Annotated in this window: 101 protein-coding genes, 2 tRNA genes and 2 pseudogenes (2 of these 105 only partly in view); 50 read left to right on the top strand and 55 right to left on the bottom strand. The window is 41.5% G+C overall.

Annotated elements, in window-relative coordinates; genetic code table 11:
• The 3 genes from greA to carA form a co-directional block, all read right to left on the bottom strand.
• Positions 1-129, bottom strand: the 5' end (the start) of a protein-coding gene (gene greA, locus LZZ98_RS00815; RefSeq protein ID WP_237786244.1) for a transcription elongation factor GreA. Its footprint begins 348 nt before the window's first position; 129 of the gene's 477 nt are visible here — the first part of the coding sequence; it begins with the start codon at positions 127-129; the stop codon falls past the left edge of the window.
• Positions 130-232: 103 nt separating this feature from the next.
• Positions 233-3,463 carry a carbamoyl-phosphate synthase large subunit gene (gene carB / locus LZZ98_RS00820; RefSeq protein ID WP_237786245.1) on the bottom strand — a complete coding sequence of 1,077 codons (3,231 nt, stop codon included), beginning with the start codon at positions 3,461-3,463 and terminating at the stop codon, positions 233-235.
• 13 nt (positions 3,464-3,476) lie between these two features.
• On the bottom strand, positions 3,477-4,616 hold the full coding sequence (gene carA / locus LZZ98_RS00825) for a glutamine-hydrolyzing carbamoyl-phosphate synthase small subunit (RefSeq protein ID WP_237786246.1): 1,140 nt from the start codon (positions 4,614-4,616) through the stop codon (positions 3,477-3,479).
• A 312-nt stretch (positions 4,617-4,928) separates the two neighbouring features.
• Here carA and LZZ98_RS00830 point away from each other — a divergent pair, with 312 nt between their 5' ends.
• Entirely contained in the window at positions 4,929-5,402 is a 474-nt protein-coding gene (locus LZZ98_RS00830) for a hypothetical protein (protein ID WP_237786247.1), read from the top strand.
• 151 nt (positions 5,403-5,553) lie between these two features.
• On the opposite strand, the gene LZZ98_RS00835 is transcribed toward LZZ98_RS00830, so the two are convergent.
• On the bottom strand, positions 5,554-6,093 hold the full coding sequence (locus tag LZZ98_RS00835) for a DOMON-like domain-containing protein (protein WP_237786248.1): 540 nt from the start codon (positions 6,091-6,093) through the stop codon (positions 5,554-5,556).
• Between the two features lie 9 nt (positions 6,094-6,102).
• Positions 6,103-6,426, bottom strand: a complete 324-nt coding sequence (gene yhbY / locus LZZ98_RS00840) for a ribosome assembly RNA-binding protein YhbY (RefSeq protein ID WP_237786249.1) — start codon at positions 6,424-6,426, stop codon at positions 6,103-6,105.
• Positions 6,427-6,622: 196 nt separating this feature from the next.
• Here yhbY and rlmE point away from each other — a divergent pair, with 196 nt between their 5' ends.
• The 3 genes from rlmE to folP all read left to right on the top strand — a co-directional run bounded on the left by rlmE (position 6,623) and on the right by folP (position 10,282).
• A complete protein-coding gene (gene rlmE, locus LZZ98_RS00845; RefSeq protein ID WP_086176188.1) occupies positions 6,623-7,273 on the top strand; it encodes a 23S rRNA (uridine(2552)-2'-O)-methyltransferase RlmE in 651 nt (216 codons plus the stop codon).
• A 132-nt stretch (positions 7,274-7,405) separates the two neighbouring features.
• Positions 7,406-9,295, top strand: coding sequence for an ATP-dependent zinc metalloprotease FtsH (ftsH, locus tag LZZ98_RS00850; protein WP_086176187.1), 1,890 nt, complete (start codon positions 7,406-7,408; stop codon positions 9,293-9,295).
• 129 nt (positions 9,296-9,424) lie between these two features.
• Positions 9,425-10,282 (top strand): dihydropteroate synthase, encoded by an 858-nt coding sequence (gene folP, locus LZZ98_RS00855; RefSeq protein WP_237786389.1) that lies wholly within the window; start codon positions 9,425-9,427, stop codon positions 10,280-10,282.
• Positions 10,283-10,331: 49 nt separating this feature from the next.
• Here folP and LZZ98_RS00860 read toward each other — a convergent pair whose 3' ends face one another.
• A complete protein-coding gene (locus LZZ98_RS00860) occupies positions 10,332-10,886 on the bottom strand; it encodes a hypothetical protein (RefSeq protein ID WP_237786250.1) in 555 nt (184 codons plus the stop codon).
• A gap of 451 nt (positions 10,887-11,337) precedes the next feature.
• Here LZZ98_RS00860 and LZZ98_RS00865 point away from each other — a divergent pair, with 451 nt between their 5' ends.
• Positions 11,338-11,652 (top strand): DUF5713 family protein, encoded by a 315-nt coding sequence (locus LZZ98_RS00865; RefSeq protein WP_237786251.1) that lies wholly within the window; start codon positions 11,338-11,340, stop codon positions 11,650-11,652.
• Positions 11,653-11,680: 28 nt separating this feature from the next.
• Here the strand turns inward: LZZ98_RS00865 and LZZ98_RS00870 are convergent, their stop codons facing one another.
• From LZZ98_RS00870 to LZZ98_RS00880, 3 genes are all read right to left on the bottom strand, one after another.
• A complete protein-coding gene (locus LZZ98_RS00870) occupies positions 11,681-12,010 on the bottom strand; it encodes a hypothetical protein (protein WP_237786252.1) in 330 nt (109 codons plus the stop codon).
• A 193-nt stretch (positions 12,011-12,203) separates the two neighbouring features.
• Positions 12,204-12,289 (bottom strand) — tRNA-Leu (locus LZZ98_RS00875).
• A gap of 163 nt (positions 12,290-12,452) precedes the next feature.
• The gene (locus LZZ98_RS00880; protein ID WP_237786253.1) at positions 12,453-13,184 is read right to left on the bottom strand and encodes a hypothetical protein; all 732 of its coding nucleotides are present in this window, start codon (positions 13,182-13,184) and stop codon (positions 12,453-12,455) included.
• Between the two features lie 360 nt (positions 13,185-13,544).
• Here LZZ98_RS00880 and LZZ98_RS00885 point away from each other — a divergent pair, with 360 nt between their 5' ends.
• The gene (locus LZZ98_RS00885) at positions 13,545-14,045 is read left to right on the top strand and encodes a hypothetical protein (RefSeq protein ID WP_237786254.1); all 501 of its coding nucleotides are present in this window, start codon (positions 13,545-13,547) and stop codon (positions 14,043-14,045) included.
• A gap of 60 nt (positions 14,046-14,105) precedes the next feature.
• On the opposite strand, the gene LZZ98_RS00890 is transcribed toward LZZ98_RS00885, so the two are convergent.
• The 3 genes from LZZ98_RS00890 to LZZ98_RS00900 form a co-directional block, all read right to left on the bottom strand.
• Positions 14,106-14,387, bottom strand: coding sequence for a hypothetical protein (locus LZZ98_RS00890; protein ID WP_237786255.1), 282 nt, complete (start codon positions 14,385-14,387; stop codon positions 14,106-14,108).
• Between the two features lie 38 nt (positions 14,388-14,425).
• Positions 14,426-15,754 (bottom strand): hemolysin family protein, encoded by a 1,329-nt coding sequence (locus LZZ98_RS00895; RefSeq protein ID WP_086176179.1) that lies wholly within the window; start codon positions 15,752-15,754, stop codon positions 14,426-14,428.
• Between the two features lie 127 nt (positions 15,755-15,881).
• A complete protein-coding gene (locus LZZ98_RS00900; RefSeq protein WP_086176178.1) occupies positions 15,882-16,871 on the bottom strand; it encodes a LysR family transcriptional regulator in 990 nt (329 codons plus the stop codon).
• A gap of 649 nt (positions 16,872-17,520) precedes the next feature.
• Between LZZ98_RS00900 and LZZ98_RS00905 the strand changes: the two genes are divergently transcribed.
• On the top strand, positions 17,521-19,122 hold the full coding sequence (locus tag LZZ98_RS00905) for an isocitrate lyase (protein WP_086176177.1): 1,602 nt from the start codon (positions 17,521-17,523) through the stop codon (positions 19,120-19,122).
• Positions 19,123-19,253: 131 nt separating this feature from the next.
• Here LZZ98_RS00905 and LZZ98_RS00910 read toward each other — a convergent pair whose 3' ends face one another.
• Positions 19,254-19,628 (bottom strand): diacylglycerol kinase, encoded by a 375-nt coding sequence (locus tag LZZ98_RS00910; protein WP_086176176.1) that lies wholly within the window; start codon positions 19,626-19,628, stop codon positions 19,254-19,256.
• A gap of 315 nt (positions 19,629-19,943) precedes the next feature.
• Here LZZ98_RS00910 and LZZ98_RS00915 point away from each other — a divergent pair, with 315 nt between their 5' ends.
• Entirely contained in the window at positions 19,944-23,039 is a 3,096-nt protein-coding gene (locus tag LZZ98_RS00915; protein ID WP_237786256.1) for a multidrug efflux RND transporter permease subunit, read from the top strand.
• A 173-nt stretch (positions 23,040-23,212) separates the two neighbouring features.
• A complete protein-coding gene (locus tag LZZ98_RS00920) occupies positions 23,213-23,797 on the top strand; it encodes a DUF4112 domain-containing protein (RefSeq protein WP_237786257.1) in 585 nt (194 codons plus the stop codon).
• A 220-nt stretch (positions 23,798-24,017) separates the two neighbouring features.
• Here the strand turns inward: LZZ98_RS00920 and htpX are convergent, their stop codons facing one another.
• A complete protein-coding gene (gene htpX / locus LZZ98_RS00925; RefSeq protein WP_086176174.1) occupies positions 24,018-24,923 on the bottom strand; it encodes a protease HtpX in 906 nt (301 codons plus the stop codon).
• 135 nt (positions 24,924-25,058) lie between these two features.
• Positions 25,059-25,934: a lytic transglycosylase domain-containing protein gene (locus tag LZZ98_RS00930; RefSeq protein WP_237786258.1), complete on the bottom strand. Its 876-nt coding sequence runs from the start codon at positions 25,932-25,934 to the stop codon at positions 25,059-25,061.
• 499 nt (positions 25,935-26,433) lie between these two features.
• On the opposite strand from LZZ98_RS00930, the gene ttcA reads away from it, so the two are divergent.
• Positions 26,434-27,360 carry a tRNA 2-thiocytidine(32) synthetase TtcA gene (gene ttcA / locus LZZ98_RS00935; RefSeq protein WP_237786259.1) on the top strand — a complete coding sequence of 309 codons (927 nt, stop codon included), beginning with the start codon at positions 26,434-26,436 and terminating at the stop codon, positions 27,358-27,360.
• Positions 27,361-27,575: 215 nt separating this feature from the next.
• Positions 27,576-27,959 carry an SCP2 sterol-binding domain-containing protein gene (locus LZZ98_RS00940; RefSeq protein ID WP_086176171.1) on the top strand — a complete coding sequence of 128 codons (384 nt, stop codon included), beginning with the start codon at positions 27,576-27,578 and terminating at the stop codon, positions 27,957-27,959.
• 71 nt (positions 27,960-28,030) lie between these two features.
• Here the strand turns inward: LZZ98_RS00940 and LZZ98_RS00945 are convergent, their stop codons facing one another.
• Positions 28,031-29,140, bottom strand: a complete 1,110-nt coding sequence (locus tag LZZ98_RS00945; protein ID WP_237786260.1) for a transglycosylase SLT domain-containing protein — start codon at positions 29,138-29,140, stop codon at positions 28,031-28,033.
• A 364-nt stretch (positions 29,141-29,504) separates the two neighbouring features.
• On the opposite strand from LZZ98_RS00945, the gene greB reads away from it, so the two are divergent.
• Both greB and LZZ98_RS00955 read left to right on the top strand, forming a co-directional pair.
• Positions 29,505-29,999, top strand: coding sequence for a transcription elongation factor GreB (gene greB / locus LZZ98_RS00950; protein WP_237786261.1), 495 nt, complete (start codon positions 29,505-29,507; stop codon positions 29,997-29,999).
• A 90-nt stretch (positions 30,000-30,089) separates the two neighbouring features.
• Positions 30,090-30,179 (top strand) — tRNA-Ser (locus tag LZZ98_RS00955).
• A 118-nt stretch (positions 30,180-30,297) separates the two neighbouring features.
• Here LZZ98_RS00955 and LZZ98_RS00960 read toward each other — a convergent pair.
• Positions 30,298-31,251, bottom strand: coding sequence for a LysR substrate-binding domain-containing protein (locus LZZ98_RS00960; protein ID WP_237786262.1), 954 nt, complete (start codon positions 31,249-31,251; stop codon positions 30,298-30,300).
• Between the two features lie 265 nt (positions 31,252-31,516).
• Between LZZ98_RS00960 and LZZ98_RS00965 the strand changes: the two genes are divergently transcribed.
• From LZZ98_RS00965 to epmA, 5 genes are all read left to right on the top strand, one after another.
• A complete protein-coding gene (locus tag LZZ98_RS00965) occupies positions 31,517-32,740 on the top strand; it encodes an acyl-CoA dehydrogenase (RefSeq protein ID WP_237786263.1) in 1,224 nt (407 codons plus the stop codon).
• 229 nt (positions 32,741-32,969) lie between these two features.
• Entirely contained in the window at positions 32,970-34,292 is a 1,323-nt protein-coding gene (locus LZZ98_RS00970; protein ID WP_237786264.1) for an MFS transporter, read from the top strand.
• 51 nt (positions 34,293-34,343) lie between these two features.
• Positions 34,344-35,573, top strand: coding sequence for a CaiB/BaiF CoA transferase family protein (locus LZZ98_RS00975; RefSeq protein WP_237786265.1), 1,230 nt, complete (start codon positions 34,344-34,346; stop codon positions 35,571-35,573).
• A 217-nt stretch (positions 35,574-35,790) separates the two neighbouring features.
• On the top strand, positions 35,791-36,858 hold the full coding sequence (locus LZZ98_RS00980; RefSeq protein WP_237786266.1) for a 4-phosphoerythronate dehydrogenase: 1,068 nt from the start codon (positions 35,791-35,793) through the stop codon (positions 36,856-36,858).
• A complete protein-coding gene (gene epmA / locus LZZ98_RS00985) occupies positions 36,855-37,835 on the top strand; it encodes an EF-P lysine aminoacylase EpmA (RefSeq protein WP_237786267.1) in 981 nt (326 codons plus the stop codon). The genes LZZ98_RS00980 and epmA overlap by 4 nt, the downstream gene beginning before the upstream one ends.
• 130 nt (positions 37,836-37,965) lie before the next feature.
• Here the strand turns inward: epmA and LZZ98_RS00990 are convergent, their stop codons facing one another.
• From LZZ98_RS00990 to LZZ98_RS01020, 7 genes are all read right to left on the bottom strand, one after another.
• Entirely contained in the window at positions 37,966-39,201 is a 1,236-nt protein-coding gene (locus LZZ98_RS00990; protein ID WP_237786268.1) for a multifunctional CCA addition/repair protein, read from the bottom strand.
• 81 nt (positions 39,202-39,282) lie between these two features.
• Complete coding sequence (locus tag LZZ98_RS00995; RefSeq protein WP_237786269.1) at positions 39,283-41,562, bottom strand: NADP-dependent malic enzyme; 2,280 nt, start codon at positions 41,560-41,562, stop codon at positions 39,283-39,285.
• A gap of 145 nt (positions 41,563-41,707) precedes the next feature.
• On the bottom strand, positions 41,708-44,569 hold the full coding sequence (locus LZZ98_RS01000) for a bifunctional diguanylate cyclase/phosphodiesterase (RefSeq protein WP_237786270.1): 2,862 nt from the start codon (positions 44,567-44,569) through the stop codon (positions 41,708-41,710).
• Positions 44,570-44,739: 170 nt separating this feature from the next.
• Positions 44,740-45,456: a 16S rRNA (uracil(1498)-N(3))-methyltransferase gene (locus LZZ98_RS01005; protein WP_237786271.1), complete on the bottom strand. Its 717-nt coding sequence runs from the start codon at positions 45,454-45,456 to the stop codon at positions 44,740-44,742.
• Between the two features lie 30 nt (positions 45,457-45,486).
• Positions 45,487-46,323, bottom strand: coding sequence for a methylenetetrahydrofolate reductase [NAD(P)H] (metF, locus tag LZZ98_RS01010; RefSeq protein ID WP_237786272.1), 837 nt, complete (start codon positions 46,321-46,323; stop codon positions 45,487-45,489).
• 152 nt (positions 46,324-46,475) lie between these two features.
• Positions 46,476-47,858: an adenosylhomocysteinase gene (gene ahcY, locus LZZ98_RS01015; RefSeq protein WP_237786273.1), complete on the bottom strand. Its 1,383-nt coding sequence runs from the start codon at positions 47,856-47,858 to the stop codon at positions 46,476-46,478.
• 222 nt (positions 47,859-48,080) lie between these two features.
• The gene (locus LZZ98_RS01020; protein ID WP_237786274.1) at positions 48,081-48,932 is read right to left on the bottom strand and encodes a DUF4062 domain-containing protein; all 852 of its coding nucleotides are present in this window, start codon (positions 48,930-48,932) and stop codon (positions 48,081-48,083) included.
• Between the two features lie 139 nt (positions 48,933-49,071).
• Here LZZ98_RS01020 and LZZ98_RS01025 point away from each other — a divergent pair, with 139 nt between their 5' ends.
• Positions 49,072-49,596 (top strand): cysteine peptidase family C39 domain-containing protein, encoded by a 525-nt coding sequence (locus LZZ98_RS01025; RefSeq protein ID WP_237786275.1) that lies wholly within the window; start codon positions 49,072-49,074, stop codon positions 49,594-49,596.
• 56 nt (positions 49,597-49,652) lie between these two features.
• On the opposite strand, the gene LZZ98_RS01030 is transcribed toward LZZ98_RS01025, so the two are convergent.
• The 3 genes from LZZ98_RS01030 to radA all read right to left on the bottom strand — a co-directional run bounded on the left by LZZ98_RS01030 (position 49,653) and on the right by radA (position 52,788).
• On the bottom strand, positions 49,653-50,168 hold the full coding sequence (locus LZZ98_RS01030; protein WP_237786276.1) for a tetratricopeptide repeat protein: 516 nt from the start codon (positions 50,166-50,168) through the stop codon (positions 49,653-49,655).
• Positions 50,169-50,303: 135 nt separating this feature from the next.
• Positions 50,304-51,284 carry a Tim44 domain-containing protein gene (locus LZZ98_RS01035; protein ID WP_237786277.1) on the bottom strand — a complete coding sequence of 327 codons (981 nt, stop codon included), beginning with the start codon at positions 51,282-51,284 and terminating at the stop codon, positions 50,304-50,306.
• Positions 51,285-51,399: 115 nt separating this feature from the next.
• On the bottom strand, positions 51,400-52,788 hold the full coding sequence (gene radA, locus LZZ98_RS01040; protein WP_237786278.1) for a DNA repair protein RadA: 1,389 nt from the start codon (positions 52,786-52,788) through the stop codon (positions 51,400-51,402).
• Between the two features lie 283 nt (positions 52,789-53,071).
• Between radA and LZZ98_RS01045 the strand changes: the two genes are divergently transcribed.
• The 4 genes from LZZ98_RS01045 (at position 53,072) to dapF (ending at position 56,974) form a co-directional block, all read left to right on the top strand.
• Complete coding sequence (locus LZZ98_RS01045) at positions 53,072-54,475, top strand: amino acid permease (protein ID WP_237786279.1); 1,404 nt, start codon at positions 53,072-53,074, stop codon at positions 54,473-54,475.
• Positions 54,476-54,609: 134 nt separating this feature from the next.
• On the top strand, positions 54,610-54,831 hold the full coding sequence (gene lptM, locus LZZ98_RS01050) for an LPS translocon maturation chaperone LptM (RefSeq protein ID WP_237786280.1): 222 nt from the start codon (positions 54,610-54,612) through the stop codon (positions 54,829-54,831).
• Positions 54,832-54,869: 38 nt separating this feature from the next.
• On the top strand, positions 54,870-56,114 hold the full coding sequence (gene lysA / locus LZZ98_RS01055; protein ID WP_237786281.1) for a diaminopimelate decarboxylase: 1,245 nt from the start codon (positions 54,870-54,872) through the stop codon (positions 56,112-56,114).
• 14 nt (positions 56,115-56,128) lie between these two features.
• Positions 56,129-56,974, top strand: a complete 846-nt coding sequence (dapF, locus tag LZZ98_RS01060; protein ID WP_237786282.1) for a diaminopimelate epimerase — start codon at positions 56,129-56,131, stop codon at positions 56,972-56,974.
• 54 nt (positions 56,975-57,028) lie between these two features.
• Here dapF and LZZ98_RS01065 read toward each other — a convergent pair whose 3' ends face one another.
• Positions 57,029-57,358 (bottom strand): hypothetical protein, encoded by a 330-nt coding sequence (locus LZZ98_RS01065; RefSeq protein ID WP_237786283.1) that lies wholly within the window; start codon positions 57,356-57,358, stop codon positions 57,029-57,031.
• Between the two features lie 202 nt (positions 57,359-57,560).
• On the opposite strand from LZZ98_RS01065, the gene xerA reads away from it, so the two are divergent.
• Together xerA and LZZ98_RS01075 are read left to right on the top strand one after the other, a co-directional pair.
• Positions 57,561-58,454 (top strand): site-specific tyrosine recombinase/integron integrase, encoded by an 894-nt coding sequence (gene xerA / locus LZZ98_RS01070; protein WP_237786390.1) that lies wholly within the window; start codon positions 57,561-57,563, stop codon positions 58,452-58,454.
• A gap of 276 nt (positions 58,455-58,730) precedes the next feature.
• Positions 58,731-59,102, top strand: a complete 372-nt coding sequence (locus LZZ98_RS01075) for a hypothetical protein (RefSeq protein WP_237786284.1) — start codon at positions 58,731-58,733, stop codon at positions 59,100-59,102.
• Between the two features lie 188 nt (positions 59,103-59,290).
• Here LZZ98_RS01075 and LZZ98_RS01080 read toward each other — a convergent pair whose 3' ends face one another.
• On the bottom strand, positions 59,291-59,785 hold the full coding sequence (locus LZZ98_RS01080; RefSeq protein WP_237786285.1) for an Lrp/AsnC family transcriptional regulator: 495 nt from the start codon (positions 59,783-59,785) through the stop codon (positions 59,291-59,293).
• A 113-nt stretch (positions 59,786-59,898) separates the two neighbouring features.
• Here LZZ98_RS01080 and LZZ98_RS01085 point away from each other — a divergent pair, with 113 nt between their 5' ends.
• From LZZ98_RS01085 to LZZ98_RS01110, 6 genes are all read left to right on the top strand, one after another.
• Positions 59,899-60,504, top strand: a complete 606-nt coding sequence (locus tag LZZ98_RS01085) for a LysE family translocator (protein ID WP_237786286.1) — start codon at positions 59,899-59,901, stop codon at positions 60,502-60,504.
• Between the two features lie 502 nt (positions 60,505-61,006).
• Positions 61,007-61,759, top strand: a complete 753-nt coding sequence (locus LZZ98_RS01090) for an electron transfer flavoprotein subunit beta/FixA family protein (RefSeq protein WP_237786287.1) — start codon at positions 61,007-61,009, stop codon at positions 61,757-61,759.
• Between the two features lie 18 nt (positions 61,760-61,777).
• Positions 61,778-62,710: an electron transfer flavoprotein subunit alpha/FixB family protein gene (locus LZZ98_RS01095; protein WP_237786288.1), complete on the top strand. Its 933-nt coding sequence runs from the start codon at positions 61,778-61,780 to the stop codon at positions 62,708-62,710.
• Positions 62,711-62,802: 92 nt separating this feature from the next.
• Entirely contained in the window at positions 62,803-63,003 is a 201-nt protein-coding gene (locus tag LZZ98_RS01100) for a hypothetical protein (RefSeq protein WP_237786289.1), read from the top strand.
• A 282-nt stretch (positions 63,004-63,285) separates the two neighbouring features.
• Positions 63,286-66,297 carry a DNA gyrase subunit A gene (gene gyrA, locus LZZ98_RS01105; protein WP_237786290.1) on the top strand — a complete coding sequence of 1,004 codons (3,012 nt, stop codon included), beginning with the start codon at positions 63,286-63,288 and terminating at the stop codon, positions 66,295-66,297.
• Positions 66,298-66,392: 95 nt separating this feature from the next.
• A complete protein-coding gene (locus LZZ98_RS01110) occupies positions 66,393-67,118 on the top strand; it encodes a hypothetical protein (RefSeq protein ID WP_237786291.1) in 726 nt (241 codons plus the stop codon).
• Between the two features lie 69 nt (positions 67,119-67,187).
• Here the strand turns inward: LZZ98_RS01110 and gltP are convergent, their stop codons facing one another.
• From gltP to LZZ98_RS01135, 5 genes are all read right to left on the bottom strand, one after another.
• Complete coding sequence (gene gltP / locus LZZ98_RS01115; RefSeq protein ID WP_237786292.1) at positions 67,188-68,483, bottom strand: glutamate/aspartate:proton symporter GltP; 1,296 nt, start codon at positions 68,481-68,483, stop codon at positions 67,188-67,190.
• Positions 68,484-68,753: 270 nt separating this feature from the next.
• Positions 68,754-69,860 carry an ABC transporter permease gene (locus tag LZZ98_RS01120; RefSeq protein ID WP_237786293.1) on the bottom strand — a complete coding sequence of 369 codons (1,107 nt, stop codon included), beginning with the start codon at positions 69,858-69,860 and terminating at the stop codon, positions 68,754-68,756.
• Positions 69,857-70,987, bottom strand: a complete 1,131-nt coding sequence (locus LZZ98_RS01125) for an ABC transporter permease (protein ID WP_237786294.1) — start codon at positions 70,985-70,987, stop codon at positions 69,857-69,859. Before LZZ98_RS01125 ends, LZZ98_RS01120 begins: the two co-directional genes overlap by 4 nt.
• 2 nt (positions 70,988-70,989) lie before the next feature.
• Positions 70,990-72,171 (bottom strand): HlyD family secretion protein, encoded by a 1,182-nt coding sequence (locus LZZ98_RS01130; protein WP_237786295.1) that lies wholly within the window; start codon positions 72,169-72,171, stop codon positions 70,990-70,992.
• An 18-nt stretch (positions 72,172-72,189) separates the two neighbouring features.
• The gene (locus LZZ98_RS01135; protein ID WP_237786296.1) at positions 72,190-73,680 is read right to left on the bottom strand and encodes a TolC family protein; all 1,491 of its coding nucleotides are present in this window, start codon (positions 73,678-73,680) and stop codon (positions 72,190-72,192) included.
• A gap of 352 nt (positions 73,681-74,032) precedes the next feature.
• Here LZZ98_RS01135 and serC point away from each other — a divergent pair, with 352 nt between their 5' ends.
• Positions 74,033-75,112 (top strand): 3-phosphoserine/phosphohydroxythreonine transaminase, encoded by a 1,080-nt coding sequence (serC, locus tag LZZ98_RS01140; RefSeq protein ID WP_237786297.1) that lies wholly within the window; start codon positions 74,033-74,035, stop codon positions 75,110-75,112.
• A gap of 83 nt (positions 75,113-75,195) precedes the next feature.
• Here serC and LZZ98_RS01145 read toward each other — a convergent pair whose 3' ends face one another.
• Together LZZ98_RS01145 and LZZ98_RS01150 are read right to left on the bottom strand one after the other, a co-directional pair.
• Positions 75,196-75,336, bottom strand: a complete 141-nt coding sequence (locus tag LZZ98_RS01145) for a hypothetical protein (protein WP_237786298.1) — start codon at positions 75,334-75,336, stop codon at positions 75,196-75,198.
• A 499-nt stretch (positions 75,337-75,835) separates the two neighbouring features.
• A complete protein-coding gene (locus LZZ98_RS01150; protein ID WP_237786299.1) occupies positions 75,836-76,765 on the bottom strand; it encodes a hypothetical protein in 930 nt (309 codons plus the stop codon).
• A gap of 270 nt (positions 76,766-77,035) precedes the next feature.
• On the opposite strand from LZZ98_RS01150, the gene LZZ98_RS01155 reads away from it, so the two are divergent.
• Positions 77,036-77,506, top strand: a complete 471-nt coding sequence (locus LZZ98_RS01155; RefSeq protein ID WP_237786300.1) for a YaiI/YqxD family protein — start codon at positions 77,036-77,038, stop codon at positions 77,504-77,506.
• A 12-nt stretch (positions 77,507-77,518) separates the two neighbouring features.
• On the top strand, positions 77,519-78,430 hold the full coding sequence (locus LZZ98_RS01160) for a DMT family transporter (RefSeq protein ID WP_237786301.1): 912 nt from the start codon (positions 77,519-77,521) through the stop codon (positions 78,428-78,430).
• Between the two features lie 5 nt (positions 78,431-78,435).
• Here LZZ98_RS01160 and LZZ98_RS01165 read toward each other — a convergent pair whose 3' ends face one another.
• Positions 78,436-79,005, bottom strand: coding sequence for a PilZ domain-containing protein (locus tag LZZ98_RS01165; RefSeq protein WP_086175625.1), 570 nt, complete (start codon positions 79,003-79,005; stop codon positions 78,436-78,438).
• 23 nt (positions 79,006-79,028) lie between these two features.
• Here LZZ98_RS01165 and LZZ98_RS01170 point away from each other — a divergent pair, with 23 nt between their 5' ends.
• The 3 genes and pseudogenes from LZZ98_RS01170 to LZZ98_RS01180 all read left to right on the top strand — a co-directional run bounded on the left by LZZ98_RS01170 (position 79,029) and on the right by LZZ98_RS01180 (position 83,473).
• A complete protein-coding gene (locus LZZ98_RS01170) occupies positions 79,029-80,264 on the top strand; it encodes a lipoprotein-releasing ABC transporter permease subunit (protein ID WP_237786302.1) in 1,236 nt (411 codons plus the stop codon).
• Positions 80,257-80,940 (top strand): lipoprotein-releasing ABC transporter ATP-binding protein LolD, encoded by a 684-nt coding sequence (gene lolD / locus LZZ98_RS01175; RefSeq protein ID WP_237786303.1) that lies wholly within the window; start codon positions 80,257-80,259, stop codon positions 80,938-80,940. Before LZZ98_RS01170 ends, lolD begins: the two co-directional genes overlap by 8 nt.
• Before the next feature lie 84 nt (positions 80,941-81,024).
• Positions 81,025-83,473 (top strand): annotated as a pseudogene (locus LZZ98_RS01180) (DNA internalization-related competence protein ComEC/Rec2).
• 22 nt (positions 83,474-83,495) lie between these two features.
• Here LZZ98_RS01180 and LZZ98_RS01185 read toward each other — a convergent pair.
• Positions 83,496-84,464 (bottom strand): lysophospholipid acyltransferase family protein, encoded by a 969-nt coding sequence (locus LZZ98_RS01185; protein ID WP_237786304.1) that lies wholly within the window; start codon positions 84,462-84,464, stop codon positions 83,496-83,498.
• A gap of 131 nt (positions 84,465-84,595) precedes the next feature.
• Here LZZ98_RS01185 and sppA point away from each other — a divergent pair, with 131 nt between their 5' ends.
• Positions 84,596-85,621: a signal peptide peptidase SppA gene (gene sppA / locus LZZ98_RS01190; RefSeq protein WP_237786305.1), complete on the top strand. Its 1,026-nt coding sequence runs from the start codon at positions 84,596-84,598 to the stop codon at positions 85,619-85,621.
• Positions 85,618-86,421, top strand: coding sequence for an alpha/beta fold hydrolase (locus LZZ98_RS01195; RefSeq protein ID WP_237786306.1), 804 nt, complete (start codon positions 85,618-85,620; stop codon positions 86,419-86,421). The genes sppA and LZZ98_RS01195 overlap by 4 nt, the downstream gene beginning before the upstream one ends.
• A gap of 86 nt (positions 86,422-86,507) precedes the next feature.
• Here LZZ98_RS01195 and purN read toward each other — a convergent pair whose 3' ends face one another.
• Complete coding sequence (gene purN / locus LZZ98_RS01200) at positions 86,508-87,137, bottom strand: phosphoribosylglycinamide formyltransferase (RefSeq protein ID WP_237786307.1); 630 nt, start codon at positions 87,135-87,137, stop codon at positions 86,508-86,510.
• Between the two features lie 9 nt (positions 87,138-87,146).
• Entirely contained in the window at positions 87,147-88,214 is a 1,068-nt protein-coding gene (gene purM / locus LZZ98_RS01205; protein ID WP_237786308.1) for a phosphoribosylformylglycinamidine cyclo-ligase, read from the bottom strand.
• A gap of 134 nt (positions 88,215-88,348) precedes the next feature.
• Here purM and cxpE point away from each other — a divergent pair, with 134 nt between their 5' ends.
• The 4 genes from cxpE (at position 88,349) to LZZ98_RS01225 (ending at position 94,645) form a co-directional block, all read left to right on the top strand.
• Positions 88,349-89,575 (top strand): chloramphenicol efflux transporter CxpE, encoded by a 1,227-nt coding sequence (gene cxpE / locus LZZ98_RS01210; protein WP_237786309.1) that lies wholly within the window; start codon positions 88,349-88,351, stop codon positions 89,573-89,575.
• Between the two features lie 9 nt (positions 89,576-89,584).
• Positions 89,585-90,289, top strand: a complete 705-nt coding sequence (gene hda, locus LZZ98_RS01215) for a DnaA regulatory inactivator Hda (protein ID WP_237786310.1) — start codon at positions 89,585-89,587, stop codon at positions 90,287-90,289.
• A 119-nt stretch (positions 90,290-90,408) separates the two neighbouring features.
• Positions 90,409-92,223 carry a rhombotarget A gene (rbtA, locus tag LZZ98_RS01220; RefSeq protein WP_237786311.1) on the top strand — a complete coding sequence of 605 codons (1,815 nt, stop codon included), beginning with the start codon at positions 90,409-90,411 and terminating at the stop codon, positions 92,221-92,223.
• 10 nt (positions 92,224-92,233) lie between these two features.
• Positions 92,234-94,645 carry a CSLREA domain-containing protein gene (locus LZZ98_RS01225; protein ID WP_237786312.1) on the top strand — a complete coding sequence of 804 codons (2,412 nt, stop codon included), beginning with the start codon at positions 92,234-92,236 and terminating at the stop codon, positions 94,643-94,645.
• A gap of 60 nt (positions 94,646-94,705) precedes the next feature.
• Here the strand turns inward: LZZ98_RS01225 and LZZ98_RS01230 are convergent, their stop codons facing one another.
• The 5 genes from LZZ98_RS01230 to LZZ98_RS01250 form a co-directional block, all read right to left on the bottom strand.
• The gene (locus tag LZZ98_RS01230; protein ID WP_086175614.1) at positions 94,706-95,110 is read right to left on the bottom strand and encodes a DUF3106 domain-containing protein; all 405 of its coding nucleotides are present in this window, start codon (positions 95,108-95,110) and stop codon (positions 94,706-94,708) included.
• Positions 95,100-95,420: a hypothetical protein gene (locus LZZ98_RS01235; protein WP_237786313.1), complete on the bottom strand. Its 321-nt coding sequence runs from the start codon at positions 95,418-95,420 to the stop codon at positions 95,100-95,102. The genes LZZ98_RS01230 and LZZ98_RS01235 overlap by 11 nt, the downstream gene beginning before the upstream one ends.
• Positions 95,417-96,031, bottom strand: coding sequence for an RNA polymerase sigma factor (locus LZZ98_RS01240; RefSeq protein WP_237786314.1), 615 nt, complete (start codon positions 96,029-96,031; stop codon positions 95,417-95,419). The genes LZZ98_RS01235 and LZZ98_RS01240 overlap by 4 nt, the downstream gene beginning before the upstream one ends.
• 166 nt (positions 96,032-96,197) lie before the next feature.
• Entirely contained in the window at positions 96,198-96,974 is a 777-nt protein-coding gene (locus LZZ98_RS01245) for a TrmH family RNA methyltransferase (protein WP_237786315.1), read from the bottom strand.
• Between the two features lie 54 nt (positions 96,975-97,028).
• On the bottom strand, positions 97,029-98,003 hold the full coding sequence (locus LZZ98_RS01250; protein ID WP_086175610.1) for a class 1 fructose-bisphosphatase: 975 nt from the start codon (positions 98,001-98,003) through the stop codon (positions 97,029-97,031).
• Positions 98,004-98,189: 186 nt separating this feature from the next.
• Here LZZ98_RS01250 and LZZ98_RS01255 point away from each other — a divergent pair, with 186 nt between their 5' ends.
• A complete protein-coding gene (locus LZZ98_RS01255) occupies positions 98,190-98,384 on the top strand; it encodes an NF038105 family protein (protein WP_237786316.1) in 195 nt (64 codons plus the stop codon).
• A gap of 39 nt (positions 98,385-98,423) precedes the next feature.
• Here LZZ98_RS01255 and pal read toward each other — a convergent pair whose 3' ends face one another.
• The 7 genes from pal to LZZ98_RS01290 all read right to left on the bottom strand — a co-directional run bounded on the left by pal (position 98,424) and on the right by LZZ98_RS01290 (position 105,022).
• Positions 98,424-98,993, bottom strand: coding sequence for a peptidoglycan-associated lipoprotein Pal (pal, locus tag LZZ98_RS01260; protein WP_086175608.1), 570 nt, complete (start codon positions 98,991-98,993; stop codon positions 98,424-98,426).
• Positions 98,994-99,040: 47 nt separating this feature from the next.
• Positions 99,041-100,324: a Tol-Pal system beta propeller repeat protein TolB gene (gene tolB / locus LZZ98_RS01265; protein ID WP_237786391.1), complete on the bottom strand. Its 1,284-nt coding sequence runs from the start codon at positions 100,322-100,324 to the stop codon at positions 99,041-99,043.
• Between the two features lie 207 nt (positions 100,325-100,531).
• Entirely contained in the window at positions 100,532-101,842 is a 1,311-nt protein-coding gene (gene tolA / locus LZZ98_RS01270; protein WP_237786317.1) for a cell envelope integrity protein TolA, read from the bottom strand.
• Between the two features lie 3 nt (positions 101,843-101,845).
• Positions 101,846-102,295 (bottom strand): protein TolR, encoded by a 450-nt coding sequence (tolR, locus tag LZZ98_RS01275; RefSeq protein ID WP_237786318.1) that lies wholly within the window; start codon positions 102,293-102,295, stop codon positions 101,846-101,848.
• Complete coding sequence (tolQ, locus tag LZZ98_RS01280) at positions 102,295-102,993, bottom strand: protein TolQ (RefSeq protein ID WP_086175604.1); 699 nt, start codon at positions 102,991-102,993, stop codon at positions 102,295-102,297. The genes tolR and tolQ overlap by 1 nt, the downstream gene beginning before the upstream one ends.
• A gap of 25 nt (positions 102,994-103,018) precedes the next feature.
• Positions 103,019-103,429: a tol-pal system-associated acyl-CoA thioesterase gene (ybgC, locus tag LZZ98_RS01285; protein WP_086196177.1), complete on the bottom strand. Its 411-nt coding sequence runs from the start codon at positions 103,427-103,429 to the stop codon at positions 103,019-103,021.
• Between the two features lie 243 nt (positions 103,430-103,672).
• On the bottom strand, positions 103,673-105,022 hold the full coding sequence (locus LZZ98_RS01290; RefSeq protein ID WP_237786319.1) for an amidohydrolase: 1,350 nt from the start codon (positions 105,020-105,022) through the stop codon (positions 103,673-103,675).
• Positions 105,023-105,335: 313 nt separating this feature from the next.
• Here LZZ98_RS01290 and LZZ98_RS01295 point away from each other — a divergent pair, with 313 nt between their 5' ends.
• Positions 105,336-105,917, top strand: coding sequence for a hypothetical protein (locus LZZ98_RS01295; protein ID WP_237786320.1), 582 nt, complete (start codon positions 105,336-105,338; stop codon positions 105,915-105,917).
• A gap of 312 nt (positions 105,918-106,229) precedes the next feature.
• Here LZZ98_RS01295 and ruvB read toward each other — a convergent pair whose 3' ends face one another.
• The 3 genes from ruvB to LZZ98_RS01310 all read right to left on the bottom strand — a co-directional run bounded on the left by ruvB (position 106,230) and on the right by LZZ98_RS01310 (position 109,545).
• Positions 106,230-107,231 carry a Holliday junction branch migration DNA helicase RuvB gene (ruvB, locus tag LZZ98_RS01300; RefSeq protein ID WP_237786321.1) on the bottom strand — a complete coding sequence of 334 codons (1,002 nt, stop codon included), beginning with the start codon at positions 107,229-107,231 and terminating at the stop codon, positions 106,230-106,232.
• Positions 107,232-107,479: 248 nt separating this feature from the next.
• Positions 107,480-108,082 (bottom strand): Holliday junction branch migration protein RuvA, encoded by a 603-nt coding sequence (gene ruvA, locus LZZ98_RS01305; protein ID WP_237786322.1) that lies wholly within the window; start codon positions 108,080-108,082, stop codon positions 107,480-107,482.
• A gap of 122 nt (positions 108,083-108,204) precedes the next feature.
• Positions 108,205-109,545 (bottom strand): deoxyguanosinetriphosphate triphosphohydrolase, encoded by a 1,341-nt coding sequence (locus LZZ98_RS01310; protein WP_237786323.1) that lies wholly within the window; start codon positions 109,543-109,545, stop codon positions 108,205-108,207.
• Positions 109,546-109,996: 451 nt separating this feature from the next.
• Between LZZ98_RS01310 and purL the strand changes: the two genes are divergently transcribed.
• From purL to LZZ98_RS01330, 5 genes and pseudogenes are all read left to right on the top strand, one after another.
• The gene (purL, locus tag LZZ98_RS01315; protein ID WP_237786324.1) at positions 109,997-113,830 is read left to right on the top strand and encodes a phosphoribosylformylglycinamidine synthase; all 3,834 of its coding nucleotides are present in this window, start codon (positions 109,997-109,999) and stop codon (positions 113,828-113,830) included.
• 223 nt (positions 113,831-114,053) lie between these two features.
• Entirely contained in the window at positions 114,054-114,185 is a 132-nt protein-coding gene (locus LZZ98_RS15475; protein WP_269091506.1) for a KGW motif small protein, read from the top strand.
• A gap of 359 nt (positions 114,186-114,544) precedes the next feature.
• Positions 114,545-114,892 (top strand): annotated as a pseudogene (locus tag LZZ98_RS01320) (hypothetical protein); the annotation flags it as partial.
• Positions 114,893-114,910: 18 nt separating this feature from the next.
• Positions 114,911-115,213, top strand: coding sequence for a hypothetical protein (locus tag LZZ98_RS01325; RefSeq protein ID WP_237786325.1), 303 nt, complete (start codon positions 114,911-114,913; stop codon positions 115,211-115,213).
• On the top strand, positions 115,210-115,343 hold the 5' end (the start) of the coding sequence (locus LZZ98_RS01330; protein ID WP_237786326.1) for a hypothetical protein. Its footprint extends 154 nt past the window's final position; only the first 134 of its 288 coding nucleotides appear in the window; the start codon lies at positions 115,210-115,212; its stop codon lies off the right edge, out of view. Before LZZ98_RS01325 ends, LZZ98_RS01330 begins: the two co-directional genes overlap by 4 nt.

Raw genomic sequence — 115,343 nt, forward strand, 5'->3', positions numbered from 1 at the left:
TTTCAAATCCCCATGTTCACGTGCTTCAGCAATTGCTGCAATGATACGTGGACGGTCAACACTTTTAAGTTGCTGTAATTCTTTCTCTAGGGCAATTTTGCCTTCGGGAGTCATAGGATAACGTTGCATTGTTGTCCCTCATATTTGTAAAAAGTAAAAATCAGTAAAGCTACTGATTTATAAATGAAAAAAGCCCGCCACCGAGAGGTGACGGGACTTCTCGGTAACTTAATTAACCTTTAGTAAGGTCTTGCAAGCGGTATACGTCCATTGGCAACTTAATTGCTAAGGCTTGGCATACAGCATCGGCACCGTTCAAGGTAGTTGTGTAATACACTTTGCCTTGAAGTGCAGAGCGACGGATCGAGAATGAATCTTCTTGAGCCTGTTTGCCTTCAGTCGTATTGATAATGAGCTGAACTTCGCCATTTTTCAAGCGGTCCACGATATTAGGACGGCCTTCTGTGACTTTGTTCACACGTTCACATGCAATACCAGCTTCTTTAATGACATCATAAGTACCGCCAGTAGCGATCACTTTGAAGCCAAGATCAGTTAACTGTTTAGCAATCCCCACTGCACGAGGTTTATCTGAGTGACGTACAGACAAGAATGCGTGTTTTACTTCACCTTCGGTTGGAAGACCAGGTAAACGATCGTTAGAGCCTAACACAGCTTTATAGAACGCTTCACCAAATGTTTTACCAACACCCATCACTTCGCCTGTAGATTTCATTTCAGGGCCAAGAATTGGGTCAACGCCAGGGAACTTGTTGAATGGGAACACAGCTTCTTTTACAGAGAAATGTTCAGGAATAATCTCTGTAGTGAAGCCTTGCGACACAAGAGATTGACCAGCCATACAACGCGCAGCAACTTTCGCTAAAGATTCGCCGATACATTTAGAAACGAACGGAACCGTACGTGATGCACGTGGGTTCACTTCCAAGATGTATACGTCAGTACCTTTCACAGCAAACTGTACGTTCATCAAACCGATTACGCCAAGCTCTTTCGCCATTGCAACTGTTTGACGACGCATTTCGTCCTGAACTTCTTTAGATAAAGAATAAGGAGGAATAGAACATGCAGAGTCACCTGAGTGAATACCGGCTTGTTCGATGTGCTGCATAATACCGCCAATCACAACGTCTTTACCGTCAGATACGCAGTCCACGTCAACTTCGATTGCATCGTCAAGGAAGCGATCAAGAAGAACAGGCGCTTCGTTTGATGCTTGAACCGCATCACGTAGGTAGCGTTTCAATTCGTCATCGTTGTAAACGATTTCCATCGCACGACCACCAAGTACATACGAGGGACGTACTACAAGTGGGTAGCCTACTTTAGACGCTTCAGCCATACCTTCTTCAGCAGATTTTACGATGCTGTTGTTTGGTTGACGAAGTTGCAGACGTTGAATCATTTGCTGGAAACGTTCACGGTCTTCTGCGCGGTCAATTGCATCAGGAGATGTACCGATAATTGGCGCACCCGCTTCTTCTAAAGCACGAGCCAGTTTAAGCGGAGTTTGACCACCGTACTGAACGATAATGCCTTTAGGCTTCTCTAAACGTACAATTTCAAGTACATCTTCAAGGGTAATCGGTTCGAAGTACAAACGATCTGAAGTGTCATAGTCGGTAGAAACAGTTTCAGGGTTACAGTTCACCATGATTGTTTCATAACCGTCTTCACGCATTGCAAGGGCAGCGTGTACACAGCAGTAATCGAATTCGATCCCTTGACCAATACGGTTAGGACCGCCACCGATCACCATGATCTTATCTTTAGCAGACGGATTCGCTTCACATTCTTCATCGTAAGTTGAGTACATGTAAGCTGTGTCAGATTCGAACTCTGCCGCACATGTATCAACACGTTTGTAAACTGGGTAAACGCCCAAGTTCCAACGTTGTTTACGGAATTGTTTTTGTGAAATGCCCATCAAACCAGCGATGCGAAGGTCAGATAAACCTTTGCGTTTAAATGCACGAATATTGTCAGCATTTAAATCGCCAAAACCTAAAGATTTGATTTGTTCTTCAGTTTTGATGATGTCTTCGATTTGAATCAGGAACCACTTGTCGATGTTGGTTGCAGCAAATACTTCGTCTAATGTGAAACCGTGACGGAATGCATCAGCAACATACCAAATACGCTCTGGACCTGGAACTTTAAGTTCAACCAAAATCTTGTCTTTCGCGCCTTCAGTACCTACAGCGATTTTTTCGTCAAAACCGCAAGCACCCACTTCAAGACCACGAAGTGCTTTTTGCACTGATTCCTGGAAATTACGGCCAATCGCCATCACTTCACCCACAGATTTCATCTGAGTTGTAAGCGTTGCGTCAGCTTGCGGGAATTTTTCGAAGTTGAAACGAGGAATCTTGGTTACAACGTAGTCAATTGCAGGTTCGAAAGATGCAGGAGTCGTACCGCCAGTGATGTCATTTTTCAATTCATCAAGCGTGTAACCAACTGCCAGTTTCGCAGCAATTTTCGCAATAGGGAAACCCGTTGCTTTAGATGCAAGCGCAGATGAACGAGATACACGCGGGTTCATCTCGATCACAACCATACGGCCGTCTTTCGGGTTAATACCGAACTGAACGTTTGAACCGCCAGTTTCAACACCAATTTCACGAAGTACAGCTAAAGAAGCGTTACGTAGTAATTGGAATTCCTTGTCAGTCAATGTTTGCGCAGGAGCTACAGTGATTGAGTCACCTGTATGCACGCCCATTGGGTCAAAGTTTTCAATAGTACATACAATGATACAGTTGTCATTTTTGTCACGAACAACTTCCATCTCGTACTCTTTCCAACCAATTAGAGATTCATCGATCAATAATTGTTTAGTCGGAGAAAGATCGAAACCGCGTTCACAGATTTCAATGAATTCCTCGCGGTTGTAAGCGATACCGCCGCCTGAACCACCCATGGTGAATGAAGGACGGATAATTACAGGGAAACCGAAGCGTGCTTGAATTGCCAAAGCTTCTTCCATTGACTCGGCAATGTCAGCTTTTGGACATTCAAGACCAATTTTACGCATCGCGATGTCGAAGAGTTTACGGTCTTCAGCTTTCTCGATTGCTTCTTTAGTCGCACCGATCAATTCAACATTGTATTTTGCAAGAATGCCATGCTCATCAAGGGCAAGGGCACAGTTCAATGCTGTTTGACCACCCATTGTAGGAAGAACAGCATCTGGGCGTTCTTTCTCAATGATTGCAGCAACAGTTTGCCAAGTAATCGGTTCGATATACGTCGCATCTGCCATTGCAGGGTCAGTCATAATGGTCGCTGGGTTAGAGTTGACCAAAATAACGCGGTAGCCTTCTTCACGAAGTGCTTTACACGCTTGCGCGCCAGAATAGTCAAACTCACAAGCCTGACCAATCACAATTGGACCAGCACCGATAATTAAGATGCTTTTAATGTCTGTACGTTTAGCCATGATGCTTCCTTAATTACTTCTTAGATGCTTCGATAAGTTCGATGAAATGATCGAACAGTGGTGCGCAGTCATGTGGACCAGGGCTTGCTTCAGGGTGACCCTGGAAGCTGAACGCAGGTTTATCTGTGCGATGCATACCTTGTAAGGTTTGGTCGAACAATGATTTGTGCGTAGCTTTCAAGTTAGCCGGTAGCGTGTCTGTATCTACTGCGAAGCCGTGGTTTTGAGAAGTAATCATTACTGTACCATCTTCAAGATTTTGTACAGGATGGTTGGCACCGTGGTGACCGTGAGGCATTTTCACAGTTTTTGCACCTGATGCAAGTGCAAGAATTTGGTGACCTAAACAAATACCAAATACCGGAATTTCTGTGGTTTCTACAATTGTTTTTACAGCTTCAATTGCGTAGTCACATGCAGCTGGATCGCCGGGGCCGTTCGACAAGAACACGCCATCTGGATTAAGTGCAAGAACGTCAGCAGCAGGAGTTTGTGCAGGCACTACAGTCAATTTACAACCGCGGTCTGCGAGCATACGTAAGATGTTGGTTTTGACACCGTAATCGTATGCAACAACATGGAATTTAAGTTCTGGTTGAGAGAAACCTTTACCAAGAGCCCAAGAGCCTTCAGTCCACTCATAACCTTCAGGGTCACAGCATTCTTTAGCAAGGTCTAAACCATTAAGACCACTAAATGCACGTGCTTTTTCTAGTGCTTGTTCTTCAGTGATGTTTTCGCCTGCAAGAATACAACCGTTTTGTGCACCTTTAGCTCGCAGAATACGCGTTAATTTACGTGTATCGATATCCGCGATAGCAACAACATTGTGTTGTTTAAGGTAATCACCAAGTGATTGTTCGGAACGGAAGTTGCTATGCAATAAAGGCAGGTCACGAATGATCAATCCGTTGGCCCATACTTTATGAATTCGACCTGACTCAGCGTCTTCATCATTACAACCTGTGTTACCAATATGTGGGTAAGTTAGGGTGACAAGTTGTTGTGCATAACTCGGGTCAGTCAAAATTTCTTGATAGCCAGTCATGGCAGTGTTGAAAACGACTTCACCAGTCGTACTACCCGATGCGCCAATTGAAGTACCTTTAAAAATAGTACCATCGGCAAGGGCTAAAATTGCTGGGGTGCTCAAACCAAAGCTCCTGAAATTTAGGCTGTAAAAAAGCGAGAAGACGAAAAAAAAGGAAGGCTATTATAAAACCTACCCTCCCTATGTCTGCTCGCTTGAACTTAACACGGCATTATACGCAGAAAGCTCTTTAAAGTCCATTTTATTTAACTATGAATATGTAAGATAAATGCCTTGTGTTTTGTTGAAAAGTCTGTTTGTGCTGCTGTGTATATAAAATGTAAGCAAATTAGAATTGTCTAACAAATCAAAACTTAAATTTTATCAAAACCGACTACGCTAGTGCTCTCATACAATAACTATAGGAACAAGATCATGACAGTAGAACAAAAGACAGTGAAAGCAAAAACCACTTTAAAAGAAGTGGTCGCAGAAGGTGCTGACAAGTTGGAACAAGCATCTAAAGACGCTCAGCAAAAAGTCACTGAAGCGGTGACTGAATCCACTGAAAATGTAAAAGTGGAAGCCAAGGAACTGCAAGCTAATGTGCAGGACCAAATTCAAACCCTGAAACAGGATCTTTTGCAACGTATCGAGACAATTAAGAAGCAATTGAATTTTTCACAAAAAGATTTAAGTGAATTGAAGGAGTTCATCAAATCTGAATTTAATGCTGTGATTGAAGATTTATCGAAACTTGGCAAAGAGTTAAAAGAGGATGTCAGCCAAATTTCAGTAAAACATAAAGACCATCTGGCTGAAACTTTAAAACGTTCTAAGGAGCATACTTTAGATGCGTGGAAAAAGGTGTCGGTTAAGTCGGATGATGAACCTACTTTAAAAAGCTGATAGATAGGTAGAGAAATCTACTTATATACTGGCGAGGAAGGTCGCTATGCTGGTTTTCCTTCGGTCAACATTGCAGATCTACGCAATGCAGACATAAAAAAGTGAGGTATTTTGCCTCACTTTTTTATTATTTGAATATTACTGCTATGCCTTAAAACTGATGTAGCCAATCACGTTTGTTATGAAAGTCTGCATTTGGACTGCTGTGTTGCATCGCAAAGTATTGCTCGCCTTGCGAAGTTTGGAGTACAGCCGTTAAGCCCAAGAATAGATCCGACCACTGTAATTTGTGCTTTAACATAAACTCGGTTAAGTCCAGGCTCACATTTAAACCGTAATGGGTGCGTTTGAGCTGGTTGAGCTCAATATCATGGGCAGCTTGCGGCGGCATATCTTCAGGATAACGATATTCTTCAAACAGATACGCTTGCCATGCCTGGGAAGGGGAGAGATTGATTTCTCGATAGAAATCTTCACCCTGTACCCCAATAAAAATTTCAAAACAGGTGTGTTCCCACAAGAAATCCTGACGAGGATGGTCTTGAACCATTTCAGGCCATTGCATGAGCTGATTGGGATCACGTAACCAGTAGCCCACATTTAAGCTATATGGGCTTTGTTGTTCAATCGCAGCAACTAGGGAGATCGATTGAAAGCGACGATCAAAGGCGCTAAGTTCGTAACTGGCCATGAAATCTGCTTAGTTCGATAAATGAGCGTGACGAACTAAGTTAGATAATTTGGCATTTTGTTTTGCCGCTTTTTTATAAAGCAAAGCAATTTTACCAATTTTTTGAACAACTTCAGCACCAGTTTGAGCTGAAAGGTCTTCAATTAAAGATGCGCGTTCTTCACGATCTTCAGCCACAATTTTCACTTTAATCAATTCGTGATCGTTTAAAGCACGGTTGAGTTCTTCAACCACAGCTTCAGTCAAACCTTTATCGCCAAGCATAACCACCGGGTTCAATGCATGACCAATTTGACGTAAACGTTTACGTTCCTGAATAGATAAAGCCGCCATAAAGATAACCTAATTTTAAAAACGGCCTAGTATAACAAATGCCAAGTTTAAACGCTTTATATTCTGTTGAAATAATCAATTTAGATAATTGAAAAAAACATCACCAAAGATCAGATTTAGATACAGATGTATACTGCAACAATGGTGTTTTTCACGTACAATCATATATTAGAAGTTTTTTATTATTTAGAGAGTTATGGCGACACGCATTACCAACCAGAAGTTGTCAAAAAGTAGTCGAGAGTGGATGCGCGAGCATTTGGATGATCCTTTTGTAAAGAAAGCGCAAAAGGAAGGTTATCGTGCGCGTGCTGCTTATAAGCTTCTTGAAATTCAAGAAAAATACAAAATTATTAAACCGGGCATGACTGTCGTTGACCTGGGTGCTGCACCTGGAAGCTGGTCGCAAATTGCCGGTAAGTTAGTCGGTGATAAAGGGTTATTGATTGCATCCGATATTTTGCCTATGGATGCATTGCCTGATGTGACCTTCCTGCAAGGTGACTTCCGTGAGGAAGAAGTTTTTGAAAAATTGTTAAATATTTTAAACGGACGGACTGTAGACGTTGTAATTTCGGATATGGCCCCCAATACATCAGGTAATAAGGCTGTAGATCAACCGCGTCAAATTTACCTATGTGAACTGGCTTTAGATTTTGCCAATAAGGTTTTAGGACCTAAAGGCCAATTTGTAGTCAAGGTTTTCCAAGGCACCGGATTTGATGAATTCCGTAAACAAGTTGTAGATAGCTTTGATGTATTGAAGACGGCAAAACCCGCTGCTTCACGTGCCCGTTCTAAAGAAGTATTTTTGATCGGGCAAGGTCGTAAGAAGGCTTCTAAATAAAGTTTACTTGCCAAGACGTTAAAAATTGTGCATTTTGTACATTTTTAAAATATTGCAAAGCTGATCTTCAGCTTAAATTAAGGTCATCCATTTCTGGGCATGATCAAATTAGATTGATATGGGAATAAAGCTTTGAGCGATCTCTTCAAGAATGCCGTATTGTGGCTGGTGATACTGGGTGTGCTGATTCTGATTTTCAGTAACATCAGTGACCGTAATCAACCGACTGCAATGAATTATTCAGAGTTTGTTTCAGCGGTGAATGCTGGTCAAATTAAGCAAGTCACCATTGATGGCGAAAGAATTCGTGGTGAAAAAACAAACGGTTCAGAGTTTGAAAGTATTCGTCCTGCGGTTCAAGACCCAGAACTAATGCCAAGCCTCATTAAACATAATGTTGTCGTAGAGGGCACTGCTCCTGCACGTCAAGGTTTGTTGATGCAACTTCTTATCGCTAGTTTCCCTGTACTTTTGATCATTTTGTTATTCATGTTCTTTATGCGCAACATGGGTGGTGGTGCAGGTGGTAAAAGCGGACCAATGAGTTTTGGTAAATCAAAAGCAAAAATGCTTTCTGAAGACCAAATTAAAGTTACTTTTACCGATGTTGCCGGCTGTGATGAAGCAAAACAAGAAGTTGTTGAAATTGTTGACTTCTTAAAAGATCCTTCAAAATTCAAACGTCTGGGTGCAAGTATTCCTAAAGGCGTGTTGATGGTTGGTCCTCCGGGTACCGGTAAAACCTTGCTGGCTAAAGCGATTGCCGGTGAAGCCAAAGTTCCGTTCTTCAGTATCTCTGGTTCTGACTTCGTAGAAATGTTTGTCGGTGTTGGTGCATCACGTGTACGTGACATGTTCGAACAGGCAAAACGTCATGCGCCTTGTATCATCTTTATTGATGAGATTGATGCTGTGGGTCGTCACCGTGGTTCAGGTACCGGTGGTGGTCACGATGAACGTGAACAGACCTTGAACCAGATGCTGGTAGAAATGGATGGTTTCGAAGGCAATGAAGGGATTATCGTTATCGCTGCAACTAACCGTGCTGATGTACTTGATAAAGCCTTGCTTCGTCCAGGCCGTTTTGACCGTCAAGTGATGGTTGGTTTACCAGACATTAAAGGTCGTGAACAGATTCTTAACGTGCATTTGAAAAAATTGCCTTCACACACAGGTGTGGATCTGAAAATTCTTGCTCGTGGTACACCTGGTTTCTCTGGTGCACAATTGGCTAACCTTGTAAACGAAGCAGCATTATTCGCTGCACGTCGTAACAAGAATACTGTCGATATGCATGACTTTGAAGATGCAAAAGACAAGATCTACATGGGGCCTGAGCGTAAATCGATGGTGATTCGCGAAGAAGAACGTCGTGCTACCGCTTACCATGAAGCAGGTCATGCCATTGTTGCTGAAATTTTACCGGGCACAGATCCTGTACATAAAGTGACTATTATGCCGCGTGGTTGGGCATTGGGTGTGACCTGGCAGTTGCCAGAACACGACCAAACCAGTCATTACAAAGACAAAATGCTGAATGAAATTTCAATTTTATTCGGTGGCCGTATTGCTGAAGAAGTGTTTATTAACCAGATGTCGACTGGTGCTTCCAACGACTTTGAACGTGCAACCAAAATGGCGCGTGCAATGGTGACCAAATACGGTATGTCAGACAAAATGGGCGTGATGGTCTACGAAGATGAAAACCAGAATGGTTTCTTTGGAAACGTAGGTAGCCGTACTATTTCTGAAGCGACCCAACAACAAGTGGATGCTGAAGTTCGTCGTATTTTGGATGAACAATATAAGGTTGCTCGTCATATCTTGGAAAATAACAAAGATATCGCGCATGCAATGGTGAAAGCGTTGATGGAATGGGAAACCATTGATCGTGATCAAATCCGTGACATCATGGAAGGTCGTGAACCACAACCACCTAAAGTTTATGTTGCTGAAAATCCTGTGATTGATGTAACCCCGACAGATGGTCCTGCAACACCTCCACCATTACCGGCCAGCTAAGCTGAATGTTTAAAAAGAGTCTCAACTGAGGCTCTTTTTTTATGGGGGATGATGATCGGAATGAAAAGATTTCAGTCTGTATAAATTCAGACTTGCTAGAATAGCCCAACTGTTTGAAGGAGAAACATGATGCGACTAATACCATTACCCAATCGAGTGCTGAAATGTGGGGAAATGCAGCTGGATTTGTCTACGCCGCATGTGATGGGAATTCTAAATGTGACTCCAGACTCTTTTAGTGATGGTGGCAAGCATAATGCTAAAGATACTGCTGTGGCTCATGCCTTGCAGATGATTGCAGATGGTGCAACGGTGATTGATGTGGGCGGTGAATCCACACGGCCGGGAGCTTCAGCAGTGTCAGTTGAGGAAGAAATTCGTCGGGTTGTACCAGTGGTGCAGGAATTGGCGAAACATGAGGTGATCATTTCAATTGATACTTCGGAACCTGAAGTCATTAAAGCTGCTGTACAAGCAGGTGCCCATATCTGGAATGATGTCCGTGCGTTGACACGTCCGCATGCCTTGGCAACTGCGGCTCAGCTGAATATTCCTGTGATTATTATGCATATGCGTGGTGAACCCACCACCATGAATAATTTGGATCAATATGAGGATGTAACGCTGGATGTCATCCGTGAACTGTCGCAACGGGTTCAGGATGCTTTGGAGATAGGAGTCAAGCCTGAAAATATCATGATTGATCCGGGTTTTGGTTTTGCCAAAAATGCACAGCAAAACTTAAAACTATTAAATGAATTTTATAAATTAAATGACTTGGGTTATCCCATTCTTTCAGCCCTATCACGTAAACGTTTTATCGGTGAAGCATTGGGTGGGGCAGATGCACAGCATCGAGCGGTTGGTTCGGTAGCGGCGCATTTGCTTAGTATTCAGCAAGGTGCTTGTATGGTACGTGCGCATGATGTTAAAGAAATGAGTGATGCAATTAAAGTTTGGAATGCAATGAATAATCTAGCAGTATAAGCAAGAAAAGGCTCGATAAGGTATCGAGCCTTTTTGCTTTAAGAGGTAATTATTTGCCTTTATACTCAAGCGAAGAATGGTGAACAACGATTCGTAATTTACCTTCGTTATCTTTTACAAATTTCCAGGTTTTATCTACAGTTGTTACTTCGCCTTTCTTATTGGTAAAGTGGACTTTGCCTAAAGTGCTTGCACTGTCACCCGATATATTTATAGCTGCATTATCGACTTCGCATTTTTGCCATCCACCGAGGGCAAAGCCTTTGTCATTAGGATAATTTGAATCTCCTCCCACGAAATAAGACAAAGCACCTTCTTTTGTCGTTCTGAATGTTTGCGGATTTGTGGTTAATGTGGGTTTAAACAAAACAGGGCCATCTTGATAAAAATATACGCTATCAATTACCTTGCTTGCGAGATCACTTGCTGCCTGTTTTCCGCTTTTATCATAGGTTGCACTGATATCAAGTAATGCTTTACACCAGGTTTGTTGTGCCGCTATTACTTCGGGTTCAGAAATATTATTTTTTTGAGTATCTTTCGTGGGTGTGGTAGAACATGCTGCTAAGGTTATTCCAAGAAATGTAACTAAAATGGCTTTCATAACATTTCCCTATAAAAATTATGTTTTTATTTTATAAGGTAGATTTTATTTAAATCCTAGCCATTCTATCCTATGTATCGAAAATTCAACCAAATCCCTACATGAAATAAATTTTAAAATAAATTAGTAACTTAGATTGTAAGGTGAGAAGGGTTACAGCTTTAATTGTTCTAATGATCGTGTAGTGAGCCATAAATACAGAAAGTAAAAGCTAGTATGGAAATAATCCATTTAGGATTTAGGATTTAGGTTGTGCTTGAATTGTGCAGGCACATGATGTTGACAAGATGAGTAATACCATTACTTTGCAGGGCTAGGAATCATGCTGAATATCAAAGTTCAAATGCATTAAATGAAGGAGGGTATCCCCCGTATTTATGGTTGGGTTTGGTAATTTTGTTTCTTTGTGTTATATAGGCTCGCTTTAATGCGTGTCTTTTTTGAGTTTTGTATGTTTGAAGATTTACTTCTCCCTATGTTTGATGATGAATATTATCCCGATATTCTGGTGGCTGAAGTTAAGCAGCTTATTCAACAGTTTGCGAAAAAATTAGCCAAAACTGATTTATCTGAAACTGAGATTTATCAATTTGCTGCTGAAACTGTGGTTTTAATTAATAAAATGAAGCCACAGTTTGAAGATCTTGAGTCATCTTTAGATGATACTGCCGCAGATTATATTGCTGAAGCCATGATGATGGTGGTGCAAGATCAGGGCTATATGGATATTGAAATGGAAGAATTGGTGTCTAATAGAGAGTGGTAAGTCACTCTCTATTGGTTAGTATATATATTTAAAGCTTATCTAGATTAGACAATAGTTCGGTGAGATGGCAACTTGCCTGAGGATAAATTTCTGCTATCCCATCTACGATTAAGTGATATTCCTTATTTTCAGAATAAGCACTTGCTCTTAGATTAAGCCAAAAGTTCGGGTCTTGTTGCAGCAAATTTCTGATTCGCTTTTCATCTTCAGGATGATTAAAATGCAGCGGATAAGGGTATTTCGCTAAAGTGCAGTGCTTTAAAATGAGTTGCCCTTGTTTTTCGCTTATGGTGCCAGAAAACAAATCATAAACCTTTTGGGTTTGTGGTTTTTCAATAGCATCTAGCGCATGAGTCAAGTTTGCACTGATCAATATAAACAGGCAGCTACAGAGCAGGATAAACAGGAGCAGGGTATATAGTTTAATTCGTTTCATTTTTATTCTTTTTTTATTTTTTGAATATTTTTAATCTATTTATCTTAATCATTCAGGCATAAAAAACCAGCTTATCGCTGGGTCTTTTATTGCACCATTTTAAGAAGTATTAAAATGGTGCCCGAGGCCAGACTCGAACTGGCACGCTTTGTGGGCGGGGGATTTTAAATCCCCTGTGTCTACCGATTTCACCACTCGGGCATGTGCGCAATAATAGTGGACGAAATAAAACTTGGCAAGTGTCTTTCCGTGCATTTGCTTTCTTTTCAATCAATTCATGTGCTTATCGCAGTAAAATAGGGCTTTGACCGAATTTTTGTGGTTAGGAGCTTATTTGAAAGATGAGCAAAGCTATTTTTAAAATCTACATCAAACTATCCAGATAGGTTTCGACATCGACATGCTTGTGGGTTTTACACAGTTCATTTTCATAACGAATCAGCTGTATATGCAGATCGATAAACTTTTTTTCTTGTTGTCGCAGCGTATGACGCTCAGTTGAGTTCTTGCTGGTGAATAGACTTTTAAACTGCATTTTTAAAACTTGCTTATAGGCCCAAAAGCAGATGCGGCGGGTTTCTTGCAGATAAAAATATTGCTCGTTTTGAGTCCCTTCAAGAAACATATTTTCTTTGTAAAAACGAACAAAGCCAAAACTTAAGGCAAAGAAAAATAGAATGATTTGTAAAACTGTACTTTCAATATAGGCGATATTGACTGTTTGTAGCACAATTACAACTGCCAGTTTAACTGGAGTATGGCGAAGTTGCTGATATAAAGAAGTCGAGCTATGTTTAATTTGTTTAATAACCACAGGAGTGTAGAGCATAAACAGCAACATAATGGCTAGAACGGCAATTCCTTGTGAGCGAAAAGCATTAAATTGAGGAAATTGGCTAGCAATATAAGGGCTTAAACTCATTGAAAGAGAGATGAAAATCATCGCAGCCAGAACCCAGGGAATCAGCTCTTTCAGTTCGTCTAAGATGCCTTTGGTTTTGATCATGCTATAAAACAAATAATTTCTTTTAAACGCTGCAGGGTATTGTTCCCGAAGTTGTTTTAAAAAAAGTGCAGTTTGCTTATTGCTGATCATAAGGATTAAAGAAACATAAAAAGTAAGGCTAATATAAAGGATTTGACAGTATTTAACAGAGAAATATCCTGCAACTTACTGTTTCCTTCATCTCAAAATAAATCTTTATTCGGTTGTTTGAATTGAACTAAATTTTCAGTTCGCTATATAGACTTAAATTTTGTCTTTACTTATTTCACATGAAGAGATGGGTATTTGATGTGTTCGTAATGAGTGGGAGATATTGCACTAATAAACAGGCTTGCAGCAATATTTTAAATTATCAAGCCAGTAACAATATCGGGAGTGTAATTTTATTCCTGTATTCAATCTGGAATTATGCGAAAATAGTCCTTTCTTATTTTTGTCCAAGGACAGTTCATGACTGATCAATCTCCTGAATCTTTAAGCGATATCGAAATTTTAGACATTTTACAGTCCATGAAAGACGATGAGCTGAATACTGAAGCGAAAGAGATTATCCGTAATGGCGGTAAGGCTGGTCGTCAAGAAGCACATAAACAGGCATTGGTGGCTTTAAATGCCAGCTTTGAAGACAAGTTTGTTGAAGCTGTGACTTTGGCACTGAATTTAAACGAAGCGCAAAGCAAAAAAATTCGTTATAAAAAAGACCGTATCCGTATTTTAAAAGCACGTGGCATTGATTATTTAGCTATAGATGGTGCCGAAACGGCACAGGTTTTATCGCAAGTTGCGCAAGCCATTGTACGTGAAGATGCTGTAGTCACTCATGACCTGCATAATATTTTTCCTTTCTGGAAAGAAGGCTGGCCTATGGTGCAGTTTGACAATGCTTATAAAATTCTGGAAGAAGACATTACCATTCACTATCAAGCTGTCTTAGATGCTTTAATCGCTTAGTCTTAAAAAGACAATTAAAAAGCACCTTTGGGTGCTTTTTTTGGCGCTTAATTCGATTCTTTATGGATACAGCCATGCCAGTAATATGCTGATAGGCCAAATAAAAAGTCGCCACCAGCTGATCAAGGGATACCAGAATAACTCACCGATTCGCATGGTTGAGTCATAATTTTTTCTTTTTCGTTCATAACTATAAGGCGTAATCCAGCACGCCAAAATGAGCAATACGATTGCAAGAATCAAAATTAAAGGCTGGGTTTGCCGGGCGAAAAAATAATAGATCATGTAAAGGCCTGAATAAAAACTCAGGCAGGCAAGCAGGGCAGTCATTGGAAAGTTCATGGTTTTATTTATTTTAAATTAAAAGGAAAAGAATCAGATTACTCTGATCCTTTAAGGTCGTCATGAGATTCAGTTTCTTTTAAAAGACGCGTAACCAGAAGTTGGTCAATTTTAAAATGATCGACATCAACCACTTCAAATTTATAGTTGCCATAAATGACGGTGTCGGCAGGACGTGGAATCTTGCGTAGACGGTACATCATAAAACCTGCCAGTGTTTCATAATTTTCTTCATCCGGCATTTCATCGATTTCAAGGGCGTGTTTCAGATCCTCAATCGGGGTACTACCATCAATCAGCCAAGAGTTGTTATCACGTTTAATAATTTGCTGATCAGCTTCAATCGGAGTGACCCAGTCGCCCATCACGGTAATCATAATATCTGACAGGGTGATGACACCAACCACCAAGGCATATTCATTAATGACCACTGCGAACTTTTCTTTGGTAGAACGGAAGCGATCCAGCAATTCGGATAAAGTTAAAGTATCGGGGATGGTGAGTACATTACGAATGGTATTTTCATTGAGTTGCAGTAAAGACTGGTTATTCAGAATACGCACCAGGATATCTTTAGCATCTACATAGCCAATCACATCATCAATATTTTCACTGCAAACCAGAAACTTGGAGTAAGGATATTCAGCCAGTTTTTGGCGAATACTCGATTCAGATTCTTTTAAAGTAAAGAACACCACATTTTCACGTGTGGTCATACTCGAAGGCACATTACGTTCTTCAAGCTCAAACACGTTTTCAATGAAATGATGTTCCTGTTTTTGTAATACGCCGGCTTGTGCGCCGGCATCCATCACGGCAGAGATATCAGCAAAGGTGATATTGTCTTCACGTGTGGTATTGACCTTGAATAAGCGGAATAACAGGTTGGCAATCGTATTGATAAACCAGGCTAAAGGCTTGCAGACGGTAATAAAGATCTGAATCGGGTTAATCACCGACACTGCAATTTTTTCAGGTGCAATCATGGCCAAACGTTTTGGCATTAAATCAGCAAATAAAATAAATAGTGAAGTGACTAAGGTGAATGAGAGGGTAAAGCTAATTGTTTCAGTCCAAGGACCTTGGTAGAAGCCGGATACAAGTTCAAGGAAATAAGGACGGAAGGCACCTTCACCCAGAATACCGCCCAGAATGGCAACGGCATTTAAGCCGATTTGCGATGCTGCGAAAAAGTCTGCTGAATTTTCCTGTAAATCTAACACTTTCTGAGCGCGTTCTTCGCCCGATTCAGCAAGTATTTTAAGTTTAACTTTACGTGCACCTGCGAGGGCAATTTCAGTTAAAGATAAAAAACCTGCCCCGACAATAAGGATGACGATGATGACGATATTTTGAAAGAGGCTCACAAATCCACCTGTGGATCATCATTATTATGAATATTTTTAACACAAAAAAACTGTGGGTAGTAATGGAATTACTACCCAGATAAATACAGTATAAGCTTAAAAAAGAAGAATTTAAGAAAAAACGTTGTTAATAGTGTGAAAATTGGGAATTATTCATTAAAAACTCACGATTTTCTTCTTCAATCATCTGACGCGCCACATACAGAATCAGCTGACGTAACCAGCGATGTGCGGGATGGTGATGTAATAAAGGACACCATGCCATTTTCAATTCAAACTCGGGAATATAGAACGGTGGGTCTTTAATCAGTAGGTTCTGGTTTTTAGCCTGCAAACGTGCAATACGTGTGGGCAAAGTTGCAACCAGATCAACATTGGCAGCCAATAGCCCTGGCATTTGATAGTGACGGGTAAAGACCGAAATCTTGCGTTTTTGCCCGATACGTTCCAAAGCCTGATCAATCCAGCCCAGACCGGCTTGTTTTTCAGGATTGACCCCAAAACCCACACCCATACCTGTTTTAGAAACCCAAATATGCTGTGCATCGAGGTAACTTTTCAGGTTGAGATTGGCGCTGGCAGGGTGCTTATTATTGAGTAAGCAAGAAAAACTGTCACGCCATACCAAAACCTGGTGGAAACTTTGCGGAATTTCATTGAAGCGGTTAATGGCCAGATCAACTTTACCCTGTTCCATGTCGCGGTAGGACACATCACTTGGAGTTAAAAAGTCGAGGACCACATTCGGTGCTTCTGAGCGTAACGCTTTGACCAAACGCGGTACTAAAGTCGCTTCTGCATAGTCCGAAGTCATAATTCGGAATACGCGATTCGAGGTATAAGGACGGAATTCGGTACGCGGTTCCAGAATCATCGACAAATCAGAAAGTGCATCTCGAATACGCGGTTGTAACTCCAAAGCACGTTCTGTGGGTGTCATCCCTTCAGAAGAACGGATTAATAGCGGATCATTAAATAAGTTACGTAAACGACGCAGAATGTTACTCATGGCAGGTTGAGTTACACCCAATTGTTCTGCCGCACGCGTTACATTTTTTTCACGAAGGAGTACATCAAGATATATTAATAGATTGAGATCGACTCGCTCCAGATTCATAAAAGAAATACCGAAAATAAACTCATGAAATTATTTCGATTATGCCATAAGCGACAAGGCTTGTGTAGGAATATTGATGAAAAAAGAAACGGGATAATACCGAGATTATTATAGAAAAATCACTCAATGAACGGCTTTGGGCAGGAATGATTACAGTAAAGTCTACTAAATCCAAAAAAAATTGGTCAGGTTTTTCAATATGCTGCAAAAGTACAGCTGTAATGATCTGAAAAAAGCAAAAATAGCTGAAATAAAATACAAATGTATTTTGAAGATAGGGGATAAAAATGTACAAAAATAAGCTTAAAAATAACGGGTCAAGCATTTTTGTTGCGAGGCAAGACTTAAGTCTAATGAAGAAAATAACAGCAAAAGGAATATTTTTTAAGCGAAATGCTATTTTGTTAATTTCAAATAAATTAAATTAAAACAATAATTTAAAATTTTGAAACATAAATATAATACGACTTTGATCTACATATTTTTTAAATAAATACTGAGAATTACTGGAGGATATTGGATTAATTTTTTCAGTCAATCTAAGCTGTGTCCATAGCAACGAAGCGCTCTAAATCTGAACAAATCAATATCTTGCAGATTTAGTCCTTTGATTGATGAAATCCTAAAATTATATACAGGGTAGAATATCATGACTACATACCAAACAGCGATTGATGCAATCCGCGAATTAAAAGCGAAATTCGGCAACACTTGGGCAGACATCAGTCCTGAAGATGCTGCGCGTATGCAAATCCAAAACCGTTTCAAAACTGGTTTAGACATTGCGAAATACACAGCTGCGATTATGCGTCGTGATATGGCTGCTTATGATGCTGACTCTAGCAAATACACTCAATCATTAGGTTGCTGGCACGGTTTCATCGCACAACAAAAAATGATTGCGAACAAAAAATACTTCGGTACTACTGAACGTCGCTACATCTACCTTTCTGGTTGGATGGTTGCTGCTCTTCGTTCAGAATTCGGTCCTCTTCCTGACCAATCTATGCACGAAAAAACTTCTGTTCCTGCATTAATCGAAGAAATCTACACTTTCTTACGTCAAGCTGATGCGAAAGAATTAAACGACTTGTTCCGTGCGCTTAAAAAAGCAAACGAAGCTGGTGATACTGCTAAAGCTGCTGAAATCACTGCTCAAATCGACGGTTTCCAAACTCACGTTGTGCCAATTATTGCAGACATCGACGCTGGTTTCGGTAACGAAGAAGCGACTTACTTACTTGCTAAGAAAATGATCGAAGCTGGTGCTTGTGCGCTACAAATCGAAAACCAAGTATCTGACGCGAAACAATGTGGTCACCAAGCTGGTAAAGTAACAGTTCCACACGAAGACTTCATCGCGAAAATCCATGCTCTTCGCTATGCATTCTTGGAAATGGGTCTTGACGACGGTATCATCGTTGCACGTACTGACTCTGAAGGCGCTGACTTGACTCAAAAAATCCCAGTGGTTAAAGAGCCAGGCGATATCGCTTCTCAATACATTAGCTACTTAGACACAACTGAAATCGACATTTCAGAAGCTCAAGAAGACGAAATCCTAATCAAACGTGATGGTAAACTTCACCGTCCTAAACGTTTAGCGTCTGGTTTGTACCAGTTCCGTGAAGGCACTCAAATCGACCGCGTTGTACTTGACTGTGTAACTAGCCTTCAAAACGGTGCTGACCTTCTTTGGATCGAAACTGCAACGCCAAACGTTGACGAAATCGCTCACATGGTTAACCGTGTTAAAGAAACGATTCCAAATGCGAAACTTGTTTATAACAACTCGCCATCATTCAACTGGACTTTAAACTTCCGTCAACAAGCTTACGATCGTTGGGTTGCTGAAGGTAAAGACGTTTCTGCTTATGACCGCGCTAAATTAATGAGCGCTGAGTATGATGCTACTGAATTAGCTGCTGATGCTGATGAAAAAGTACGTACATTCCAAGCAGATGCTTCTCGTGAAGCGGGCGTGTTCCATCACTTGATCACACTTCCGACTTACCATACAGCTGCGCTTTCTACTCACGAACTTGCTCAAGGTTACTTCGGTTCTGAAGGTATGTTGGCTTATGTTGCTGGCGTTCAACGTAAAGAAATCCGCGGTACAATCGCTTGTGTTAAACACCAAGCAATGGCGGGTTCTGACATCGGTGATGATCACAAAGAAATCTTCTCTGGTGACAATGCTCTTAAAGCGCACGATGATGCTAAAAACACAATGAACCAATTCGGTGGCTAATCCTCCCGATTGATTCAAAAAAAAACCCTGCGCATGCAGGGTTTTTTTATGCTTTAAAATTCTGGGTAATAGATGAAAAAAAGCACCCGTTAAGGTGCTTTTAAATCGCCTAGATTAAGGACATAAAATAACTAGTGAATCAAAATAATCAGCCAAACAAAAAAGATTATGCTGAGGGAAACAAACTGCGCTGCACTGCCCATGTCCTTGGCATTCTTTGAAAGCGGATGTTTTTCTAATGAAATACGGTCGACCACGGCTTCAATGGCTGAATTGAACAATTCCACAATGAGTGCCAGCAAACAGACAGCCACCATGAGGGCTTGTTCAACGGCACTGACATCCAGAAAAAAGCTGACTGGAATTAAAATGGTATTAATGAATACGATCTGACGAAAAGCAGCTTCATGCATAAATGCTGCCTTAAAACCAGCCAGTGAATACTGGGTGGCATTGAATACACGCTTAACACCTGTTTTGCCTTTAAAAGGGGAATAAGAGTTCATTGCACTCAAACATTGACTAATTTGAGCCATTATATTCGATTTTGCTTAATCTAAAATTAATCAAAAAATAAATTAAAATATTGAAATAAAAACATTAAAAATATGTGCCATGAGCCAAGCGTCACAAGAGATAACGATTTAATATAAAAATTCCCTTCATATTTTCTCCTTATTTAAGGCAAAGTCTCATTTTTCTGTTAAATATGGTTGGCTTTTATACTTCTGTCATTGATGATCAATATCAAATAAATCATTTTAAGTATTCAATGATTGAGTTGAATTTTTTATATCTCACCCTTTAAGTGACCAGGACATATGCTGTCTAGATTTTTTATTCATCGACCGATTTTTGCAGGTGTTTTAGCCATTATCTTGATGGCTTTTGGTATTTTTGCGATGCTGAATTTACCGGTAGAGCGCTTTCCGGATATTGCCCCGCCACGTATTAGTGTAAGTGCCAGCTATAACGGCGCTTCGGCGGAAACGGTGGAAGAAAGTGTTACCCAGGTGCTGGAACAGCAAATTAAAGGCATTGATCATCTACTTTATTTTAGTTCCAGCAGTGATTCATCTGGCCGCAGCCGCATTAACATCAGTTTTGAAAATGGCACCGATCCGGATACGGCACAAGTTCAGGTACAAAATGCGATTAATGGGGTACTGAATCGTTTACCGGATGAGGTGCAGCGTCAGGGAGTGAATGTATTCAAGTCACTGGGTGATACGCACATGGTTATTGGCCTGTACGATGCCACGGGTAAAAGTGACAGCATTGCCTTGTCCGATTATATGCAGACCCATCTGGAAGAAGATCTGGCACGCATAGACGGTATTGGTGAAGTCGATGTTTTTGGTTCGCAATATGCCATGCGTATCTGGCTAAACCCGTTAAAATTAAAACAATACAGTTTAATGCCGAGTGATATCCGCGCTGCGGTTGAAGCCCAAAATACCCAAGTCGCAGCAGGGGCGGTAGGGGATCTGCCGACAGTCGCAGACCAGTATTTAAATGCCAAAGTCACTTCGGGTTCACGTTTAAAAACGGTACCGGAATTTGAAAATATCATTGTCAAATCTGCGCGTGATGGCAGTTTTATCTATTTAAAAGATGTCGCTAGAGTAGAACTGGGGGCAGAAAATTATCAATCCATGAATACCATCAACGGTTTTCCTTCTGCCGGGATGGGCATTTCGCTGGCTTCCGGTGCCAATGCCCTAGCAACTTCAGCGCTAATTCAGGCTGAAGTGGATCAGATTTCGAAGCAGCTTCCTGAAGGGTATAAGCTGGTTTATCCGCGTGATAATACGCCCTTTGTAAAAGAATCGATTAAGGAAGTGGTGAAAACCCTGTTCGAAGCGGTATTGCTGGTGATTGCAGTGATGTTTCTGTTTCTGCAAAACTGGCGCGCAACGCTTATTCCCGCAATTACCGTACCTGTGGTACTGCTAGGAACAATGGCGATATTGTATGTGCTCGGCTTGAGTATCAATACGCTAACCCTGTTTGCCCTGGTTCTGGCGATTGGGCTGCTGGTGGATGATGCCATTGTGGTGGTGGAGAATATTGAACGGTTGATGCATGAGAAAAATTTAACGGCTCAGCAAGCATCGATTGAATCCATGCAGGAAATTAGTGGGGCATTGGTCGGGATTACACTGGTACTGACGGCCGTGTTTATTCCCATGGCATTTTTTGGCGGTTCAACCGGGGTGATTTACCGCCAGTTTTCGATTACCTTGGTCGCTGCCATGGCTTTATCTCTGGCTGTGGCACTGGTATTAACGCCAGCTTTATGTGCGCTGGTTTTAAAGCCCAATCCACAGCCTGCCCGATGGGCAGTCTGGTTTAATCGCAACCTGGATCATTTAAAACATGGTTATTTAAAATTATCCAATCTTAGCCTTCAGCATAAGGGGATTTACCTTATCATTTTTGCTGCACTGATCAGTGTTTTTGCGCTGTTTTATCGGGCCTTGCCGACCAGTTTTATTCCGAGTGAAGATCAGGGCATTTTAAATGTGCAGTTTAAACTGGTGGATGGTGCACCGATGTCGAAAAGTTCCGAAATTGGTGAGCAGATTAGACAATATTTTCTGAACAATGAAAAACAGAATGTAAATCTGGTGATGGTGCGTTATGGCCGTAATGCAGCGGGAACGGGACAAAATTTAGGTCAGGGTTTCATTGCCTTAAAACCTTGGGATGAGCGTTCTGGAAAAGAAAATTCAGCCCAAGCGATTCGGGAACGCGCCTTAAAACATTTTAAAAACAATCCGAATGCGCAAATTAATGTGACCATGCCCGCTTCGGTCAGTGGTTTAGGTCAAACTGATGGACTGGATTTTTGGATTCGTGACATCAATGGCCAAGGTCGTGCCTATCTGGATAGCCAGTTTAAGCAATTGCAGCAGCAGGCAAAACAATACAGCAGTTTTGAAAATCTGGACAAACGCTCGAATCCTGATAAAGCAGGATTGAAGGTGAATATTGACCAGAAACTGGCGATGGCAAATGGCCTGTCACAAGCGGCCATAAACAGTACCTTGGCGAGCGCATGGGGCGGCAGCTATATCAATGATTTTATCGACCGCGGCCGGATTAAACGGGTGATGATGCAAGGTGATGCCGAATTTCGTTCTAAACCTGAAGATCTGCAATACTGGTATGTGCGTAATGATTTAAATCAGATGGTGTCATTTAGCAATTTTGCCAGTGTCAGCTGGAGTGGCGGGCCAGATGTGGTGAATCGTTATATGGGTTATACCGCATTGCAAATGGAAGCGGATACCGCCAAAGATATCAGTTCGGGCGTGGCAATGGGTGATGTTGAGCAGCTGGTTGAACAGCACCCGGGGATAGACGTGGCATGGAGCGGTTTATCCTATGAAGAAAAACGCTCGAGTAATCAGGCTTTATTGTTGTATGTGTTGTCGATTGGATTTATTTTCCTGTGTTTAGCAGCACTGTATGAAAGCTGGTCTATTCCTACGGCAGTATTAAGTGCCATTCCTTTGGGGATTGGCGGTAATATCCTGTTCAGCTATTTTGCCGGTTTTCCAAATGACATTTATTTTCAGATTGCCTTGCTTACCACGATAGGCTTGTCCTGTAAAAATGCCATTTTAATTGTCGAGTTTGCCGCACTTGCGGAGCAGCAAGGCCGCAGTGTGATTGAGGCTGCTCTGGAAGGGGCAACTCTGCGTTTACGCCCGATTCTGATGACTTCACTGGCTTTTGGTGCAGGGGTGATTCCACTGGTATTTGCCTTTGGTGCAGGTGCAGCCAGCCGTCAGGAAATCGGGGTGAGTGTTTTAGGCGGCGTGATCTTTGCGACCTGTTTGGTGCTGATTTTTATTCCTTTTATGTATGTGCTGATTCGTACCCTGTTTAAAGCCAAACCACTGGCATAATCTGATGTAATTCAATCCCTCAATATTCTGAAGCAAAAGTGGGATATTGAGGGATTTGTGTAGTACATAGTTCGTAGTTTCCTCTCACTTGCTCATTACATCAATACACATCAAGTTGCTCAGATATGATGTAATCTCAATTATTTAGAAGAATTATGTCTGGGGAACAGGCGATGTCCGAACAACCAAAAAAACTCAGCCAGCAAGAAGTCATACGTTTGGAACGGGATTTAGCCAAGTTTGCCAATATGATGGATTCGGTGGTTCGAATTCCATTTACCAAGCAGGGTGTCGGGGCGGATGCTGCCTTAAGTACCATTCCAGTGGCTGGAGATGTTGCCGGATTTGTACTGACTTGCTATGCCATCTATAAGGCCAAGCAAATTGGCGTGCCACAAAGCAAGCTGGCTCCGGTGTTGAGATTGGCCATGATGGATGCTGTGGTCGGTTTTATTCCAGTGCTGGGAACTGTATTTGATGTGTTTATTCGCCCTAGCCGTAAGGCCCTGGCAATCGTCCATGATCATATACGTGAGGAATATCAGATTCGCAGTGAGTCGCATGTCACCCATCCCTTTTTACATGAACGTCTAGAGCACAAGCAGCAATATTCTGCTTTTTGGCGGAATCCTGTCGTGGCCTGGATCTGGCTGCATCTTCCTGATCTGTTCGGTGTTGTTTTTATCATTTTATTAATCATTGCCATGTGGTTGGGGTTCAGTTGGTTATGGCAATGGTGGCAAGGTTTGAAGGTTTAAAGCCGTGCGGGAGTATACCTCAATCGATGATAGTGCTATGAATTTAGCTGTAAATGGTTTTGCTGACATATCATTTGGATCGCATATTTACGTTTTAATTTAAGTATTCATCAAAGATAGGCTGTGATTAATTGATCTAAGCAATTTTTTAGATTAGATCCAGCCACATAAAAAAAGCCTCCATGACGGAGGCTTTTTATATTCCATTTATCTCAACAGATTATGGACAATTTAACTGGTGTAATGCAGCCACACGTTGTTCAATGGTAGGGTGGGTCTGGAACAAAGCAGCCAGGCTAAAACCTTGTTCTTTACCTTCTGCAATTGCAAAGGCTTTCATTTCTTTCGGCATTTGATCAGGTAATTCTGATTCTGCCTGTAAACGCAATAATGCAGAAATCATCGCTTGCTTGCCGGCTAAACGCGCGCCTGCTTCATCGGCACGATATTCGCGCTGACGTGAGAACCACATGACGATAGAAGATGCCAAAATACCAAATACAATATCCAGTACCATGGTAATACCAAAGTAAGCCAGGCCCGGTGCTTCGCCGTCTTCACGACCAAACACGTTACGGTCAATAAAGTCACCGACTACACGAGCAAAGAACATGACAAAGGCATTGACGACACCTTGAATCAAGGCAAGAGTCACCATATCGCCATTGGCAACGTGACCAATTTCATGCGCAAGTACCGCACGAAGTTCGTCTTTGTTCATTCGTTCGAGTAAACCCGTTGAAACGGCGACTAAAGCGTCGTTTTTGTTCCAGCCTGTAGCAAAAGCATTGGACTGATAAGAAGGGAAAATACCCACTTCTGGCATGTTAATACCAGCGCGTTGCGACAATTGTGCAACTTCTTGTAATAACCATGCTTCTGCTTGGTTACGAGGCGCATTCGGGTCAATTAATTCTGTGCCAGTGGTTTTTTTCGCCATCCATTTTGACATGAACAGGGAAATGAGAGAACCAACCATACCAAAGACAAAACAGATGACCATTAGGTTGCCTAGATTTAAGCCACCCGCGCCATGGTAACTACCGACACCGAAGAGTGACAAAATAATGCCAGCTACAACCAGTACCGCGAGGTTGGTAAGCAAGAACAAACCAATCCGCATCATTGAGAAAATCCTCTTATAATAAAAAAATGATCTGATTTATGAATCAAAAATCGTCTTAGTAAATATGAGGTGTAAGTGTTAAAAATTCAAGAAAAAATTAATAAAACTCTATAATGATGCAGTTTCTAAAATAATTTAATTGTCAGCAATTGAAATTTTCGCTGAAGCGGTGGCATGTGCCGTGGCATAAGAACCCATAGGTGCATCGGTAAAACGGCCATCGGATGCCACAATAATCTGGCGCTGATAGCTATGTTGCGGGCTAGGGGTAGAAGTGGATGAAGCAGATGGGTAATGCTCGGATTGGGCAACAATTTTGCCGGCATCGGAACCAGATTTTGTTGAATTTGAGCTATGACCCAAGCCATTGGCATATAAGTTGCTGAAACGGCTGCTCACGCGTCTGACATAATCTTGTGTTTCTTTGAACGGAGGAACACCGCCATATTTGGTGACATTGCCTTCACCGGCATTATAACTGGCTAATACCAGCGAGGTATTACCGTTAAAGCGTTTCATCAGCCAAGCCAGGTATTTTGCTCCACCCATAATGTTTTGTTGCGGGTCAAAAGCATTTGAAACATTAAAGCGTCGTGCAGTCGCCGGCATGAGCTGCATCAGTCCCTGGGCACCCACAGGCGAGCGTGCATTGACATTAAAACCAGATTCGGTATGCATCACGGCTTTAATCAGTCCTTCAGATATTCCATGCTGAGAAGCAGCCTGTTTAATCAGGGGGTCAAAGACATTTTTATTGCGACTATAACTCGGAAGTACCGAAGCTTCAGATGAACCCCAGTTACTATAGCTATGGATATTGCTGTCTGGGTAGTAAGTCTTTTTTTCGACTTTAAGATGGTTATAACGATTTTTTTTATTGGTGAGCAAGGTCGTACCATTCGAATCTTTTAACTGATAAATGGTTTCACCGGCATAACTAGTCGTTGCAACAGAATGAACTGCCACAAACCCCAAAAAATAAAGTCCAGTTTTTACAAAGTTATTTTTCATTTTTATAGATAGAAAACATCTGTTCCAAACAGTACAAGTGGAGTTTAACAAAAAAAAACAAGTTAGAAAGCATTACTCCATTAATTTCCCCACTAATTTGTAAAAATCAAGTACTGTTTGTAGAGATAGTAATCAAAAAAAATTTTAATTTTTTTTTAATCAGGATAACTTGACACATATAAGCTATTGATTTTAAATAAAAACAAAATTGATCAAAAAATGATCAATTTAAATAGAAGCCTTAACTTGCAGGTCAGACACCTTGTCAAGTGTTTTAAAATCCACAAAGTTATCCACAGGTTTTGTGGACAACTGTGGAAAAGTACAAATGGCAAGCATCGTGGCTATTTTTTGAACTGCTAAGGTCAAAATAAATATCAGGGTTTTAGATGAAAAGGATAGTAATAAGCAATTTGCAGAAATTACATTCTTTTGGTGCGATGTGGGACTGAATCGGATAAAATTGCGCGGTATTTTTATTTATGGGTAAATCTCGTCTATGTACTCGCCAGTTGAGTCCGAACAAGGATTTAATTTCAAACCAGAACTGCCAACTAGCTCGGCATATTACCGTTTGTTGAAAAAGCTTCGCCGTCAAGTCGGTCATGCCATTCGTGATTTTAAAATGATCGAAGATGGCGACAAGGTAATGGTCTGTATTTCTGGTGGTAAAGACAGTTATACCTTGCTGGATATTTTGTTGCAGTTCAAACGGATTGCACCGATCAATTTTGATGTGGTTGCAGTCAACCTTGACCAAAAGCAGCCAGGTTTCCCTGAAGATGTCTTGCCACGTTATTTAGAAGAAAATAACATTCCTTATTATATTCTGGAAAAAGACACTTACAGCATTACCAAAAAACTGACCCCTGAAGGTAAAACCTACTGTGCAGTGTGTTCACGTTTACGTCGTGGTTCATTGTATGGATTTGCTCAGGAAATTGGCGCAACCAAAGTGGCTTTAGGTCATCATCGTGATGACATTATGGCCACTTTCTTCCTGAACCTGTTCCATGGCGGCAGCTTGAAGGCGATGCCACCAAAACTGTTGTCTTCTGACAAAAAGAATATCTTGATTCGTCCACTGGCTTATGTGGAAGAAAAAGACATTATTAAATATGCAGAAATGCGTCAGTTCCCGATTATTCCGTGTAACTTGTGTGGTTCACAGGAAAACTTGCAGCGTGCCATGATCAACAATATGTTGCGTGAATGGGATGCACAATATCCGAAACGTTTACACAGTATTTTTGGTGCCATGCAGAATGTATCGCCTTCACAATTGGCGGATCGTGAATTGTTTGACTTTGAAGCTTTAGATGCGCAACGTGAAATTGATTTCACCGGCAGTTGTTCAACTGAAGAAGAAGAAGAAGGGCAAAGCAAACGTATCAATATGGTCAATTTAGGTTTTGCTGCCGACTAAGATGGTCTTTAGACACCAATTTCAGGATTGGTGTCTATTTTATATATCTGATTTACTTAAGAAATGTATTAAAAATATAAAAATTGAACGCATCGTACAAAAAACGTTAAGCAGAAAACAATTTTACATGCTATAACAAGCTTCAAGCAAAATAGCTTCACAAAGATGTTGTCTGGATAGGCGACACCAATGGACAAATAAATTGAGGAAAGATCATGCCTGCCTTTTTAACTGATGATTGGTTTTCAACTGTAGAAACATTAACTGCGCAAGCCGGTGATTTAAACTTGCCACCTGCACTTGCAAATTTAGCCATCAACCTGGTGGTATCTGATGCCCAAGGCAATACAGAATTGTCTCTTGATGGTGGTGCAATCAAAAAAGGTCTATCTTCAAATGCGAAAACCACTTTGAACATGGATGGGGAAACTTTACGTAAAGTGTTCCTGGAATTTGATATGGCTGCTGCAATGCAGGCATTCATGACCGGTAAAATTAAAGTTCAGGGTGATATGTCACAATTAATGGCTTTACAAACAGCGAAGCCAAGCCAAGAACAAAAAGATTTATTCAAGAAAGTGCTTGAACAAACCGCCTAAGTCTCTATAACTAGTATCTAGCGCAATAAAAAGCTTACCCAAGGGTAAGCTTTTTTTGTATTTAGAATAAATTAAATATTCACTAACTCTGAAGTCTTAATATGTTCTAAATAGGCACGAATGCGTGTTACATATTGCACTGCTTGACGGTAACGGCCATTGCTGGCTTTATTACGCTCTAAATAACCATACAGGTTGACCCAGTTATTCGGGTTTTGACCTTGTGCACGGATTTTATCTTGAATCTGATCCACTGCACCTGGCCCCATATTATAAGCAACCAGGGCATACCAGTTACGGTCAGGCAAAGGTACGTCTGAATAACGGCTCAGCATCTGGTCGTAATATTTCGCACCCCCTTCAATACTTTGTGCCGGATCGGTTCGGTTACTGACACCCATGGCCTTTGCGGTACCATTGGTCAGCATCATCAAACCGCGCACGCCTGTCGGTGAAACAGAATTAGGTTTTAGATAAGATTCCTGATAACCAATTGCTGCCAATAAGTGCCAGTCCAGATCATATTTTGCAGCGGTATTTTTAAAGCTGGCCTTATAAATCGGCATGCGCTGATTTAGATCACGCTGAATGTTATCCCATGATTGTTCTTCTACTACATTCCGATTATAGAATGAAGCCAATCGGCGAATTGAACCAGACTGTTTACCTTGACAGACAAAACCACTTGCAGTTTGAGTCAATGGGTCATTGGCATGCTTAAATACCCAGTTCAGATTGGTATTTAGGCCATTTTGCTGCAGGCTGCTGATATCACCACAAGTTGCAGAAAAAGAAGTTAAATGCTTTTGCTCGATAGTACGTACATCTGCTGTCGTCATGGCAAAGTTGGCTTTACCTTGTGCAACCCATTTCAATGCCGTGGCATTATCCGGCACAGTTTTAAACACCAGCTTAACATTCAAGCTGTTGGCGTAGTTGCGTGCCAGATCATAACCAAAACCATGTTGGTGTGAACCATCTTGAAATATTGTGGTTGGATTTTCAACTGAAACCACAGTCAGCTGTTTGCCATCGACCACAGAATCATATTGGTAAGATTTACTTGCATTGATACTGTGGAATGGAATTAATGCAGTCGTAAATGCAAGAATTTTTAATGGGAGAGAAGAAGTTAATGAGTTAAGGCAAAGCCTCACTCCAGAAGTAGAACTACTGTGCATGGTGTCTCCGCTACAAGTAATTTATGCCCTAAAAAGCAAAGGCAAACAGGCCTCGGACTTTTGCAAGTTTGATAAATTCAATAAGGGTTGGGCACATGACGTCATTCAAAAAATGACATTGGATTAAAAGGAGAATAATGTAGAATTTCTACATAGATTAAAAAATAAGCGATCTAAAAACATGCGCGCATAATACGGCTGAAAAATAAGCTTGTCAAATTTTGTACGAAAAATTTTAGAGAAATGTAACATAACAAATTAATTTTATTGAAGAATTAATTTTATAAACTTTAGTTGTGTGTAAATACGGGATAGAATAGACCATTCTTGTAAACAAAATGTAAGCAGAACTTCAAAAAACATCATGAAATCTAACTTAATTACACGTACTGGTCATGACAAACTGGTCGCAGAATTACAACATTTATGGCATGAAGAACGGCCTGAAATTACCAAAAAAGTGAACTGGGCAGCGAGTCTCGGGGATCGGTCGGAAAATGCTGACTACCAGTACAATAAGCAAATTTTACGTAAGATCGACCGTCGTGTTCGTTACTTGGGCAAACGTTTAGAAGAGCTCAAAATTATTGATTTTTCCCCTGAGCAAGAGGGCAAAGTGTATTTCGGTGCCTGGGTGGAAATCGAGAACGAAGACGGTGAGAAAAAAAACCTGCGTATTGTGGGTGTGGATGAAATTTATGATCATCACCCTCAGCATATTTCTATTGATTCACCCATGGCACGAGCTTTATTGGGCAAGCAGGTAGATGATGAAGTGCAGGTGCTGACACCCTTAGGTAAAAAGCTGTGGTATGTGAATGAAATTCGTTATGAAAAGCCTGAAAATTCAGCAAATTAATGCGTTTTGTTTTTATTTTAAGCGGTTGATAAGAAAAACTTAGAAAAGTATTTGCCAAGAGAGTATTTTATTTATATCATAGCCGCCATTGGAAGCGTGGCAGAGCGGTTTAATGCACCGGTCTTGAAAACCGACGAGGGTGCGAGTCCTCCGTGAGTTCGAATCTCACCGCTTCCGCCAAATTCAAAAAGCCCCTGTGAAAACAGGGGCTTTTTTAATGCCTGCTCAAAATAAACCATCCTATAAAAATATTTAAATATGTCCATGTATCGACTTTTTATTATGTTAATTGAAGAGATTATTCATCTTGCTTTTTATGTGAGGAAATCAACAATTCATGCTGCATCCAGTCGACAAACTTTTGAATTAAAGGTGAGTTCTCCTGGCTGGAATGCACCAGATAATAGGCACGGCGACCTTCCAGTTTTTTAGTAGAAGCAATCACCAGTTTTTTTTCCTTTAATTCCTGTTCAATCAGCATTTGAGGAATCAGGGCCATGCCCATGCCATGATTGGCCGCTACAGCCAGCATGGAAAATAGTTCATGCCGTTGTCCTTCAAAGGGATTGGTGTGCTTGATTTGATGATGTGCAAACCATTCTTCCCAAATGCTGGGGCGGGTGGTCTGTTGTAGCAAAGGAAGGTGAACCAGTTGCTCTGCAGTTAAATCAAAACTCATCTCATTCAGCATGACAGTATCAGGAAAATACTTTCGAATCAGCGCAGGTGAACATACCGGAACCACATCTTCATGCATTAAATAATGGGTTTGTGTGCCGGGCCAGTGTTCAATCTGCTGCGGTGTACCGGCATAAATGGCAGCATCGAAGATATTTTCATTAAATAAAAATGGCTTGGTACTGGTTTCCAGATGCACGGTAACTTCAGGATGAATGGCATTAAAACGATGTAATTTCGGCAATAACCAGCGCGTGGCAAAGGTCGGAACCACGCCCAGCTTGAGCGTTCCGCCTAGCCCCTTATGTGACATGACATCCAGCGTACTTTGTTCCAGCCCCCTTAAATAGGGGATAATGGTTTTATAATATTGCTGTCCGGCGTGGGTCAGTTCTACGCCGTGACGGGTACGGGTAAACAAGCTCACGTCTAAAAAGTCTTCCAGTTGCTGGATTTGCCGGGAAACTGCACTTTGGGTAATAAACAGTTCCTGAGATGCGTGGGTATAACTGGCATGCTTCGCGGCAGATTCAAAACATAACAAGCCTTGTAATGAAGGAATACTTCGACGCATGGATTAGTCCTTTAATCGTGCAGATATTTCAAAATGACATAATTTAAACCCTAGCCTATTCGACTTTAGTCTTGAAAATCATTTAATCATGTAGTTGATTCAGTGCTCTAAGCTGTGAAAATTAATCATGAAGCATTCAGGTATGCAGAAACAGAATATCTACATGTAAATTTATCGTTTGAAATAATGATCATTCACACATAGCATCGAACTCAAAGTAGAACACTTACAACACAACGAAAACTGATCTCAAGCAGAGGAAGCGATGAATCAAATGGTCAATACTAAAAAAACGGTTAAAGCGCAGTTCAATTGGCAAGATCCATTTTTACTGGAACAGCAATTGACTGAAGAAGAGCGCATGATTCGTGATACCGCTCATGCCTACTGCCAGGAACGTTTACAACCTCGGGTACTTGAACAGTTCCGCCATGAAAAGACTGATCCAACCATTTTCCGTGAGATGGGGGAGTTAGGTCTTTTAGGTCCAACCATTCCTGAACAATATGGCGGTGCAGGCTTGAATTATGTCAGCTATGGTCTGGTTGCACGTGAAATTGAATATGTTGATTCAGGTTACCGTTCTATGGCCAGTGTACAAAGCTCGCTAGTGATGGTGCCGATTAATGAATTTGGTTCGGAAGAACAAAAACAGAAATATCTGCCGAAGCTTGCTACGGGGGAATACATTGGCTGTTTCGGCTTGACTGAACCGGATCATGGTTCTGATCCAGGTAGCATGATTACCCGCGCCAAAAAAGTCGACGGTGGCTACCGTTTAACCGGTGCGAAAATGTGGATTACCAACAGTCCAATCGCGGATGTATTTGTGGTCTGGGCCAAAGAAGTATCGAAAGAAGGTAATGTCGGTGACATTCGTGGTTTTATTTTAGAAAAAGGTTGGGAAGGGCTGTCTGCACCTGCGATTCACGGTAAAGTCGGTTTACGTGCTTCGATTACCGGAGAAATCGTCATGGATAATGTCTTTGTTCCGGAAGAAAATGCCTTTCCTGAAGTGCGTGGCTTAAAAGGTCCATTTACCTGTCTGAACAGTGCGCGTTATGGGATTGCCTGGGGTGCCATGGGCGCAGCGGAATTCTGCTGGCACACGGCACATCAATACACCATGGATCGCAAACAGTTTGGTCGTCCTTTGGCTGCCAACCAGCTGATTCAAAAGAAACTGGCCGATATGCAGACTGAAATTGCCTTAGGTTTACAGGCGGCACTACGTTTTGGACGCATGAAAGACGAGGGTATTGCTGCGGTTGAAGGCACATCACTCATCAAGCGTAATAACTGCGGTAAGGCTCTGGATATTGCGCGTGTAGCACGTGACATGATGGGCGGCAACGGCATCAGTGATGAATTCGGCGTGGCGCGTCATCTGGTGAATCTGGAAGTGGTGAATACCTATGAAGGTACACATGATGTGCATGCGCTGATTCTAGGCCGAGCACAAACAGGCATTGCCGCATTCTGTAACTAATTCATTTAGATCAACTCAGGATGTTCATTCGTGAACATCCCAGAGTGCTTTTGTTTTCAAAAATTAATAAACATAGATAAAGGATTCATCGTGAAACATTCTTGTAAAGCTGTGCATTTGCAAGCCTGAGTTCAAAAGATGTCACAAGAAAAATAATAAAGAACAGCTAAGGCAAATGTATAGACATGAGACTGCCGATGACTCATTTGGGAAAATGAGGTAATAAATCATGAACAATGACGTTCAAACAATTGCAGGAACTCCAGTGAGTTCTTTGCCACGCAATATTGGAACCTATGAAAAAATCGGACCCAACACCTGGAAGTGGGCGTTGCTATTCGCCTATTTTGCCATGGTGGTAGATGGTATCGATATCATGTTGCTGTCTTACAGCTTAACCAGCTTAAAGACCGAATTTGGATTGTCGACCTTTCAGGCTGGTGCTCTAGGTAGTGCATCACTCGCAGGGATGGGGATTGGCGGGATCTTGGGCGGCTGGGCATGTGATAAATTTGGCCGTGTTCGTACCATTGCCAACTCAGTGACTTTCTTTTCGATAGCTACCTGTTTGTTAGGTTTTACCCATAGCTTTGAGCACTTTATGGCACTGCGTTTTATCGGAGCTTTAGGCATTGGCGCACTATATATGGCCTGTAATACTTTAATGGCCGAATATGTGCCAACCACTTACCGTACAACGGTGTTGGGTACGCTACAAACCGGTCAAACAGTCGGTTATATTGTTGCAACATTGCTAGCAGGTTCGATCATTCCAGATCATGGCTGGCGTATTCTGTTCTTTATTACTGTGATTCCTGCATTTATCAATATTTTCCTGCAACGCTTTGTGCCAGAACCCAAATCATGGCAGCTGACCAAATTGAATGCCCTACAAGGCAAAACTCAGCCTAAAGCGGTGGTTGCTCAGGAAAAACCGAAAAGTGGCAGTATCTACAAGCAGATTTTCAATAACTTTAAGCATCGCAAAATGTTTTTGCTCTGGATGACTACGGCATTCTTCCTGCAATTCGGTTATTACGGCATTAACAACTGGATGCCAAGCTATCTGGAAACCGAAGTTCACATGAACTTTAAGAGCTTGACCAGCTATATGGTGGGTTCATATACCGCCATGATTCTCGGCAAGATTCTGGCAGGCTATCTGGCAGATAAATTTAACCGTCGTGCGGTGTTTGTATTCGGTACTCTTGCCAGTGCCGTGTTCTTGCCAGTGATTATCTTCTGCAATACGCCAGACAACATTCTGTACTTGTTGGTGACTTTTGGCTTCCTATACGGCATTCCATATGGCGTAAATGCAACCTATATGGCAGAAAGTTTCTCTACAGATGTACGCGGTACAGCAATTGGCGGTGCCTATAACATCGGCCGTGTCGGTGCGGCAATCGCTCCAGCGACGATTGGTTTCCTGGCATCGGGCGGCACATTCACCATGGCCTTTATTGTAATGGGCGCAGCGTACTTTGTCGCAGGTGTGTTACCGGGTCTGTTCATTAAAGACCGTCAGTACGATCCACAACAACAATCATAATCAATCACAGGAAGATGTCTGTGCGGCATCTTCCTCTATTAAGGAATGACAATGGGTGCATTACAGGGAATTCGGGTGCTGGATTTGAGTCGGGTATTGGCTGGTCCTTGGTGTGGACAGATCCTGGCAGATTTAGGCGCAGAAGTGATTAAAATTGAACGTCCACAAGTGGGTGATGATACCCGGATGTGGGGGCCGCCATGGATGCCAGACCAGCAGGGCAATGCCACGCGTGAATCTGGATATTTTCAGTGTGCCAATCGTAATAAATATTCAGTGGCTGTGGATATTGCCTCAGTTCAAGGTCAGGAAATTATACGGGAAATTGCCAAAACTGCCGATGTGGTGATTGAAAATTATAAAGCCGGATCACTGGCAAAATATGGACTGGATTATGCGAGTCTAAGTGCACTGAACCCCAATGTAGTCTATTGCTCGATTACCGGTTTTGGTCAGGATGGGCCACGTGCCGAAGAACCAGGTTATGACTTTATCATTCAGGGTATGTCGGGTCTGATGAGCATTACCGGTGAAAAAGACGGTGAACCGGGCGCAGGTGCGCAAAAAGTAGGTGTGGCAGTTGTGGACATTCAAACCGGCCTGTATTCAACCATCGCCATTCAGGCAGCCTTGTTGGCACGTCAGCATACTGGACGTGGCCAATATATCGATATGTCTTTACTGGATGTACAAGTTGCCACGTTGGCCAATCAGGGTATGAACTATTTAAGCACTGGAATTTCGCCAAAGCGGATGGGAAATAGTCATCCGAATATTGTGCCGTATCAAACTTTTAAGGCCAAGGACAAGGAATTTATTATAGCCTGTGGTAATGACAAGCAATTTAAGGACTTGTGTCTTGCCATTGGACTGCCTGAATTATTGCAAGAAGTGAAATTTCAGCGCAATCAGGATCGGGTCAAACACCGTGATGAATTGATTGCATTACTGTCGGAATATTTTCTCGATAAAAATGCCAAAGATTGGGTCGATGCCATTCACGCCATGAAAGTCCCGGTGGGTGTGATCAACTTAGTTGAAGATGCGTTGGCTGAACCGCAAATTCAGCATCGTGACATGGTGGTGAATATTCCACATGCTTTGAATGAAAACTTTAAAGTGATCGCATCTCCGATCAAGCTTTCGGATACACCGGTAGAATATCGCAATGCGCCACCGCAGTTGGGAGAACATACTCAACAGATTCTATCGCGTTTTAAAACGGCGGATGAGCTGCGTGCCTTAAAATTGCAAGGCATTATTGATGGAGAGGTAGCTTAAGCAACCTTCTTTTGATCCATATTTGTTTTGCTCCTGTTGGACCGGATTGTTAAAGCATTTGGTTCTTTTTTTGTGCAAGGAAAGATAACATCTATCTATTTTATGCAGCCTAGTGTCGGTGAAATTGTCCAAAGCGAGAAAGCGATACCTATAAGGTGCATGGTCAGATGCAGTGCTAAGCGTTATCATAATCGGCATAAGATCATTGGATTGCATTATGAAAATCGTTGCAGATGAAAATCTGGCATTTACCGACTATTTCTTTTCTGAATTTGGCGAAATAGAACAAAAAGCAGGGCGTACCCTAAGCCATGCCGATGTTAAAGATGCAGCAGCACTTTTGGTTCGTTCGGTAACGAAAGTCAATCAAGCTTTAATTGCAGATAGTGCGATCAAGTTCGTGGGCAGTGCAACCATTGGTACCGATCACTTGGATATTGCAGCACTGGAACACAACAAGATTGCCTGGTCAAATGCCGCAGGCTGTAATGCACAGGCCGTTGCTGAATATGTGATTACCGCTTTATTACAGCTAAAACCTGAGCTGATTGATGCCAATGATACTTTTACTTTGGGTATTGTTGGGCTGGGAAATGTAGGCTCACGTCTGGCGACTATGGCCAAACTTCTGTGCTGGAATGTGATTGGTTATGATCCCTTTGTACAACGCGAACAAGTCAATCAAGTTGAATTTGATGAATTATTAAAAACAGCCGATGCCATTTCCATCCATGTGCCTTTAACCAAGACGGGTGAGCATCCGACCTATCATCTGATCAATGCTGCAGCTTTGGCAAGCATGAAAGCTGAAGCCATTTTAATTAATTCGGCACGCGGGCCTGTGGTGTCCGAAGCTGCTTTAATAGCCGATATTGAAAAGACCGGCCGTCAGGTGGTGCTGGATGTCTTTGAGCATGAACCAGAAATTTCAGCTGAGTTGCTGGATTTAATCACTTTGGTTACACCGCATATTGCAGGTTACAGTCTGGAAGGCAAGGCGCGTGGCACCCAGATGATCTATGATGCATTCTGCAAAACCTTTGATTATCCGGCTGACAAAAAATTTGAAACCCAGTTACCGGTCTGTGAACAGTATTTCAAAGAGCGTGATCTAAAAGCTGTACTGAAACAATATCTTTCCCAGATTTATGATATTGCCCAGGATGATGTGAACTTACGCGCCTGCCTAAAAGATGGCAAGGTCGATCAAAAAGCCTTTGATTATTTACGTAAAACCTATCCCTTACGCCGTGAGTGGGCTGCACATGGAGGGCCTAAGGCATGAGTCTATCTGTTTCTTATCAGCCGACTTGTGACTTAATGGCTATGCAAGCACGTGCCAAATTATATGCACAGATTCGCCAGTTTTTTGCTGAACGTGATGTGCTTGAGGTTGAAACGCCGATCTTGTCGCAAGCCGGGGTGACCGATGTGCATCTGGCATCCATACAGGCGCAGCGACATGTACGAGGCAAACAGCAGACCCACTATCTGCAAACTTCACCTGAATTTGCCATGAAACGGCTGTTGGCCAGTGGCAGCGGGCCCATTTATCAAATCTGCAAAGTCTTCCGTGATGACGAACATGGCCGTAAACACAATAGCGAATTCACCATGTTGGAATGGTATCGTCCCGGATTAAGCCTGAAAGAACTGATGTTTGAAGTGACCGACCTGTTAAATGTGACTTTAAAGCATCGTTTTGGTTCGGTACGTCCGACCATCCTCAGCTATAAGCATGCCTTCATCGATCGTCTGGATTTAAATCCATTGCAAGCGAGCTTAAAAGAATTAAAAGATTGCTGTAACCGGGTGGGGTTAAATCTGGATTTAGGTGATGATCGCTTGGGTTACATCGATCTGCTGTTCTCGCATTTTGTTGAACCGAGTCTGGGTTTTGATACTCCGGTATTTTTAACCGATTTTCCACCTGAACTGGCATCGCTCGCCAAGACGAAAATCGATGAAGATGGTGAGCTGGTTGCCGCCCGTTTTGAGCTTTATATTGAAGGTTTGGAACTCGCCAATGCCTATGATGAACTGATTGATGCTGATGTATTGTGTTCCCGTTTTGCCGCTGATAACTCAGAGCGAGAAGCTTTGGGACTGCATGTGATGCCAATCGATGAATATTTGTTGGCAGCTTTGCCTCAGATGCCAGAATGTTCAGGCATCGCTTTGGGTATAGATCGTCTATTAATGGTTGCGACTGAACAAATGAAGCTGGAAAAAGTCATTACTTTCCCGGCAGATGTTTCTTGATTTAAATGATTACTAGTAATCCCCCCTAACCCCCTTTCATAAAGGGGAGGAAGTCCCTCTTTGGAAAAGAGGGATTTAGGGAGATTGATAGAAATCAAAAAAAATCACCTTCAGGTGCTTTTTTTATGGGCTATACAGCAGCCACCATCTGTTGTGCTTTGAGCTGTTCAATCGCTTTAATGCGGCGTTGAATCAGCATTTCACCAATATCAGGTCCCTGAATATCAGGCGGTAAATCTTGTGCCTTGATATTACGCACCACTTGCATGGCTTCAAGCACATAAGCAGCCTGAGGATATTCACGGTCTTCCAGACCTAAACGGCCACGAGAATCACATTCACAGGCTTGTACATAAGCTTCGACACGTTCAGGACGACGCAGCACATCGAGTCGTTGCAATAAACGCCATAAGGTACCCGGTTTCAAGCTTAAAGCCTGATGGCATTTTAAATGTTCTTTACATACAGCAATGGCCAGTTGTTTGGTATTGGTCGGCACTTTAAGGCGATCACAAATTTCAGTGACCGGTTTTACTCCACGTTCTTCATGCATAATATGACGCGGTAATTCGTCTGCAGGAGTCAATGCTTTGCCTAAGTCATGAACCAGAACGGCAAATCGTACATCTAAAGAATAGTTAGCTTTACAGGCTTGTTGTAATGACATCATGGTATGAATACCACTATCAATTTCCGGATGATATTCAGGACGCTGTGGAATACCGTATAAGGCATCCAGTTCCGGGAACAAGACTTTTAAGGCCCTACAGGCACGCAAGACTGCAAAGTATTCATCGGCATGAACTTCCATCAGTGCACGTGAAGTTTCTTTCCAGACACGTTCCGAGATCAGTGCATTGAGCTCGCCTGATTCCACCAATTGTTTCATTAAAGCGAGGGTTTCTTCCGCCACACTAAAGCCTAAACGTTTATAACGTGCAGCAAAGCGGGCGATACGAAGAACGCGCAGGGGATCTTCTACAAAGGCATCGGAGACATGACGTAAAATTCGCTGTTCTAAATCTTGCTGACCATGATAGGGGTCATAGATATTGCCTTCACTGTCCATCGCCATGGCATTGATGGTTAGGTCGCGACGAATTAAGTCTTCTTCAAGAGTAACACTAGGATCGGTATGAAATTCAAAACCATGATAGCCACGACCTGACTTGCGTTCAGTACGTGCCAGTGCATATTCTTCTTTTGTTTCGGGATGCAAAAAAACAGGAAAATCCTTACCCACCGGCTGATAGCCTTGAGCAAGAAGCTGGTCGGGCGTTGCGCCAACCACAACATAATCTTTTTCGTGATAGGGGTGTCCGAGCAAGTGATCTCGAACTGCACCGCCTACTAAATAAACTTGCATGAAAAAACCTCTATTCTTCAAGCAATCATGCTACAGAATAAAGGTTTTCTCAAGTCACAAAATGTGATCTAGCTAACTAAATTAAAGTGCTGATTTTTCATTTTCCTGAATTTCGGCAACAGTTAATGCAGTCATGTTCACCAAACGACGTGTAGTGGTTGTTGGTGTCAAAATGTGTACAGGTTTTGCAGCACCCAACAGGATAGGACCAATAGTCACGTTATTACCGGAAGTTGATTTCAACAGGTTAAACGAAATGTTGGCGGCATCCAGATTAGGCATAATCAACAGGTTTGCCGAACCTTTGAAACGTGAGTTCGGGAAGGCAAAATGGCGAATATTTTCATCCAATGCAGAATCGCCGTGCATTTCACCTTCAACTTCAAGTTCAGGTGCAATTTCACTCAAAATTTCAAATACTTTACGCATTTTTTGCGCACTTAAGTCATCTTGGTCGCTACCGAAGCTTGAGTGAGAAAGAAGCGCGATACGTGGTGTTACACCAAAACGGCGTACTTCTTCAGCAGCTAAAATGGTCATTTCAGCCAGCTGTTCAGCTGTAGGGTTGCGGTTGATATAGGTATCTGCAATGAACAGATTACGGTCTTCAAGCATTAACGCATTCAGAGTGAAGAAAGTTTTATGACCTTCTTTTTTCCCAATCACATTACCCACGAAGTCTAAGTGGATATCGTAACTTGAGTAAGTACCACATAGCATCCCGTCAGCTAAACCGTGTTTTACCAGCATCGCAGCAATGAGGGTAGAGCGGCGGCGTGTTTCACGTTGTGCATACTCAGGTGTTACCCCTTTGCGTTGCATAATGTTGTAGTAATCATCGGCAAATTTTTCGTAGTTCGGGTTTTTCTCCTGATCTACGATTTCAATATTCACACCATTTTCAAGACGTAAGCCCAATTTCTTGATGTTTGCTTCAATCACTGCGGTACGACCAACCAAAATCGGTTTAGCCAAGCCTTCATCCACGGCAATTTGGATTGCACGAAGTACGCGCAAGTCTTCACCTTCAGCATAGGCAATACGCTTAGGATCTGTTTTAGCTTGTGCAAAAATCGGTTTCATCATGAATGCCGAGTTGTAAACAAACTCAGACAAACGTTGACGATATGCAGAGAAATCTTTGATTGGACGAGTTGCTACACCTGAATCCATAGCTGCTTGTGCAATTGCAGGAGCAATTTCAAGAATCAAGCGTTGATCGAGTGGACGCGGAATTAAATATTCACGGCCAAATGATGCCGATTTTTCGCCATAAGATGCCGCATCTGCTTCAACATGCGCCATGCGAGCAATTGCGTGTACACAAGCGATCTTCATTTCTTCGTTGATAGTGGTTGCGCCAACGTCTAATGCACCACGGAAGATATAAGGGAAGCAAAGTGCGTTGTTCACCTGGTTTGGATAGTCTGAACGACCGGTCGCCATGATGACATCATCACGAACTTCGTGCGCGTGTTCAGGCAGAATTTCTGGATCCGGGTTAGCCAATGCAAAGATGATCGGATCTTTGGCCATCAGTTTCACCATCTCTTTGGTGAGAATACCGGCTGCAGAAAGACCAAGGAACATGTCTGCACCGCCAATGACATCAGCAAGTTGAGAGCCTTCTATGTCTTGTACGTATGCTTTTTTAGATTCATCCAGACCTTCACGCTGAGTGGTTAATAGACCACGTGAATCGGCAACGATGATATTCTCTTTTTTAGCACCCAAGGCACAAAGAAGATTTAAACAAGACAGAGCTGCAGCACCGGCACCAGAAGCGACAATTTTAATCTCTTCAATTTTTTTGCCGTTGAATTGCAATGCATTAAGAAGAGCTGCACCCACGATAATAGATGTACCGTGTTGATCGTCATGGAACACAGGAATGTTCATGCGTTCACGAAGTTTTTGCTCGATGTAAAAACACTCTGGAGCCTTAATATCTTCGAGGTTAATACCACCAAAGGTTGGCTCTAAGGCTGCAACGATGTCGACAATTTTGTCAGGATCGTTTTCTGCAATTTCGATATCGAAAACATCCACACCTGCAAATTTTTTGAACAGTACGCCTTTACCTTCCATAACCGGTTTAGAAGCCAAAGGACCGATATTCCCTAAGCCCAGTACTGCAGTACCATTAGTCACCACCGCTACAAGGTTACCGCGTGCAGTATAAAGGGCAGCAGTTGAAGGATCGCGTTCAATCTCAAGACATGGTGCAGCAACACCAGGTGAATAGGCAAGCGCTAAGTCACGTTGATTGACCAGTTGCTTGCTAGGCGTGACGCTAATTTTTCCTGGTGTTGGGAATTCGTGATAATACAATGCCTGTTGTTTTAAAGATTGATCGTCCATCTGTATCTCGTTTGTTACTGGGGGGATTCAGCAAAGCTGCTGGTTTTTTGCTTGGTTGAATCGAATATAACATTTGTTGCGACCTTAGCACAGTCGCGTATGTGTCTTTTTCAAGCAAACTTGAGATTAGAAAGATTGACTTATATCAAGAAGGTATAAGTCGATGTTGTTCTAGGTATGTAGTTGCTTCTTTTTCAGGTAGCGGTTTGGAAAATAAGTAGCCCTGTGCGATATCGCATTCAAGATCTTGCAGGTACTGCAGTTGCTGTTCGGTTTCAATCCCCTCTGCAACCACCATCATGCCCATGGCCTTGCCCATGGCAATCATGGCACTCACAATAGCTTCCTGTTTGTCTTGTCCAATCCTAGATACAAAACTGCGGTCAATTTTTAAAATATCAATTGGAAAATCAGCAAGATAAGATAGAGAGGAATAACCCGTTCCAAAGTCATCCAAGGAAATATGAATGTTACGGTCTTTAATTTCATTCAACAGGTTTTTCACCTTGACTGAATTTTCCAGTAATGATGATTCGGTAATTTCAAGTTCCAGACTAGAACCGGAAATTTTGTAGGTTTGAATGGCGTGATCAAGGTCTTGCAGTAAGTGACCACGTTGCAATTGCTGGGCAACCACATTGACCGATACACATATATTATTAAAGCCTAAGTCATTCCATCGGCGGATTTGTTTGGCAGTTTGTTGAATTACAATTCTGCCTATATCCGAGATCAGGCTGGTTTGTTCAGCTAAAGGAATGAACATGTTGGGTGGAATAATCCCTTTGCTTGGATGATTCCAACGCACCAGCGCTTCAAAACCATAAATATTTTGATCACTGAAATTTATTTTTGGCTGATAGTAAACGATCAGCTCATTATTATTGATGGCATGGCGCAAATCACGTTCCAGATAAATGCCTTGCTCAAGTAAAGCGGTATTTTTATTTGAATAGAAACTACAGGTATTGCCGCCCAGGTTTTTGGCTTCTATTAAAGCCTGTTCGGCACAATTGTTCAGATAGTCTAGCTGGCGTCCATTTTCCGGATAGAACGAAATCCCCATAGACAGGGTGATAATATGGTCCTGACCGAAAATGTTAAAAGGTAAGGAAAAAGCTTTGGTAATGCGTTCACAGTGTTGCTGAATCGATGGGCGAATATGTGAAAGTTCATACACAATTGCAAAATCATCACCATTCAGATGCGCTACAAATAAAGCTTCGGCATTGGTCAGGCGCAGTCGTTGTGCAACTTGGCGTAACAGCTCGTCACCACCGCTATTGGTTAAAAACTCATTTAATGGTCTGAAACGGTCGATATTCAAACGAATCACGGCCAGTTGTTTAATTGAATCTTTTTGGCTGACTAAATATTGGTGTAATTGATAGTTGTAATAAAAACGGTTAGGCAAGTCTGTGAGAGGATCATAATTCTCTAAATAAGACAAACGTTGTTCTTGCAGTTTGCGCTCAGTTAGATCGGAAACAATACCAATATAGTGGGTGACACGATTTTGCTCATCGGTAATGGCATTAATGTGCATCCAGAGGGGCAGTTCTTTACCGGAAAGGAATTTTTCGTGCAGTTCACCATCAAACTCGCCAATTTTTTCTAGCTGCTGAACAATCGAGTTGTGGCTGCTTCTTTGTTGCGACTTATAGTTTGCCGTAATATCAAATAAATTTTTGCCAATAATATGCTGGTGTGTAAAGCCGGTGAGCTGTTCATAAAATGGATTAACGTCGATATAGCAAAGTTGCTCATCAAGAATGAAAATACCTTCGGCAGCTTGCTGAAGTACGCTCGCTGCGAGTTTTAAGCGTTCCTGATCGCTACGTTCCTGATGAATATCACGACGGATACCCACCATACGTAGGGGCTTTTTATTGTTAGGATCACGAACAATGACTCGACCAATATCATGCACCCATTTCCACTTGCCACTGCTATTTTGAATTCGATAGCTTGCTTCATAAAGTGGTGACTGACCACGTAAATGCTTTTTCATTGCTCGCTTGAACTGGTCAAGATCAGACGGATGAATAATATTTTCTAGCTGATGATGATGTAATTTGGATGGTTTAAGGGTCTTTTGCTGTTTTGAGTCCGTCACCAGAATTTCACGATCTTTAATATTCCAGTCCCATGGACGCAGTCCGGCAATTTCATGTGCCAAGACCAGATTTTGCTGCTGATTTTCTAGATCAGCATTCATTTTGGCAATATCAAAAGTCCGTTCTTTAACTTTCTGTTCAAGCAGCTGATTATTTAATTGTAATTGCAGTTCAATATCTTTCGATTTATTAATTTCAGTTTGTAATTGCTTGCATAATTCATCCGTCCATAAAACCTGTTGTTTGGCATTTTCAACCAAACGATTATTTTTTGAATAAAGGGCAGAAATGCGCTGATGAATACGCGATGTGGTATTGGCACATAACAACATGACAATCAGGGCAAAATTTATGGTCAGATGGAATAAGTGATTTGTTGTTTCTGTGCTGATAAATTGTGAGGCCAGATAAGGAAAAATAGCCGGTATAAACGTCAGGCAGAAATAGGTTAAGCGCTGGGTTAAAAAGGTCAGTGCAAATGCCTGACTGACGATGAGTAATAACGCTGACAAAATTAATGCATTTACATAATTAAATGCAGGATTGTATTGCGGTAGATAGTAGTAAATCAGACTAATGCCGATGCCAATAGCACTTCCAGTCAATAAACTCTGAAATTGCAGCCAACGGTGTGCATGGTTCAAACAGAACTGATCGGGCTTAAAATAGATGCTGGTCAGTAGGATATTCAGGCCACAGAACAGTTCTATGACAATAAACCAGAGATTGAAATAAAAAGATGGCTTGCTGTAATAAAATTGATAAATGCCATATACATATAATGAAACGAGAACAATACTTATGAGAAAGAAGCGACTGAGCCGAATTGTATTGATAATTTGAGCAGCACTCACATGCTGCTTAATGTACTCGTCTTGAATATCTGACATATAAGCAAAAACCTTATTTTTGTTTTGCAATAAATTACTTATTAAAATTTTAACTCTGTTAAAAAACTAAACTATATTCTAAATATATATTTGTCTCTTTAAGTCAAGAGTAATAACGTTATTTGAAAAAATCAATCTAATCATACCCCATTTATCTAAATTCTGATGAACTATACAGTTAAGTTATAATTCAAAATGGATAAGGCTACAACAGGGGCAGTTTCTGTGCGTAACACACGATTGCCAATACACCAATTTATAAATCCTGCATTGTTAGATAATTGTATCTCTGCTTCGCTTAAGCCGCCTTCAGAACCAATCAATAATGCAATATCTGGGGTAGCATTAGCCAATACATTGACCTGGTCTTTATTAGGTGCGAGTACCAGTTTTGTTGCCGGTAATTCACTGGCCAGCCAGTCCTGTAACGATACAGGTGCTAACACTTCAGGAACCTTGTTCATACCGCATTGTTCGCAAGCTGCAATTGCAATTCCTTGCCAATGGTCGATTTTCTTTTGGTCACGATCATACTTAAGCCGCATTTCACAACGTTCGGAAGTCAGCAGCTGAATTTTAGAAACCCCAAGTTCGGTTGCTTTTTGAATGGCATAATCCATCCGGTCACCTTTGCTCATCACTTGTCCAAGCAAGGTGCTAAACGCAGGGGTGCGATCATCAGGATTAAACGAGTCGACAGAAACGGTCGCTGACTTTTTTGTTACTTCAATAAGCGTAACTTCATATTCACCACCTTGTCCATTGAACAAGGTGGCTTTTTCACCTGTTTGTGCACGTAATACTTTGACCCAGTGATGAAAAACCGTTTCAGTTAATTCAACATTCATATCAACAGCTAAATCAGCTTCAATATAAAAACGCGGCATTTAAGTATTACTCACAAATCAGATAAAAAATTAGGCCAGGCCAAGATCGAGCACAAGCTGACGGGTTGGATCAGTGGTGTTCATGGTATAGAAGTGCAAACTTGGTGCACCGCCTGCAAGCAGACGTTCACACAAGTTCACTACAACTTCATGACCAAAGGCTTTGATGCTTGCTGTGTCATCGCCATAGGTTGCCAATTGCTTACGAATCCAGCGTGGAATTTCGGCACCGGTACCATCAGCGAAGCGAATCAGGTTGCTTGCATTGGTAATTGGCATAATGCCAGGCGCTACCGGAATATTCACACCTTCTTTTTGAATACGGTCTATAAAATAGAAATATGCATCTGGATTAAAGAAGAACTGGGTTAATGCTGCATTGGCACCGGCATTGGCTTTTTCAACAAAGTGTTGAATATCTTTATCAAAGCTGTCTGCTTGTGGGTGCATTTCAGGATAAGCAGCCACTTCAATTTGGAAATGGTCACCTGAATGTTCGCGGATAAAGCGAACAAGGTCTTGAGCATAAGGCAATTCACCCAAGCCAACCTGACCTGAAGGCAAGTCACCACGTAGCGCAACAATACGATTGATGCCTTGGGACTTATATAGATCCAGCAACTCGGCAATACGCGCTTTGTCATCGCCAATACAAGAAAGGTGCGGGGCAACAGGTGTGCCTTTACCATTAAAGTCGTTGATTGCAGCAAGTGTACGTTCGCGAGTAGAACCGCCAGCACCATAAGTCACTGAAAAGAATTCAGGATTTAACAGTTGTAATTCTTTATGAACAACACGAAGTTTTTCCGCACCGACATCAGTTTTAGTTGGAAAAAATTCAAACGAAATAGGAACACGTTTAGACATTTTCAAATCCTTTTTATAAATACTGTTTTAATTAGTCTTACCTCTCCTAAATCCTCTCCTGAAAGGAGAGGACTTACCCTCGATGACATACATTTGGTAATGAATGTTCCCTCTCCTTATAGGAGAGGGCTAGGGAGAGGTCATTTAAAAACTTAGTATTTATAAGTCTCAGATTTGAATGGACCTTCAACTTGTACGCCAAGGTAGTCTGCTTGTTCTTGAGTTAGTGTAGTCAATACACCACCGAAACCAGCAACCATTGCGGCAGCAACTTCTTCGTCCAATTTTTTAGGAAGTAGTTCTACGCGAATTGCGGCTTGTTTTTTGTCTTCAGGAAGATCAGCAAATTTTTCAGCGAACAAGTGCATTTGAGCCAATACCTGGTTAGCAAATGAACCGTCCATTACACGTGATGGGTGACCAGTTGCGTTACCAAGGTTCACCAAACGACCTTCAGAAAGAAGGATCAGGTAATCGTTTTCATTTTCTGTACGATACACTTGGTGTACTTGAGGTTTAACTTCAACCCATTTGTAACCACGTAGGTAGTTGGTATCGATTTCAGTATCAAAGTGACCGATGTTACAAACTACTGCACCAGCTTTTAATGTATCAAGCATTGCAGAGTCACATACGTGGTAGTTACCAGTCGTAGTTACGATCAAGTCAGTGTTTTGAAGAAGATCAACATTTACATCTTCTTTTTTACCTGTTTGTACGCCATTTTTGTATGGAGATACAACTTCGTAACCATCCATGCAGGCTTGCATTGCACAGATTGGATCGATTTCAGATACACGTACAATCATGCCTTCTTGACGAAGTGATTGAGCAGAACCTTTACCTACGTCACCATAACCGATCACAAGCGCACGACGGCCAGATAAAAGCATATCTGTACCACGTTTGATGGCATCGTTGAGTGAGTGACGGCAACCGTATTTGTTATCGTTTTTAGATTTGGTTACTGAATCGTTTACGTTGATTGCAGGAACTTTAAGTGAACCGTCTTTCCACATTTCTAGAAGACGAGCTACACCTGTAGTCGTTTCTTCAGTAATACCGTGAATTTTAGCAATCAGTTCAGGATATTTTTCGTGAACAACAGCAGTCAAGTCACCGCCATCATCTAGAATCATGTTGGCATCCCAAGGTTTGCCATTGACGTTGATTTGTTGTTCAAGACACCACATGTATTCTTCTTCAGTTTCGCCTTTCCAAGCAAATACTGGAACACCAGATGCAGCAATTGCAGCAGCAGCGTGGTCTTGAGTAGAGAAGATGTTACATGAAGTCCAACGCACTTCTGCACCTAATTCAACCAGAGTTTCAATAAGAACCGCAGTTTGAATGGTCATGTGGATACAGCCGAGAATTTTCGCGCCTGCAAGTGGTTTAGCTGCCGAGTAGCGTTTACGCAGACCCATAAGGGCTGGCATTTCAGCTTCAGCTAGTTTGATTTCTTTACGGCCGTAATCAGCAAGTGAAATATCGGCAACTTTATAATCTGTAAATGAAGCAGTAACCGCGTTCATCAGGATCTCCTAGAGAAAAAATAGATTGGATCGTTATGTTCGCGGATGCCGTTTTTGATCAAAACCAGTTTTTTACCGATGTTTTGACCGGATCGTCGAGCCTAGCGATTTCACATTGCTATTTTTTAAAATGAGCCTGTGAAAAAGTCGCAGCATCCCTCGACTAGCCGGCTATTGTACTTGGATTCTAAAAGTGTTCCAAGTTGTTAGTGCGAATATTATTTATTTTTCCTGCTGTTGTTCTTTTAGTTGATCAAATGCTTTCCAACCTTGTTGTGTGAGGCTAAAGAGTTTTCCATCATATTCATCTTGAATGAGTCCCAACGTTTCAAGTTCATGCAGAGTGCTTTTCCATGTAGCAATTTTTCTAGGCGTATCCAAATTTAATTTTAAAGCGCCAGCATATAAATTTGTACAATCAATACCCGAAATAAATTGAATTTCGCTTTCGGCCTCTCCAGCATTTATTATAAGTTGAATCATTTCATCGCTGGGCTCGATAGTTTGTTTTGTAGATGTTTCGATTGGCGTATCGTTGGAGTTAAGTTCATTTATAATAGTCTGAATATATTCATTATGTTGAATATGAAGAGATAAATGATCTTTGATTTTTTGTTTAAAGAGAGAGTGATTATCATAAAAATCTAATAATCCTTCTTTAAGCCAAATTTGAGTTTGATCTCTTAAAAGCTGTAACTGTTCTAAATCTATATTGTCAGGATATGATTTTTTAGAAATATAAATCGAAGTTAATTTATTGTTTTCACAGTGTTTATATATTTCTTCGACTGTCCCACTCACATATTCACCAGTTTCAGTTCCTAATCGAGTCCAAAAAATAGCTAACAATATGTCGGAATTATTTAAAATTCTTTTGTTAATAATTTCTTGAGGTCTACTTCCCATTTGTGGAGCGACATTATTTTCCCAACCAACAGGATTCAGCATTACACCAAATTGCTTAGAATGAATCGCATTCCATTCATAGATTGCATCACGTATAAGTTGTCTTTCTTCTGCGACATCACTTGGTGATGCGATCATTACATTTAAAATTGTAGCTTGATATGCCATTTCTAATTTACTGAAATTTGATTATTTATGTTTAATATATATGAAATTTATACACTTTCTATAGGTTGAGATAATTATTTGATTTCGAGTTTATGCCATTTTGTTTATTATCAGTACAATCATATTTTGGATGAAAATTATGGCTTTAGAAATGCCTGAAGAATTAGCGAATCTAGAAGCAAATGGTGGAATTTTTGCGGTATGGATGTTGCTGCAACATTTAGGTATCGATGCTGATATTCAGCAACTGGTAGATGTATGTGGGTATGATTCGGAAAATGGCACGACAACCATAGGTCTAGCTGTAGGGTTAAAAAAGTTTGGTTTCAATGTTCAGTTTCATACCGAGCATGACCCTGATCTTCAGGACAGTGAAAAACTCAGTTACCAAGAAGCTGAACAACTAGGTTTACCCATTCTCCCAGCGTTAAATTATGAGCAAATCCAACAGGCATTTGATCAAAATAAATTTGTAATTGTCTATTACGACACATTAGAAGATGTGGGTAACCACTCACTTGTTTACGATATAAATGCGGATGAAATCTGTTTCTTTGACAGTTTTGATGCGATGCCTGCTTCAGTGTTTGAGCAGCAACGTCAAGCAGACGGAATTTGTCGACAAGTGATTGTTGTCGAAGTAAATGATGATATCCAGAGTTAATATTTAAAAACTGTATAAAACAAAAGCCCATCATTGGATGGGCTTTTTTAATTCAATTATTGTTCAGTTGCTTGTGCTTTTTCAGACCAGTAATCCGCTTTTTCTTCATCTACATCCACACCTAAACCGTGTTCATAGATGCAAGCTAGATCACGCATGGCTTGAGCATCGCCCCATTCAGCTGCCTGTTTAACTAAAGCAACCGATTTTTCCACGTCTTTTTCAATCACATCACCACGACGGAAATAACCCGCTAACTCTAAAGTCGCAGCAGGGTGTTTTTGCATATTGGCTTTGCTGAGCCAGTAATAGCCCAATTCAAAATGCGCTTTGGATTCTTCAGGATCTTCTTCTGCCAAGTCTTTGGCATAAACGGTATAACCTTCACCTAACCAATACATGGCTTCAATATTGCCATTTTCAGCAGCTTTGAGTGCCCATTCTTCAGCAAGGATAATGTCATCATCATGCTCGCTTTGCATATAGAGTTCGGCCAGTTCAAATTGCGCTTTGGCATTTCCTGTAATAGCTAAATTCATCAGCGAGGCAGGGGGAGAAATTCGGTTAGACATACATGTATCCAAAAACTTTTGCTATAGCCTAAAAGGAATGAAATAAAAAAGCCAATCCGAAGATTGGCTTTTACAGTATTGTCGCTAAAAACATCAACTCATGTCAGTGCATTTAGATGAGTTTTTAGCAAGGGATTAACTTTCTTGCTGAATGCCTGCAACCAGCCAGTCCTGGTTAGAACCGGCAGGTTTTACAAAGTGCCAGATTTCAGTAAACGGTTGCGGCAAGCTGTTTAAGTCTTCGCTTACTGTACCGGTGAAGCGTACGCTTACCACATATTGACCATTTTCAGTTGCAGAATCTGTAACCATGGCATTCAGGTTAGAGAATTCAGCAACATCCTGGTCTTGGTTCGCCATAATGTCGTTATACATAGACTGATAAAGATCAGGCGTTAAATAACGTTGAATTTCAGCAATGTTACTTGCTGTATTCATGGACTGAATGTGGTTAAAACGCTGACGAGCAACACGTAAGAATGCAGCAGGTTCAGTCCCATCTGGCAATTGATTGCCATTGCTGGTTGAAGCAGCACCAAATGGTGCTTGAGTTGCTGCGCCAGCAGAACCACCTACTGTTTGACCAAAAATATTGCTGTTGTCATTTGAAGTACGTGGTGCTGCATTTTGCTGACCAAACGGGGCTGTATTGCCAGCATTGTTTGGTGCATACGGATTGTTAGCGGCTAATTTTTTTTTTGCTCCGAATTTACGGAACAAGAAGAAAGCGACTGCTGCTGCCAGAAGAATCCAGATCCAGCCTGGAAGTCCGCCTTTTTCTTCTTGCTGCTGTTGTGCTGTAGCATCAGCACTGCTTGCAGCAGGTTTGTCATCCGCCATTGCATTGGCTGCAACTGCACCAATCGCAGCACCAGCAACACCAGCAGCAACCATACCACCTACGCCCGGACCTGATTTTTGTGGGGCTGTAGCAGGAGCAACAGGTTGTTGGGCAGGAGCAGCTTGACGTGGTTGTTGGTAAGATTGGCTTGGAGCAGCAGAACGACTCATGCCATGGCTTTTACCGCCACCCGCACGTTTCGCTTCAGCCATTGGTGCAACCACCATAGCTGCCATTAAAATACCGGCCATCAAACTACGCTGTCGAACTTCCATTGATTTTTCCTAATAAATAAAAATGAAATTATAGCCCTATAGTTATGCAGCCATTTAGAGCGAATTTCAATAACAAACTGGTATTTTTTTTACATGACTTTTCATGTGTTTAAGCTTAAGCCAATTCTTCGCTTAGATTCATGGCTTCGGTTAAAGCTTCATGTAAGCGTGCAACCGAAATGATCTGTACATTCGGGATGGGTTTTTGTGGTGCATTGCCACGCGGTAAAATAATGTATTTAAAACCGTGCTTAATGGCTTCTTTTAAGCGCTCCTGACCATTCGGCACGGGACGGATTTCACCCGATAAGCCCACTTCGCCAAATACGGCCAGTTGTTGTGGTAAGGCCTTGCCGCGCAAGCTTGAGGCACAGGCAAGCAATACAGCAAGGTCGGAACCGGTTTCAGTAATTTTTAGACCGCCGACCACATTGACATAAACATCCTGTCCGGAGGTTTGCACGCCACCATGACGATGCATGACTGCCAGTAGCATATTCAGCCGGTTTTGTTCCAGGCCCAAGGCAACACGACGCGGTTGTCCATGGGCATCATCCACCAGCGCTTGAACTTCCACTAGAAGTGGCCGGGTACCTTCGCGGCTAATCATTACAATAGAACCGGGAATGGCTTCATCATAACGGCTCAAGAAAATAGCCGATGGGTTGGCCACTTCACGCAGACCTTTATCGGTCATGCCAAATACGCCCAGTTCGTTGACTGCCCCGAAACGGTTTTTTACCGCACGAATCATGCGATAACGCGAGTCGGACTGACCTTCAAAATACAGTACACAGTCGACCATATGTTCCAGTACCCGAGGGCCAGCCAATGCGCCTTCTTTGGTCACATGGCCGACCAAGAACAGGGCAGTACCACTATTTTTGGCAAAACGGGTCAGCAAGGCTGCAGATTCACGAATTTGCGAAACACCGCCTGGTGCAGACTGCAAGGTTTCGGTATACAGCGTCTGGATGGAATCCAGAATGGCAACAGCAGGGCGTTCCTGAGCTAAAACTTCACAAATCCGTTCGACACAGGTTTCTGCCATCACTTTAAGATGTTCAGTCGGTAGTTCTAAACGGTGAGCACGTAACGCAACCTGCGACAGTGATTCTTCACCGGTCACATAGAGTGCAGAACTTTGTGCATCTGCCATATGGGTCGCAGTCTGCAGCAGAATGGTAGACTTACCAATTCCCGGGTCACCGCCAATCAGCACTACAGATCCCGTGACCAGACCACCGCCCAAAACACGGTCAAATTCACCAATACCAGTAGCCAAACGTGTTTCATGTGAAACAGAAACTTTATTCAGGGTGGTAATGTTTGCCGCCTGACCGGCATAGCCGCCCATTTTCGGTTGTGCACGGTGGCTCACTGCAGGTTCAAGCCGAACTTCGGTTAGACAATTCCATTCACCACAATCTGTACATTGACCTGCCCATTTTGGATGATCCGTTCCACATTGTTCACAGCGGTAAACAGTTTTGACCTTGCTCATAAAATATAAATCTTGTGAAAGCTAAAAGAGTATTTGTGAATGTAGCAATAGCCGTTCAGAAACACAATTTTTTGTATGTTCTATCGCCAAATCAAAAATTGGCACGTAAACTGCTAATTCATGGAAAGTTTAATAAAGGAAATAAAAAGGACTTAAAGTGTATGAAAAATAATCTAAAGCGCCATTAGGCTTGAAAAATATTAAATAATCGCTCAAAAAACTTTTTTTATTTTTTTTGTTTTGGGCTACTTTTAACACATTAAATTTAGAGACGAAAATAACAATGTCAAATGAAAACCATAGTTCATCTGCTGCACATGGTGAACTTCAGCGAAGTTTGTCTAATCGGCATTTGCAACTTATTGCGATTGGCGGGGCAATTGGTACAGGTTTATTCATGGGCTCAGGTAAAACCATCAGCCTGGCCGGACCATCCATTCTGATCATTTATATGATTATTGGTTTTATGGTGTTTTTAGTCATGCGTGCGCTTGGCGAACTGTTACTGTCTAACCTGAAATACAAGTCTTTTATTGATTTTTCAACAGATTTAATTGGTCCTTGGGCGGGTTATTTTGTCGGTTGGACCTATTGGCTGTGCTGGATCACCATTGGTATTGCTGATTTGTCCGCAATTATTTATTACCTGCAATTCTTTAATGGAGGGCTGCCGTTTACGCCTGGAGAAGGGGTAATGATCAGTGTTGCGGCCATTATCTTTATTATGGGGCTGAATCTGGTTACCGTTAAATTATTCGGTGAATTAGAGTTCTGGTTTGCCTTAATCAAGATTATTGCCATTGTGGTACTGATTGCAGTCGGTTTATGGATGATCTTTACTGGCTTTAGCTCAACCGCAGGTGAAGTGGCTTCATTTACCCATCTGTGGTCACATGACGGTATTTTCCCAACTGGGGTAACCGGTTTCCTGGCAGGTTTCCAGATTGCGATATTCGCCTTTGTTGGGGTAGAGCTGGTCGGTACAACTGCAGCTGAAACCAAAGATCCAGAGCGTAACTTGCCTAAAGCGGTTAACTCGATTCCGATTCGTATCATTATTTTCTATGTGTTGGCACTGATCATTGTCATGTCGGTAACACCATGGAATAAAATTGATCCAAGCATTAGTCCATTTGTAAACCTGTTTAGCCAGGCCGGTATTGCTGCTGCAGCGATTATCATGAATCTGGTGGTACTATCTTCAGTGATGTCATCCATGAATAGTGGTGTGTTCTCGACCAGCCGTATGTTGTTTGGTTTGTCACGTGAAGAGCAGGGTCCTAAAGCTTTTGGTCACCTGAATAAACGTGCTGTTCCTGCGAATGCCTTATATTTCTCTGCGATTTGTTTATTGCTAGGTGCTGCGCTTCAGTACTTTGTACCAAATACAGTTGAAGCCTTTACTTTGGCAACAACACTGTCGACGATCTTGTTTATCTGTGTATGGCTAATGATCATCTGGAGCTATATCGTGTATTACAAAACACGTCCAGAATTACATGCAAAATCAACCTTTAAACTGCCAGGTGGATTGTTTACCTGTTGGGTGGTGATTATCTTCTTTATCGGCATGATTTATGTGTTGTCTTTGGAAGCCGATACCATGAAAGCGCTGATGGTCAGCCCAATCTGGTTCATTATCTTGATTATTGGCTATTTTGGTTTCTACAAACCGAAACATAAATAATTAACACAAATGATTAAAACGCCGGTTTCAAACTGGCGTTTTTTTTTATCTCACTATAATCTCTAGCGTTTAGTGCTTTGGTCAGGTCACATGATCAGGTTATACTTCTTCGAAAATATGAAATAGGTGGTCAGATGCGTCTTGTCATTTGCTGCATCAGTTTATTGGTAACAGGTTTTGCTCTAGTCGGTTGTGGTCAATCGGGTGCTTTACAGCTACCTAGCGATCAAAACTATGACAAACGTGCAAAATATTTGTTATATCCCAATGTAGATTCAAAACAGCAATCTTCGAATAAGCAAGAAGCAGCTCCGGTAGCACAAGAGCTTCCCGCTTCATCTGCTGAAACGAATTAATTTTCAATATCTAAACGCGTCATCGAAAGGATACATTCATGAGTTTTACCCGCATCAATGGGGTTTTGCACGCCGAGCAATGTTCTCTACAACAGCTTGCGCAGCAATTTGGCACGCCACTTTATGTTTATTCAAAAGCGACTTTTGAAAAGCATTATTTAGATATGGATCGTGCATTTAGCTTTATCGATCATCAAATTTGTTTTGCGGTAAAGTCTAACTCTAACCTTGCGGTGTTGAATGTATTGGCCAAGCGTGGCGCGGGCTTTGATATTGTTACTGGTGGTGAGCTTGCCCGTGTGCTTAAAGCAGGGGGCGATGCATCTAAAATAGTCTTCTCGGGCCTGGGTAAATCTGAAGCGGATATCCAAAAAGCGCTTGAAGTGGGTATTTCCTGTTTCAATGTCGAATCTTATGCCGAGTTGGATCGTATTCAAAAAGTTGCGGCAAATTTAGGTAAAAAAGCCCCGATTTCTTTACGTGTCAATCCTGATGTCGATGCCAAAACCCATCCCTATATTTCCACCGGTTTAAAAGAAAATAAATTCGGTATTCCTTCCGATACTGTATTTGAAACCTATCAATATGCAGCATCATTGCCGAATTTGGACGTAGTCGGGATTGACTGTCATATTGGTTCACAGTTGACTGAAACCCAGCCTTTTGTTGATGCACTTGATCGTGTGATTGTGATGATTGAGAAGCTTAAAGAATTAGGTATCAATCTAAAACACATCGATATCGGTGGTGGTTTGGGTGTGACTTATAAAGATGAAGTTCCACCTACAGTTGAAGAATATGCCAATGCCTTGAAACCGGCTTTAGAAAAACTCGGTTTGAAAGTGTATATGGAACCAGGCCGCAGTATTTCTGCCAATGCAGGGGTATTGCTGACCAAAGTCGATTTGCTCAAACCGACTAATCACCGTAATTTCGCGATTATTGATGCCGCAATGAACGACCTGATTCGTCCAGCTTTATATGAAGCATGGATGGATATTCAGGAAGTAATGCCACGTACTGACGTTGAAGCGAAAGAGTGGGATGTGGTGGGTGCAATTTGTGAAACGGGTGATTTCCTGGGTAAAGAACGTCAGCTGGCAATCAAAGAAAATGATGTACTTGCCGTATTGGGTGCAGGTGCTTACGGTTTTGTGATGAGCTCGAACTACAACAGTCGCGGACGTGCTGCTGAAGTGATGGTTGATGGTGATCAGGCACATTTAATTCGTGAGCGTGAAAGCGTTGAATCTTTGTGGGAACGTGAACGCTTATTGCCATAATGGAGAGCTCTGAGATGTTTTTAGAATTTACCAAAATGCATGGTTTGGGCAATGACTTTATGGTGGTTGACCTGATCAGCCAGCGTGCCTACCTGGATACCGTTACCATTCAGCGTCTGGCTGACCGTCATTTTGGCATCGGTTTCGACCAGTTGCTGATTGTTGAGCCGCCTGATTTACCGAATGTCGATTTTAAATATCGTATTTTTAATGCCGACGGTTCTGACGTCGAGCAATGCGGAAACGGTGTACGCTGTTTTGCACGTTTTGTGCATGAGCGTCAGCTCACCACCAAAACCAAAATTAAAGTGCAGACCAAAGCCGGTATTGTCGAGCCTGAACTGGGTGTCAATGGCTGGGTTCGTGTGAACATGGGTTATCCTAAATTCTTGCCGAATGAAATCCCGTTTTTGGCAGATGAGCCTGAAAGTTTGTATGACATTGATCTGGCCAACAATGAAAAGTTAACGATTGATGTGGTCAATATGGGCAATCCACATGCAGTGACCATCGTTCCCGATGTGATCACCGCTGATGTGGCACGTATTGGCCCACAAGTAGAATCACATGAGCGCTTCCCGCAACGCGTCAATGCCGGTTTTATGCAAATCATTGATGAAAAGCATGCACGTTTGCGTGTGTTTGAGCGTGGCGTAGGTGAAACCTTGGCTTGTGGTACAGGCGCTTGTGCTGCAGCGGTATCCGGTATGCGTCGTGGCTTGCTGGCTAACTCGGTCGAGATTGAACTGGCTGGTGGCAAATTGCAAATTGAATGGAAAGAGGGTGATGTGGTCTGGATGACCGGTCCAACGGCAAATGTTTATCAAGGTCGTATTGATTTGAGTTATTACCAGGCTTAAGCGGTATTACTTTGAAACAAGCCTATCCATGAGATAGGCTTTTTGCTTTCTATTTTATTGATCTAATTCTGTTTGCAGGTCTGCCATCATTTGTTCATACGTGGCTTCAAATATCATGCGATCGCCACCAATGCTGTAGAAACTTGGAATGATAAAAGTCACTAGATTGCTAAATTCAGGGTTGGCATAAAGCATGTCTACAAATACTTCAATTTGATCATCTTGAATGCCAAAGCTTGAGGCAATTTTTTCAAATTCAGGATAAAAGGCTTGGATATTATCTGGATTAAAGCGCTTTTGTAACTCCTTTAATTCATTGGTGAGTTCTTCGGTCTGTAGGCTGTTCAAATTAAAAGATGCTGCAATTTTTTCAAATGAATGCATTTTATACTCGCTATGAAATCGTTTTTATGTCATGTTTTTTGGTAAGTGATTTAATATTAGCAAAAGCTGATCAGAATTTATCTTATAAAATGAATTTTAAATGATTGATTTTTTAGATACAAAATATAGATAGATGTAATATTGAGAAAGGTGGATTGGTGTAGGAAGGTTTATATTAATGGATGCAACGCAATTATTATCCATCTGGCTAAAAGAACGAGAAATTCAAAATCAGTCCAGACATACCTTGCAGGCTTATGAACGTGACGTTTCCGATTTTTTAAACTTTTGTGAAGCTAAAAAACTGGATCTGGCCAATATCGAAACCACAGATCTGCGTGAATATTTGGCCCATAAAGTGGAACAGCAGCAGCTCAGTTCCAGCAGTTTACAGCGGATGCTCTCGTCCATACGCCAATTTATGAAATGGGCCGAACAGGGGCAGTATCTGGCGTTTAATCCGGCGGATGATTTTCAGTTAAAACGTATTCCCAGACCACTTCCGGGGATGGTCGATATTGAAACCGTGAACCAGATTCTAGATCAGCCAGCACCTGAAAAACCCATTGAACAGCAAATGTGGCTACGGGATAAAGCTATTTTGGAATTGCTATATTCCAGTGGTTTACGTTTGGCTGAAGTGCAGGGGCTGCGGATTAAGGATATCGATTTTAACCGCCAGTTGTTGCGTATTACCGGTAAGGGGAATAAAACACGGGTGGTACCTTTTGGTAGCAAAGCCAAAGATGCAGTGATGAAATGGCTGCAAGTCTATCCATTATGGCAGGGTGATTTTGTACCGGATGCGCAGGTTTTTATTACTCAAAAGGGCAATCCGCTCGGTGCGCGTCAAATTGAAAATCGGGTGAAGTTTCAGGCACAGCGTGCCGGAGTTAATGTGGATTTACATCCGCATTTATTACGTCATTGTTTTGCTAGTCATATGTTGTCAAACAGCCGGGATTTGCGTGCGGTACAGGAAATGCTGGGACATAGCAATTTGACTACTACGCAAATTTATACCCATGTCGATTTTGATCATTTGGCACAGGTCTATGATCAGGCACATCCGCGAGCGCAATTGAAAAAGTCGTAACAATATTAAAATTTGAATCAATCTGGCCTGGACTTTGCTTAATTATTTTAGCGCCAGTTAATGAGATTTAATCAAAGTTAAATAAGCATATGTAAAAATATCGGTTCATAAAGATGACATTTTGAACTATTGTCGGATAATAAAAAGTCAATTTATAAGGTATAAGAATCACCTATAACCATACAGTGAATTGCATGAATAATGTATAGAGATGAAATTATTTATGCTTTCACTGCAGGTCGGTTAAATTTGGGAAGGAAAATGATAGGCGAAACAATGATTTCAGATATTTTAGAGAAGTATGACCAGTTAACGGCTGCGCAGAAAGAAATTTTTGCAGGTTATGGACTTCGTCAAGTTAAACATTTTGTAGAAATAAGTTTGCCTAATATTGAACCGGTTTTACCTGCACATACGCATGTACAAGGGATTAATGCAGAAGGTAAGGTGCAGGCCATTAATAATGTGACCCAACAAACCTATTTGTGGATTTCAGACCTGCAATGGCAGGAGCGTCCAATTGCGACCTCAAATGTAGACTTAAAAGAAGATTTTTTAGCAGTCTGGAAAATATTTAATCTTCAAGCTTACGATTTAATTGATTTAAGCCATGTTCATCGTGACTTCTTGCAGAGTCAGCCTGTATAAGCAGCCTTTTTAGCTTATAGGTTTGTTCAAGGGCTACCTGATTTCATGCGATATCCTTCATGTAGCCCTAAAGTCCTAATTCGAGTAATGGCAGTTTTAAGCTTAAGCCTATTCTTGTAATGCCACTTATATTCAATAACTGATTTCTATATACAGTAATTTCCAAAATTTTGAAAAATAAGATGTCTTTACAGACCATCAAGCGGTAATTGAAAACTCTGTTTAATAATTTGACTGGGTAAATCCGTTTTTACGCTGGTAATGCCGTTTTTCTTGGTCAGATGCGCTGACTGAAATTTACGGTAACTTTCCAGATCTGGAACCACCACTTTTAACATCGCATCGCATTCCCCCAAAATAATATAGCACTCCATCACCTGAGGAAGTTCCTTCATGGCTTCAATGAAGGTATCAATGGTTTCTGCATCCTGTCCGGTTAACCAGATTCGTGAAAACAAAATCAGCTGCAAGCCAATTTTTTGCGGATCCACAACTGTGGTGTAACTCTGAATTACGCCTGCTTCTTCGAGCAGTTTCACCCGACGCAGACAGGAAGAAGGCGACAGCCCAATTTCACGGGCCAGATCGTTATTTTGCATCCGACCATTGTTTTGTAAAGCCTGAATGATATTTTTATCAATACGATCCAGCTTTACTGAAACAAATTTGGAAGATAGTTTCATAAATTAGAATATAATTTGAAAAATAATCATAATTATAGAATATTTGAAATCCTATTTTGTATTATTTATTCGATACTAATTTTCACTTTCAAGACATAGAAAGGGAAAAGGAAATGTCTGTATTTGCACTGTTTGCCTTAACGGTTATTCCGCTTATTTTCACCCCTGGGCCAGATATGCTATTTATTCTGTCTCAAGTGATGGGTAAAGATGCAAAGGCAGGCATGCGGGCAACTGTAGGGATTTGCTTGGGCTATTTGGTCCATTCTGTTTTGGTGGCTTTGGGAATTGCAGCCATTATTGTCTCTTTCCCTGTGTTATTTGAAACCATTCGCTGGCTGGGGATTGCCTATTTACTGTATTTGGCTTTTAGTCTGATCAAGTCGGTGTTTAGTCAAAATAAATTAACCATCGAGAGAAAATCATCTTCCAACCCGATCAAAAAAGGCTTCTTTACTGCCTTATTAAACCCCAAAGGCATGCTGATCTATTTTGCAATTTTACCGCAGTTTATTGATAAAACTAGGGACACGGTGAGCCAAGGGTTAATCTTGTCTTTCATCTTTATTGGGTTGATCTTTGTGGTGTATTGCGGCTTGAGTATGTTGTTTGCCACAATCACCCAAAAAACCCATATTGATGAACGTAAACAAAAATGGATTGATGGTGGTTCAGGTGGTTTGTTAATGCTGGCTGCAACCTGGCTGATCATTAATTAAGAGCTGTGAAAAAGCATGTTGTGAGGACATGCTTTTTTAATGCCGAGTAGTATTTGGGCATAAAAAGTAATTTGTTACATGTTTAACTTAAAAAAGCGCTCGATTTTAGGACAAACAGACTGAAAAATTTAGCGGAATCTGTCTTAAATGACAATTCATTACTTTGGTCGTTTTGTCATCCATGTGTGCCAGACCAGCCAGGCACTAATCGGAAACACGTATTAAATCAGAACTTTTGATGAAGTTAATCAGATAAAAACATAATAAAAATCAATGCTTAAAAAATAAATAAATATTTAGGAATTTCATCTTAATAAAAGTAGTGTAAAAAAATATGAACGCCAAGTTCAAGGAAAATGATGCATTTTTACGGCTGTTTCGATAATTGTGACTTGACCGAAATGCCGTACACATTGCAAGATAGGGCACCTAAAAAAATTTAAGTGAAGAGTTATTATAACTTTTCTCAACATTTACATTTGCTAAAACAGCCGAGGATTACATGAAGGCTCTTGTTGCTGTAAAACGTGTGGTTGATGCCAACGTTAAAGTTCGCGTTAAACCGGACAACAGTGGTGTTGACTTAACCAACGTTAAAATGTCAATTAACCCATTCTGTGAAATCGCAGTGGAAGAAGCGGTTCGTTTAAAAGAAAAAGGAACTGTTTCAGAAATCGTTGTTGTTTCTATTGGTCCTAAAGAAGCGCAAGAACAAATTCGTTCTGCAATGGCACTTGGCGCTGACCGCGGTATTCTGGTTGAAGCTGATGACAGCCAGCTTGGTGCTTTGGAAGTGGCTAAAATCCTGAAAGGTGTTGTTGACGCTGAACAACCACAATTAATCCTTCTTGGTAAACAGGCCATTGATGACGACTCTAACCAGGTTGGTCAGATGCTTGGCGCTCTACTTGGCGCAGGTCAAGGTACATTCGCTTCTGAAGTGAAAGTTGACGGTGACAAAGTACAGGTCACTCGTGAAGTCGACGGTGGTTTACAAACTGTTGAGCTTGCACTTCCAGCAATCATCACCACGGACTTACGTTTGAATGAGCCACGTTATGCTGCTCTTCCAAACATCATGAAAGCGCGTAAAAAACCGCTTGATGCTAAGTCTCCTGCTGACTTTGGTGTAACTGCAACAACTAAACTGAAAACAGTTAAAGTTGAAGCTCCTGCTGAACGTAAAGCTGGCGTACAAGTGAAATCTGTAGATGAGCTTGTTGACAAACTTAAAAACGAAGCGAAAGTGATCTAATACAGAAGGATAAAAATCATGAGTATTTTAGTTATCGCTGAGCACGACAACAAAGCACTTAATGGTGCAACTTTAAACGTTGTTGCTGCAGCTCAAAAAATCGGTGGTGATATCACTGTATTGGTAGCTGGCTCGAACGCGCAAGCCGTTGCTGACCAAGCCGCTAAAGTTGCTGGCGTAAGCAAAGTATTACTTGCTGACGACGCTGCTTATGCAAACCAGTTGGCTGAAAACGTTGCTAAATTAGTTGCTGAATTGGGTAAAGGCTATAGCCATATCCTTGCTGCTTCTACAACTACAGGTAAAAACGTACTACCACGTGCTGCTGCACTGTTAGACGTCAGCATGATCACTGATATCATTGCTGTTGAAAGCCCTAAAACTTTCAAACGTCCTATCTATGCAGGTAACGCAATTGCCACTGTAGAATCAGGTGAATCTATCGTTGTTGCGACTGTTCGTGGTACTGCATTTGATGCTGTTGCTGCTGAGGGTGGTTCAGCTTCTGTTGAAGCAGCTGCGTCACAAGGCGATGCTGGCATCTCTAAATTCGTTTCAGAAGAAATCGTTAAATCTGAACGTCCGGAATTAACCGCTGCACGCATCGTGGTTTCTGGTGGTCGTGGTGTGGGTTCAGGTGAAAACTATCACACTGTGCTTGATCCATTGGCTGACAAATTGGGTGCTGCGCAAGGTGCTTCACGTGCTGCAGTTGACGCTGGCTTCGTTCCTAACGACATGCAAGTGGGTCAAACGGGTAAAATCGTTGCGCCTGACCTATACATCGCTGTAGGTATTTCTGGTGCGATTCAGCATTTGGCAGGTATGAAAGAGTCTAAAGTGATCGTTGCGATCAACAAAGATGAAGAAGCGCCAATCAATGCAGTTGCTGACTACTGGTTAGTCGGTGACTTGAACACTGTAGTTCCGGAATTGGTGTCTAAAATCTAGTTTCTGAACCCTGTTCGAAAAAAAAACGCTCTTGCGCAAGCAGTTAAAGCAACGCTTTACTGCTTTGCTCAGGAGCGTTTTTTTATGCCTGGATGTTTGTAGCTCATTTATTTTTAGAGGGTGAATGTGGCCATTCTGACTCAAGAGATAGCATTTCAGGGGCATTAAACAAATGTACATCTTTTATGGTTGTACAAGGTGGTTCAGGTTTAATGCATTTGGACAGCTATGGTGGGACAGATTTAATCGATTTATATTTTTTTAAAGTCGAAAACCCAATTTTAACTGAATAAATAGCTTGGGAATTTAGGATTAAAATTGGCTGCAGAATGCTAAATAAAATGAACTAAATCACATAAAATTCCGACAAATGAAAGTGCTGAAAAAATAAACGATAAATTATAGAAAATTAACAGGATTAACATACGTGATATGGCACAAAAACCACAGAATTTATGCTATAATTTACGGCTGTATTTAGACTTTAACTCAGCTTATTTTGAGTTAATTTTTTGCTAGATTGATTATATAAAACGAACAGTTTTAGCAATAGCTGTTTGTAATAAGGAGTATGCATGAGCGTATCGGAAATCCGACCGATTGCCATTGAGGATGAACTCAAAAGCTCATATCTCGACTATGCCATGAGCGTTATTGTTTCTCGTGCATTACCTGACGTGAGAGATGGCTTAAAGCCTGTTCATCGTCGTGTGCTTTTCGCTATGCACGAATTGGGCAACGACTACAATAAAGCATACAAAAAGTCAGCCCGTGTAGTCGGTGACGTGATCGGTAAATATCACCCGCATGGTGACTCTGCTGTGTATGAAACCATTGTTCGTATGGCTCAAGACTTTAGCTTGCGTTATCAATTGGTGGATGGTCAAGGTAACTTCGGTTCTGTCGATGGTGATAGCGCAGCAGCAATGCGTTATACCGAAGTCCGTATGCGTAAGCTCACCCATGAACTTTTGGCTGATCTGGAAAAAGATACAGTCGAGTGGGAAGACAACTACGACGGTTCTGAACGCATTCCACAAGTCATGCCTACACGTGTCCCTAACTTGCTGATTAACGGTGTAACCGGTATTGCAGTCGGTATGGCAACCAATATGGCACCGCATAACATGACTGAAGTTGTGAATGCGTGTCTGGCTTATGCAAATAATCCCAATATCAGCATTGAAGGGTTGATGGAGCACATTTCTGGTCCAGATTTCCCTACCGGCGGTATTATTTATGGTAAATCCGGCATTGTAGATGCTTACCGTACCGGTAAAGGCCGTCTGCACATCCGTGGTAAATACCATATTGAAGAAGACCCTAAAAACGGCCGTAATACCATTGTTTTCACTGAAATTCCTTATCAGGTCAATAAAGCAAAAACCATTGAGCGTATTGCCGAGTTGGTAAAAGAGAAAAAACTGGAAGGTATTTCTGAACTTCGTGATGAGTCTGATAAAGACGGCATGCGTATTGCAATTGACCTGAAGCGTGGCGAAAACGCTGAAGTGATTGTCAACAACCTGTTCTTGAATACCCAGTTAGAGAATTCATTTAGCATCAACATGGTCTGTCTGGACAATGGCCAGCCGAAGTTGATGAACCTGAAAGACATCATCGCTGCCTTCATTCGTCACCGTCAAGAAGTGGTAACCCGTCGTACCATGTTCGAACTGCGCAAAGCGCGTGAACGTGGTCATATCTTGGAAGGTTTGACTGTTGCACTTGCCAACATTGATGCCATCATTGAAACCATCAAGACTTCTGCCAACCCGGGTGAAGCGCGTGAGCGTTTACAGGCGGGTGAGTGGGCTGCGGGTGGCGTAGTTGCGTTGTTAGAAAAAGCAGGTTCAGTTTCTGTACGTCCAGACGAGATTGACGGTGAAGATCCAAGCCGTCCATTCGGTTTAGATGGCAATGTTTACCGTTTATCTCCAGCACAGGTTGGTGCAATTCTTGAATTGCGTTTACACCGTTTAACCGGTCTTGAACAAGACAAGTTACATGCGGAATATTCTGAAATCTTGGGTCAAATTGCTGAACTTACTGCAATTTTAAATGACTTCAATTTGTTGATGAATGTTATTCGTGAAGAGTTAGCCTTGATTCTGCAACAGTATGGCGATGCACGTCGTACCGCGATTGTTGAATCACGTATCGACTTCTCGCGTGAAGATCTGATTCCAGAAGAACAAGTCGTATTGACTGTTTCTAAAACAGGTTATGCGAAAACCCAGCCACTTTCTGACTACGCTGCACAGCGTCGCGGTGGTCGTGGTAAGTCTGCAACTTCAATGAAAGAAGATGATTATATCCAGCATCTGATCGTGACATCGAACCACGCAACGGTTCTATGCTTCACCGATGTCGGTAAAGTATATCGTCTGAAAGTATTTGAAGTGCCGCAAGCATCACGTGGTGCCAAAGGTCGCCCAATGGTGAACCTGTTGCCGCTTGATGCAAACGAAACCATTACAGCGATTCTTCCGGTCATTGATGCGCCGAAGAAATTTAAAGATCGCCTGGTTGATTTCAAGGCATTTGTGAAAGCCAATGCTGCGAAACTGCAAGAAAATGAAATTATCAATTCACATTATGTTGAACTGGAAGCAGCGCTTGCTGAACTGGAAGATGGTGCAGATGACCTGTCGGACGCATTACGTATTCAGTTGAAACAGCTTGGTTTAGAGTTGTCGAGCACTGATCTGGATGATGACATCATCAATGACTTTGCACAGCAAGCTGAAGCGGTACGCAAAAACTTCTATGTGTTTATGGCGACTGAGTACGGTACGATTAAACGTGTAGAGCTTGAACAGTTCTCGAATGTGCGTTCAAACGGTTTACGTGCGATTGAATTGAATGGCGACGATACCTTGATTGGTGTGGCAATTACCGATGGCGAACAGCAAATCATGTTGTTCTCGAACGAAGGAAAAGCGATTCGTTTCGCAGAAACTGATGTCCGTTCAATGGGTCGTTCAGCGAAAGGTGTACGCGGTATGCGTGTCACCATCGGTGCAGCAGCACAACTGGAAGAAAACGACGAAGCTGATGTAGAGACTGATGATGAAGATGCTTCAGATTCAGCATTGATCAGCCGTATCGTTTCGTTGGTGGTTGTACCGGAAACTGGCGAAGTGTTATGTGCATGTGCCAACGGTTACGGTAAACGTACCCCGGTGGGCGAATTCCCGACCAAAAAACGTGGTGGTAAAGGTGTGATTGCAATTAAAACATCTGAACGTAACGGTGAATTGGTCGGTGCAGTCTCCATTGATGAAAGCAAAGAGCTGATGTTGATTTCTGATGGTGGTACGATGGTTCGTACCCGTGCTTCAGAAGTTGCTACCACAGGTCGTAATGCACAAGGTGTTCGCTTGATCCGTCTAGGTAACGAAGAGCTGCTCGTAGGTGTTGTTTCTGTTGAAGCAGTTGAAGAAGATGAGTTTATTGAAGCAGTGGAAGGCGAAGAAGTAGTTGCCTCTGAAGCTTTAATTGATTCTGAAATTTTGGTGGATGATGAAACTATTGCTGATGAAGCTGACACTGAATCGGATTTAAGAGATTCTGACGCAGAATAAGTTTTGACTTAAAAAGAAAGGACGCGTAAGCGTCCTTTTTTTTGTTATAAATATAAAAAATTAATAAGAGATCAGGAATGATTTGTCATTTGTGTTTGGAAGATAAAAAGTTAAGGAATTCACATTCAATTCCAAATGGCGTATTTAAAAAGTTAAAAGAGAATTCTATTAATAACTCACTTTTAATACAGTTAGATGCCAAAGTAGATAGCTTAGTTGAACTAACTCAAAATACGTTTAATTGTGAATTGCTTTGTGCTGAATGTGAACAGCATTTAGGAAAATTAGAAAAAGTCTTTTTGGAAACTCTATGGTCTCAGAAATATAAAAATAAAGTAGGGAAGTATTTGATTATTGAAAGTGATAGTTTGGATGTAATTAAAATAGTTATTTGCTCAATATTTTGGCGCATGTTTTATGCAAAGAGGGTATACCCTCAATTTAATTTTGTACATATAGATAAGGAGATAGCTGAAAAATTACGATTAAGTATTCTAAATAAGGATATTAATTGCCTGCTAAATATAGATGTAAATATTTATCCTGTCAGAGATAGGGTACATGATATGAAAAAATGTGCAGGATTTTATACTTCTGATTGCAAAAAATTTTATTACCTTCTTATAGAAGGATTATTGATTGAGATATTTAATCCTAAAAATTTAGGTAAAATAAAAATTGGAAAAAATAAAGTTACTACTGTAGAAATTGATCCCAGAAAAGATAAGAAGCTTTTTCAAGTTCTATATCAACCACATGCAAAGCTCAGAAAGGAACTATTTCCTCAAAAAATTTTAAATCAGTTAAATTTTGAAAAATGAACCAACTATCTTTTCAAGATGTGAATGCATAAAAAAGGAAGCCGAAGCTTCCTTTTTTGATGTTATGAATTATGCAGCTTCTTTCATTTCAACTTGATAATCTTTTTGCTTTTCAGCATCGAACTGGCCTTCCCATTTACTGATCACAAGAACAGCCAACGAGTTACCAATTACATTCAATACAGTACGAGCCATATCTAAAATACGGTCAATACCGGCAATAAATGCTAGACCTTCAAGTGGAATACCCACACTACCCAAGGTTGCCAACAGCACAACAAAAGACACACCAGGAACGCCGGCAATACCTTTAGAAGTAATCATTAGGGTTAACACCAGAATGACTTGCTGGGTGATGCTCAAATCAATACCGTAAAGCTGTGCAATAAAGATGGCTGCAATACTTTGATATAAAGTCGAACCATCCAGGTTAAACGAATAACCGATTGGAATCACGAAACTGGTAATGGATTTAGGCGCACCATAAGCTTCCATTTTTTCCATAATACGCGGTAATACGGTTTCAGAACTGGCAGTTGAATAGGACAGAATCAGTTCATCTTTTAGAATTTTAATAATTTCCCAAATACTGAAACCACAGAATTTAGCAACCAGTCCTAAAATGACAAAGATGAAGAAGAAAATAGCACCATAAACCAAAACGGCCAACTTCACTAATGGAAGAAGCGAGCTAAAACCAAAGTTCGCAACGGTTACCGCAATCAGGCCAAATACACCAAAAGGTGCAAAAAGCATAATCATGTGCGTTACTTTGAACATGGTTTCAGAAACAGCATGCAATACATCAATGAGCGGTTTTCGGGTTTCTTTAGCTAAAGAGCCTAAACCTACACCAAAAATCACCGAGAAGAAGATGATTGGCAACATATGCCCATCAGTCAGTGATCCAAAAATATTGGAAGGGATCAAAGATAAAATGGTATTCACCAGACCATGAGAATGGCTACTCACTTCCTGTGTGGTTTGCTGATATTGAGAAATGTCAGTTTGTGTCAAACTCGACATATCAATACCGGCGCCCGGCTGGAACACATTGGCTGCAACCAGACCGACCAGAATGGCAACGGTGGTGATGACTTCAAAATAAACAATGGTTTTGAAACCGAGTTTACCCACATTTTGACCATGACTTGCATTGGCAATACCCAAAATAAGCATTGAAACGACAAGCGGAATAACGATCATCTTAATCAAATTAATAAAGATTGAACCCAAAGGACTCAGCAGATTATTAATCAGAGTTTCACGATATTCGGGAGAATAATGTAGAAAAGAGCCTACAAGCACACCTAAAATGAGCGCAATGACGATTTGCCAAGCAAGACTAATCTTAATCTTTTTCATGCTAAGCCCTTAAAATCAAATTTTTAATAAAAAAAGCTGCTATAACACTGTCGATATCACATCGGCATGTTACGGGGAGCGTGGGAATGAATCATATAAAAAATATTCATGAAATATGAACTGGGGGCTATTTTGCATCGATTAGTATATTCAATCTAACTTTTTTCTTCATAATTGATTTGAATGGTTAAAAAAAAACCAGTTTTAGTTTAAATAATAATCAAATTGTAAAGTTTTATTTAATAATCTTATAATGTCATACTTAAAAGATTATTTTTGAGCAGCTCTGGTCAGACGGAAATATCCCCATACCAGACAGATTCCGGCAAAAGTCACCAGATAAATCATTTTCGGAATGACCAGCTGGGTAGGCACGCCCATTTGGTTCAATTGAATAAACATCTGTATGCCTTGGGTGGAAGGCAAAATATTTCCCAACCATTGCATCCACTCAGGCATGGCTGCGTGTGGCCATGCTGTCCCTGATAGTAAAAATAGCGGAATGGAAGTAAAGACAATCACATGTCCTGCGCGTTCCGGCATATCCAGAAAAGATGCAATCATCAAGCTCAAGCCAATCACGCAACTTACAAATATAGGCACAGCAATCAACATACCGATGAAGTTGCCACCACGCGGATAATCATTCAGCCAAAAGGTAAATCCAAACAGGTATAAACAGCCCAGGAAGCCGATAGTCAAAATGGCACTGAATAATGCCCAGAATTCGGTTTGACTCGGTGTCCAGTTCTTTTCACGATAGCCCGTAATCAACATGCACAACCCTAGCAGAATGGTCTGATGGATAATCAGCGGTGCAACGGCAGGGAAAATATAACTGCCATAACCGGACAGGGTATTAAATAAAGGAATTTGATGAACGGAAAGCGCAGGGGAGAAATGCGAAATATTGCCAAATTTCTGCACCTGTTCGGCAAGCGCATGCTCAATAGAGGCTGCTAGACCCAAACCAATCTTTTGGGTTTTTAAAAAATTGGCCGCACTTAAATATAAACCGATGCCGCCCACTTCACCACGACGGATACTGCCGGATAAATTGTTCGGCAACAATAAAATAGCATCGGCCTGTTGCAGCTTGATCATCTGTTCCGCTTCGGCAAAATTACCTGTGACTGCCTTAATTTGTACATTCGGGCTTTTAGCCACTTCGCCAATAATGCTGGATGTCACCAGGCTTGGTTCTTCATCCACAATGATAATCGGCAAGGATTCGGCATGTTCTGCCTTGTAAGCTGTTGGATAGAAGAAACTATATACAAATACCGAGAGCACCAAAGTAGTCAAGATCGAGCTATTGGCGGAAATATCTTTAAAGGTTTTAAAATAAAAGTATAGAAAGTTTTTGAGAGTTTTCATGCCTGTACTCCCTTTACATACTTTTTAAGAAAGAGATAGGCAGTAAACAGATAGAACAGGCAATAAACGGCTAAAACCACAAGCGGTAGCAGTGAAATGGATATTGGGCTGCCCACGACCCATTGTTCCGTTTGTAACTTGGCATAAGGGGTATAGGGAATAATATTGGACCAGAATTGGGTAAATAAGGGTGCATTGTTCAGCGGTAAAGTCACGCCGGCAAAACTTAAAGAAGATCCGCCATAGACGGCAATAAAACCAAAACTTTTAGCCAGATTATGTGTGGACAAAACCACGGTACTGCTGATAAAGGCATATGCGCTATAGAGAAGAAATTGTCCTAATAAAATAGGCCAGAGTTGTCCCTCTACAAACCAGCCACGAAATTCAATGAGCCAGAACATCCATAACCAGGTCCAGAAACTGAAAATCAGCACATAGGTCATATTCTTGGAAAGTAGGGCAAGCCATAAATTTTGACCATCGAGCCATGTTTTTGTCGTACCAAATTTCAATTCCTGTCCCACGGCAAAGGCCACGCAGCAACACAGTAATAGATGCAAAATCGCTGGAATCATGTACGGTTCTAAATAAAATTCATAACTTAAGCCCGGATTGAACAGTGGCGAAATTTTGACATTCGGTGTGGGTGCATCCAGATAAGGAATCCGGTTTTCCAGATATTGCTGACCGCCAAAATCGGCAATCGCTTGTAAGGTGCTCATCAGCATGGCCGATGAAATGCTATTGCCGACACTAAAATAGCTTTGATTATAGGCAATACTGATTTCAGCATCCTTGGCTTGTACCAGCCGTTGTTCGGCACCTTCCGGAACAGTGATATAACCCCAAATTTTATTTTGATTAAGCAGCTGTTCAACCTCATCCTGGCTGCTGGAAATGCTGTTGATGCTCAGGCTGTGATTCAGGCCGGCATGATGGATAATCGTCCGGCTCAGTTCACTGTGGTCTTGGTCAATAATCGCAATTGGCAGATGGCTGGGTTTGCCTTGGGCAAACATATTGGCGAACAGCACAATCATCAATGCCGGGGCCAGGGTGACCATACACAAGTCCCACTTATGCTTGAGCAAATAGCCAAGTTCACGCAGTATGCCATGCAGCATGATCAAGACTCTTTGATTTTAAATAGCACGCTCATGCCGACTTTTAAATCTGCAATCGGCTGGGCTGGAGTAAGCTGAATCTTGAAACTGCGAATATCATAGCCACCGGTTTGGCGTGTGGTTTTAATGGTGGCGAATTCACCTTCGGCATCAATATTTTTGATCTTGAACAGGGCCTTTTTGTTCAATGCAGGAATAAAACCTTCAATCGATTTGGCCTGATAGACCTGTGCATACTGATCTTCACGAATATTTAGGCTGACCCAAAGATCATCATCCTGAAGAATACTGATCACAGGTACACCCATAGCCACCAGTTCAGACACCTTGCCATAGGTTTTAGACACTGTGCCATTGATTGGAGAAACCAGTTTGGTTTCGGCTTCTAGTGCATTGGCCTCCGCAACGGCGGCTTTGGCAATTTCAACCTGTGCATCTGCGGAGGACTTTTGTTCTGCTGTGCTGCCACGTTTGGCACGTGTATATTGCTGATAAGAAGCTTCGGTCATTTGCGCGGCAGATTGTGCGGCTGCATGCAGTTCATCACGACGTTGTCGGGAGATCACCCCTTCCTTAAACAGGTTGGCTCCACGCTGATAGGTGGTTTGGGTTAAATGCTGCTGGGCTTTCAGGCTTTGCCAGTTGGCATATAAACTGGCGATATTTTCCTGTTGTGAACCGCGGTTCGCTGTGGATTGCAATGCTAAGGCAGATTGCAGGCTGGCCAGAGCCTGTTGCTTTTTGGCTTCAACTTCAGGACTAAATAAGCGGATCAGTTGCTGGCCTTTAAGCACTTTCTGACCATCATGGATATACATTTCTTCAATGCGGCTCGGTACTTTGGTACTGATATGAATAGTTTCTGCTTCAATACGTCCTTGCAGCTCAACTTCCTTGGGCTGATAGCTTTTCCATAACCCAAATCCAATTAGGCCTAGAAGCAAGATCAGTATGATGATGCCAACCACTTTAATGGTAGCTGAAGATTTTGAATCTGTATTTTCAGTGGCTGGCGCTTGCGCTTGTTCTGAATAGCTGAAAAATGCTGAATCTGTATGATTTGGCTGTTCTTGAGACTGCTCTACAGTATTCAATTCATTTTGCTGAGCGGATGGATTGTTAGCAGCCTCTTCTGATGAGGTCTTTTCTGTATCTTGATCAGCTTTGTTTTGATCTTGAGTCATTGTATTCCCCATCAAAAATTAACGAATATAACTGGTATTAGACTGACTGATGTAATTCTGGAATTGGTCAATCGAACCATGACTTTGCAGTAAAGTCGCCAGTGACATGACATATTTATAGGCATTCAGCGCCATCTCACTTTTTAAAGCATTTAAGCTATTTTGTGCATCTATCACCTGGGTTGCCGTGCCCATATCTTCCTTAAAAGATAAGGTCTGAATACGCAGATTTTCCTGGGCAGCCTGGACATTTTGTTGCAGCAGTTGGTGGCTTTGCTGCGCAGCCGAAAGCTCATTGTAAGAGGTGTAAATAATATTTTCGACTTCCTGCTTAGTGCGCTCGGTTAACAGTTGCGATGCATAGCGTTGCAGTTCTGCAGCCTGAACATTTTTGTTTTTATCTATGCCGGAAAATAGGTTATAGCGTGCAACTACACCGACAATCCAGTTTTGCTTTTCATCTAGGCTGTATTCTCCAAAGGCAAACAGGTTGGGTTTTTTCGCTGCGCTTTGAGCCTTAACATTGGCATTGGCCAATTGGGTATCCATCTGCATTTTCTGGATCAGTGCAGATTGCTCCGGATAGCTTTTTAACAGCGCATTCAGGTTCTGATTTTGGCTGGAATTGACAAATAATGGCGTGCTCAGTTCGGTAATCTGGCTACGCTGTAACAGGTTATTCAGCTGAAACAGGCTTGATCTTAAATTGGCTGCTGTATTTTGCACACTACGCTCGGCATTGTTCTTTGCAACTTCAAATTGCATGCGCTGACCTTTGCTGATGAATCCCTGGCGTTCCAGTTTTAAGGCATTGCCGTAATGCGTTTGCATGGCATTAAAATTGGACTGACTGGAGGCCAAAAGTTGCTTCTGCAATTGGGCATTAAAATAAGCCTGAATCAGTTCAAAGCGTTGTGTATCTTGCTGTTGCTTGCTATTCAATTGACTGCGCTGTGCCTTAAGATCAGCCATTTCCTTGGCACTTGAGGTCAGGCCGCCGGTATATAAAGGCATTAATACTGAAACGGTAGGACGGATTACTTGATCTTCCAGTACCACATTGGCCGAGTCGGGAAATAGCCCAATACCGCTATGAATGGTTTGATTCAGTCCTTGTTTTAAAGGATCAGAAATATTGGAAGGAAGGTTTTCTTGATTAATACGATCGTTGATGCCTTGAGAAAGCGTTCGTTCCAAATTGCTTTTAAAAGAATCCAGAGGAATGTCGACTTCATTATGAAAGGCATAGGCACGCACATTTAAATCGACTCGGGGCAGACCTAAACCCTTGACCGCCTCGGCTTGTAATTGTGCGGATTGTTGTAAAGCCTGATTGGCCTGCGTGGTGTAAGAGTCTTTCAACAGGCTCTGTTCGGCCTGCACATAACTGATGCTTTCAGCAAAAACCTGCGCTGGGCCAAGCAGGCTGGCCGTACACACTCCAAGACGAAAACCATGTTGTATGAGGAGTGCAATTTTCTTGGCTTGTGCAGGTACATGCAGTGACATTGCTCAGATTCTCAATTTCTTTGTAACAATTATATTGCATAGATTGAATTGTATGTCTAATCAATAAGTTGTTGTATTGTTTAATATGCATTTGTATATCAATCACGTGATTAGATTTTTATTCCCGCCTATTGCGGGAGCAACTTTGAAAAGATTAGAAATAAGATGCAGTTGCACCTTTAAGCCTACTGGCAGGGAATGCAAAAGGACTTATTAAAACCAATCTTTATTGAGATTTTGATTTTAAATGTCCGACAGCATTGAAATATTTTCAGGATAATTTACTGCAAGCACCGGCTATCTGTGGTTAAATGCCATCATTTTATTGTGTTTCACTCTGAAAGGAAAAATCATGCGCGCGTACAATTTCTGTGCTGGCCCTGCTGCATTACCGACTGCCGTTTTAGAAAAAGCTCAAGCTGAATTGCTCGATTGGCATGGCAAGGGTCTTTCGATCATGGAAATGAGTCACCGTAGCAGTGACTATGTGGCTGTGGCAGAAAAAGCAGAAGCAGATTTGCGCAAATTGATGAACATCCCGGAGAACTACAAAGTATTGTTCTTGCAAGGTGGTGCTTCATTACAATTCTCTGCCATTCCTTTGAACCTGTTGGGTAAAAACAACAAGGCTGATTATATTCATACCGGAATCTGGTCTGAAAAAGCGTTAAAAGAAGCACAACGTTATGGCGATATCAATGTCGTGGAAGCGGGTACAAGCATTAACGGTAAATTGGCGATTACTGAGCAAAGCACCTGGAACTTATCTGACGATGCTGCTTATGTACATTATGCAGATAACGAAACTATCGGTGGCCTTCAGTTTGCAGGCATTCCTGAAGTGAATGCACCACTCGTATCTGATTTATCTTCAAGTATTCTTTCAGCACCGATTGATGTATCTAAATTTGGTTTAATCTATGCCGGTGCGCAAAAGAATATTGGTCCAGCTGGCTTAACTTTAGTGATTGTGCGTGAAGACTTGCTGGATCAGGCGAAACCTGAAATTCCAAGCATTTTGAAATATTCTGCGCAGGCGAAGAATGATTCAATGGTGAATACACCATCAACTTATGCTTGGTACTTGTCTGGTCTGGTATTTGAATGGTTACTTGAAAATGGTGGCGTGGATGCTATTCACAAAGTAAATCTTGAAAAAGCAAAATTACTTTATGGTTATATCGACTCTAGCGATTTCTATGCTAACCCGATTGCTGAACAAAACCGTTCAATCATGAATGTGCCATTTACCTTGGCCAATGCTGACTTGGATAAATTGTTCCTGAAAGAAGCTGAGCAAAACCATTTGCTTAACTTGGCAGGTCACCGTTCAGTGGGTGGTATGCGTGCAAGTATTTACAATGCTGTACCATTAGAAGGCGTGCAGGCTCTGGTTAACTTTATGGATGACTTTGCCAAACGCAATGCTTAATTCCTAAAGCTAAAAAGCCCATCACATGATGGGCTTTTTATTGGCTGAAATAAGCATGGTAAAAATAAGTGGTTAAAATAAGCTTAAAAAATAAAGTGATGCAAAATATAGGCAGACATAAACATACCTAAGATAAAGAACAGGCATGAAATGCTGTCTAACTGGAAGCGTTTAGTAAGTTGATGGCCAACTGTTTGTATATTTTCTTCTTGCACGATTTTCATGGAAATTCTATTCCGATTTATTTATCGTTAATTTATATGGATAGTTTTTATTTTTAGCATAAAAAATTGATTAAATAAAGTACTAAATAAAAATATGTAATTAAAATATTTATTTTATTGGCCAGAAGATCAGCTGGCTTGTCAGATTCTTGTCCCTAGAGGGTTATGGTGGATAACAGAATTAAAAATAAGGCATAAAAATATAATAGCTGTAGTAGTTAGTTAAAATAAAATTTTGAATTTAAAATTGTGGATAAGTTATTTTAACTTGAATTTAAAATCGTTAAATATAATGTGTATCTGTGGATAAAATTTAATCAATTTGTGAGTAGAGATAATAAAATTTAGACTTCTTTTATAAATTCCTTTTATTTATCCCAGAGGGAGAAAAATAAAGAGGGGATGAATAATGATGAAAGAAGAGTATTAAAGAAATAAAAAAAGCAGCACCATAACCTGAGAGGATAATCCTGTTGTGGTGCTGCTATGGTTAGAAGATTTATTTTTTAGCGTAAATATTCACTTGAATCCATAAATTGCCACGAATGAATTGGCCAATTTCAAAGTCTTTATAAGCCGGATTCTTGGTGGCAATACGAATCAGGGTGGCTGCCTGATTTTCATCATGAATTAAGGCAACATCATAAAGCGTATATTCCTGCTGCATAAATGACATGGAGGTTTTACCGACAATATTGCCTTGGAACCATGCTTCATCTTCCTGCCCCATATTTTCGCCATACAGATAGGCCACCATTTTGGAAAAATCGACGGTCACCGGTTCTTTATCATCTTCCGATTTGGGTTCCCAGGCATCAATCTGTTCTTGTAAATTGGCAGGTGCCACGCCGTTATTGGCGGCCAGAATGTCATTCAATGCACGGTGATGTTTAATGGATGCCGGATCATCCACCACCAGTTGCTCATGGTCGGAAACAGCTTCCAGTTCATAGGCCCAGGCATTGAGCTGCACAAGATAAGGTTGATCTTTTTCATAATGGTCATGATTGACGCTATAGAGCGTATCGAAGGCGTACACAATGGTATTGGCCCCCAAATTCAAACGTAGTACCGCCTGAGTGTTGGATTTACAGGTGATAATCCGTTCAATGATGGCATTCACTTTGTAGGGACTTTCAAAACTCGGAAAGGCGGTTTTGACCGCTCGGGGCTTGTTGTTTTCAACGGCAATGACCTGGGTCATTTGCACGGTTGCCTGTTTAGGTCCTTGAATAAGCCAGGCTGACGCGTCCATATCGGCTTCTTCTTTACATAAACCCATTGGCATCACTGGTGCATCAAGTGCCAGGCCTAACCACTTGGGCACATCGGTACATGGTTGATCTGTAAGCAGATTCCAATGTTCGACATGACTGCCAAAGTTCTGGTCTTCAATGGTGATCAGTTCTGGTCTATTTTGATTTTTCATATTCACAATTGATGTTGGGCTGTATTTATCTATTAAATCGAGGGTTATTGTTAAATTTCAAGTCAAGGGACTAAATTTAACCATTAAAGTCGCTGAAATAGATTCAAAATCCTGTATCTGGATGCGATGAAGCCTGCAAATGTGTCATGGAAAGCATGACCATCTGAATTAAATCTAAAAACAGCGAATTAGCTGAATCAATTTAGCCATCCTTCTATCGTATGGAATTTGCTAAACTACAGGCTATTCTTTTTTGACTATGGATGTGGTGTGCTGCCATTTAAACTTTGGGTCGATGCCGATGCATTGCCTAAAATCCTGCGTGATGTGATCATTCGCGCTTCTGACCGTTATCAGCTGGAAGTAACTTTTGTAGCCAATCAAAATGTGGGGATTACCCCATCCGTACGGATTAACTCTATTCAGGTGATGAGTGGCGCAGATGCTGCAGATAAAGAAATTATCGAGCGCATGAAAGAGCATGATATCGTCATGACCCAGGATATTCCCTTGGCTGCTCAAGTGATTGAAAAAGGGGGAATTGCCATTCATCCTCGTGGTGAAATCTATACCACTGCCAATGTAAAAGCACGTCTGCATTTACGTGATTTCATGGATTCTTTACGCGGAGCAGGTGTCAATACGGGTGGTCCACCCCCGATTTCTGAACGCGATAAACGCGAATTTTCCAGTTCACTGGATCAAACCATCCAGAAACAGAAACGTAAAACTGCACTGTAATTTGAGTCCGTCATGCCGTCAAAAAGCAACATCATGTCCACATATGCCTTATTGGTGTTTATTTGGGCTACCACGCCACTGGCAATTGTCTGGAGTGTTTCGGACATCCATAGTTTGTGGGCGTTGGCACTGCGCTTTTTCATTGCCTTGCCTTTAGCATTGGGCTTATTGGTGGTACTGAAAATCAAGTTACCGACCAATGCCATTTCCTTGCATAGTTATGTCGCTGGTGCCTGTAGTTTTATTGGTTCGCAAATCTTTACCTATTTGGCCACGGCCTATTTAAGCTCAGGCATTATTGCCTTGATGTTCGGTTTGGCACCGATTATGACTGGATTAATCGGTCGTTTTGCTTTTAACATTCATCTGCAACGGGTGCAGTGGCTAGGGATGTGTATTGCGGTCTTCGGATTGGGTATTATCTGTCTGGGTGGCAGTGAACATCATGTCCAGCCCATGGGCATAGGGCTAATGCTGATCAGTGTTTTTGTCTATTGCGCATCCATTTTCTGGGTCAAAAAAGTCAATGCACCGCTAAAACCCATGGCTCAGGCAACCGGATCCATTCTGGTCTCTAGTCTGTTCGCACTGTGTATGCTGCCGTTTATCTGGCAGCATGCGCCAGATCATCTGCCTAATACCAAGGCATTAATCGGTTTGTTTTATGCGGTGATTATGGCTTCACTATTGGCGATGTTCTGTTATTTCAAACTGGTACAGAATATTAAGGCAACCACCTTATCGTTGACCACTGTATTGACGCCTATGTTGGCCATGCTGTTTGGAGCACTGCTGAATGATGAAAAATTATCGCTGATGGTTTTTGTCGGTGCCTTTATTTTGTTGTTTGGCCTGTTTGTTTATTTTTACCGTGATCTTAAGGCGAGCCAACATCTCGCCATCAAGATCAAGTCTAATCCCTAAATTTTTTAATCTTTAGGTTTGCTTACCGTAATACATTCAGCAAGTTTTACCCGGTCTTGTGGATGTAAAGTAATAAAATAAGCGCCGGTACGGAACTTACCGTTCTCTTCTGCACGGCTATAGACTACCTGGGCAGTCGCGGCAATATGGAAAAAATTCTCAGGGTGGCTGAGCGTGACATGAATATACGTTCCTTCCTGAATAGGGCGCTCGCTAAAGAAGCTGAAACCTGTTTCGGAAAAATTAACATGTTCCGGTATTGGTAACATGGATTGTACAATTGCATCGTACAAAGAACCGGTAATAAGGTTTAATTTTTGATTGAATAAGGATAGTATTCTAGCAATTTGTTGATCTTTTTCAGTTAATTGTTCTAATTCGTAGTTTACTGCGTGATCAAATTGATCTAATTCTGCGAGTAGTAGAAAATAGCGGGGCAGCACAAAGTTAGGATCATAAGGGTCATTAAGCGCGACATCATCAGAAATAATCTGATAATTAACTCGCAAGGCAGCATCTATACGCGACATAACGCGGCGTTCCATATTGGCGCTTTGATGCTGTAAATTTTCCATAATTATTCCTCGGACTAAATGGTATGTTTAAACCAATCTCGCTGTACATAGGGTTGAGATATACTCGCGCACGGCGTAGTAACCACTTTATTTCTTTTATTGCTCTGGTTTCTATGATCGGTCTCACCTTAGGTGTGGCTGTATTAATTACAGTCTTATCCGTAATGAATGGCTTTGACCGAGAACTGAAAAACCGTGTATTGGGAATGATACCTCAAGCTACTGTTTCTTCAACACAAATATTAAAAAATTGGCCAGAACTTGCAAAAAAAGTTGAGCAGCATGAGCATGTCAGGGGTGTAGCGCCCTTTACCCAACTGCAGGGAATGCTGACTGCGCAAGGGCAAGTCGCTGGAATCATGGTCACAGGTATCGAACCCGAATACGAAAAGAAAGTTTCGATTATCCAAAATCATATGGTTGCAGGCAGTATTGATAGTCTGAAAAAAGGTGAATTCGGCATTGTTTTAGGTAAACAAATGACCGATTCACTGGGTTTGGGATTAAACGACAATATTACTTTAGTGCTTCCTGAAGCAACGCCGTCTCCTGCAGGGGTGGTGCCACGCTTTAAGCGCTTTAAAATTGTCGGTATTTTCAGTATCGGAGCGGAAGTGGATTCCATGATGGGCTATATCGCCCTGAATGATGCTTCAACTTTATTGCGCTTACCTGATGGTGCCCAAGGGGTACGTTTAAAACTGGATGATATTTTCCGAGCGCCTGAAGTGGCTGATGATATTGTTAAGGATCTGCCAAACAATTTTTATGCATCAAACTGGACCTATACCCACGGTAATCTATTCAGCGCCATCCAGATGGAAAAAGCCATGGTGAGCTTGCTACTGTTCCTGATTGTACTGGTGGCTGTATTTAATATTGTATCGTCACTGGTGATGGTCGTCACCGACAAGAAATCCGACATCGCGATTTTGCGTACCTTGGGTGCTTCACCTGCAACCATTACCCGAATTTTTATGGTACAGGGTACTATCATTGGCGTGATCGGTACGGTTTCAGGTGCCATTCTGGGGATTATTTTTGCTTCAAGTATTAGCAATGTAATTGGCTGGTTGAATACCGCATTTGGATGGAACCTGTTTGATGCTTATTTCATTAATTATTTGCCGTCTTATTTACGTTGGCAAGATGTGCTGGTGATTGTGAGCCTGTCTTTAGTTTTAAGTTTCCTTGCCACGATTTATCCGGCATTACGTGCTGCAAAAACTCAACCAGCAGAGGCCTTACGTTATGAGTAATATTGTCCTCGAAGCCAAAAATATCTCGAAAAGCTTTACCGATGGCAAAACCACGGTCGAGGTGATTAAAAACTTGTCTTTACAGGTTAAAGCGGGTGAGTTTGTTTCTATTGTCGGTTCGAGCGGTTCCGGTAAAAGTACCTTGCTGCATGTGTTGGGTGGGCTGGATGGTCCAACAGAAGGCCAGGTGTTTTTAAATGGCAAGCGCTTTGATACGTTGGGTGAAGCTGAACGCGGTTATTTACGTAATCAGCATCTGGGATTCGTCTATCAGTTCCATCATTTGTTGCCAGAGTTTACTGCACTGGAAAATGTTGCAATGCCACTAATGCTGCGTGCAGGCACTAACTACAAGCAATCTAAGGAGCAGGCAGAATACCTGCTCAATCGTGTCGGGTTGTCGCACCGTATGACTCATAAACCCGGTGAGCTGTCTGGTGGTGAACGCCAGCGTGTGGCATTGGCGCGTGCCTTGGTCGCAAAGCCTGAATTGATGTTGGCAGATGAACCGACAGGTAATCTGGACCGTAAAACGGCAGTGAAAATTTTTGAACTGCTCAGTGAGTTACGTGATGAGTTCAATATGGCAATGCTGATTGTGACCCATGATGAACAGCTGGCCCAGACTGCCGATTCGATTTTGCATATGCAAGACGGTATTTGGATCGATGCTTAGACGCTGATCGATAAATTAAAAAATCAATTGAAGCTCACTTCGGTGGGCTTTAATATTGCACAAAATAAAAAAATTATAATAACAATGATTCAAATGATCTGTATCGGCTGGGTGCTGGGCATTGCAACAATGGGGAAAACTTTTCCACTGTTGCAGTTATGGCTGGTTCCCAGTATTGCTCTGTTTATCCTGACTTTGCTGTTAAAGCTGACAGTGCTCAAACATATCCAGCGCTTGTATTTTAAGTTTTTACAGCTTTGCATCGCCTTCTGTCTGGGCCTAACACTAGGCTATCACTATGCTGAACTTCAATTAAATGAGCGCTTGCAGTTTCGGGAACAACAGCCTGAAGTAGTGGAGGTGATTGGCTATGTTAAAAACCTGAATGAATTAGGCGATCATTCAATACAACAAAAAAATTCAGATACTGAATCGGCATACAGAAGTGGTGCAATGGCAGGCATTTTTAAAAAATGCGGCAGATGCAGATTCATCTACCGTACTTGAATTAGGTCAATATTATCGTTTACATGGCCAGATTCTGCCAGCGCACAGCTATGCAACTGAAGGTGCTTTTGATCAAGAGCAATGGTATATCCAGCAAAATATCATGTCTGGATTTAGAGTTTCTGCAATAGAAAAGCTGTCACAACAGCAAGTAGCTGCTTTGGGCTATGGTCGACATCTTAGGCAACAAGGTTCTGTTTCCAATCAGATTCAACTCTGGGTCGAACAACAGCGTTTAGCATTGCGCAATTTTATCAATCAGCAGCCGGTGCAGCATAAAGGTTTAATGCTGGCTTTATTGACCGGAGATAAAAGTTTACTTGACCCTGAAACTGAACAGTTATTTCAGCGTTTTGGCATGAGTCATTTACTGGCGATCTCTGGACCGCATGTGCTGATTTTTGCTGTACTACTGTGTTGGAGCCTGCATCAGTTCATCAGTCGTTATCGGCCGCAGATTTATTTAAAATGGCCCAAGCAATATCTGCTGATCTGGCCTTTTTGCGCGAGTGTAGCACTGTACTGTGCATTTATCGGTTTTGAAATTCCGGCGTTAAGAACGCTGTTTAGCTGTGTATTGATCAGTCTATTTATCTTATTCAAACAAAAGGTTCGACCGCTTAATATTTTGCTGTTCAGTGCATCTATTTTATTAATTTTTGATCCCTTCAGTATTTTATCGGCTGCATTTTGGCTGTCTTATGGTGCATGCTTTGTGTTGTTACGTATTTATCAGACCGTTCAGCAGCAAAGTGGTACGGATGAGCTAAAGAGCAGAATTCAAAGCATCAAAATGCAGCTGAAACTTTTGATTGAATCACAGTGGAAAATATTTCTGGCTTTATTTCCCTTGATGATGCTGTTTTTTAAGCAGATTGCATGGATTACGCCACTGAGTAATCTGTTTGCCATTCCCTGGATTGGTCTGGTGATTGTGCCTTTAGATCTGCTTGCAGCGCTGTGCTATTTCATTGCTGAACCTTTGGGCAGTCTGGTTTTTCAACTCAATGACCTGGGTCTTGCAGCTTTGCTGTGGTTATTGCAACTTCTAGACTGGCTGTTTGCTCCGACATTACAGCCCATTGCCATGAATTTTGCCGTGTGGCTCAGTCTATGTTTAGGCTTAATGATTCTATTTTTACCGCGAGCCGTGTTGCCTAAAGCCTGGGCGGTATTGTGTTTTGTTCCTTTGATTACCCTGGATGCCAGTAAAAACCAGTTTGAATTAAATGTATTGGATGTAGGGCAAGGACAAGCAATTTTTATCCGCGATCAAGATCAGACCCTGATGATTGATATGGGGGGCAACTATGATGAGGCTAAATTTAGTATCGGCAAGCAAATCATTTTGCCCTTTTTATCGGTGAAGGGTGTGGATCAATTGGATCAACTGATTTTGACCCATCTCGATCTGGATCATTATGGCGCTTATCAGTCGATTAAACATGACTTGGCGATCAAGCAGGTCTATTCCAATGAGCAAATTGAAATTCCAAGTTCAAGCCGGTTTGATTATTGCCGGCAGGGCCTGCAATGGCATTGGAAAAACCATGTGGATATGACCGTGTTGTCACCCAAAGCCGAAAATTTGGCCTATGCCAAGGCTGAGAAAAATGAAATGTCCTGCGTGATTTATTTACAGGTGAAAAATGCCCAACCTTATCAGAATTTTTTACTGATGGCAGATGCCGGCTGGCAAACCGAATATCAAATTTTACAGGATTATCCTGATTTAAAAGTGGATGTACTGATTTTGGGGCATCATGGTAGTCAACATAGCTCGGCCTATGCTTTTTTAAAGCAATTAAAACCGAAACTCGCGATCGCATCGGCAGGATTTAATAATCGTTATGGACATCCAAGTAAAATGACATTGCAACGTTTACGGCAGCTGGATATTCCTTTATTGACCACAGTTCAGCAGGGCAGTATTCAATTTACTCAACAGGCCGATGGACAAATGCAATTACATTATGCACGCGAACACAGGCAATGGTTAAACCGTACAACGCCAAGGTTTCAATAAAATGCCCAATTCTAGCGCCTACTTATCCTTCCAAGCTAATTGTAGCTTGAGCTGCAGTCTCGGCACGGATTTTATCTACCAAGGCTAAAGCCTCTGTTTTATTGAGGTGATACAGTGCATCCAATTCGGGGCTGGCTTTAAAGCGTTTATAGCTCCAATGGTAATGCTCAGGGTAACGACGGATCAGGTTTTCAATGGCTTGAAAAATAATGCCTGTACCTTGATTGGTATTGACGTTATAGATGCGTTCATCAATTGCTTCAAAATGTAGATCAAAACCCTGATCATCATTACGCAGTGCATATAAAAATAATGTTTTGGCTTTGGTTTTTTGGATCAGTTTGGCACTTAAGTTACTGGTGGCCAAAGGCAGTCCAAAATAAGGAATCATTTCACCACCAACGTTTGGGGTATGGTCTGGCAAAATAACTGTCGTCCCACCTTGTTTTAAGGCCTTAAAAATCTGGCGAACGCCGGATTCATCGGTAGGTACTAAAGTTGCCTGTTCGCGGCTACGGGCATTACGGACAAACAGATCGGCCGCTTCATTTTTCACCGGTTTGTACATGATGGTCATTTTGGTAAATTGGGCAAGATAGGCATTCATGATTTCCCAAGTACCAAAATGAGGAACAATTAAAACCACGCCTTTGTTTTCGGCAAGTGCATCCAGTAACAGCTGTTTGCCGTGTACGTTGTGAATGCGTGCAAGATTGGCTTTATTGCTGGAACCCCAAATACTGAAGAATTCAAAATATGACATCAGTTCATTGCGAATGGCTTGAGCAGTAATTTTTTCCCGTTCTGTATCGCTCAGTTCAGGCAAGGCAATATTTAAATTCAGTCGAATGGTTTCTGAGGTTTTAGAAATTTTAAGAGCATTGACCAGACCAGCTAAACCACGAGCTATAAATCGAGAAATTTGAATAGGTTGTCGGCTAATAAACTGCAAAAGACGATAGGTTGTATTCTGGGAGCTTCGATCGGTCATTGTTGTATTGTCAATTGCATCATAAATGGAAAAGATAAATTTATTATAAGGGAAAACAGATAATTTAGACAGATTTACCCGGATCAGTGTATATAATGAGTGCAATTTAACTCAACAGTGGATCGTTTTCCATGTCCGATTGGCCGCCAAAACCAGAAAATGAAATTCAGAACACACAACATAATAGTCAAAATATATCTGGAAAAGAATGGCATATTTTAGAAAAAGCCGTTTTAGCTTCTGTAGAAGAACAGCGCCGTGCACGTCGTTGGGGAATCTTCTTTAAATGTCTAACTTTTGCTTATATTCTTTTTATTTTAGTGCTACTGGCTAAAAGTTGTAGTACATCTACTGCAGATCCAACAGCAACCACCAGTTCTCATATTGCAGTGGTCGATATTATTGGCACTATTGCTGCAGATAAGCAATCCGTAAATAGTACCGATACAGTCAAAGCGCTAAAGAAAGCCTTTGAAAACAAGCAAAGCAAAGCCGTGGTTTTAAATATTAATTCACCAGGCGGTTCACCGGTTCAATCGGATGAAATCTGGCAGGAAATTCAATATTTGAAGAAAGCCCATAGCGATAAAAAACTGTATGCCATCATCGGTGATACCGGTGCCTCAGGGGCATATTATATTGCCTCTGCTGCCGATGAAATTATTGTTAATCCATCAAGCCTTGTGGGATCGATTGGTGTGATCATGCCGAATTATGGCGTGAATGGTTTAATGCGGAAATTAGGCGTTGAAGACCGCACCATGACTTCAGGTGAAAATAAAGCCATTTTGTCGATGACTCAGCCGGTGGATGCTGCGCAAAAAGCTCATGTGCAAGGGGTGCTGGATAATGTACATGAACACTTTATCAATGCCGTGAAACAGGGACGTGGTAAAAAACTGAAATCGACTGATCCTGCAATATTCTCAGGTCTGTTCTGGACTGGTGAGCAAGCAGTGAAATTGGGCATTGCAGACCGTACTGGCAGTTTGAATAGCTTAAAACGAGAACTGAAGCTTGAAAAAGCAGTCAATTACACCATCGAATATAGTCCTTTCGATTCTGTACTGGGGCGTGTAGGCAGTTCCATGGGGAAGGGTTTTGCCAGCTCAATTTCACAGCAAGTCCAATCTGAACAAACAACAAAATTGCAATGAAACCAGTAATCCACTTTGCGCACGCCAATGGCGTGCCATCGAAGGTTTATCAAAAATTGTTTGATGGGCTGAAAGATGAATATGACATTATTTATGTACCATTGCTTGGGCCGGACAAGCGTTATCCCATAGATAATCACTGGAATAGCCTGACCAACCAAGTCATTGATAGCATTGTGCGCCAAGCACAGGGCAGACCTGTGATTGGTTTGGGACATTCCTTGGGTTCGGTGCTGACTTTTCAGGCTGCACTGAAACGTCCGGAATTGTTTAGGCAAGTGATTATGCTCGACCCGCCACTGATCATGGGTAAAGAATCTTTGGTGTTACATTTTGCTAAACTTTTCAAGTTAAAAGCACTGGATAAAATGTCACCTGCCGGATTGTCCAAGCGTCGTCGTGATCATTGGGAGAGTCGTGAACAGGCGGCAGAGTTACTTAGACCCAAGGGTTTTTATCAAGACTTTGACGCTGACTGCTTTCAAGCCTATATCGATTATGCATTGACGGACGATAAAGCTCGCGGTGGCGTAGAGCTGACCATTCCCAAGCAGGATGAAGTAGAGATCTTCCAGACTAATCCTTCGCTTTGGTGGTTGCCTCAATCCAAACCGAAGCTACCGGTACATCTGGTGGTGGCTGAAAAAGGGCCTTTTCTAGCACGCAAGTTTCCACAACAGGTGCAGAAGAAATTCGGTATTCCTTTTGAGGTATTTAAAGGTGGACATATGTTCCCTTTGGAGCATCCAATCGACGTTGCAGAATTAATCAAGCAATTAATTCAACAGCAGTCAGCATAATTTCTCTGATTGTGAAATAAGAAAAATTGAAGCAATAAAAAACGCATCCGAGGATGCGTTTTTTATGAGATAAGAATCTTTAAAACTTACAGTTTACAGAATTGTACCGGTTCTTTCATTGCCTGACCGTGATACAGCACACCTTGCGCAGTATGCTGAATTGCTCCAGTACAAATCCATTCCACCACTTGTGGATAGATCACATGCTCAAGCACATGCACACGATTTGCTAAAGAAACCGCATTATCATGCAAATTCACCTTCAGCACACCTTGCGCCAATGCCTGACCTGCATCCAGTTCAGCAGTAACATAGTGAACCGTACAGCCATGCAGCACATCACCTGTGTTGAGTACACGTTGATGGGTATGCATGCCTTTATAGTAAGGCAGTAGAGAAGGGTGAATATTGAGCATTTTCCCTTCCCAGGCTTTGACAAACTTGGCACTTAAGATGCGCATGAAGCCTGCAAGAATCACCAGATCAACATCCCAATCCAGCAATTGTTGATGCATCACATCATCAAAGGCTTCACGATTTGGATATTGCTTATGTTCAATAACCGCAGTTTGAATCCCGGCTTTTGCAGCACGTTCCAAAGCATAAGCTTCAGGTTTATTGGAAATAACACCGACAATTTGACCTGAAAGATTGGCATCAATCAGGGCTTGCAGGTTACTTCCACTTCCTGAAACAAGGACAGCAATTTTAATCATGCGAAGTACTTATGCAAAAACCACACGGATTTTTTCGTCTGCACCTTCCACTGATTCAGCATTTTCTTGGATATGACCAATTTTCCAAGCTTTTTCGCCTTGAGCAGTTAAAACTTCAATGGTTTTTTCAGCATCCGTAGCGTCGACAGCAATGACCATGCCTACACCACAGTTGAATGCACGATACATCTCGAACTGTTCAACACCACCTTCTTTTTGAAGAAGTTTAAACAATTCTGGCCATTGCCATGAAGATTCGTTAATTACAGCTTGAGCACCATTTGGAAGTACGCGAGGTAAGTTACCTGGTAAACCCCCACCAGTGATGTGCGCCATGGCATGAACATCAACTTCTTTAAGCAATTCAAGAATAGATTTAACATAAATACGTGTTGGTTCCATTGCAGTGTCTGCTAATGGTCGACCATCCACAATTTGTGTTAAATCAACATTTTTTACATCAAAGATTTTACGAAGTAGAGAGTATCCGTTTGAATGAGCACCTGATGAAGCAACTCCAATCAAAACATCTCCAGCTTTAACTTTAGAGCCATCAATAATCTTGCTTTGCTCAACAACACCTACACAAAAGCCTGCTAGGTCATAGTCTTCGCCTTCATACATGCCTGGCATTTCAGCAGTTTCACCACCGACTAATGCACAGCCTGCAAGCTCACAACCTTTACCAATACCAGTCACTACGTTTGCTGCTACGTCAACATTCAGATGACCAGTTGCATAGTAATCAAGGAAGAATAATGGTTCAGCACCACATACAATAAGATCGTTGACACACATTGCAACTAGGTCCTGACCAATTGTGTCATGACGGTTCAAATTCAATGCCAAACGTAATTTTGTACCAACACCATCTGTGCCAGATACGAGAACAGGTTCTTCATAACCTTTAGGGATTTTACAAAGTGCACCGAAACCGCCTAGTCCGCCCATGACTTCAGGGCGAGAAGTACGTTTTGCGACAGATTTGATACGATCGACGAGTAAGTCGCCCGCCTCAATGTCGACACCTGCATCTTTATAGCTTAAACCAGTGTTAGGGGAAGTTGAGTTGCTCATAATGAAGTCTCCGCATTCGCGCCGCGATTATACCCGAATATACGAAACTCTTATGTTATTTATGCGCTAAAATGCTATCTTTATTAAAATATTTTACTGTCTAGAACAAATAAACCGAAAAAAGGCGAGTTTCTATGGTCGACCGCACTTCACGACGCATTTTTATACTTGCAGCAATCGCATTTATCCTTTGGGTTCTGTATTTGCTTAAACCGGTGGTATTGCCTTTCATAGGGGCATTTTTAATTGCTTATTTATTCAGTCCATTGGTGGATAAATTACATAAAATTGGCTTGCCAAGATGGCTAGCAATTAGTGTGGTTTTTATAGGGATTGGGGTCGTAGTGACTTGGGCAATGTGGTATCTGGCTCCATTGGTCTGGAAACAGCTGATGTATGCTAAAACCAGCATTCCCGCAGGCATTCACTGGGTGAACTATACCGTCCTGCCTTGGTTGTCTCATACATTTAACCTCGCACCGATGGAAATCGATACCGAGCAGATGTCCTCAGCAATTATGGACTATATTCAAACCAATTATAGCGCAGACAGTGTTCAAGCACTGGTTCTAAAAGTCGCCCAGTCTGGTCTGAATTTTATTCAAATTGGTGGAACCATCATATTAATTCCAATCATTGCCTTTTATTTTTTGCTGGATTGGGACCGTATGCTGGACAGTTTTCGCAGATTGATTCCCCGCCCATATGAAAAGGCAACCTTAAATATTGTAAGTGAATGTCACAGTGTTTTAGGTGCTTTTGTCAAAGGTCAATTTCTAGTGATGCTTTTGCTTGGCGTGGTCTATGCAGGGGGCTTGCAAATGATTGGACTTGAAGTTGGTCTGATTATAGGCATGGTTGCAGGTCTAGCCAGTATTATTCCTTATCTGGGTTTTGCTGTGGGTATTATTGCGGCAGTTATTGCGACAATGTTCCAATTTGGACTGGACTGGATGCAATTGCTCTTGGTCGGTGTAGTATTTATGATCGGTCAGGCTGTTGAAGGGTATATTCTGCAACCTTTCTTATTGGGCGATAAAATTGGTCTGTCTCCTGTTGCTGTGGTGTTTGCTGTATTGGCTGGTGCCCAGCTTGCGGGTTTTTTGGGCATGTTGATTGCTTTGCCAGTAGCCGCCATCATTGTGGTGCTGTTGCGTCATGCGCGTGAATGTTATGAAAAGAGTCGTATTTATGGGCAACCTCAAGTGGTGATACAGAATGCAGATATCGGATCGGTTTCAATTGAAAGCGGGCAGATGAATGTTGATGTAGAGCTACAAGATCAGCCTGTAAAAAATCTGCAAGATGCTGAAAAATCGAGTAAGATTGGATTGATAGATAATAAAGAATCTGAAGGTTAAAGCTCATATATGCGTCAACTGCAATTAGATATTGAACCTCAACTGGATGCCAGAATCAGCGATTTTTCTGGGCCGGGATGGGGACATGTTATTGATGCAGTTCGACAATTACATGCGGGTTTAATGAACCGCTTTTATGTATATGGTGGTGCAGGATCTGGCAAGAGCCATTTACTTTCTGCTATTTGTGATTCTTATCTGGAAATTGGTAAGTCGGCAATTCAGGTTTCACTGCTTGAATTGCTGGATGCACCCACTGAAGCGATTACTTCATTAGATCAATATGATCTGGTGGCATTAGATGATATTGAAGCGATTAGTGGTGTTCCACATTGGCAAAAAGCAGTCTTTCATTTAATTAATTACAATAATGAAGGAGGTGGGCAGCTGGTCTTTTCCTCCCGTTTGGCACCGATTGAATTAAAACTTGAACTACCAGATTTACAGTCACGTTTGACCCAGGCAGTCAGCGTTAAGGTGCCAACGGGAAGTTTATATGCTGACCGCTATGCACTGGTCACCTCAGTATTATCACGCCGGGGCATTCATATAGATCAACAAATTATCGATTATTTACTGGTGCATGGGCCTCATCAGACTTCTATTTTATTGCAAACTTTAGAACAACTGATTCAACTGTTAAAAGGTGAGAAGACCAAAATTAGTCATGCAAATTTGAGACAAATTTATGCCTTGATTGATGAATATCGGTAAACAATAAAAAATCTTGAGTAATTATTCAAGCTGTGACAAAGTACAGCAAAATAGTTCGATGTTGCAGGGAATGTGCAACTTAAGAATAAAAATATATAAAAGAATACAAGGAGAAAGGTATGCTCAAACGGAGCATAGGTATAGGGATGTTATGCGTTGCAGGACATGCTTATAGTGCCGATATTATCGTGAATACTACAGAAGATATTACCAAAGATGACAAGGAATGCTCATTACGTGAAGCAATAGAATACGTTAATCGGGGAATGCCTAAGGAAGGTTATAATGGTTGTGGTGGGGAAAATTCTACCTCATCAATTCTTTTGGAAAAGAAAGCTAATTATAAAATTACTTCAAAGTTAACTATTAAAGCCGAATTAACAATTAAAACCACTTATGAAACGAATGTGAATGAAGATGCTATTCCGGGTTTAAATAATGCAACTATTCATATGACTGGGAAAGATCAAATCTTTTATATAGATGATGCCGATGCTGAGAAAAGATTTACTGTTAATTTAAAAGAAGTAAATTTAGCAGGTTGTACTGACCAAAATTGTGCTCAAAATGGCGGTTTAATTTATAACAATGAAAGCTTGTACTTAGATTATGTCAAATTATCAGGTGGTTATGCTGAACAAGGTGGTGCGATTTATAATGTAGCTATAAATACTGCTCATCCAGCATTTGCCAGTTATATAGAAATCAGTAATAGTTTAATCGTAAACAATCACGCAGATGAAGGTGGAATCATTTACAGTCAAAAGCCTGGGTTTAAAATTATGAACACAGTCTTTTCCGGGAATGAAACACGTTCTAATACTTCTGCGAATATTTATTCAGCTCAGCAACTTGAAGATGCAGAAATTGCTGCATTTCCATTAGTTAAATACACTATATCAAACAGTACTTTTTTTAAGAATATAGGTACTGTGGCGAATGTAATTGATGGTATGGGATTAAATAACTTAACGATTGTCGCAAATACTGCTGGTTTAATATTTAATGCATCGCGAGAAAAAGCTTATTTAAGTAATAGTATCCTTTTAGGAAACCCATACCCGGTTACTGGGGTGCGTTCAGACTGTCGTTTTAATAATGATCATAGTTTTTTATTAAATAATGTTGTTTCCCAAGATTGTGGTAGTGGGGCAGCAAATTATCAGAATGAATTTTGGACAGGTACTCAATTATTTGCAGGAAATGACATAGAAGGAAATTGTTTATCATTGAAAGATGATGATCAGTCAATTTTATGTCCATATAAACAGTCTGAAAATAGTTTCCTGGGTTATTTCCGTCCACGTATTTTACTTTCCTATTCAAGTCTTGCTAATTCTTTAATCGTGAATAAAGGGCGAGCACGAGTAACAAGTTCAGATGTATATATCGGATGCGAAGGTTCTGATCAACGTGGTAAAAGCAGAGATGTAGAAGCAGAAAATTGCGATCGTGGTGCTATTGAAATTGTTGTACCCGCCACAATTGGTTTGGTAGGTAAAGATTTGTTGATTGGGCAAGTTGCTAAAATTTCTATTGCCGATATGTTGGGAGATAGTGATCCTATACCCAAAGAAGAATGTGACAAAATTTACCCGGAAAATCAAACTGGTGAGCCATGGAAAGATGGATGTTTAATGATTGTGCAAACACAGACTCCTTCTAAAGGAAAACTGACCATTGATTTGGAGGGGAATCTGGTATATACCCCAAATGGTGCATGGCGTGGTGCTGATATTTTCACGATTCGAGTTGTAACTTCCTCTACTCGCTTTAATAAAAGTAAACCTTATATGGAAGTAAATGTACAAATTGTGCAGGAAGCTGAAAATAACATGGAAGATAAATCAGTTAAAACTTCCGGCGGTTCATTTGGGATTTTTAGCGTAATAGCGGTCTTGGGTTTATTTGGATTGCGTCGCTTTAAAAAATAAGGATATAGCCATGAAAAATTATAAGAAAGGATTACTATGCGTAATGGTTTTGTCTGCGATGCCATTAATTGCAGCAGAGAATAAGACAATTTATGTGAATACATTTGATGATGAAGATAATATAAACTCTGATAAATGTTCATTGCGTGAGGCAGTTCAAGCTGCAAGTTTAAATAAAGCTTATGGTGGTTGTAGTGCTGGAAACACACTAAATGGTCAAAAAGATATTATTCAACTAGAAGCTGGAGAATATAAATTAGAAAAAGAAATTAGTCCCACAAGCCAAATCATTATACAAGGAAAATCTCCAGCAGATTGGGGTAAAAAGAGTCCTTTAACAAATGATTATCCACTTATGGGGAAATTAGTAAGTAAAATTAGTGGGCAAAATAAGACCCGTCTCTTTAATACGTTAGGAAGTGAATCTGCATTAACACTTCTGGATGTAGAGCTAACAAAAGGCTATTCTAAAGGGGATGGGGGAGCTTTATATGTGGCTGGTCCATTATTTATGGATAATAGTGCAATTACAGCATCTAAATCAGAAAAAAGTGGTGGGGCAGTTTATTTTGTTGCGCAAAATTCTGAAAAGTCTCTATCACTTAATCACACTTTAGTAGAAGGAAATAACGCTATTACTGGCAGTGTTCTGGCTATGGACTGTACAGCAAATTTAATTAAAACCAAAGCTAATATCAGTATTACCAATAGCAGTATTGTCAAAAATGGAAATTTGAATAATAGTTCAAGTACTTTAGATTTTTGTGGTTATGTTGTGGCAAATTTAAGTGCAAATACTATCGCAAAAAATATTGCTAGTAGTAGCAATAGCTCAATTATTAATAATGTAGACTCTACTGGGCATCCTTTAAGCTCATTATCCTCTTTGATTTTAAACAGTAATACGATAGTAGAAAACACAGCAAATAATATATTGTATTATGATGAAAATGGTAATAAAAATTTAAATTTTAATGTACTTGCTTATAATGTGGGAGAGTCTTGTAGTTATACAAGTGCTAAAAATATAGCTCTAAATAATATAGATATGACTGCAGTTAATAATGCAGTAGAATTAGATGGAGTGAGTAAATGTACTTTACCTGATCCGGCTAGCAATAATGTAAGCACAAGAAATATTGCCAATAATATAGATGTTTCAAACATTAGTATGACTTCAATATTATCAAGTTATCAGGAAGGTTCAGACTATAATTTGTATTTACCGTTATATTATCCAAAAGATAATAAAACAAATACTGATCTAGTGGATGTTTCAGCAACAGGGTGTAGTGAAGTTGATCAAAGAGCAATTGAACGTGTTACTAGTTCAACTTTAGTATTTAATCCTACGTTAACCAATAGCTGTGATATTGGTTCTGTAGAAATGATGCATCTTACTGCAGCCGATATTGGAGATTTAATTAATAGTTCTGCTGTGATTACTATTAATGCTTTGCAAGCAGATTATGATCAATTAAAAGCATTGGTGAATAATAAAGATACTAATCCTGATTATTTAACGATGTATAACGATGATTTAAATAAGGCAGAAAACCTGCTTAAATATACAAAACAATATCAGGAATATCGTACTATTTATGTTGATCCTTTTAAGCTTGCACTACCAGATGAAGTAGAAGTTACCGGGGCTGGTGCTAGACAACTTAAAGCCCTAAATAGTGATAATTATGAAATAACTGCAGAAGCTCAAGGGGTAGGTGACCTTAATGGCTCACAAAGTGGTATAGATTTATCAAGTATTAAAGTTGATACAAATTTAAAATGTGAATGGAAGCCAGACCTAAAAAGAATCATTATGTACCGTTTAGATGGTAAAGAAACTGTAGCTTCAAAGGCAGAATATTGTAAGTATACGATTCTAAATAAAGCAACAGGTATTTCATCTTCAGGGATTTTACAGGCACGCTTTACTAACATTGCACCTATTGCAAATGATGATACTTATTCTATTAGTCCAAGTTCTAACTTAGAAATTACTGTTAATCCTTTGGAAAATGATAGCGATGATGGAGATGGTTCAACAACTCATTTATCAACTGCTAAAAAATCATTTTATTCTGATAAAGAAATTGGTGAAATTCCGATTCATATTGAGAAATTACCAGCAGGCTTAACCTTAACTGCAGAACGACAAGGTCCTTGTCCTGGTAGTCATGCTGGCGAGATATGTTATGGTGGAAAATTACATTTCGCAGTTAAAAATAATTTAAGTCGATTTGATTATCCGGTGACTTATAAAATATATGATGCTGAGGAACTGGGATCAAATACTGCTACTATCTTTTTGATGAACACTGCTGAAAATACCAATACATCATCAGGTGGTGGTTCATTTGGAATTTATGGGATATTTGTTCTAGCAAGCTTAGGTTTATATCGACGTTATCGAATGAAATAATAAAAAGCCGCTGATTTCAGCGGCTTTTTTATGAGTTTAATCTTTTTCAATAATATCAAATTAATGATGGGTTACAGTTTGGGGTAAATATTTACTGATATATTCAGCGCGAATCAGAGGTCGTTCTTCGGGTGTTGCCTTTTGCATACGGATACCCAACTCTTTACGTTCTTGGCTGCTCATTTTTTGCCAGGTTTCACGCATTTTTTGTTTTTCTTGCTCTGGAAGCTGGGTAAACCAATCCATACGTTGCTGTAGGGTTGTGCCTTGTGCTTCAGGTATTTCTTTGAGTGATTGGTAGCGTTGAATAAGTGCGCGCTGTTCACTATCCGATAATGTATCCCAGGTTTCTGCTATTTGTGTGTCGGCATCTTTGGAAAAAATCCAAAAACGTTCGAAGCCAGCAAAGCTGGTTTGTAAAAATCCGAGAGCACAAAAAGCAAATGCTAATTTTTTAGCTGCCATGTGGAACCTTATCCTCACCTAAAACCATGAGCATCTCCAAATCTTCAACCATTTGCGGAGAGAGTTTCGGAGTCACCACAACCTGATTTTGAGGTTTTGTTGCCATTTCAATGGAATCTGGGAACACCACGAATCCTGCAATTGCAGCGGCAAGAGCAAAACCTGACATTTTCCAAAGTCCATAACGGGATGTTTCTCGCGCTTGAATTTCTTCAATCACATGATTCATCACAGCAGGTTTGGCTTTGTGATGTTGTGCGAGTCCATCGAGTTTGGAAGTAACTTGTTTTAAGAAATCATCTTGCTTCATTCTGATGACCCTCCACGATATGGATTCAAATGTGCTAAAGAAGCTCGGAGACCTTGAATAGCACGGTGATAATGGGTTTTTACACTCCCTTCACTGCATTCCATAATTTGTGCAGTCGTGTGTGTATCAAAACCTTCCCAAGCACGCAGCATAAAAGCTTGTTGCTGACGAACAGGAAGCTGAGCGATAGCTTCCTGTATTTCTTCGGCAGTTACGGCTTGATCAAGAAAATCGAATGGACTAGGTGTATTTTCATCAACAATATCATTCAGTTCGATATCGTCATCATCTAGGCTTACCTTTTTAAAAAAAGAAAAAGGTTGTGCTCGACGGGCTTCTTTTCTGCGCCAGTCTTGCAGTTTATGATTCAAAATGGTGTAAAACAGGGGATACCACTCATCGGTCGACTTATCGGCATATGCCTTATGCAAGGAAATAAATGCTTCCTGCACGAGATCCATTGCAATGCCTTGTTGACCTTGGGTTGCACTCTCCATCATGACTAAAGCACGTCCAGTCACATCCTGCATAAAAATTTTCAGGCGTTGTTCAGCCGTACTCTTCAGAGTACTCAAATTTTCCGACTTAGACTGTCTCGGTGCTGAATCCATAGAGATGGAAAATCCTGTCATTGGATACCCACCATTATTTCCATATTCATATACCTATAACGCTGGAAATAATGGTTTGGTTGACAAAAAAATTATTATTTTTCTAGTGTAATCTATTTTTAAACATTGACGAGGGATGTTTAAAATAAAGTAACGAATGAGACGTTTATAAACGTTGACGAACCATTTCAAAGAAGCAGACAGAACCGGCAATGGCAACGTTTAGAGACTCTTGTCCACCAGGTTGGGGAATCGAAACTGCCTGTGCATGTGCAAGGGCGTATTCAGAAACACCTTGACCTTCATTGCCTAAAATCCAGACACAAGATTGGGTTAAATCCTTGGAATATAAGCTCTCTGATTCATGTGAACTGGTAACGTAAACAGGAATCTTGAATTGATCCAAAATATCTTCAAGTGTCACATTTTCATAAGTGTGCAAAGAAAAATGTGCACCCATTCCGGCACGCAGTACCCGTGGCGACCACAGTGAAGCTGAACCTTTGGTACAGACAATTTGCTGAATACCTGCTGCAGCTGCAGAGCGGAGCAAAGTGCCGACATTGCCCGGATCTTGGATATTTTCCAGAATCAAGGTGTCAGCCGTGAAATCGAGGGCATGGCGTGAACTGGGTAAATCGACAATGGCAAGACATGCAAGGGTAGTACCCAAGGTACTTAAATCCTTGTACAAGGATTCACTAATGACAAAGATTGCGCCCTGATATTGTTCAGCAATCAGATCAAAATCAGGATGGTTTAAAGCCTGTTCGGTGGTAAAAATAGATTTGATTTTTCTATCTTCTGCTAACCAGGCCAAACACAAATGGGTACCTTCAAGTACGGTTTGACCTTGTTTTTTACGATATGAATTTTGCTCAATTAAGCCGCGTAAATGCTTAATTTTAGGATTATCTTTTGATTCTAGAAAAATAGTAGGCATGGGAGATCAAATCCACGGAAGCAAGTCATGAGGACTTACTTCCGCTATAAAAAATTAATTATGGTAGTGCGTTACGAGGTCAACTTCATTTTTAGAACCAATCACCACAGGTACACGTTGATGAAGTTCAGTCGGCTGAATCTCTAGAATACGTACACGACCAGTTGTAGATGCGCCGCCTGCCTGTTCCATCAGCATACTCATCGGATTCGCTTCATACATTAAGCGTAAACGGCCGGCTTTTTTCGGATCTTTAGTGTCATATGGGTACATAAAGATACCGCTACGGCAAAGAATGCGGTGGATATCACCCACCATACAAGCCACCCAACGCATGTTAAAGTCTTTTTCACGCGGGCCTGTTTTACCTGCAAGTAATTCTTCGATATAACGTTTTACCGGTGCTTCCCAGTGACGTTGATTCGATGCATTGATGGCATACTCTTTAGTATCGGCAGCTACAGTAATCGCATCTTTAGTGAGCAAGAATTCTTTGGTTTCAGGGTCGAAAGTAAAGAATACAACGCCAGCACCGACAGTAAGTGCCATCATGGTTGAGGGGCCATAGAGTACATAACCTGCTGCAACCTGGTTGGTACCTGCTTGCAAGAAGTCTTCAGCTTGTGTTACTGCATGTTTTGCAGGAAGAATTGAGAAAATAGTACCTACACACATGTTGATGTCGATGTTGCTAGAACCATCCAATGGATCAAACAATACAAGATATTTACCATTTTCTTGCGCAGGCGTGAATTCATCCAATTCTTCAGATGCTAAACCGCCAACTTCAGCATGTACTTTTAACGCATCAATTAAATAATCATTTGAAATAACGTCAAGTTTCTTTTGTTCTTCACCTTGAACATTTTCGTGTTGTGCACTACCTAGAACGCCAGCTAAAGCACCTTTTTGCAATAATTGATCGATGTCCTTACATGTATTACCAATCGTTTCAATAACTTGAGCCAGTTCAGGGGTTAGATTCCCGTTTTGTTGTTGTAAATATTGGGAAAGGCTGAGGTATGACATGACAGGAAAACTCCAATTAAAAAATGATAAAAAATTATCAAAAGAATATGGGCAACCATTTTAGATGAGAACGCAGCAAAAGAACAATTAAACTCGACTATTTGTCGCGATTTTACTCTTGTAAGTTCTGTAAAAAATGCTATGTTGAGGTCTATAGGTTATGGAAAACGTGATAGGAGCACAGTTATGACAACGCAAAAGTTTGATGCGACTCCAACGCCAAATGAAGCTATGAATTTAGAAGATATTTCTGCCGAAAAAGTGAAAGAAGCCTGGAAAGGTTATGAAGCGAAAGCGGAATATAAAAAATTCAACAAGCATGATTTGATAGAATCTATGCAAAGCCCGAAACAAGATTCCGAAGAATCTGAAAAAGCTTAAAAAAAGCGCTCAAAATAGAGCGCTTTTTTTTGGAACCCCTTATTTTAATAAGGGAGGAACTGCTTCGTAGTTAAGTTCTACACGACGGTTCTCTTTCCATGCATTCTCATCATGACCTGCATTAATTGGCATTTCCTTACCATAGCTCACTGCTTCTAATTGAGTTGCAGCGACACCGTTGGTAATGAGGAAGCTTTCTACCGCTTTGGCGCGACGTTCACCCAAAGCCATGTTGTATTCGCGTGTTCCACGTTCATCGGTATGGCCAGTTAAAGCCACTTTAGAATTGGCATTGGCGACAAGGAATTGTGCATGTGCCTGAAGGGTTTGATAGTCGTCGTTTGACAGTTCGCTACTGTCATAGTCAAAGTGAACCACACGTTTCGCTAAAAATGCTTTATTTGCCGCAGTAACACCTTTAGATGACGCACCTGCCAGGTTTTGTGCATTCAAGGCTGCATCTTCACTTAGACCTTCAGTACTGACGGTAGTGGCTCCGCTCGGATTTTGTCCTGCCTGAATTTCAGCAGCAGGCTTGCGGCTGGCACATCCAGTCATCACCAATGCTGTAGCAAGAACAGGAAGGACCAATAATTGAACTGCTTTCATCTTTATCTCCATGATTATCATTACTTTAGATTAATAAAATTAAATTGTTATTTTGGTGCCCAAGCCGGTTCGCGAACCTCGCCCTGTTCACTTGGCAAGTTCATGCGGAAACGGCCATCCAGTGACATGATGGACAATAAGCCACGGTTGCCTTCACGTGTGGCATAGACCACCATCTGACCATTTGGCGAGAAACTTGGTGACTCATCCAGACTGGTCGGGGTGAGGATATTGGTAATGCCGGTATTGATGTCCTGAATGGCAACCTTGTAGTTACTACCGCTTGGACGATGTACCAGTGCAACTTTTTTACCATCAGCACTTAAGGTACCACGTGCATTGAATGCACCGCGGAAAGTCAGGCGTTTACTGGTGCTATTTGCAAAATTATAGCTATAAATTTGCGGTGAGCCGCCTCGGTCTGAGGTAAAAATAAAGGATTTACCATCTGGAGCGTAACGTGCTTCGGTATCGATCGCACTGTCATTGGTCATACGTTGTAGTTCACGCGTATCCAGGTTCATCTGATAAATTTCTGGATTGCCATGCAGGGAAGCAGTAAACAGCATGCTCTTGCCATCCGGCGAGAAACTTGGTGCACCATTCAAACCACGGAAGCTCGCCAGTTTTTCACGTTTTCCAGTCGCCAAGTCTTGTACATAAATGGCTGGGCGTTTGGTTTCAAATGAAACGTAGGCAATTTTTTTGGCATCTGGTGTCCAGGCCGGTGACAAGATCGGATCACGAGAGGTCAAAATAGTTTTTGGCTGTTCACCATCGGTATCGGCAATTTGCAAGGTATAGCGCTGTTCAGGGGTTGCCGGGTTGCGCAGTACATAGGCAATACGTCCGCTAAAGTCCCCCATAATACCCGTTAATGCCTGATAAATTGCATCACTAATCATGTGTCCAGCTTGGCGGATACGTGACGCAGGGACAGTCAATAATTCATTTAATAGATACTGCTGTTTTTCGATATCGTAGAGCTGGTAATGAACTTCAAAACTACCATTGTCGGTAGTTTTTACCGTACCGGTCACCACATAAGGTACACCGGCAGATTTCCAGGCTTCGGCATTTGGATTATTCATACTCGCTGTTGCAGGGAGATTCTTGGAAGCGCTGGAAAATTTGCCGGAACGGTTCAGGTCATTTTCGACAATAGGATAGATGCTTTGATCATTATTAAACGGAATAATGGCAATTTTTGGTGCTTCTTCTGGTGCTTTAGCAATTTCCAAATGCAATTGTGCATAAGACTGTGTCGCTAAAACTGGGCTTAAAGCTGTTAAAACGGTTAGGCAAAGTAGATGTTTACGCGTCATTTCCATCATCCGCTACGTACTCTAAAAGATGTAAATTATTGTGAATTTGCTTGTGTGACATAATGGCATGATTTTGAATGATTGGAAGCACATCATGAGGACTAAACTGTTATTAGACTGTGAAAAGTGAATAAAATTTCAGCTATTTTTTCAATTCCATAGTTTAAAGATCAAAAAAAACCGCATCAATCGAAAATTGATGCGATTTTAGCTTTATTTTGCTGTAAAGGTTGAAGTAAATGTTCTTGCTTCACGTCGTGCATCTGGGTCAGAAGGCATTGGGTAGGGAGCTGCTGACCGAACAGCTGCTTCTACACTGGCTTTCATGTCTGGATCACTAGAGTTAACAATCACCGATTGAACCGAACCGCTATCACTTAAAGTAACGCGGGCAGTGGCTTTTTGACCTGATGAACCACTCGGAATATCCCACGCACGTTTGATTTTATTTTCAAAGTCACGTTTTGCAGTTGAGGCAATTTTCTTTGCTTCCGCTTTTTTGGTCGCGGCTTCTTCAGCAGCTTGTTTAGCAGATGATGCTTTGGCCTCTTTAGCTGCACGTTCACGCGCTTCTGCATCAGCTTTAGCTTTTGCAGCGGCATCTGCTTTGGCTTTGTTAGCAGCGTCAGCTTTAGCTTTATTGGCTGCATCGGCCTTAGCTTTTGCAGCGGCATCAGCCTTGGCTTTATTCGCTGCATCCGTTTTTGCTTTTGCAGCCGCATCTGCTTTAGCTTTATTAGCGGTGTCCACTTTGGCTTTTGCCGCAGCATCTGCTTTAGCTTTGTTAGCTGCATCGGCTTTGGCTTTTACAGCCGTTGCAGCATCAGTTTTGGCTTTTGCGGCGGCTTCAGCACGCTGTTTATCCGCTTCTGCCTTTCTTAATGCATCCGCTTTTACTTTTTCTGCTTTTGCACGTTCAGCCTGATCTGCTTTACGTTTGGCATCTGCTTCCGTTTTTGCAGCAGCATCAGCCTTAGCTTGAGCCGCAGCTTTTACATTGGCTTTTTCGGCTGCCTCAGCTTGCGCTTTTAGTTTATTAGCCGCAGCAATTTTTGCATTTTCAGCAGCTTGTTTTTCGGCTTTTTGCATGGCTTCAGCAGCGGCTTTGGCTTGCTCTGCTGCTTTATTTGTATCAGGTTTAGCTGGAGCTGGAGCTGGAGCTGGAGCTGGAGCTGGAGCTGGAGCTGGAGCTGGAGCTGGAGCTGGAGCTGGAGCTGGAGCTGGTGTTGGTGGGGCAACTGGTATTACAGGAGCGGGCTCAACACTTGGTTCTGCTGTTTGTTGAACCTGTTCTGCTACTTTTTCATGGGTAGTTTCTGCTGAATCGGTTTGTTCCACAGGTACGGGTTCAGCTGGCAATAAATCTTCAGGTTTAACTAAAACCGTCGTGATCTTTTTAGGAGGCTCAGGTGGTTTACTCATGCCTAAAAAAAGTAAGCCAGTCATTGCCACCACATGGACACCGATGGTAAATCCAAGCGCAATCGTTTTTTCTTTAGATTGTGGCTTTGTGAAATCTTTCATAAATTATTTTAATGGCTCAGTCAGTAAACCTACTTGAGTTAATCCTGCATCCTGTAGGGCAGACATGAGTTTCATGACTTCACCATAAGGACGAGATTCACTGCCGTTAATCAGTACGCTCATTTGTTTTTTCTGTTCTGACGCTTCACGTTGCGATTCAGTCAGCACGGCTTTTAATTCATCGAGTGTGAGCACATCATTACTATGTGATTTATCTTCAAGTTTAATGGTGCCATCTGATTCAAGCGTGACAATGGCAGGGCGGTCTTCGGCCTGCATGGGGGTGCCATTGGCTTGAGGCAAATCAACTTTTACACCGGTCGTAATCATAGGTGCAGTGACCATGAAAATCACCAGAAGCACCAGCATGACGTCGATATAAGGGACGACATTCATGTCACTTTTTAACGGTTTTTTGATACGCTCAAAGCGTCCGGAACGTTGAATCGCCATTAGTCATTTTCCTGTGTAGAACCCACAGTTTGACGTTGTAATAGCGCCACCATTTCTTCGGCAAACAAAGCACGGTCTGAATAGACAGCTTCACCTTTAGCAGTGAAATGGTTAAATGCCAAAACAGCCGGAATGGCTGCAAACAGACCAATAGCAGTGGCAATCAATGCTTCGGCAATACCCGGAGCAACAGTGGCCAGTGTTACCTGGTCAACATCTGCCAGACCAATAAAGGCATTCATAATGCCCCAAACGGTACCGAACAAGCCCACATAAGGCGCAACTGAACCAATACTTGCCAATACACCCAAACCTTGTTCCAGATTGCCCTGGTCACGGCTTAAGCCGACGCGTAACAGGCGTTCTGTACCTTCAATGCTTTGCTGTGCCGGTGCATTGCGTTTTGTCAGCTTTAAAAATTCACCCAAGCCCTGATAGAAGATATCTTCCAGACCGACACGTTTGGAATTGAGCTGGGCATTGTTGTAAAGAGTGTTTAATTCGGCACCCGACCAGAAGATTTTTTGGAAATGTTCATCATCTGCCTGGGCTTTTTTATAACTCATATGTAACTTGGCAATCAGATACCAACTGTATAATGATGCCAGGAGTAGCAGCAGCATTACCAGTTGAACGACAGGACTTGCTTGTAAAATAAGATCTGATACGTGTAGTGAAGATTCTAGTTGTGTTGCCATAGTTACAATGTGCCAATAAATTTTTTTAGTCTTGTCCTAACTCTTTCAGAATTAGTGTACGGATTTCTTCAGGAAGTCGTGTTGGACGCATGCCGTCTACACTGATACATGCCAACTCGACCTCACCAGATGCAAGCATGATTTCACCACGATAAATATTTTGTTGCAATACAAAAGATGTCGCTTTACACGAAACTACACTTGCAGTAACGGTAATCAGATCATCCATAAGGATAGGGCGTGAATATTTCACGTTAATTTTATGTACCACAAAGTTGTAATCTTTTTGGTGCCAGTAGTGGTCAACGCCTGAGGCACGCAACCATTCAGTACGCGTACGTTCCATAAAACGAATATGGTTTGCATGATAGACAATGCCGCCTGCATCAGTGTCTTCAATATATACACGAATGTTGAATTCGAATTTATTCGCCATGATGGTATCCCGCTTTATGATTCAATTTTGCATTTTGAGCTTGGCTTTTAGTAAATATGGCGTCTGTGAATGCGACGCTATTATTGCCAAGAGTCAAGCTGTGTAATGCGTTGCAGTTTAGCATCATGAAATTTGAGTCCAATGGCACAAGGTTTCAAATGGAATCTATTCTACAGGCAATCAACAAAACTTTGAGCTATAAAAAAGTGAGCACAGGATGCTCACTTTTATAACAAATGTCATTTATTTTTTTGCAGTTTGGCTCTTTTTCCAGTCTGCCTGTACTTGTTCGGCAACCTTTGGATAATCCAGAATAAAGCGCACATGGCTTTCTACCCCGGTTTTTAAAGTCGCATTATCAACAATAAATAAAGGGTTATGGTTAGGTGCGGCTTTGGCCATGTCCTGATCGGCAGGCGTTGCGCCTACAAAGACAAACAAAGACGGCATGAGCTGACCATAATAAGAAAAATCTTCACTGGCACTGGCATTGTTGTCCAGTACATGCAGTTTATTTTCTCCATTCACCTGAGCAAGTGTAGGCTGCATCAGCTTAGTTAGGCTTTTATCATTGGTGGTCACAGGCGCATATGGCGCAATTTCCACTTTTGCAGTGACATCATTTGCAGCGGCATTATGCTCAATCATTTTCGGTAGGTCTTTTAATATTCCTTGGCGCACATCTTCATTATTGGAGCGGATTGTACCCACCATATTGACTTGATCTGGAATGACGTTACCTGTTGTACCACCGTGAATGCTACCAATACTCACCACGCCCATACCTTTGGTCAAGTCCGCCTTCCTGCTGACTAAACTTTGCATGTTGTTGATCATTTGTGATGATGCATAGATCGGATCACGACCAAGCCAAGGCATGGAACCATGTACCTGTTTACCATTTACTTGAATGCGTAAATGATCAGCACTGTTCAGAATCGCGCCATCTTTATATAAAATATTACCGCTAGGCATGCCTGCCATTACATGCATACCAAAAATGACTTCCGGTTTAGGATTGTTCAATGCACCATCGGCAATCATTTTACGTGAACCGATTAAATGTCCTTGGCTAAAGTTATCGACATCGGCTCCGCCTTCTTCAGCTGGCTGGAATACAAATACCACGGTGCCTGCAATTTTATCTTTATTCGCCGCCAGGGCTTTGGCTGCGCCCAATAACATGGCTGTATGCGCATCATGACCACAGCCATGCATGACATGCGTTTCTACACCTTGATACATGGCTTTGGCTTTGCTAGCAAAAGGAAGTCCTGTTTTTTCTTCAATGGGTAATGCATCCATATCTGCACGGAGTGCCATGACTGGACCGGGTTTAGCGCCTTTCAGTACACCAATTACACCGGTTTTGGCATAACCTTTACGCACTTCAATGCCATAGGATTTCAACTCTTTTTGTACCAGCTCAGAAGTTTTGAATTCCATGTTGCCAAGTTCAGGATGCTGATGAATATGTTCCCGCAGCTTAATGGTGTGGGCTTCTACATTTTTAACGGAATCATCAATCCAGTCAGCAAGGCTGAGTTGGCTACAAAAGATAAATGGAAGGCAAAGGGAGATCTGCTTGTACATGTTCATATCTTGGGAGAACCTTAAGAGTTTGAAATAGTTAAAGTTACTTTTTAGAATTGCATATTGTTTTAAATTTAATCAAAACTCTGTAGGTATCTTAAATATACTTTTAAGGTATAATTTATTTTAGTGATTGGAATATAAGGTTTTTATTGATACTTTTACTTTGTAAATTTATGTATCTTACTTTGAAATTAGCTTTTATAAATTGTGGTTGTTGTAAAAGTTAATTTTCGGATCTGTGACCCCGAGATTTAATCCGATTCCATTTATTATTAAGTTATTACAGCATAACTAAACATACGAGATTTAGATGAGTCGCTTTTTGAAATACATAATTATTTTAGCCTTGGGGTTTGCACTGTGGAATTACTGGCTGAAACCGGATAAAGGTATTTCAGAGGCTGCTGATTATCAATCTGCTCAAGGAATCCATCAGTTTGATGGTTATAGTATGAAAAATCTTGAAGCGTATGCTGGCGAGTTTCGGGTTTTATCAAGAGAAGACTATAGTTTTGGGCGAGAGGCAGAACTTAGTCCAGTTGATTTTGCTTTGGGATGGGGCAGCATGAACAATCCTGCTGTTTATAAGCAGTTGTCGATTAGTCAGAGCAACCGCTGGTATTACTGGCGTTATGAAAATGCCCCACCTATTCCAGTCAATGAAATTTCAACGCATAGTGCCAATACGCATTTAATTCCTGCCTCGAAACAGATTGCAAAGCAGCTGAAAGCTATTGATCAGGACGATTTGATTTATTTAAAAGGGCAATTGGTTGAAGTCACGGCTGCTGATGGCTGGAAGTGGCGCAGTTCTTTAAGTCGTGAAGATACAGGGAATGGTGCGTGTGAGTTGATGCTGGTAGAAGAGGTGAGGGTAATTTCTAAGTCTTAGATCTTTTTTAAGTACGGATATGATTTTGTAAGGAAAATAAGTTAATAGAACTAGGTTGTATGCACATCTTCAAATATTATACTTGGTTTATTTTTTATTTGCGTAAGGTTTACTTACTTTTGACGGGACAAAAGTAACAAAATCCCTTTGTTGGATTGAAGGTATGTCCTGAGCCAGTTTTAAGCACTGCTTTAAAACGCGGCGCAATGGGTGGCTAACGTGTGGCATCCCTGCCACACTCGTATATCCAAAGCTTGCTTAAAATAGGCTATGAAATACTAATGAACCTAAGCTGCCTTTTCAAATTACTTATCACTTCGGCTCTGGTGGTGTCATTCCAAACTGCAAATACGCCATATTAGTGGCAATACGACCACGTGCTGTACGCATGGTATAACCTTGCTGAATCAGATAAGGCTCAATTACATCTTCCAGAGTACCTGAATCTTCTGCCATTGCCGCTGCCAAAGCTTCCACACCGGCAGGCCCACCATCAAAACGTTCTAACAGCATGCTTAAGTAACGACGGTCTAATGTATCTAAGCCATCTTTATCGACATTCAACATGTCCAATGCACGTTGCGCCATATCCTGAGTGACTTCACCCGTACCTTTGACTTGAGCATAGTCACGCACGCGACGTAATAAACGGTTGGCAATACGCGGTGTACCACGTGCACGACGGGCAATTTCTTGTGCACCATCAGCGGTCATCGGAACGTCCATTAAGCTGGCTGAACGTGAAACAATGTGCGTCAGGTCTGCAACTGAATAAAATTCTAAACGCTGCACAATACCAAAACGGTCACGTAGCGGTGAGGTGAGCAAGCCTGCACGAGTTGTTGCTGCCACCAAGGTAAATGGCGGTAAATCCAGCTTAATGGAACGTGCACCGGGTCCTTCACCAATCATGATATCCAGCTGATAATCTTCCATGGCTGGATACAAAATTTCTTCAATCACTGGAGAAAGACGGTGGATTTCATCAATAAATAAAACGTCACCCTCTTCCAGATTGGTCAGCATGGCTGCCAAATCGCCGGCACGTTCCAGTACCGGGCCGGAAGTTGACTTTAAATTACCGCCCATCTCGCGGGCAATAATATTGGCCAGTGTGGTTTTACCTAAACCCGGTGGACCAAAAATTAAGGTATGGTCGAGTGCTTCACCACGTCCGCGTGCGGCGCCAATAAAGATTTCCATTTGCTCGCGTACCACTGGTTGACCAATGTAGTCATCGAGGGAAGTGGGGCGAATGGCACGATCAAAATGATCTTCGGGTTTTTCAGAACCACTGATGAGACGGTCTTGCATATTAAGTCAGTTCTATTTTCGTGAATTCGATTGTCGCGTTATGGTCATACATAGCATATTTAGTTGCACGGCCGCGAATGATGAAAGATATTCACTGCTTTCGCGTAGGCGATGCCTTACTTTTGACAGGGCAAAAGTAACAAAACCCTTTGCAGAAATAATGGCATGTCCATATGCCATATTTCTGCGGCAGCATCCATGCTGCCTTTCATTGCATCTATTTACACCTATAACTTCAAATTATGAGGTTATTTATTCATCGATTTTAATGCGGCGCGAATAATATCAGAGGCCTCGGTGAAGTCACCTTTGGCTGCATTCACCAGTTTCTGTGCTTCTAAAGGTTTATAACCTAAAGATTGCAAGGCAGCTTCGGCTTCAGCAACAGCCGAGTTACCACTAAACTGGATTTGCTGTGCTGATGCAGGATTATTGGCAGTGCCGGCAGACATCGCTTTAAAACGGTCACGCAGTTCAATCATCAAGCGTTCAGCGGTTTTCTTGCCTACACCCGGAACTTTCACCAAGCTGTTGATATCTTCATGTTCAACGGTATGAATCAGCATTTCTACACTTAAGGTCGATAAAATGCCGAGTGCCATTTTAGGCCCCACACCGTTGACTTTCAGCAGGGTACGGAAAATGATTTTCTCTTGAGCATTCAAGAAGCCATATAAAAGCTGAGCATCTTCACGAACGGCAAGATGCGTCCATAAGGTGACTTTTTGGCCTTTCTGTAACTGGCAAAATGTAGAAAGCGGAGTATCCACTTCATAGCCCACACCATTTACATTTAACAGTACTGTCGGTGCTTCTAAAGCCAGTACTTCACCAATGAGACATCCAATCATTTTGAGTTTTTCACTTATCTATCGTTGGTTGCATAGTAGTGAGCATTTGCACGAAAGGCAAAATGCTCACGTATAATTTTTTAAATCTGGTGAAAATTTTAGCCAGCATATCTGCAATAGCTTTACATCAAGCCGGCTTTATTGCCCTGTAACTCTTGCGACAAGTTATAAGCCTGATGGTCTGAAAATTTCGAAATAATATCTAGCACCTGCATAATATTTTCATAATGATTACTTTGAAAATTGACTCCGGCACGTTGCAGCATGGACATTAAACGCTGTTCTTTAAAGCTCAAAGTCTTATGGGGTGTAGTCAGCGGAATAAAGGCATCTAAAATATTTTGCAGGCTTTGATGCGCAATAATTTCCAGTCCGGCCTTTTGCGGATGTTCAAAGATTTTTTCACGGGCCAGATTTTTTGCCCGTTCAATGCCGCGTTCAATATCTTGAGAGCAATATTGCAATAAGCTACCTTTAAGTTGGCCTGACAAAATCTCATAGTGATGTCTGGCAAAGGCACTCGTGACTTCATCTACCAGTCGTTTCATCACACGACCACGTAAAGCGGCAATTTTTTGCTGCCATGTGGTGGTTGGCATAGACAGTTCTTGAGGTGTTCCATAATCAGCAATCAGGTCAAGGAAAATGGGTTCCACTTCTTCATAAGATAGCATGTTTAAAATAATGCCATCTTCCAGATCAATCAGGGCATAGCAGATATCATCTGCAGCTTCTAATAAATAGGTCAGTGGATGACGGCAATAATGATATTCACCCAGCTGAATTAAACCAAGCTGTTCGGCAATTTGCTTCAAAATCTCTTTTTCGGATTGATAACAACCAAACTTTGCCCGTTGACTGGCAGGGCGGTCGCCTTGTGAGGCAATGGTTTTAGACAGCCACGGATACTTTAAGTAAGCCCCTAAGGTTGCGTAAGTTAAGCGCATACCGCCATCATTGGGATGATAGTCAATTTTAGTCAGTAAGCGTAAACCTTGGGCATTGCCTTCAAATTGGCGTACATCCGCCTGTTCTTCAGGCGTGAGTTTTTCTAAAAAGTTGCCATGTGAAGCATCATCAAACCATTCGCGAATGGCATATTCACCGGCATGTCCGAAAGGCGGATTGCCAATATCATGCGCCAAACATGCGGCCTGAATAATGGCACCGACATCGGCAGGGGAAATCCAAACTGGGAGTTGATCTTTAATTTTTTCCGCGGCCAGCATGCCCAGGGAACGTCCAATACACGACACTTCAAGCGAATGGGTTAAACGGGTGTGAATGCCATCGTGTTGAGTTAGCGGATGAACCTGGGTTTTGCGGTTCAGCTGGCGGAAACTTTGTGAGAAGATAATGCGGTCATAATCTTTATGAAATGGGCTACGTGCCTGTTCTGAACTTTGTTTTTTGCTACCCATACGAACTGTCGAAAGCAGTTCTAACCAACGCATTTGTTCCATTTATCGTTATTCAGTGAAGAGCTGAATTCATCATGCCAAAAAAAAGTCTCACCGACTAGAGTAGGGCGACATGATTTGTCTTTCTGATAAAAACAGCCTACAGATGGATTTATTGCAGATGATATGAATAAATCGACAATATGGTATTTATTGAGATAAAAAAATAAGATTCGAAGACGATGCCATAATGTTAATGGCTAATTGAAGATTCGGAATAAACTCAAGTCGTTGCAATAATATTTAGAAACAACATAGTGCAGGCTTAAATTTATATAAGATTCAAAATTTTTATCTGAAAAATAAAATATTCTTCCGTGTTCTTGAGTGAATAGATGTCACATTCGTGAATTTCTATCTAGCTGATTTTGCCAATACACAGTAGAATATGCGCTCTCTCTAAGTCACATTGGCGGTATGGTCCAAAAGACCTGCCCGTGGAGCCAAAATCAGCATGTTTATCGTGGCCGGTGCACCAGCACACTCTTCTTTTAAGAAAACTCAACTCTTAAACCGTCTCGCGTCAATGAGTTCTGTTCAATCAATTGAAAGTCAATGGATTTATCTGTTTGATCAAGCGCTCAACGAGCAGCAGCATCAATCTGCATTACAACTATTAAACGATGGTGCTTCTTTTGAAGTTCGCCAAGCGGCAAATGATGAAATTCAAATTTTAGTTACACCGCGTTTAGGAACAATCTCGCCGTGGTCTTCTAAAGCGACTGATATTTTTGCCAACTGTAATACCCCGATACACCGCCTAGAACGCGGTGTTTTGTTTACTTTAAAGGGTATTTCCGAAGTATCTGATGAAGTTAAACAGGTTTTGCATGACCGCATGACTGAAAGTGTGTTTAATCAAATTGAAGATGCTGCGGCATTATTCTCTGAGACTGCACCAAAGCCTTTAAATAGCATCGATATTTTAGGTCAGGGCAAACAAGCACTGGTTAAGGCCAACTCTGAATTTGGTTTTGCACTTTCTGATGAAGAAATTGATTATCTAACCGAAGCCTTTATCAAGATGGGTCGTAACCCGCATGACATCGAACTGATGATGTTTGCGCAAGCGAACTCAGAGCATTGCCGTCATAAAATCTTTGGTTCTGAATGGACAATCGATGGTGAAAAACAGCCATTGTCATTGTTCCAGATGATTAAAAATACCTATAAAGAATCTCCTACAGACGTTTTATCTGCCTATAAAGATAACGCTTCTGTAATCGTGGGCTTTGATACGCAGCGCTTCTATCCTAAAAAAGACGAAGCAACCGGTCACCACATTTATAAATACAAGAGCCAGGCCGCTCACATCTTAATGAAAGTGGAAACGCATAACCATCCAACAGCGATTGCACCATTTGCCGGTGCTGCGACTGGTTCAGGCGGTGAGATTCGTGACGAGGGTGCAACAGGTCGTGGTGGTAAACCAAAAGCAGGTTTAACCGGCTTTACTGTTTCAAACTTGAACATTCCAGGTTTTGAACAGCCGTGGGAAGAAAACTACGGCAAGCCATCACGTATGGCATCTCCACTTCAAATCATGATTGAAGGCCCATTGGGCGGTGCTGCATTTAACAACGAATTTGGTCGTCCAGCCTTAAATGGTTACTTCCGTACCTTCGAACAAAATGTAAATGGCGAAGTGAAAGGCTTTCATAAGCCAATCATGATTGCTGGTGGTTACGGTAACATCCGTCCTGACCATGTGGAAAAAGATGCGATTCAACCGGGCGATTTACTGATCGTGCTTGGTGGTCCAGCGATGCTGATCGGCTTAGGCGGTGGTGCTGCATCTTCAGTAGATAGCGGTAAGCTGGGTGAAAACCTGGACTTCGCTTCGGTACAACGTGAAAATCCGGAAATGGAACGCCGTTGCCAGGAAGTGATTGATGCTTGCTGGCGTATGGAAGATTACAACCCAATCGTGTCTGTACATGATGTGGGTGCGGGCGGTGTATCTAATGCGATGCCTGAACTGGTCAACGACCATGAATTGGGTGCAGTACTTAACCTGCGTAAGATTCCATCACTTGAGCCGGGCATGTCTCCAATGGAGATCTGGTCGAACGAAGCGCAAGAACGTTATGTATTGGCAATTCGCCCAAGTTCTTTAAGCCTGTTTGAATCACTTTGTGCACGTGAGCGTTGTCCGTTTGCAGTGTTGGGTGAAGCGACTGAAGCTCGTCACCTAACTGTTGAAGATCCATTGTTTGAAAACAAAGCCGTGGATATGCCAATGCAAGTGATGCTTGGCGGTACACCACGCATGAGCCGTTCTTTCGAGACCATTGAACGTAAAGGCGATGACTTTGATGCCGCTCAAGTGGATTTGAAAGATGCGATTTTCCGTGTTCTGAAAAACCCAACCGTTGCTTCTAAATCATTCTTGATCACCATCGGTGACCGTTCAATTACCGGTATGGTTGCACGTGACCAGATGGTCGGTCGTTGGCAAGTTCCTGTAGCAGATGCTGCGGTAACCACAACCAGCCTGGTCGGTTACACAGGTGAAGCCATGGCGATGGGCGAACGTCCACCGGTTGCATTGCTCAATCCAGCGGCTTCTGCACGTTTGGCTGTAGCTGAATCAATCAGTAACATTATGTCTGCAAAAATCGACCAGATCAGCGACATTAAATTGTCTGCAAACTGGATGGCTGCAGCAGGTCAAAAAGGTGAAGACCAGGCGTTGTTCGAAGGTGTGAAAGCCATTGGTATGGAAATGTGTCCTGCTTTAGGAATTGCCATTCCTGTAGGTAAAGACTCATTGTCTATGCGTACCACCTGGAATGACGAAGGCGAAAATAAAGCAGTAACTTCTCCAATGTCAGGTGTAATCACTGCATTTGCTCCTGTGACTGACGTACGTCAAACATTGACTCCTGAACTGAAAAATGAAGATTCAGTACTGGTACGTATCGACTTGTCTAAAGGTCAGTTCCGTCTAGGTGGTTCGATCCTGGCTCAGGTGTATAAAGCCATTGGTTCAGTAACGCCTGATGTAGACAGCTTCGAAGATTTCAAAGCATTTTTTGCATTGGTGCAGGACTGGAACAACCGTGGCTTGATCAAGGCTTACCATGACATCGGTGATGGCGGCTTGTTAGCTACTGTTGCAGAAATGATGTTCGCTTCACGTCTGGGTGTGGCTTTAGAAGATCAATCTACTGCAAGCCTGTTCGCTGAAGAAATTGGTGCAGTTCTGCAAATCACTACTGCTGATTGGGAAGCGTTACAGGCAGAAATCGCTGAATCTTCACTTAAAGATGCAATCACTGTAGTAGGTAAAGTTAACAATACTGACCAATTGACTATCAATGGTCTGGTACTTGAACGTGCTGATCTACAAGTAGCATGGACTGAAGTTTCGCATCAAATCCAGCGTCTACGTGACAACGTGGAAACTGCGGATTCAGAGTTTGCCTTAATTACAGACAAGAATCACAAAGGTATTATCGCTCAGCCTACATTTGACTTGAACGAACCTGTAGAAGCACCGTACATCAATTCACGCCGTCCAAACATGGTGATTTTACGTGAACAAGGCGTAAACGGTCATGTGGAAATGGCTGCGGCATTTGATAAAGTCGGCTTCAATACTGTTGACGTACACATGAGCGACTTGCTTGCTGGCCGTATCAGTCTGGATGACTTTGAAGGTATTGTGGCGTGTGGCGGTTTCTCTTACGGTGACGTAATGGGCGCAGGCGGTGGTTGGGCTAAATCAGTATTGTTCAACCCTAAACTTCGCGACCAGTTCGAGAAATTCTTCCATCGTTCAGAAACCTTCTCTCTAGGGATCTGTAACGGTTGTCAAATGTTGTCGCAATTGGCTCCACTGATTCCGGGTGCAGAAAACTGGCCTCGTTTCCACCGTAACACTTCAGAAGTGTTTGAAGCGCGTGCAGTCAACGTTCGTATAGAAAAATCTAACTCGATCTTGTTAGACGGTATGGAAGGTTCGATTCTTCCAATCGCTGTAGCACACGGTGAAGGTCGTGTAGTTGCAACTGAAGACAAGATTGCTGCATTAAATGCAGGCAATCAAGTCAGCCTACGTTATGTAGACAGCTTGGGTAATGCTACACAGCAATATCCATTGAACCCGAACGGTTCACCTGAAGGGATTACTGGTGTGACATCGAAAGACGGTCGTGCAACGATTATGATGCCGCATCCTGAACGTAACTTCCGTGCAATTCAGCATTCTTGGAAACCTGAGGAATGGACTGAAGATGGTGCATGGTTACGCATGTTCCGCAATGCACGTAAGTTCATTGGTTAATTCTGAAGTGTTTTGAAAAAAAGCCACCTTCGGGTGGCTTTTTTATTTTGTACATATTTTTTTATTTAATTTTTATTTCTCCCGCTGAACTTGGTTTGGATTTTGCTTTTATATTGGAGTGATAGAATATTTGTGTGTTTTATGCACAATCACGATGCAATATAGAGGAAAGATGGTTCACTAAATATAAGTTCAGGATTGAATCTCTAAGTGAGGTGACACAATGCTAAAAACTGCAACCTATACAAATGTTGATAAAGCGACTTTACGTAAGAAAGGCTGGATGTTTTTTATGGCAGTCGTAGGGTTACAAATGCTGTTTTTGATCGGTAGCTATTTGCTTCAAAGTTCTTAATTTTTAGATTGAAAAAGCCACCGTGAGGTGGTTTTTTTTGTGCTGGCTATTTTAATAAAGTCATAGCTTCGCTGATTGTGCAAAGTTTTAATGAATAACGCATAAGCAATGTTTTACTTTTGAAAGGTCAAAAGTAACAAAACCCTTTTATTTGGCAGAAGATACATCCTTGTATCTCTGCCAAATGTGCGACATTCATGTCGCGGGTCATGTGATTGGATTTAGTCTTTGAAAATGTTTTCGTGAAAATGATAAAACTCATCTGTTCTAATATATAGCTAAATTCCAAGAGCTGTAGCACGCTAATATATCGTAAAATACTATTGTATGAAGTTTCTGATGTAATACTAAATTAAGTAATCAGCTATATCACGCAATTAGATGCTTTTGGGTACTATCGTAAACATCCTTTGCCAGGAACAATTTTTGGTGGACGTTTCCCGATATATATCTGGCCTAGACCATTAATGTGGGCTTTTGAATGGCATGATACGTCTAAAGATTTAATTTTAAAACGTGGCGAACCTTTATTTTATTGTCAGTTTGATGGCTTTGACCCATCTCGGACTATAAAGCTTATTCAAGCTGAAAAGACACCTGAGTTAATGCATTATATAGATCAAATTTCTGGTGTTGTAAATTATGTAAATCAGACTTTTTCATTATTTTCTGAAATTGAGAATAATCGTCCTAGTTTATTAATTTAAATAAAAAGGTAAAAGTTTATGTTGAGTATGCTATGGGGAAGTTATATTTTTTTTCAAATAATTAGTTTTTATATTTGGGGGTGGGGATATTTCTCATATCTAAGTTTAGTTGGTACTATTTTATTTGGTTTTATTATTTCAATAATTAATGGGAATAAAATATATTCATATTTTATTTTTCCTATATTGTTGCTTGTGTTGTTTTATAGTTTTTTTTCATTTTTTTTAAAAAACTCAAATAATATTGATGGAATTTTTGAAGCTAGTGGGAATTATATTATTTATGAAAAAAAATTAGAAATAGAGCTTCTGGAGAAATGAATCCAAAAAGTAATTATTTAGAACCAGTTTCATCTGATGGGTTATATCTGAAAGCAAAAAATAGTGAAAATTATATTGAAATTTCTTGTTCTATAACTGAAAGTGGATGCCCGTTTTCTAACAATGTTGG

Source organism: Acinetobacter sp. SM34 (genome assembly GCF_022012365.1).
Classification (GTDB): domain Bacteria; phylum Pseudomonadota; class Gammaproteobacteria; order Pseudomonadales; family Moraxellaceae; genus Acinetobacter.

Coding starts and splice junctions, on each gene's coding strand:
- LZZ98_RS00900 (WP_086176178.1), bottom strand. CDS start 16,871: ATGAATCTGGAGCGAGTCGATCTCAATCTATTAATATATCTTGATGTA.
- hda (WP_237786310.1), top strand. CDS start 89,585: ATGCGTCAACTGCAATTAGATATTGAACCTCAACTGGATGCCAGAATC.
- LZZ98_RS01100 (WP_237786289.1), top strand. CDS start 62,803: ATGTTTGTAGCTCATTTATTTTTAGAGGGTGAATGTGGCCATTCTGAC.
- LZZ98_RS00940 (WP_086176171.1), top strand. CDS start 27,576: ATGCCTGCCTTTTTAACTGATGATTGGTTTTCAACTGTAGAAACATTA.
- ruvB (WP_237786321.1), bottom strand. CDS start 107,231: ATGCAAGACCGTCTCATCAGTGGTTCTGAAAAACCCGAAGATCATTTT.
- cxpE (WP_237786309.1), top strand. CDS start 88,349: ATGGTCGACCGCACTTCACGACGCATTTTTATACTTGCAGCAATCGCA.
- radA (WP_237786278.1), bottom strand. CDS start 52,788: ATGAGCAAGGTCAAAACTGTTTACCGCTGTGAACAATGTGGAACGGAT.
- LZZ98_RS15475 (WP_269091506.1), top strand. CDS start 114,054: ATGCTAAAAACTGCAACCTATACAAATGTTGATAAAGCGACTTTACGT.
- LZZ98_RS01225 (WP_237786312.1), top strand. CDS start 92,234: ATGAAAAATTATAAGAAAGGATTACTATGCGTAATGGTTTTGTCTGCG.
- dapF (WP_237786282.1), top strand. CDS start 56,129: ATGTTTTTAGAATTTACCAAAATGCATGGTTTGGGCAATGACTTTATG.
- LZZ98_RS00910 (WP_086176176.1), bottom strand. CDS start 19,628: ATGAACTCTTATTCCCCTTTTAAAGGCAAAACAGGTGTTAAGCGTGTA.
- carB (WP_237786245.1), bottom strand. CDS start 3,463: ATGGCTAAACGTACAGACATTAAAAGCATCTTAATTATCGGTGCTGGT.
- lptM (WP_237786280.1), top strand. CDS start 54,610: ATGCGTCTTGTCATTTGCTGCATCAGTTTATTGGTAACAGGTTTTGCT.
- tolA (WP_237786317.1), bottom strand. CDS start 101,842: ATGAAAGATTTCACAAAGCCACAATCTAAAGAAAAAACGATTGCGCTT.
- LZZ98_RS01005 (WP_237786271.1), bottom strand. CDS start 45,456: ATGCCGCGTTTTTATATTGAAGCTGATTTAGCTGTTGATATGAATGTT.
- LZZ98_RS01250 (WP_086175610.1), bottom strand. CDS start 98,003: ATGTCATACCTCAGCCTTTCCCAATATTTACAACAACAAAACGGGAAT.
- tolQ (WP_086175604.1), bottom strand. CDS start 102,993: ATGGCAACACAACTAGAATCTTCACTACACGTATCAGATCTTATTTTA.
- rlmE (WP_086176188.1), top strand. CDS start 6,623: ATGGCGACACGCATTACCAACCAGAAGTTGTCAAAAAGTAGTCGAGAG.
- LZZ98_RS01245 (WP_237786315.1), bottom strand. CDS start 96,974: ATGCCTACTATTTTTCTAGAATCAAAAGATAATCCTAAAATTAAGCAT.
- LZZ98_RS01000 (WP_237786270.1), bottom strand. CDS start 44,569: ATGTCAGATATTCAAGACGAGTACATTAAGCAGCATGTGAGTGCTGCT.
- LZZ98_RS01160 (WP_237786301.1), top strand. CDS start 77,519: ATGCCGTCAAAAAGCAACATCATGTCCACATATGCCTTATTGGTGTTT.
- LZZ98_RS01080 (WP_237786285.1), bottom strand. CDS start 59,785: ATGAAACTATCTTCCAAATTTGTTTCAGTAAAGCTGGATCGTATTGAT.
- LZZ98_RS00920 (WP_237786257.1), top strand. CDS start 23,213: ATGTCCGAACAACCAAAAAAACTCAGCCAGCAAGAAGTCATACGTTTG.
- LZZ98_RS01090 (WP_237786287.1), top strand. CDS start 61,007: ATGAAGGCTCTTGTTGCTGTAAAACGTGTGGTTGATGCCAACGTTAAA.
- LZZ98_RS01185 (WP_237786304.1), bottom strand. CDS start 84,464: ATGACCGATCGAAGCTCCCAGAATACAACCTATCGTCTTTTGCAGTTT.
- LZZ98_RS00995 (WP_237786269.1), bottom strand. CDS start 41,562: ATGGACGATCAATCTTTAAAACAACAGGCATTGTATTATCACGAATTC.
- LZZ98_RS01290 (WP_237786319.1), bottom strand. CDS start 105,022: ATGTACAAGCAGATCTCCCTTTGCCTTCCATTTATCTTTTGTAGCCAA.
- LZZ98_RS01085 (WP_237786286.1), top strand. CDS start 59,899: ATGTCTGTATTTGCACTGTTTGCCTTAACGGTTATTCCGCTTATTTTC.
- lolD (WP_237786303.1), top strand. CDS start 80,257: ATGAGTAATATTGTCCTCGAAGCCAAAAATATCTCGAAAAGCTTTACC.
- LZZ98_RS00880 (WP_237786253.1), bottom strand. CDS start 13,184: ATGATCAGCAATAAGCAAACTGCACTTTTTTTAAAACAACTTCGGGAA.
- LZZ98_RS00965 (WP_237786263.1), top strand. CDS start 31,517: ATGAATCAAATGGTCAATACTAAAAAAACGGTTAAAGCGCAGTTCAAT.
- gyrA (WP_237786290.1), top strand. CDS start 63,286: ATGAGCGTATCGGAAATCCGACCGATTGCCATTGAGGATGAACTCAAA.
- ahcY (WP_237786273.1), bottom strand. CDS start 47,858: ATGAACGCGGTTACTGCTTCATTTACAGATTATAAAGTTGCCGATATT.
- LZZ98_RS01045 (WP_237786279.1), top strand. CDS start 53,072: ATGTCAAATGAAAACCATAGTTCATCTGCTGCACATGGTGAACTTCAG.
- pal (WP_086175608.1), bottom strand. CDS start 98,993: ATGAAAGCAGTTCAATTATTGGTCCTTCCTGTTCTTGCTACAGCATTG.
- lysA (WP_237786281.1), top strand. CDS start 54,870: ATGAGTTTTACCCGCATCAATGGGGTTTTGCACGCCGAGCAATGTTCT.
- gltP (WP_237786292.1), bottom strand. CDS start 68,483: ATGAAAAAGATTAAGATTAGTCTTGCTTGGCAAATCGTCATTGCGCTC.
- LZZ98_RS00830 (WP_237786247.1), top strand. CDS start 4,929: ATGACAGTAGAACAAAAGACAGTGAAAGCAAAAACCACTTTAAAAGAA.
- ybgC (WP_086196177.1), bottom strand. CDS start 103,429: ATGGCGAATAAATTCGAATTCAACATTCGTGTATATATTGAAGACACT.
- serC (WP_237786297.1), top strand. CDS start 74,033: ATGCGCGCGTACAATTTCTGTGCTGGCCCTGCTGCATTACCGACTGCC.
- LZZ98_RS01125 (WP_237786294.1), bottom strand. CDS start 70,987: ATGCTGCATGGCATACTGCGTGAACTTGGCTATTTGCTCAAGCATAAG.
- LZZ98_RS01065 (WP_237786283.1), bottom strand. CDS start 57,358: ATGCATTCATTTGAAAAAATTGCAGCATCTTTTAATTTGAACAGCCTA.
- LZZ98_RS00865 (WP_237786251.1), top strand. CDS start 11,338: ATGTTTGAAGATTTACTTCTCCCTATGTTTGATGATGAATATTATCCC.
- tolR (WP_237786318.1), bottom strand. CDS start 102,295: ATGGCGATTCAACGTTCCGGACGCTTTGAGCGTATCAAAAAACCGTTA.
- folP (WP_237786389.1), top strand. CDS start 9,425: ATGCGACTAATACCATTACCCAATCGAGTGCTGAAATGTGGGGAAATG.
- rbtA (WP_237786311.1), top strand. CDS start 90,409: ATGCTCAAACGGAGCATAGGTATAGGGATGTTATGCGTTGCAGGACAT.
- LZZ98_RS01030 (WP_237786276.1), bottom strand. CDS start 50,168: ATGTCTAACCGAATTTCTCCCCCTGCCTCGCTGATGAATTTAGCTATT.
- LZZ98_RS01095 (WP_237786288.1), top strand. CDS start 61,778: ATGAGTATTTTAGTTATCGCTGAGCACGACAACAAAGCACTTAATGGT.
- epmA (WP_237786267.1), top strand. CDS start 36,855: ATGAGTCTATCTGTTTCTTATCAGCCGACTTGTGACTTAATGGCTATG.
- sppA (WP_237786305.1), top strand. CDS start 84,596: ATGTCCGATTGGCCGCCAAAACCAGAAAATGAAATTCAGAACACACAA.
- LZZ98_RS01165 (WP_086175625.1), bottom strand. CDS start 79,005: ATGGAAAATTTACAGCATCAAAGCGCCAATATGGAACGCCGCGTTATG.
- htpX (WP_086176174.1), bottom strand. CDS start 24,923: ATGATGCGGATTGGTTTGTTCTTGCTTACCAACCTCGCGGTACTGGTT.
- LZZ98_RS01310 (WP_237786323.1), bottom strand. CDS start 109,545: ATGGAACAAATGCGTTGGTTAGAACTGCTTTCGACAGTTCGTATGGGT.
- metF (WP_237786272.1), bottom strand. CDS start 46,323: ATGTCTAAACGTGTTCCTATTTCGTTTGAATTTTTTCCAACTAAAACT.
- LZZ98_RS01235 (WP_237786313.1), bottom strand. CDS start 95,420: ATGAAGCAAGATGATTTCTTAAAACAAGTTACTTCCAAACTCGATGGA.
- LZZ98_RS00975 (WP_237786265.1), top strand. CDS start 34,344: ATGGGTGCATTACAGGGAATTCGGGTGCTGGATTTGAGTCGGGTATTG.
- LZZ98_RS01075 (WP_237786284.1), top strand. CDS start 58,731: ATGATTTCAGATATTTTAGAGAAGTATGACCAGTTAACGGCTGCGCAG.
- LZZ98_RS00970 (WP_237786264.1), top strand. CDS start 32,970: ATGAACAATGACGTTCAAACAATTGCAGGAACTCCAGTGAGTTCTTTG.
- LZZ98_RS00905 (WP_086176177.1), top strand. CDS start 17,521: ATGACTACATACCAAACAGCGATTGATGCAATCCGCGAATTAAAAGCG.
- LZZ98_RS01135 (WP_237786296.1), bottom strand. CDS start 73,680: ATGTCACTGCATGTACCTGCACAAGCCAAGAAAATTGCACTCCTCATA.
- LZZ98_RS01035 (WP_237786277.1), bottom strand. CDS start 51,284: ATGGAAGTTCGACAGCGTAGTTTGATGGCCGGTATTTTAATGGCAGCT.
- LZZ98_RS00915 (WP_237786256.1), top strand. CDS start 19,944: ATGCTGTCTAGATTTTTTATTCATCGACCGATTTTTGCAGGTGTTTTA.
- LZZ98_RS00960 (WP_237786262.1), bottom strand. CDS start 31,251: ATGCGTCGAAGTATTCCTTCATTACAAGGCTTGTTATGTTTTGAATCT.
- LZZ98_RS01150 (WP_237786299.1), bottom strand. CDS start 76,765: ATGAAAAATCAAAATAGACCAGAACTGATCACCATTGAAGACCAGAAC.
- LZZ98_RS00945 (WP_237786260.1), bottom strand. CDS start 29,140: ATGCACAGTAGTTCTACTTCTGGAGTGAGGCTTTGCCTTAACTCATTA.
- LZZ98_RS00930 (WP_237786258.1), bottom strand. CDS start 25,934: ATGAAAAATAACTTTGTAAAAACTGGACTTTATTTTTTGGGGTTTGTG.
- LZZ98_RS01195 (WP_237786306.1), top strand. CDS start 85,618: ATGAAACCAGTAATCCACTTTGCGCACGCCAATGGCGTGCCATCGAAG.
- ruvA (WP_237786322.1), bottom strand. CDS start 108,082: ATGATTGGATGTCTCATTGGTGAAGTACTGGCTTTAGAAGCACCGACA.
- purL (WP_237786324.1), top strand. CDS start 109,997: ATGTTTATCGTGGCCGGTGCACCAGCACACTCTTCTTTTAAGAAAACT.
- LZZ98_RS01120 (WP_237786293.1), bottom strand. CDS start 69,860: ATGAAAACTCTCAAAAACTTTCTATACTTTTATTTTAAAACCTTTAAA.
- LZZ98_RS01020 (WP_237786274.1), bottom strand. CDS start 48,932: ATGGCATATCAAGCTACAATTTTAAATGTAATGATCGCATCACCAAGT.
- LZZ98_RS00990 (WP_237786268.1), bottom strand. CDS start 39,201: ATGCAAGTTTATTTAGTAGGCGGTGCAGTTCGAGATCACTTGCTCGGA.
- LZZ98_RS01230 (WP_086175614.1), bottom strand. CDS start 95,110: ATGGCAGCTAAAAAATTAGCATTTGCTTTTTGTGCTCTCGGATTTTTA.
- LZZ98_RS01170 (WP_237786302.1), top strand. CDS start 79,029: ATGTTTAAACCAATCTCGCTGTACATAGGGTTGAGATATACTCGCGCA.
- LZZ98_RS01295 (WP_237786320.1), top strand. CDS start 105,336: ATGAGTCGCTTTTTGAAATACATAATTATTTTAGCCTTGGGGTTTGCA.
- ttcA (WP_237786259.1), top strand. CDS start 26,434: ATGTACTCGCCAGTTGAGTCCGAACAAGGATTTAATTTCAAACCAGAA.
- LZZ98_RS01255 (WP_237786316.1), top strand. CDS start 98,190: ATGACAACGCAAAAGTTTGATGCGACTCCAACGCCAAATGAAGCTATG.
- LZZ98_RS00860 (WP_237786250.1), bottom strand. CDS start 10,886: ATGAAAGCCATTTTAGTTACATTTCTTGGAATAACCTTAGCAGCATGT.
- LZZ98_RS01145 (WP_237786298.1), bottom strand. CDS start 75,336: ATGAAAATCGTGCAAGAAGAAAATATACAAACAGTTGGCCATCAACTT.
- LZZ98_RS01240 (WP_237786314.1), bottom strand. CDS start 96,031: ATGGATTCAGCACCGAGACAGTCTAAGTCGGAAAATTTGAGTACTCTG.
- LZZ98_RS00980 (WP_237786266.1), top strand. CDS start 35,791: ATGAAAATCGTTGCAGATGAAAATCTGGCATTTACCGACTATTTCTTT.
- purN (WP_237786307.1), bottom strand. CDS start 87,137: ATGATTAAAATTGCTGTCCTTGTTTCAGGAAGTGGAAGTAACCTGCAA.
- purM (WP_237786308.1), bottom strand. CDS start 88,214: ATGAGCAACTCAACTTCCCCTAACACTGGTTTAAGCTATAAAGATGCA.
- LZZ98_RS00835 (WP_237786248.1), bottom strand. CDS start 6,093: ATGGCCAGTTACGAACTTAGCGCCTTTGATCGTCGCTTTCAATCGATC.
- LZZ98_RS00890 (WP_237786255.1), bottom strand. CDS start 14,387: ATGAACTTTCCAATGACTGCCCTGCTTGCCTGCCTGAGTTTTTATTCA.
- LZZ98_RS01130 (WP_237786295.1), bottom strand. CDS start 72,171: ATGACTCAAGATCAAAACAAAGCTGATCAAGATACAGAAAAGACCTCA.
- tolB (WP_237786391.1), bottom strand. CDS start 100,324: ATGGAAATGACGCGTAAACATCTACTTTGCCTAACCGTTTTAACAGCT.
- LZZ98_RS01325 (WP_237786325.1), top strand. CDS start 114,911: ATGTTGAGTATGCTATGGGGAAGTTATATTTTTTTTCAAATAATTAGT.
- greB (WP_237786261.1), top strand. CDS start 29,505: ATGAAATCTAACTTAATTACACGTACTGGTCATGACAAACTGGTCGCA.
- LZZ98_RS01025 (WP_237786275.1), top strand. CDS start 49,072: ATGGCTTTAGAAATGCCTGAAGAATTAGCGAATCTAGAAGCAAATGGT.
- yhbY (WP_237786249.1), bottom strand. CDS start 6,426: ATGGCGGCTTTATCTATTCAGGAACGTAAACGTTTACGTCAAATTGGT.
- LZZ98_RS00885 (WP_237786254.1), top strand. CDS start 13,545: ATGACTGATCAATCTCCTGAATCTTTAAGCGATATCGAAATTTTAGAC.